Origin of the sequence: Microcoleus sp. MON1_C1 (genome assembly GCF_036701945.1) — a bacterium.
In the GTDB taxonomy this organism is placed as follows: Bacteria; Cyanobacteriota; Cyanobacteriia; order Cyanobacteriales; family Microcoleaceae; genus Microcoleus.
The window spans coordinates 83,144-175,571 of record NZ_JAUBRO010000005.1 but is presented as its reverse complement, the minus strand read 5'-3'; the positions used below and the strand labels follow the sequence as shown (position 1 = coordinate 175,571).

Annotated in this window: 79 protein-coding genes; 38 read left to right on the top strand and 41 right to left on the bottom strand. The window is 45.8% G+C overall.

Annotated features, from left to right (window positions below; all coding sequences use genetic code 11):
- Positions 1-567 precede the first annotated feature (567 nt).
- Entirely contained in the window at positions 568-834 is a 267-nt protein-coding gene (gene remA, locus QUA62_RS04650) for an extracellular matrix/biofilm regulator RemA (protein WP_190659785.1), read from the top strand.
- A gap of 78 nt (positions 835-912) precedes the next feature.
- Entirely contained in the window at positions 913-1,482 is a 570-nt protein-coding gene (gmk, locus tag QUA62_RS04645; RefSeq protein WP_333402689.1) for a guanylate kinase, read from the top strand.
- On the opposite strand, the gene QUA62_RS04640 is transcribed toward gmk, so the two are convergent.
- Positions 1,479-2,213 carry a hypothetical protein gene (locus QUA62_RS04640; protein ID WP_333402687.1) on the bottom strand — a complete coding sequence of 245 codons (735 nt, stop codon included), beginning with the start codon at positions 2,211-2,213 and terminating at the stop codon, positions 1,479-1,481. The two genes, gmk and QUA62_RS04640, sit on opposite strands and share 4 nt — an antisense overlap.
- Before the next feature lie 243 nt (positions 2,214-2,456).
- Between QUA62_RS04640 and xseA the strand changes: the two genes are divergently transcribed.
- Both xseA and xseB read left to right on the top strand, forming a co-directional pair.
- Positions 2,457-3,626 (top strand): exodeoxyribonuclease VII large subunit, encoded by a 1,170-nt coding sequence (gene xseA / locus QUA62_RS04635; protein WP_333402685.1) that lies wholly within the window; start codon positions 2,457-2,459, stop codon positions 3,624-3,626.
- Positions 3,623-3,850, top strand: a complete 228-nt coding sequence (xseB, locus tag QUA62_RS04630; protein WP_333402683.1) for an exodeoxyribonuclease VII small subunit — start codon at positions 3,623-3,625, stop codon at positions 3,848-3,850. Before xseA ends, xseB begins: the two co-directional genes overlap by 4 nt.
- 222 nt (positions 3,851-4,072) lie before the next feature.
- Here xseB and QUA62_RS04625 read toward each other — a convergent pair whose 3' ends face one another.
- From QUA62_RS04625 to QUA62_RS04600, 6 genes are all read right to left on the bottom strand, one after another.
- Entirely contained in the window at positions 4,073-7,465 is a 3,393-nt protein-coding gene (locus QUA62_RS04625) for a CHAT domain-containing protein (RefSeq protein WP_333402682.1), read from the bottom strand.
- A gap of 417 nt (positions 7,466-7,882) precedes the next feature.
- Entirely contained in the window at positions 7,883-8,746 is an 864-nt protein-coding gene (locus QUA62_RS04620; RefSeq protein WP_333402681.1) for a DUF1822 family protein, read from the bottom strand.
- Positions 8,746-9,702, bottom strand: a complete 957-nt coding sequence (locus QUA62_RS04615) for a hypothetical protein (protein ID WP_333402680.1) — start codon at positions 9,700-9,702, stop codon at positions 8,746-8,748. Before QUA62_RS04615 ends, QUA62_RS04620 begins: the two co-directional genes overlap by 1 nt.
- Positions 9,703-9,996: 294 nt before the next feature.
- A complete protein-coding gene (locus QUA62_RS04610) occupies positions 9,997-10,206 on the bottom strand; it encodes a CsbD family protein (protein ID WP_333105841.1) in 210 nt (69 codons plus the stop codon).
- Positions 10,207-10,406: 200 nt separating this feature from the next.
- The gene (locus tag QUA62_RS04605; RefSeq protein ID WP_333402679.1) at positions 10,407-11,234 is read right to left on the bottom strand and encodes a PHP domain-containing protein; all 828 of its coding nucleotides are present in this window, start codon (positions 11,232-11,234) and stop codon (positions 10,407-10,409) included.
- Between the two features lie 315 nt (positions 11,235-11,549).
- Entirely contained in the window at positions 11,550-11,831 is a 282-nt protein-coding gene (locus QUA62_RS04600; RefSeq protein ID WP_333402678.1) for a hypothetical protein, read from the bottom strand.
- A 472-nt stretch (positions 11,832-12,303) separates the two neighbouring features.
- On the opposite strand from QUA62_RS04600, the gene QUA62_RS04595 reads away from it, so the two are divergent.
- Positions 12,304-12,630 carry a hypothetical protein gene (locus QUA62_RS04595; RefSeq protein ID WP_190661277.1) on the top strand — a complete coding sequence of 109 codons (327 nt, stop codon included), beginning with the start codon at positions 12,304-12,306 and terminating at the stop codon, positions 12,628-12,630.
- Between the two features lie 146 nt (positions 12,631-12,776).
- On the opposite strand, the gene QUA62_RS04590 is transcribed toward QUA62_RS04595, so the two are convergent.
- Positions 12,777-13,244 carry a hypothetical protein gene (locus QUA62_RS04590; protein WP_190661274.1) on the bottom strand — a complete coding sequence of 156 codons (468 nt, stop codon included), beginning with the start codon at positions 13,242-13,244 and terminating at the stop codon, positions 12,777-12,779.
- 55 nt (positions 13,245-13,299) lie between these two features.
- Here QUA62_RS04590 and QUA62_RS04585 point away from each other — a divergent pair, with 55 nt between their 5' ends.
- Positions 13,300-13,920: a histidine phosphatase family protein gene (locus QUA62_RS04585; RefSeq protein ID WP_333402677.1), complete on the top strand. Its 621-nt coding sequence runs from the start codon at positions 13,300-13,302 to the stop codon at positions 13,918-13,920.
- Between the two features lie 60 nt (positions 13,921-13,980).
- Positions 13,981-14,352, top strand: a complete 372-nt coding sequence (locus QUA62_RS04580; protein ID WP_333402676.1) for a VOC family protein — start codon at positions 13,981-13,983, stop codon at positions 14,350-14,352.
- Positions 14,353-14,541: 189 nt separating this feature from the next.
- Here the strand turns inward: QUA62_RS04580 and QUA62_RS04575 are convergent, their stop codons facing one another.
- The gene (locus QUA62_RS04575) at positions 14,542-14,832 is read right to left on the bottom strand and encodes a hypothetical protein (RefSeq protein WP_190733766.1); all 291 of its coding nucleotides are present in this window, start codon (positions 14,830-14,832) and stop codon (positions 14,542-14,544) included.
- Between the two features lie 42 nt (positions 14,833-14,874).
- Positions 14,875-15,546, bottom strand: a complete 672-nt coding sequence (locus QUA62_RS04570) for a phosphoribosyltransferase family protein (protein WP_333402675.1) — start codon at positions 15,544-15,546, stop codon at positions 14,875-14,877.
- A 192-nt stretch (positions 15,547-15,738) separates the two neighbouring features.
- Between QUA62_RS04570 and QUA62_RS04565 the strand changes: the two genes are divergently transcribed.
- On the top strand, positions 15,739-16,416 hold the full coding sequence (locus QUA62_RS04565) for a uracil-DNA glycosylase (RefSeq protein WP_333402674.1): 678 nt from the start codon (positions 15,739-15,741) through the stop codon (positions 16,414-16,416).
- Positions 16,417-16,678: 262 nt separating this feature from the next.
- Here the strand turns inward: QUA62_RS04565 and QUA62_RS04560 are convergent, their stop codons facing one another.
- From QUA62_RS04560 to tyrS, 3 genes are read right to left on the bottom strand one after another with little or no spacing between them, the layout of a single operon-like run.
- A complete protein-coding gene (locus QUA62_RS04560; protein WP_333402673.1) occupies positions 16,679-17,275 on the bottom strand; it encodes a hypothetical protein in 597 nt (198 codons plus the stop codon).
- 36 nt (positions 17,276-17,311) lie between these two features.
- Complete coding sequence (gene pyrF / locus QUA62_RS04555) at positions 17,312-18,022, bottom strand: orotidine-5'-phosphate decarboxylase (protein WP_333402672.1); 711 nt, start codon at positions 18,020-18,022, stop codon at positions 17,312-17,314.
- A gap of 32 nt (positions 18,023-18,054) precedes the next feature.
- Positions 18,055-19,287: a tyrosine--tRNA ligase gene (tyrS, locus tag QUA62_RS04550; RefSeq protein ID WP_333402697.1), complete on the bottom strand. Its 1,233-nt coding sequence runs from the start codon at positions 19,285-19,287 to the stop codon at positions 18,055-18,057.
- Between the two features lie 174 nt (positions 19,288-19,461).
- On the opposite strand from tyrS, the gene QUA62_RS04545 reads away from it, so the two are divergent.
- Positions 19,462-21,381, top strand: coding sequence for a transglycosylase domain-containing protein (locus QUA62_RS04545; protein ID WP_333289081.1), 1,920 nt, complete (start codon positions 19,462-19,464; stop codon positions 21,379-21,381).
- A 126-nt stretch (positions 21,382-21,507) separates the two neighbouring features.
- On the opposite strand, the gene QUA62_RS04540 is transcribed toward QUA62_RS04545, so the two are convergent.
- The 3 genes from QUA62_RS04540 to QUA62_RS04530 form a co-directional block, all read right to left on the bottom strand.
- The gene (locus QUA62_RS04540; RefSeq protein ID WP_190661255.1) at positions 21,508-21,831 is read right to left on the bottom strand and encodes a DUF1825 family protein; all 324 of its coding nucleotides are present in this window, start codon (positions 21,829-21,831) and stop codon (positions 21,508-21,510) included.
- 245 nt (positions 21,832-22,076) lie between these two features.
- Positions 22,077-22,670: a signal peptidase I gene (gene lepB, locus QUA62_RS04535; protein WP_190661253.1), complete on the bottom strand. Its 594-nt coding sequence runs from the start codon at positions 22,668-22,670 to the stop codon at positions 22,077-22,079.
- 398 nt (positions 22,671-23,068) lie between these two features.
- On the bottom strand, positions 23,069-25,546 hold the full coding sequence (locus QUA62_RS04530) for an ATP-dependent Clp protease ATP-binding subunit (RefSeq protein WP_006632591.1): 2,478 nt from the start codon (positions 25,544-25,546) through the stop codon (positions 23,069-23,071).
- 846 nt (positions 25,547-26,392) lie between these two features.
- Here QUA62_RS04530 and QUA62_RS04525 point away from each other — a divergent pair.
- The 10 genes from QUA62_RS04525 (at position 26,393) to QUA62_RS04480 (ending at position 37,431) form a co-directional block, all read left to right on the top strand.
- The gene (locus tag QUA62_RS04525; protein WP_333402671.1) at positions 26,393-26,674 is read left to right on the top strand and encodes a phosphoglycerate mutase family protein; all 282 of its coding nucleotides are present in this window, start codon (positions 26,393-26,395) and stop codon (positions 26,672-26,674) included.
- 507 nt (positions 26,675-27,181) lie between these two features.
- A complete protein-coding gene (locus QUA62_RS04520; protein WP_333402670.1) occupies positions 27,182-28,576 on the top strand; it encodes a hypothetical protein in 1,395 nt (464 codons plus the stop codon).
- Positions 28,577-28,735: 159 nt separating this feature from the next.
- Positions 28,736-29,677, top strand: coding sequence for a bestrophin family ion channel (locus tag QUA62_RS04515; RefSeq protein WP_333402669.1), 942 nt, complete (start codon positions 28,736-28,738; stop codon positions 29,675-29,677).
- A gap of 213 nt (positions 29,678-29,890) precedes the next feature.
- Positions 29,891-30,208, top strand: coding sequence for a hypothetical protein (locus QUA62_RS04510; RefSeq protein ID WP_333402668.1), 318 nt, complete (start codon positions 29,891-29,893; stop codon positions 30,206-30,208).
- A gap of 133 nt (positions 30,209-30,341) precedes the next feature.
- Complete coding sequence (locus QUA62_RS04505) at positions 30,342-32,261, top strand: globin domain-containing protein (protein ID WP_333402667.1); 1,920 nt, start codon at positions 30,342-30,344, stop codon at positions 32,259-32,261.
- A 140-nt stretch (positions 32,262-32,401) separates the two neighbouring features.
- The gene (locus QUA62_RS04500) at positions 32,402-32,563 is read left to right on the top strand and encodes a hypothetical protein (RefSeq protein WP_333402665.1); all 162 of its coding nucleotides are present in this window, start codon (positions 32,402-32,404) and stop codon (positions 32,561-32,563) included.
- An 83-nt stretch (positions 32,564-32,646) separates the two neighbouring features.
- The gene (locus tag QUA62_RS04495) at positions 32,647-34,281 is read left to right on the top strand and encodes an urea transporter (RefSeq protein ID WP_333402663.1); all 1,635 of its coding nucleotides are present in this window, start codon (positions 32,647-32,649) and stop codon (positions 34,279-34,281) included.
- A gap of 75 nt (positions 34,282-34,356) precedes the next feature.
- On the top strand, positions 34,357-35,352 hold the full coding sequence (locus QUA62_RS04490; protein ID WP_333402661.1) for a nucleoside hydrolase: 996 nt from the start codon (positions 34,357-34,359) through the stop codon (positions 35,350-35,352).
- A gap of 88 nt (positions 35,353-35,440) precedes the next feature.
- Positions 35,441-36,919, top strand: coding sequence for a bifunctional UDP-sugar hydrolase/5'-nucleotidase (locus QUA62_RS04485; protein WP_333402659.1), 1,479 nt, complete (start codon positions 35,441-35,443; stop codon positions 36,917-36,919).
- A gap of 365 nt (positions 36,920-37,284) precedes the next feature.
- The gene (locus QUA62_RS04480) at positions 37,285-37,431 is read left to right on the top strand and encodes a hypothetical protein (protein ID WP_333402657.1); all 147 of its coding nucleotides are present in this window, start codon (positions 37,285-37,287) and stop codon (positions 37,429-37,431) included.
- 119 nt (positions 37,432-37,550) lie between these two features.
- Here QUA62_RS04480 and rimI read toward each other — a convergent pair whose 3' ends face one another.
- Positions 37,551-38,228 (bottom strand): ribosomal protein S18-alanine N-acetyltransferase, encoded by a 678-nt coding sequence (gene rimI / locus QUA62_RS04475; protein WP_333402655.1) that lies wholly within the window; start codon positions 38,226-38,228, stop codon positions 37,551-37,553.
- Between the two features lie 185 nt (positions 38,229-38,413).
- On the opposite strand from rimI, the gene lysA reads away from it, so the two are divergent.
- The 3 genes from lysA (at position 38,414) to QUA62_RS04460 (ending at position 41,716) form a co-directional block, all read left to right on the top strand.
- Entirely contained in the window at positions 38,414-39,847 is a 1,434-nt protein-coding gene (gene lysA / locus QUA62_RS04470) for a diaminopimelate decarboxylase (RefSeq protein WP_333402653.1), read from the top strand.
- Positions 39,848-40,055: 208 nt separating this feature from the next.
- A complete protein-coding gene (gene cdaA, locus QUA62_RS04465; RefSeq protein WP_333402651.1) occupies positions 40,056-40,949 on the top strand; it encodes a diadenylate cyclase CdaA in 894 nt (297 codons plus the stop codon).
- Positions 40,950-40,969: 20 nt separating this feature from the next.
- Positions 40,970-41,716 carry an isoprenyl transferase gene (locus QUA62_RS04460; protein WP_333402649.1) on the top strand — a complete coding sequence of 249 codons (747 nt, stop codon included), beginning with the start codon at positions 40,970-40,972 and terminating at the stop codon, positions 41,714-41,716.
- 295 nt (positions 41,717-42,011) lie between these two features.
- On the opposite strand, the gene QUA62_RS04455 is transcribed toward QUA62_RS04460, so the two are convergent.
- The 4 genes from QUA62_RS04455 to QUA62_RS04440 form a co-directional block, all read right to left on the bottom strand.
- Positions 42,012-42,284, bottom strand: coding sequence for a DUF3143 domain-containing protein (locus tag QUA62_RS04455; protein ID WP_190661245.1), 273 nt, complete (start codon positions 42,282-42,284; stop codon positions 42,012-42,014).
- Between the two features lie 90 nt (positions 42,285-42,374).
- Positions 42,375-42,854 (bottom strand): J domain-containing protein, encoded by a 480-nt coding sequence (locus QUA62_RS04450; RefSeq protein WP_333402648.1) that lies wholly within the window; start codon positions 42,852-42,854, stop codon positions 42,375-42,377.
- Positions 42,855-43,012: 158 nt separating this feature from the next.
- A complete protein-coding gene (locus tag QUA62_RS04445; protein WP_333402646.1) occupies positions 43,013-44,599 on the bottom strand; it encodes a chloride channel protein in 1,587 nt (528 codons plus the stop codon).
- A 396-nt stretch (positions 44,600-44,995) separates the two neighbouring features.
- Positions 44,996-46,429 (bottom strand): hypothetical protein, encoded by a 1,434-nt coding sequence (locus QUA62_RS04440; RefSeq protein WP_333402644.1) that lies wholly within the window; start codon positions 46,427-46,429, stop codon positions 44,996-44,998.
- Between the two features lie 73 nt (positions 46,430-46,502).
- On the opposite strand from QUA62_RS04440, the gene QUA62_RS04435 reads away from it, so the two are divergent.
- Positions 46,503-47,117: a pentapeptide repeat-containing protein gene (locus tag QUA62_RS04435; protein ID WP_333402642.1), complete on the top strand. Its 615-nt coding sequence runs from the start codon at positions 46,503-46,505 to the stop codon at positions 47,115-47,117.
- Positions 47,118-47,471: 354 nt separating this feature from the next.
- Here QUA62_RS04435 and QUA62_RS04430 read toward each other — a convergent pair whose 3' ends face one another.
- From QUA62_RS04430 to QUA62_RS04420, 3 genes are all read right to left on the bottom strand, one after another.
- Positions 47,472-47,726 carry a hypothetical protein gene (locus QUA62_RS04430; RefSeq protein ID WP_333402640.1) on the bottom strand — a complete coding sequence of 85 codons (255 nt, stop codon included), beginning with the start codon at positions 47,724-47,726 and terminating at the stop codon, positions 47,472-47,474.
- A gap of 39 nt (positions 47,727-47,765) precedes the next feature.
- Positions 47,766-48,644 (bottom strand): peptidoglycan-binding protein, encoded by an 879-nt coding sequence (locus QUA62_RS04425; protein ID WP_333402638.1) that lies wholly within the window; start codon positions 48,642-48,644, stop codon positions 47,766-47,768.
- 158 nt (positions 48,645-48,802) lie between these two features.
- Positions 48,803-49,393, bottom strand: coding sequence for a C39 family peptidase (locus QUA62_RS04420; RefSeq protein ID WP_333402635.1), 591 nt, complete (start codon positions 49,391-49,393; stop codon positions 48,803-48,805).
- A 345-nt stretch (positions 49,394-49,738) separates the two neighbouring features.
- Here QUA62_RS04420 and QUA62_RS04415 point away from each other — a divergent pair, with 345 nt between their 5' ends.
- The 5 genes from QUA62_RS04415 (at position 49,739) to QUA62_RS04395 (ending at position 57,484) form a co-directional block, all read left to right on the top strand.
- Complete coding sequence (locus QUA62_RS04415) at positions 49,739-51,352, top strand: NB-ARC domain-containing protein (protein WP_333402633.1); 1,614 nt, start codon at positions 49,739-49,741, stop codon at positions 51,350-51,352.
- A complete protein-coding gene (locus QUA62_RS04410) occupies positions 51,349-52,983 on the top strand; it encodes a protein kinase domain-containing protein (RefSeq protein ID WP_333402631.1) in 1,635 nt (544 codons plus the stop codon). The genes QUA62_RS04415 and QUA62_RS04410 overlap by 4 nt, the downstream gene beginning before the upstream one ends.
- The gene (locus QUA62_RS04405; RefSeq protein WP_333402629.1) at positions 52,983-53,972 is read left to right on the top strand and encodes a tetratricopeptide repeat protein; all 990 of its coding nucleotides are present in this window, start codon (positions 52,983-52,985) and stop codon (positions 53,970-53,972) included. Before QUA62_RS04410 ends, QUA62_RS04405 begins: the two co-directional genes overlap by 1 nt.
- An 83-nt stretch (positions 53,973-54,055) precedes the next feature.
- Complete coding sequence (locus tag QUA62_RS04400) at positions 54,056-54,499, top strand: tetratricopeptide repeat protein (protein WP_333402627.1); 444 nt, start codon at positions 54,056-54,058, stop codon at positions 54,497-54,499.
- A 177-nt stretch (positions 54,500-54,676) separates the two neighbouring features.
- Entirely contained in the window at positions 54,677-57,484 is a 2,808-nt protein-coding gene (locus tag QUA62_RS04395) for a tetratricopeptide repeat protein (RefSeq protein WP_333402625.1), read from the top strand.
- A 53-nt stretch (positions 57,485-57,537) separates the two neighbouring features.
- On the opposite strand, the gene QUA62_RS04390 is transcribed toward QUA62_RS04395, so the two are convergent.
- The gene (locus QUA62_RS04390) at positions 57,538-58,053 is read right to left on the bottom strand and encodes an isoprenylcysteine carboxylmethyltransferase family protein (protein WP_333402623.1); all 516 of its coding nucleotides are present in this window, start codon (positions 58,051-58,053) and stop codon (positions 57,538-57,540) included.
- A gap of 159 nt (positions 58,054-58,212) precedes the next feature.
- Complete coding sequence (locus tag QUA62_RS04385; protein ID WP_333402696.1) at positions 58,213-59,157, bottom strand: aldo/keto reductase; 945 nt, start codon at positions 59,155-59,157, stop codon at positions 58,213-58,215.
- Positions 59,158-59,299: 142 nt separating this feature from the next.
- Between QUA62_RS04385 and QUA62_RS04380 the strand changes: the two genes are divergently transcribed.
- The 3 genes from QUA62_RS04380 to QUA62_RS04370 all read left to right on the top strand — a co-directional run bounded on the left by QUA62_RS04380 (position 59,300) and on the right by QUA62_RS04370 (position 61,879).
- The gene (locus QUA62_RS04380) at positions 59,300-60,733 is read left to right on the top strand and encodes a BCD family MFS transporter (protein ID WP_333402621.1); all 1,434 of its coding nucleotides are present in this window, start codon (positions 59,300-59,302) and stop codon (positions 60,731-60,733) included.
- Between the two features lie 79 nt (positions 60,734-60,812).
- Complete coding sequence (locus QUA62_RS04375; protein WP_333402619.1) at positions 60,813-61,643, top strand: inositol monophosphatase family protein; 831 nt, start codon at positions 60,813-60,815, stop codon at positions 61,641-61,643.
- Between the two features lie 65 nt (positions 61,644-61,708).
- Positions 61,709-61,879: a hypothetical protein gene (locus tag QUA62_RS04370; protein ID WP_333289790.1), complete on the top strand. Its 171-nt coding sequence runs from the start codon at positions 61,709-61,711 to the stop codon at positions 61,877-61,879.
- 454 nt (positions 61,880-62,333) lie between these two features.
- On the opposite strand, the gene QUA62_RS04365 is transcribed toward QUA62_RS04370, so the two are convergent.
- The 6 genes from QUA62_RS04365 to QUA62_RS04340 form a co-directional block, all read right to left on the bottom strand.
- Complete coding sequence (locus tag QUA62_RS04365) at positions 62,334-62,915, bottom strand: NAD(P)H-dependent oxidoreductase (protein WP_333402617.1); 582 nt, start codon at positions 62,913-62,915, stop codon at positions 62,334-62,336.
- A gap of 333 nt (positions 62,916-63,248) precedes the next feature.
- A complete protein-coding gene (locus QUA62_RS04360; RefSeq protein WP_333402615.1) occupies positions 63,249-63,896 on the bottom strand; it encodes a retron system putative HNH endonuclease in 648 nt (215 codons plus the stop codon).
- On the bottom strand, positions 63,893-65,152 hold the full coding sequence (locus QUA62_RS04355; RefSeq protein WP_333402613.1) for an AAA family ATPase: 1,260 nt from the start codon (positions 65,150-65,152) through the stop codon (positions 63,893-63,895). Before QUA62_RS04355 ends, QUA62_RS04360 begins: the two co-directional genes overlap by 4 nt.
- A 52-nt stretch (positions 65,153-65,204) precedes the next feature.
- Positions 65,205-66,080: a ChaN family lipoprotein gene (locus QUA62_RS04350; RefSeq protein ID WP_333402611.1), complete on the bottom strand. Its 876-nt coding sequence runs from the start codon at positions 66,078-66,080 to the stop codon at positions 65,205-65,207.
- A 549-nt stretch (positions 66,081-66,629) separates the two neighbouring features.
- Complete coding sequence (locus QUA62_RS04345; RefSeq protein ID WP_333402609.1) at positions 66,630-66,992, bottom strand: cupin domain-containing protein; 363 nt, start codon at positions 66,990-66,992, stop codon at positions 66,630-66,632.
- A gap of 736 nt (positions 66,993-67,728) precedes the next feature.
- The gene (locus QUA62_RS04340) at positions 67,729-70,560 is read right to left on the bottom strand and encodes an endonuclease/exonuclease/phosphatase family protein (protein WP_333402607.1); all 2,832 of its coding nucleotides are present in this window, start codon (positions 70,558-70,560) and stop codon (positions 67,729-67,731) included.
- A 1,006-nt stretch (positions 70,561-71,566) separates the two neighbouring features.
- Here QUA62_RS04340 and QUA62_RS04335 point away from each other — a divergent pair.
- A complete protein-coding gene (locus QUA62_RS04335; RefSeq protein WP_333402605.1) occupies positions 71,567-74,656 on the top strand; it encodes an esterase-like activity of phytase family protein in 3,090 nt (1,029 codons plus the stop codon).
- 201 nt (positions 74,657-74,857) lie between these two features.
- Here the strand turns inward: QUA62_RS04335 and QUA62_RS04330 are convergent, their stop codons facing one another.
- Complete coding sequence (locus QUA62_RS04330) at positions 74,858-75,133, bottom strand: hypothetical protein (RefSeq protein WP_190661292.1); 276 nt, start codon at positions 75,131-75,133, stop codon at positions 74,858-74,860.
- Between the two features lie 160 nt (positions 75,134-75,293).
- Between QUA62_RS04330 and QUA62_RS04325 the strand changes: the two genes are divergently transcribed.
- The 4 genes from QUA62_RS04325 to QUA62_RS04310 all read left to right on the top strand — a co-directional run bounded on the left by QUA62_RS04325 (position 75,294) and on the right by QUA62_RS04310 (position 78,314).
- On the top strand, positions 75,294-75,932 hold the full coding sequence (locus QUA62_RS04325) for a peroxiredoxin (RefSeq protein ID WP_006632618.1): 639 nt from the start codon (positions 75,294-75,296) through the stop codon (positions 75,930-75,932).
- A gap of 195 nt (positions 75,933-76,127) precedes the next feature.
- A complete protein-coding gene (locus tag QUA62_RS04320; RefSeq protein ID WP_333402603.1) occupies positions 76,128-76,709 on the top strand; it encodes a Uma2 family endonuclease in 582 nt (193 codons plus the stop codon).
- Between the two features lie 65 nt (positions 76,710-76,774).
- A complete protein-coding gene (locus QUA62_RS04315; protein ID WP_333402601.1) occupies positions 76,775-77,749 on the top strand; it encodes a cysteine synthase A in 975 nt (324 codons plus the stop codon).
- Positions 77,750-78,014: 265 nt separating this feature from the next.
- A complete protein-coding gene (locus tag QUA62_RS04310) occupies positions 78,015-78,314 on the top strand; it encodes a (2Fe-2S) ferredoxin domain-containing protein (protein WP_333402599.1) in 300 nt (99 codons plus the stop codon).
- A 14-nt stretch (positions 78,315-78,328) separates the two neighbouring features.
- Here the strand turns inward: QUA62_RS04310 and QUA62_RS04305 are convergent, their stop codons facing one another.
- The 7 genes from QUA62_RS04305 to QUA62_RS04275 all read right to left on the bottom strand — a co-directional run bounded on the left by QUA62_RS04305 (position 78,329) and on the right by QUA62_RS04275 (position 85,986).
- Complete coding sequence (locus QUA62_RS04305; protein WP_333402597.1) at positions 78,329-79,561, bottom strand: hypothetical protein; 1,233 nt, start codon at positions 79,559-79,561, stop codon at positions 78,329-78,331.
- A gap of 171 nt (positions 79,562-79,732) precedes the next feature.
- A complete protein-coding gene (locus QUA62_RS04300) occupies positions 79,733-80,101 on the bottom strand; it encodes an HNH endonuclease (protein WP_333402595.1) in 369 nt (122 codons plus the stop codon).
- A gap of 75 nt (positions 80,102-80,176) precedes the next feature.
- Complete coding sequence (locus tag QUA62_RS04295; RefSeq protein WP_333402593.1) at positions 80,177-80,800, bottom strand: heme-copper oxidase subunit III; 624 nt, start codon at positions 80,798-80,800, stop codon at positions 80,177-80,179.
- Between the two features lie 178 nt (positions 80,801-80,978).
- Positions 80,979-82,784: a cytochrome c oxidase subunit I gene (gene ctaD, locus QUA62_RS04290; protein WP_333288739.1), complete on the bottom strand. Its 1,806-nt coding sequence runs from the start codon at positions 82,782-82,784 to the stop codon at positions 80,979-80,981.
- Between the two features lie 78 nt (positions 82,785-82,862).
- Positions 82,863-83,864 carry a cytochrome c oxidase subunit II gene (locus QUA62_RS04285; protein WP_333288737.1) on the bottom strand — a complete coding sequence of 334 codons (1,002 nt, stop codon included), beginning with the start codon at positions 83,862-83,864 and terminating at the stop codon, positions 82,863-82,865.
- 221 nt (positions 83,865-84,085) lie between these two features.
- Positions 84,086-84,844, bottom strand: coding sequence for a class I SAM-dependent methyltransferase (locus tag QUA62_RS04280; RefSeq protein ID WP_333402591.1), 759 nt, complete (start codon positions 84,842-84,844; stop codon positions 84,086-84,088).
- 104 nt (positions 84,845-84,948) lie between these two features.
- The gene (locus tag QUA62_RS04275) at positions 84,949-85,986 is read right to left on the bottom strand and encodes an LD-carboxypeptidase (protein WP_333402589.1); all 1,038 of its coding nucleotides are present in this window, start codon (positions 85,984-85,986) and stop codon (positions 84,949-84,951) included.
- A 73-nt stretch (positions 85,987-86,059) separates the two neighbouring features.
- Here QUA62_RS04275 and QUA62_RS04270 point away from each other — a divergent pair, with 73 nt between their 5' ends.
- Positions 86,060-87,493 (top strand): carotenoid oxygenase family protein, encoded by a 1,434-nt coding sequence (locus QUA62_RS04270; RefSeq protein WP_333402587.1) that lies wholly within the window; start codon positions 86,060-86,062, stop codon positions 87,491-87,493.
- A gap of 817 nt (positions 87,494-88,310) precedes the next feature.
- Complete coding sequence (locus tag QUA62_RS04265; RefSeq protein WP_333402586.1) at positions 88,311-89,132, top strand: SDR family NAD(P)-dependent oxidoreductase; 822 nt, start codon at positions 88,311-88,313, stop codon at positions 89,130-89,132.
- A gap of 651 nt (positions 89,133-89,783) precedes the next feature.
- Here the strand turns inward: QUA62_RS04265 and QUA62_RS04260 are convergent.
- On the bottom strand, positions 89,784-92,428 hold a 2,645-nt coding region (locus tag QUA62_RS04260), incomplete at its 5' end, for a CHAT domain-containing protein (protein WP_333402584.1).

The following is a 92,428-nucleotide window of genomic DNA, read 5'->3' as shown; positions in this document are numbered from 1 at the left end:
CGAAACATCTTCTCTTCATCCCTTGGGCTTGTCTTGGCAACTAGAATAACTGCTCCCCCTACTTATTGAGCCGATACCTTATTTTATTGTAGAACATCATGCAATAAAAATCTGTAGTTTTGCACATCATCCCCAATCTTTTGGTAAAAAATCGGGCAAAAAGTGCGATCGCCAGCAGCTTTTAGTTTAGGTTGGAAAGCTCATCCAAGCAGCATTTGCGAATATTTGTTGTCATTTAACACTAATTATACTTAACTTTCCTCTCCTGAACATTAACTTTATATTTCGCAACATTTCCGGGTTGTTTTCTCGATACAGCTAATGCTTTTATTTGCAACTAAAAATCGACGCTTTTACGGAATCTTTAAGATAGAGCGACAACAGCGAGTATTTTTTAAATTTTTGATAAAGAACGGGCTACTCGGCGTCAAAATGGTAAAAATTTTAGGTAGAAACTAAAAAACTTAGTTGAGATTAATTTGAGGATTCTCATAAAAAATCATTGTATATTATATGATAAAAAGTAAGGATTGATAGTAAATCGTTCACCTACAGATTAAAATTTTCATGGATATTCAATTAATTAATATCGGTTTTGGTAACATTGTGTCTGCTAATCGAGTGATTGCCATTGTCAGTCCCGAGTCAGCGCCAATTAAGCGGATTATTACTGATGCGCGGGAGCGCGGACAACTGGTTGACGCAACTTACGGCCGCCGCACGAGAGCGGTAATTATTACAGATTCGAGTCACGTCATCCTCTCGGCGATTCAGCCGGAAACAGTTGCTAATCGTTTTGTGATCAGCAAAGACGGTCAAAGTCGGGATGATTGAGGTTTGTTAGTTGCAATTTGAGCGCTTACAGTCTAAAGTAAGCGGAAACTTAAATTGTTACACGTTTCTATTCTAAAAATGAAATCCGGTAAGTTAATTGTTTTGACGGGGCCTAGCGGTGTGGGGAAAGGCACCCTAGTACGATCGCTCCTCAATCGCCATCCCGAATTGTATCTTTCGGTATCCGTGACAACTCGATCGCCCCGTGAGGGAGAAATTGAGGGACAGCATTACTATTTTGTCAGCCGCAGCCGTTTTGAACAAATGGTTGAGGCTGGAGAGTTGGCGGAATGGGCTGAGTTTGCCGGTAATTTTTACGGTACTCCTTATTTTGGTCTCAAGCAAGGAATTCGTGAGGGAAAATGGGTAATCCTCGAAATTGAGCTCGAAGGGGCTAGGCAAATTAGGAATAATTTTCCACAGGCGCTGCGAATTTTTATTTTACCTCCTTCTTGGGAAGAATTGGAGCGGCGACTGCGGAGTCGGGGTCAAGATTCCGAAATTGCGATCGCCCGTCGGTTGCTGCGTGCTAAAGAGGAAATTGAAGCGGCGGGGGAATTTGATTCCCAAGTTGTTAATGACGATTTGGAAGTTGCTTTGAAAAAGCTAGAATCAATACTTAATTTGGTTGAGCTTTCAGGTAACTAATGACTAATTACCCATTTCTCCGTCCTGGCTAAAACTTCGCTACTTTGTTTGATAGCAACACAAACTTTTAAATTCAATTCCAGAATATTTAAGGAAGGCGGAAATTTCCGTATCGGTTCGATTTCGCGAGGAGAACAACCCAACATTTCCATATAAGCTAGCGTCCACCCAATAGCTGCAATATCCCCTACATTGCCTTCTCCGGCGCAAAGGTGACAGCCCAATTCGCCCTCCGGCCCACACTCAGGACAAACCCAATTGCCCAGTTGTGAATGAGGCAGATTTGTGCGGGAGGCGGATGCAATTGTTAATGCTTTAATATGATTTTGAACTACTTGTTTAAAACCTCGGTTTTGGTTGCTGCGGTGGTCGGAATTACCGTGCGATCGCCCGATTGCTACTGCTTGCTGTTGTGGCGAAGCAAGAGAGGCTGTTTGGTTGTCCCTGGTTACTCTAGATTCGCCTAGGTTCGCAGTTAGCGGAATACCATAGTCTTTCGACTCCGCAGTCTGAGAGTGGTTGAGTGCGCTGGAGGAATCTGGTTCGGAAGTTGTAAAGGATTGTTCTATGCGATCGGCAAAATCTTGCAGTGAGAGGTGATGTTCGATCGCCAAAGACCAAGTTCTTTTATGTCGGAGGTCGCCATATTTTCGGGCTTCGGCCTCAGTAATACCGATCGCCGCAGCCTCTTGGCGCAGCACATTCATCGAAGTCATTGTATCTGATATCATTAGTTTGTTTGCAGTTAAATTTACGATTGCCCGCTAAGCCTACAAATAAATTACCTTAGATATACTACAATAGTCCGGACTATTTTGAGATCCTACTCGGAAACCCTTGATTTTCCGTTAGCAAGTGGATTCTGCACTCGCCCTGAAACGCTTATTTTACCCTTGGCAATCGCACACTGTCCGAAGCATTGATAGTAGCCTAAATCTAAAATCTAAAATCTAAAATCTAAAATCTAAAATTGGATGACTTCAATTCTTCCCGATACAGCTTTATCTGTTGCCGGACTAACATCATACCTGCAAGAGTTGTTGGAGGGCGATCGCAACCTACAATCAATTTGGCTGACAGGCGAGGTGTCGAACGTTTCGCACCACCCCAGCGGCTGCTTTTTCACTCTGTGCGACACCGACAAAAGCGCTGCTATTCGCTGCGTGGTGTGGAATTCTCAGCGGCAAAAATTGGTGCAAATGCCCGCAAAAGGGGAACAGTTGCTGGTTTTGGGAAGCATCCGGGTTTACAAAAATCGCGGCGAGTACCAGTTGACTGTTGTGCAATCCCTACCGGCTGGGGCAGGATTGCAGGCTTTGCGGTTGCAGCAATTGCGATCGCGCTTGGATGCGGAGGGTTTCTTCGATCCCGCCAGAAAGCGCCCGATTCCCGCACACCCGCAAATTGTGGCCGTGGTGACATCCGATACTGGCGCTGCTTGGGGAGACATTCAGCGCACTCTAGCCCAAAGATATCCGGGTTTGCGGGTGTTGCTGTCGCCGACAGGAGTGCAGGGAGAATTGGCTGCTGCTGCGATTGCTAGGGCGATCGCCCGCGTAGAATTGGACGGTAGGGCTGATGTGATCATTTTAGGGCGCGGCGGCGGTTCTGCGGAAGATTTGGCTTGTTTTAATGATGAGAGAGTTGTCAGGGCGATCGCGAATTGTGCGATTCCAATTATTACAGGTATCGGGCACGAAAGAGATGAATCGCTCGCCGATTTAGTAGCAGATAAACGAGCCCACACTCCCACTGCAGCGGCAGCTCAAGCTATACCAATTTTAGCAGATCTTTACTTTGAACACAAGCAGCGAATGGTCAATTTAGCAAACGCTGTGCGGGCAAGATTTCAGACAGAAGAAGAGCATTTGCAACTGTTACAAAATCGATTAAAACGTTTGCCTGCGACATCCCGAACTTTGCGGCAAGCAACTGGTAAACTGGAGGTATTGCAAGAAAAGTTATCCGCACTGAATCCGGCGGCGGTATTGCAAAGGGGTTATGCGGCGGTAATCCAAAGTGACGGTACGATCGTCCGCACAACTGAGGGTTTGGAATTGGGAGAGGAATTGACTGTGAGGTTGAGTCGGGGCCTGCTGAAAGTTAAGATTGTAGAAGTATTGGATGCGGAAGAAAAGTTATGATTGATTCGCAGTTGCGCCAGTCTGACTGGAATTATGAGGAAACGGTCGATCGAATTGAAGCAATTATCGATCGGGTGGAATCGGGAGAATTGCCTCTAGAAGAGGTTTTTGAGCAGTTTGCGGTGGCTGTCGAGTGTTTGCAGGAGTGCGAAAGCTTTTTGGCGCGGGGGAAGGAACAGATGGATTTGTCGATCGAGCTTTTAGCTGCGGAACCGGAGTTTTAACCGGAGGTAAACTCGGATTAAGGCGGATAAATGTAGGTGAAATAGCAGGTGAAACCGAAAGTCCGACAGGGAATTAATTCCCTGTCTCATAGCGAAAGTCCTCTGAAGAGGACTGTTAAATTCATGAGTCCTCTTTAGAGGACTTGCGCTATGAGGCGGGGATTTCAATCCCCGCCGGAATGTGTGTCAGACGTGTTTGTTAACACCATCAAACACCACAAATCAATGCAAACCCTGAGAAATAAACCCCGACCAATAAATCAAATCATCAAAAGGATTTGACATAGTGTAAAGATTTTTTGCCAAACTTTCATATCCTTTCTTCCGTTCCTGAATCTGATTCTCCTGCTTCACTATTTCCTTCAACTTCTTATCAAACTCCTTAAACTCATCCGTCCCCCTCTTGTATGGTTTATGCCGCAATTTTAACTTTTGTTTTTCCTTTTGAACCACAGCCAATTTTGACTTTAAATCCCCAATAATTCTCTGAAGCAACGGCTCGATTTGCGGTTGATAAAGCCCCTGCAACTCCGCCCCCGAAATCGTCCGCAACCTCACCTGTGCCCGTCGCAAAGCCTCTGGACGACTCAAACCTTCCCGACGATACTGATAGTAAAAAATCGAAAACAGCGAAGTAGCAAAATCATCCACCGCCCACAAAGTGCTGACCACACTCCGAGCTCCCGCACACAAAAACCCCGTTCCCAAACTAAGAAGATTATCGGTAATTTCCGTCCCTCCTAAATTAGTTTCGCAGCAGGACATAAACACATCGGATAACTGCGGCAAGCGCCAACCAGGTGTCATCAATTCCCCTAACGTGATAGTCCCGTCTCCTAAAAACAAGCCTGATTCTAAAGGATTGTCCAAACGCGAGACAGCGTGGTGGCTGGAGTGGATTACATTCACATTTTGGGCGAGGTTTCGATAGGCTGCGACTGTTGCTTCTTGACTTCCTTTTAAGCGCTCAGGTTGGGTCACAATTTCGGCAATTTGTTCGCACTCAAAAGGAGTGAAGTACAAATCATCAGTGGCATTTTCCACAATTCCGTATTTGGGCGATTCGATGGTTTCGTCTTTACTGCAATACTCCAAAATTCTGCAACTGGGAACGTAACGAATCAGGAAATAATCGCTAAGAACCCCCCCCGGTCCCCCCTTAGCAAGGGGGGGTTGGGGGGGTTCTATCGGCAATGCCGCCAGCGGAATTTGATGCAAAAATAGATGCGGAATCACAATCAATTCCTCAATTCCCTCCAAACAATTACCAATCAACTCATCAACTTTCAACCGCTGCGACAACTGAGACAAAAACTCACCCATCCCCTGTTGCCAAATTTTCCGATCCTGCAAATAAGGCGACAACCAACTCTCGCAAATCCACTTCTGAAAATTTCCCCAACCCTCTCCCTGACAAGTGTGAATCTGCGGCGCTTTATCCTTGTAAATCACAAAAACATGAGTGTCATCATCCGTCGTGTAAAAACAGAGAATCGCCGTCTGCGAATTGTCAATGAGTTTCTGCATCGCCGCAAACTGCATCGGATCGACTTGAACTTGTCCAGCTAAAACTGGATCTAAACTGCGAATATTTTCCCAGATTTGCTGTTTCTCCCCTTCCAATTGTTCAATCTTCTCCGTGTAAGCAAATAACTCTGCCCGACTGCGCCACTGACTCCCCACATCGGCTAATTCTTTATTGCCTTCAGAAGGTTTGCGGAGTTGTTCAACTTCTGCGTCAATTTCCCGCTGCTTCGCCTCAAATTCCTGCAAATACTTTTGCACTGCGGGCGGAATTTTGGCGCTAGCATACAAGTCATTGCTGTGCATTAAATCGACTAAGCGCTGAGCCCGGGTTCTGTCGCAGTATTCTATGGCTTTTTCCAGTTGGTTGCTGTTGACGCAAGCTTGAATTGCCTTTTCGTAAACACCTATAGATTCAGCTAAAATCTGCTGGCGGATATCGTCGGAAGTTGCCCCACTTCTGCTTTTTTCTACTGCTTGAATTGCTTTCTCGAATCCTTCCAGGGCGATATCCCAAAAACCAGCAGCGAAAGCGGTATTGCCGAGGTTTCTACCTGATTGCAAGCAGTATAAAGGGAAAGTAGTAGGAGTGCGAATTTCTAATACTAAGCGGAAACAGGCGATCGCCTCTTCTATATTCGCCGCTTTGACTCCTTCTATTCTATCACTATAGGTAAGACCCAAATTGTTTTGAGTCATTGCCCAATATTCGGGATAATTTTCGCGGGTAGCGACTTTTAATGCCTCCCGATAACAAGCGATCGCCTCTTCTATATTCGCCGCCCTGACTCCTTCTCTTCTCTCACTATAGGCAGTCCCCAAATTGTTTTGAGTCCCTGCCCAATCTTCGGGATAAGCCTCGCGGGTACGGACTTTTAAGGCTTCCCGATAACAAGCGATCGCCTCTTCTATATTCGCCGCCCTGACTCCTTCTCTTCTCTCACTATAGGCATTCCCCAAATTGTTTTGAGTCATTGCCCATTTTTCAGGATAATTCTCAGGGGTACGGACTTTTAATGCTTCCCGATAATAGGCGATCGCCTCTTCTATATTCGCCGCCCTGACTCCTTCTATTCTGTCACCATAGGCAGTACCCAAATTGTTTTGAGTCAATGCCCATTGTTCGGGATAATCCTCGCGGGTATAGACTTCTGATGCTTTCCGATAACAGGCGATCGCATCTTCAATATTCTCTGCCCTGACTCCTTCTATTCTGTCACTATAGGCATTCCCCAAATTGTTTTGAGTCATTGCCCATTGTTCGGGATAATCCTCGCGGGTATAGACATCTAAAGCTAGCAGATAACAGGCGATCGCATCTTCAATATTCGCCGCCCTGACTCCTTCTATTCTGTCATTATAGGCAATCCCCAAATTGTTTTGAGTCCCTGCCCAATTTTGGGGATAATCCTCGCACGTATAGACTTCTGATGCTTCCCGATAACAGGCAATCGCCCCTTCAATATTCTCTGCCCTGACTCCTTCTATTCTCTTACTATAGGCAAGCCCCAAATTATTTTGAACCGTTGCCCAGTGTTCGGGATAATCCTCGCGGGTATAGACTTCTGATGCTGCGCTATAACAAGCAATACCTATTTCTAAATTCCATGCCCGCCGCCCCAGAGGAAACTGATTAATTAAGTTGCTAAAAATGACAATAACTTCTGCGAGGGATGCAGCGTCTTCTGATGTAATTTTTGTGAATTCTGATGTAGCCCAAACTTGTAAACCTTGAGCAAATTTTAAATCCAATTTGTCGAAATTTTGCTGTAAAATAGGATATACGACTTGAGGTTCTCCGCCACTGTCTGACGTTGCTTGCAACACCTCTATCAAGAAAGATAAATACTCTTCAGGAGTTGCTGTAATGCTGACATGATTTGCCAAATTTGCCGCTAGATTTTGTAACCAAGCTGCTGCATTTGAGTTTCCCTCTACTGCCATATTAGCCGCTACCGCTTCAATGACTTGCACAAAATTGGCATCAACTAACTCTAGATTGGCGTTGAGAATATTATCCTCTTCACCCCTAGGGCACTCAACCAGGGCTTGAATCAGTTGGAGATAGGCGGCGATGCGTTGTTCGTCCATTAGAGTTTCCCTTTATTCTGTATATATATCTATCGGCAATTTGGGGGATAATTATGCAAATTCCTGAAAAATTCTAGATATTTGTCTTTGGAATGTTGTAGGGGCGGGTTCACCCACCATCAGCGCCAAAAACAAACAAACTCAAAAACCCGCCCCCACCCAACAATAAATCTCATGTACATCCTTCCCATTGTGTAGGGGCGGGTTCACCAACCATAATCGCCAACAACAAACAATCTGGAAAACCCGCCCCCACCCCATGCAAAAAACCCAAAAACGCAATATTTTAATTGTTTTTTCGTATTGATGGCGGGGACGGGGCGGGTTTTTTAGATTGTTGATTTTTATCAGATATGGTTAGTGAACCCGCCCCTACAAGTCATGGAAATTTATCCAGATTTCTGGGAGATTGCCGATTTATGACAAGGCAAAATCATCACCATCTCCCCAAATCTCAGCTAACTTCTCCAACAAATCTTCAGCAATCAGATTCAGTTCCGCTTTCACATCCTCCTCAATATCTGAAGCTTTCTCAACAGGTGAAGATTTATCAGGAGAGAAAGATATATCTCTATTTCCCAAACCTCCACTGCTAGAACCACTTCCCGCTAAAGCCTTCCCCCCTTCATATCCCCAGTCAGATTTCTCACTACTGTGCAAAACTTTATTCAAAATTGCCACTATTTCAGAAATAGATTTGTTTTGCAAACTCTCCCGAACTTGTGCTTGTACGGGGTCATCTTCTCCCAAATCAGATAGCAACTCTTCAATTTCACCTTGCAACAGCGGAATTGCCAACTCAATCCGATCCAAATAATCCCACAATTCCTCAACTGGTTTGAGATTAGTTAGAGAAATTTCTTCAGTTTCATCCAGAATTTCCACAGCCGGAATAAAGCCCAAAAGTTTCACCTTATCGAAAGGTTCGGCAAACTGAACAGCGATATAAGCAATGCGATTTTCCCGCACTTCCGGCAGAGAAATCGCCGATTCTCCGAGCTGAACCGGACAGCATTCTATCTTGCCAATCCCCGGCAAAACCAAATCGCCCACATCCACAACCGCCCGCATTGCTGGATTCCAACTATCACCGCCATCAATATCGGTTTCCATTTCCATCCATTCCAAGAAATAGTTAACCGCCCAAACCGCCAGGGTATTGAAATAAACCCGCTTGCCTTTTTGCGGATTAGCTTGCTCTGAAGCAAATTGCAGAGCCAAATTGCGGGCAGTTTGCTCCAGAGGAATTTCTAACAAATAAGTATCTCTGCTATTCACCATTATTCCTCGGGTTGATATCCAAACTTAAGTGCAATCTCTTTGACGAGAGCCAAACCTGTTCTTTTCCAGTGAGAGTTGAGAGTTTGATAGTCAATGTTTAACTCTCTGGCAATTTTAGACAATTTATCTGGAGGGTCTTGCAACAGCAATCGCAGTGCGAGTACGTGAGAATTGGCATCCGGTCGAGGGCGGCGATTTTCGGGATTATTTGGCTTCTTCTTATCTATTTTTTCATTGGGATAACTGTTTCGCAGTTCTCCCATCGGATCGTCTTCAATACACTGCCATAGTTTGCGGCCGATGCGCTGCTTATTTTGAGCTTGTTCTCTCTCGATGAGTTGCTCAATTCCATTTTTCGTGGTATGGTCTATCGGTTCTTGAGCCTCAAATTTTTCACCTCGGTTGCTCGTAATCGGAGCATCAAAACTAACACTAAAAATCTGTTGCTGCATCCGGCGATATTGCTCATAGACTTTGTTCTTGAGAGTTTTATTGAACCGCTGAACCACTCGGGTTCGCAACACATCAGCAGCGAGATTGTCGAGGTCAATTCCCCTCAAAAATGCCGAAAGCGTTTTGAGAAAACCGCAATAAGCTTCCTGCATCATTTCCTCTAAATCAATATTAGGATAAGGATGCTTGCGAATTCCGGGCAAATGGGGAATGAGTTGGCACAATTGATTTTTGAGTCTTTCTTGTTCCTTACTACCCTCTTGCGAGCCTTTCAAGAGTTGTAGAAGTTGGCGTAACTGTTCGTCGGTGTTCACAGGCAGGTTCGGATGACATCGAGATAATTCGGTTCTCCCAGGGAAAATAGCGCTGTAACCTGCCAGCAATAACAAAGTCAAGGAAATCGGTTTGAGTTCCCAACCCGTGGGTGGAAGCAACAAGTTGAAACTTGCGGCTACAGGAACTAAACCTGCTAAGGGTTCGACGGGGGTATCATGTCTCGTCATAGTCCAGTTTTTGCGTGTTGATACTCTGATATCGCAGGTTTTGGCGACTTTATGCAGAATTGAGCAAAAATTTTTCGTAAAGGCAATGGGATAAGGACTGAAGTCCTTACTACGAAATTAATCCGGTGTAAAATTAACAATTATAGGGACTTGTCCACTGCGCTTTTGAAGAGATATCGCAGGAGTCACCCAGTTTATGCACATTCCAAAAATAAATCATATCAAACCCTATGGATAGCAAAGGATTTGATATGAAACGAATTCTATTAGCGCGGATTTGGTATAGCGCGGTTTCTACAATTTGTCGATCGACCTTTTGGCTTTATCTGCCAGATTTCTCACCGCATTTTTAGCATCTTCTGCTGCGTGGCGGGCGGCAGCTTCGGCTTGTTTGGCTTTGCCTTCAACCTGGTCTTTTCTGTTGCCGGTGATATTACCGAAAATTTCCTGAGCTTTGCCTTCTAAATTTTTGCCGATCGCCTTCGCTCTGTCTTCTGTACTCATAATAAGCTCCGTTTGGCAAGTTCCTTTAGTAACATTGTAAAATCAACTCCCCTGCAATTGCCTTTAACTTCATATTAATTTATATTCTGCTTGACCTCGGTCTTCTTCTGAAGACTTACTGCGTGCAAATTCCTCCCTCAAAAAGCGAAGGATTCCTTTTTTTTACAAATGTATATGTCAGCAATATTCGCCCTAAAAAACTATTTCAAACTCGCCGCAGCAACTTTAATGGGTTCGAGCAATTCTAACGGCAAATGCAGCATATTTAATTGGGTGCTATCTGCTGCTTTCCTTTCCGGGTCGGGGCCGTGATAATCGCTGCCACCAGTTGCCAGCAAACCGTAATGAAGACACAAATCTTTCAACTTTTGGATTTGGCTGGAACTGTGGCTGGGATGGTATACTTCAACTCCCATTAAACCAGCATCTACTAATTCTTTTAAGACTTCCTCAACAGCGCCGCCGCGAAATAAATAAGGGTGAGCCCAAACTGGTACTGCGCCACAACTCTTCAGTAAATCAATGCCTTCGACGATCGAGAATTTCTCGTAATGAACATAAGCCGGGCCGTCATCTCCCAGCCAGCGATCGAATGCTTCCCGCGATGATTTCGCGTGACCTGCTTTTACCAGCGCAGAGGCAATATGAGGCCGTCCCGGTGCCATTCCTGGGGATGTTTTTGGCAGTTCGATCGCGTATCCCATTGCTGCTAATTTTTCGACCATTTCCTGCGATCGGCGAAACCGTCCTTCCAGGCGATCGTTCAAAGGAACTCGCAACTTATTTGCATCGGGATAAAAACCTAAAATGTGCAGCGATCGGCCGTTGTGAACGGTGCTGAGTTCAAGTCCGGGGACTATTTCGATACCGTGCAAAGCAGCGGCGGCGAAGGCTTCATCCCAACCCGACATCGTATCGTGATCGGTGAGAGCCAAGGCCCGAACCCCCGAGGACGCGGCCGCGGCTACGAGTTCGGCAGGGGTGAGAGTGCCGTCGGAATAAGTAGTGTGACAGTGGAGCTCTAGCATTTTTTCTGGTAAGTTAAAGTCTGTAAAAGCTGCAATTATTCCCCTCACTCATGTGAGATATATCGTCATACTATTTTATATTTTATATTTTATATTTTATATTTTAGATGGGGAATGAGTGATGCTATAAGGGCTTGGAGGTTGTCTACAGTTGCATTTTTTTCGGAACAGGTTTCACGGTCAGCAACATTTTTTCCTCGTTATTTGTAATAACTTGTTGCGCCTTTAATTGGTACATTTATGCTTCTTCCAACTCTGCATGACATGGGTATTCAACCCGCCTTTTCAGTTGAATTTAGATGCGGAACACCTTAACTATTTCTTGATTTCTCGCATTGGGTGAATGACACCCTCTGGCAATTTGGGAGGAACCGGCGATATTTCAATACTTTGTATGTTGTGAACTGGGATAACTACCAGTTTATCTGCCAATTCGAGAATTATCGGGTCTGCAGTCAACATTTTGTGCAGGCGAGTGCCTAAAGTTGCTTGCTCTCCTACTGTTCCCTCTGGCGCAATGAACTGGAAGTGTTGCTGTTTGCCGTTGGTATAGTGGATTGTCAGATCGATAACTCTTTCTTGGTTGGTTGCTTGCATAAATTTTTTTCCCTAACAGTCGATCGGGACTTGGCAAAATTAACAATAAATCAAAACTGGCGATCGCACCACGATTGGAAAGCTCGTTGCAAAGCTTTTGACCAAACCAGGCTGTCGGTACGAAAGTCCGCTTACTGCTAATTTTATCACAAAAACTGTACTGAAAGTTGCCAACTTACCCAGTATAGAATTACCAGTTGCACTGTCTTCGCTCCCCAATGCGCGAGATCCTTGGCCAGCCATATTTGGTCGATCGGGCTTTCTTGTATGCCACTTGGCAAAGTGGCTGTATTTAGCCTGTCTAGCGACTTGACTCAAAGCGGTCTCAAGTCATACAGCAGAGGCATTTGAGCGCTTTGGGTGTCAAGGTTTTTCGAGGTGGGAACTGTGGAGGTTAGGATAGTGGCATTCTGCTGTCACTGACCTAGAGGATTTTTTTATAAATTAATAACATAACATTCAGGTACAGCTTATGAAATCCACACTTTGTTTTCCAGAAACTTCTCTTTACTCTAACGCAGTCACTGTTAATAATAATGTTATTGACTCTTGTATCCTTGCAGCTTGGATTGACTTAGTAGGAGGAGATTTCGAGAGCCTGGGAGGAGATGATTGGCTTCCCTTGTGCGGCGACATTGATGACGGCGAAATTTATCGGGAATGGTTTTTGTGGCAAGACAGCGAAGTGACTCAAGAATGGGAAGCTTACGATCCCATTACTAACTATCGAGTTGTGGCCTCAAGCCGAGAAATGATGATTTCTAAAATCAACCAAATAGAAGATGCCAGAAAAATTTAGGGACTCGGGAGAATGTTAAATTTTGGTTTGCCACTTTAATAATAATTCGGTCAACAAACCCGGTTTCTCTCAAGCATTAAATAAACCGGGTTTTTACGACCCCAACTCTAGGGTTTGGTTGAGTTCCACGGGTCCAAGCTAATCATTTAGGTCGCTACTGCTTTTTGTTTTTCTCGTTCTAATTTGCGCTGCTTCAAGGCTGCCAGATTTTGTTTAATCGTGTCGAGGGCAAATCCAGCCCCCTGCTGTTGGTATAATTCGCTGGCACGGATCAAATCTGCAACGGCCTCCTCATCCGATCGCAAATTTGCACAAGCTAAGCCGCGATTGTGGTAAGCTTCTGCTAAAGTTGAAACTTTTTCTAAAGCGCTGGTAAATTTATCTTTTGCTTTGCGGTACTTTCCTGACTGATAAGCCTCAATTCCTTGTTGAAAATAAACGGAAGCTTTACTGCCGCTGTCGGTATCGGGAAATTCTGGGTAAGTTAAAATTGGTTCTTTAAAGAGTACAGAAATGCTGCCCTTGCCGAAGTAAGCCCAAGTCATTGTTCCCAACCCAATCCCCAGCACGAGGGCAATAATGACAGACAGAGCAATAAAATTGGTGAGTTCCATAGAGCAATATTTGTTGTATTATAATATGATAAGATAATTTCTAAGTTCTGGAACAATGGCTGCGCGGATTGACCTCAACTGGAAATGGTTTTTCGGATCGCTAGCTTTAGTATTGTCGATCGGCTTAATGATTGCAACGGCAAGTTCTGACGCAGCAACTAACGCGCAAACTCAAGCAGGGTGGCAATTGTTGCAGCGGGGGGAGACGGGGTTGGTGGTAGCAATGCGACACGCGATCGCCCCAGGTACGGGAGATCCTGCTAACTTTAAGTTGGGTGACTGTTCCACCCAGCGCAATTTATCAGCACAGGGAAGAACCCAAGCCAAGCAAATGGGAGCAGAATTTCGCAACCGCAACATCAAAGTTGCCAGAGTTTTATCCAGTCAGTGGTGTAGGTGTTTGGAAACAGCAAAACTGATAAATATAGGCAAAGTCGAACCGTTCCCAGCGCTGAACTCGTTCTTTAGCGACAGCAGCACAGAAGCCAGACAAACAGCGACAATCCGCAAATTAATTGTTGACAACCGCAACACTAAAGGCGCGGTTATTATGGTAACTCATCAAGTAAATATTACCGCGATTACTGATATTGTACCGCAAAGTGGCGAAGCTGTGATTATCAAAAGCGATCGACAAGGTAAAATCGAAATAGTCGGACGAATTGGAGGATTTTAAATAGATAGAAAGTTATAATATTATCAATTTTCCATTACCAATTCGCCATTACCAATTTATATGAGTTTCCAATACAGCGCCGCCCTAGTGACTTTAGCCGACCTTGATAAGGAAGTTCTCGTTAAATTTTACACCAAATTTCTCGACATAGAACCAAACCCTTATATTCCCAATACCTATGCTGAATTTCAACTCCCCGGCTTAAGACTCGGCATATTCAAACCAAAAGATTCCCACAAATCGGAATTTGCAAATCGAGCCAAAACAGGCATCAGTTTGTGTTTGGAAGTCAGCGATATCGAAACTGCGATCGCCAGAATTTGGGCTTTAGGTTATCCGCCCAACGGAGAAATTATCAAAGCTTCTCACGGTCTAGAAATCTATGCCTTCGATCCTGCCGGGAACCGCATAATTTTACATCAATCCCATTAGAATGTAGGATGATGGCTAATGATTTGTGAACCCTCGATCTTTCCTTCGCGTCCTTCGCGTCTTCGCGGTTCGTTCAAAAAAACATCTAGTTCACAACCCGCTGAGGATTGCTATATAAGTTATGCAATTGCTTCACCACCTTCGCAATCACATTGTCAAACCCGCGTCTACAAATCAAAACAGCCTTAACTATCTAATCAGTTCAGCAAAACTATAAAAACTGATGATTAATAACAGCAATGCTGTCAGGTGAGTTAGTTGAAATTGAGGCCGTGGGCCGAGGGATTCCCGCACCAAAATTGAAAAAGACGAACCAATTATATAACTCAGAGACAGCGTTAAATACTGCCACTGCAATGTTACACTCCACAGCCCGAGCAAAATCATCGCCAAAGTTAACATTACCAGCTCAACAAAGCGAGGCGGATTGTGCTGAGTAGACAGAATCAAAGTGTCCAACCAATATTGCCAAGGTCTCATGTTTTAGCGATCGAGCTTTTAGATTTAGCCTTCTAGCTTAACCTACGATCGCCATTCAGTTTGTTGCTGCAAACACCTTAAAGCCTCCGCAGTCTCAACCTGCGGAAATTGCCCATAAAAGCGACTGACACTGTAAAAAGGGTGAGGAGTCTCCAGAACGATCAACTTATCGCCCATCTGGGCCAAAAATCCCATCAAATCTGCCGGGGCGACAGGCGCGCAAATCCACAAAGCCATCGGTTGCTGCGACTCCAAAGCCTTAGCCGCCACAGCCATCGTCATCCCCGTAGCAATGCCGTCATCTACCAAAATCGCCAAAGCCCCCGCCGCGCTGATATTTGGGCGCCCCGGAGACAAATCTGCCAGCAGAGATTGAGCATTATTTTGAGCCCGGGGCAGGGCGGATTTTTGCAAGCGCCAATTCAGCAGCTTTTGCTTTTCCCAGAGGACGTGACCGTCAGCCGTTGCAGCCCCGATCGCCAATTCTAAATTATCTGGGCGAGTAATTTTCTTGGCGACAACCACATCCAAAGGACAGCCCAAGCGACGCGCAATCGGCACAGCAACGGGCAAACCCCCACGCGGCAAGGCGTAAACAATCGGTTTCACCGCCTTCTGTGCCGTTAAATTCAACTTGCCGAGCTCGCCCACAACTGCCTCGGCCAGTTTTTCGCCTGCATCGGCGCGATCGTCAAAAAACGGGTTAGAGAACATATTTTTGCCTGTACGAGCTCAACCAAAAAATTGGAGATTGTGCCAGTGTTAATTGGAGATTGTGCGTGAAGCGTAGCTATCCCGTAGGGAATCGACAGCATCCCATACCAGCATCTAGCCAATCTCAAATCACCAAACCCGATCTAAACTATAAACTCTAGACTCCAAAATCTCTCCCTAATTGTAAAATGTATGTCCAGCGACTTGCAACTCAGCCTTTTTGACAACAATCAAAGTGCCACTTTTCAAACAGACTCAATACCAGCAAATGCCAAAATTCCCATCCCTCCCGGCACTTATCAAAATATGGAACAAATCGGCGAGCACTGCAACCGCTGCTACCGCTGCGAATTGGGCAATACGCGCACTCACGCTGTCATCGGGCGCGGCAATCCTCAAGCCTCAATTTTGATTGTAGGAGAAGCGCCCGGACAAAACGAAGATGAAACGGGATTGCCCTTCGTCGGGCGATCGGGCAAACTGTTAGATAAGATTTTAGAATCCGTGGGATTGAGTGCAGAAACCGACGTATTCATTGCCAACGTCATCAAATGTCGCCCTCCCAACAACCGCCCTCCGACAGCAAAAGAAATCGAAGCTTGCAAACCATACTTGCTCGAACAAATTCGCATCTTAGACCCCAAAATTATTTTATTAACCGGTGCAACAGCCCTCAAAGGTTTGCTAAGCGACAAGCGGCCCATTAGTAAAATCAGAGGTCAATGGATTGAATGGGAAAATCGTTTGTGTATGCCAATTTTCCACCCATCTTACTTGCTGCGAAACCCCTCCCGAGAACCCGAGACTCCGAAATGGTATATGTGGCAAGATATGCAAACTATTAAGGCTAAATTGGATGAATTAAAATAGCCATTCTAATATTTTTTTGTTTGTGCTTTGTATGGGCGGGTTTCACGAACAATAATTGCCTAAAACCGATAATCTCGTAAACCCGCCCCCACGGTAAATCGCTCAACCGAAAATTCGTGGATTTTCTTATACCTCTGTCAGGAACAGGCATCTTGCCTGTTCCACAATAAAATTATTTTCTATCAGGAACAGGCAAGATGCCTGTTCCACAATAAACAATATTTCATGTGGGGTGGGCGTCTCGCCCGCCCAAAAATACCATTTAGTTGCGGGACAACTTATTTTTTGCCTGACAATCGCGCAACCACAAACGAATAGCTTCAGCAATTTCGCTTTCACTATCTTGACCTAATAAAGGACGAATATTCGCCGCATTACCAAACCGAGAAACGATTTTTGCCAACTCCCAGCCGTTCTCCGTTTTAGTTAAAAACAGCCAATGATATTGCTGAATTTCGACTGGTTTTTCCCCGCGATACTGCCGTTCCAAAGTAGTAATGAAAACTTGACTGGCATTTTCAGGAAGTGCATCTTCAAAATTTAAAGGTAGCGGTTCAAACTCCGGGCGACCCGCTAAAATTATTTGAGGCAGCGCGTAACCGGACGGTGTGTTTTTGTTAGGAGAAAAGTGCGATCGCACAATTACGCGATTAGCATAACTCGGCAAATCTTGCAACAGGCGAGCGACCAAAGTTTCTAAATTAGCGGGACAGGGCGATCGCACTAACAAACCATACCGACTTGCATTGATACTCTTAGCATGATTGGTCACAAAATTAACTGCCAAAGTCGGAGTTGCAACCGCAGATATCAGCAGATAAACACAGATAAACGCTGATGAAATTTTCTCTGTGTTCATCTGTATTTACCTGCGGTTTAAAAAACATTCATATTGTTATTCAATCTCTTCACAAATACGCGCAAAAGCCGCCACCGGATCGTCTGCAGCAGTAATCGGCCGCCCAATCACCAGATAATCCGCACCAGCTTTCAAAGCCGCCTTTGGAGTCATCGATCGCTTTTGATCCCCTCCCTCAGCCCATTTTGGACGCACACCGGGACAAACTAACAGAAAATCATCCCCGCAACTCATTCTTAACTGTTCCACTTCTTGCGGAGAACAAACAGCCCCAGCTAAACCCGTTTCCTTAGCCAACAATGCCATGTGCAAAGCATATTCTGGCAACTCCAAAGGTATTTTCAACTCAAAAGCCAACTGTCGCGAATTCAAACTCGTCAATAGAGTAATTGCAATCAACTTAGGACTCGGTTTATCCACAGCCGCCGCCCCTTCAGTCAAAGCCAACTGTGCCGCTTTCAAAGCATCTTTACCACAAGTAGAATGGATAGTCAATAAATCCACATTATACTTAGCAGCAGCCCGACAAGCACCAGCTACAGTATTCGGGATATCGTGAAACTTCAAATCGAGAAAAATCCGCTTTTCCCGCTGTTTTAAAATTTCCAAAATCCCCGGCCCGGAGCTCACAAACAGTTCCAAACCCACTTTCCAAAAAGATACTTGCGGGAGTTTGTCCAGAAGTGCGATCGCCTCTTCTTGACTGGAAACATCCAAAGCAACAATAATTCGATTATCAGCGTTCATCTTCAGTATTCATCTGCGGTTAAAAAAGAGATTCAAGACACCAAACGAACAAACTTATTCTTGCCAACCTGCAAAACCTTACCGCATAAATCAGCAGGTGATTCAAAAGTAAGGTTAACATCAGAAACCCGATCGCCCTCCAACTTCACCCCGCCGCCTTGCATCAACTTCCTGGCATCACCGCTGCTTTTACAAAGCCCGCTAGCACTCAGAATATAAAACAACTTAGCCGGAAACTGGACGTTTGCCAAAGAAAACTCGGGTACTGCATCAGCTTGTCCAGCAGCACCTTTAACCAGCGCCATTGCATCTTGTTGTGCGCGATCGGCCGCTTCCTTCCCCCGATACTGGCGCACCACATCCACAGCCAAAAGTTTCTGTTTTTCTCGCGGATTTTCTGGCAATTCATCAAGCGGCAAATCTGTCAATAGTTCAAAATACTGGGCGATCGAACTATCAGCAATTTTCTCCAACTTAGAATACATAGTCAGCGGGTCTTCCGACAAACCCACATAATTGCCCAAAGATTTCGACATCTTTTGCACCCCGTCAGTCCCGATCAAAATCGGCATCAGCAAACCAAACTGCGGTTTCATCCCAAAATGGCGCTGCAAATCTCTGCCCACCGCAATATTAAACTTTTGGTCGGTTCCCCCCAACTCCACATCCGCTTCCAAAGCCACCGAGTCGTAACCCTGCATGAGTGGATACAGAAACTCATGCAGATAAATCGCATTCTCCTGCTGCATCCGATTATCAAATCCCTCTTTAGCGAGCATCTGCTGCACCGTCATGGTTCCCAGCAGTTCCAAAACCTTCGCCAAGTCCAATTTTGACAACCACTCGGAGTTATAGCGAATTTCCAAACGTCCTGGTGTGTCAAAATCTAGAATCGGACGCACTTGGTCTAAATAAGTCTTGGCATTTTCCGCCACTTGTTCGGCCGTCAACTGGGTTCGCATCTCGGATTTCCCTGTCGGATCGCCAATTCTTGCGGTAAAATCTCCGATCAGCAGTACGGCTGTGTGACCGGCATCCTGAAAAGCGCGCAGCTTGCGGACGCAAATGCTGTGGCCCAAGTGAATGTCACTCCCTGTCGGGTCAATTCCCAGTTTGACTCGCAAGGGTCGATCGACTTTTGCCAGCAGTTGGGCTAAATTTTCGTCAGGGTTGCTAGAATCAGGTCGATCTGGAAAAATCTCGCTGACGCCGCGGTAAAGCGCTGAAAGGTTAGGAGTTATCATCGGGGAGCGATCGTCCATCATATTTTGCCAAAGTGCAGCAGAATTAGTTACACTCACTGGTTGACGAATAAAAACATAACTATCAAGCTACTATAATCCCAAAGCTGACCGGCTTTCATTAGCTGACAGTCTCTAGGGTTCGCATCTAAAATTAAAAGTCTTAAACCCCAAATCGAGTGAGGAAGTGAAATCCACGTGTCAACCAACGCAGTCCGCAATAACACGGAAAACTCAGCCCCCGTATTCGAGTTTGTTCAGTCAGTCAGTAAAGTGACCGCCGGAACCATACTCAGCATGACAATGCTTGCCAGTTCCGTAGTCGCTGGTGGACTGGTTGGCTTAGCGATCAGCTTCCGCAATTTGCCAGATGTTCGGATCTTGCAAACCTACTCTCCCACAGAAACTACCCACATTTACGACATCAACGGCAAGCCCCTAGCCAGCATCCACGACGAAGCCAACCGGGATGTCGTACCCCTTAACCAAATCTCCCCGAACCTGAAACGAGCCGTTCTGGCGATCGAAGATAGCAACTTCTTCACCCACAAAGGCATCAACCCCGGCGGGATAGCCCGAGCTCTCATAGTCAACCTAGAGAAAGGTCGAACCGTGGAAGGCGGCTCGACTATGACTATGCAGCTAGTCAAGAACCTGTTTCTTTCTCCCCAGTCAAAATTTAGTCGCAAGGTAGCTGAAGCGGTAATGTCTATCCGCTTGGAGCAAATTCTCAACAAAGACCAAATTCTGCAACTATACCTGAATCAAATCTACTTAGGTCACAACTTGTACGGCGTAGAGACAGCCTCTCGAAGCTATTTCAACAAGTCAGCAAGTAATTTGACTCTTTCAGAAGCAGCGATGCTGGCCGGCTTAATTTCTGCCCCCGAAGAATTCAGTCCTTTCGTCAATTACAAGTTGGCAAAAGAGCGGCAGGAAATCGTTTTAAACCGCATGAAGGATCTTAAATGGATTACGCCGGCCCAAGAGACTGCGGCCCGCCGGGAAAAAATTAAGCTAGGCAAAATTACCTCTTTTGGCGGCTCTCAAGTTCCTTACGTAACACAAGCCGTAGTACAGGAACTGACTAGGCGTTTCGGGCGAGATGCCGTGGTTAAGGGAGGAATGCGCGTTCAAACCACGATCGACCTCAAAATGCAGCGCATAGCCGAAGAAACAGTCAAAGCGTGGCACACTCGGCTTTACTACCAAGGGCTGTTTTACGATCGCGACGAAGGTCAAATTGCCCTAGCCGCCGTCGATCCCCGCACCCACTTCGTCAAAGCAATGGTGGGCGGCGTCGATTACGAAAAGAGTCAGTTTAACCGCGCCATTCAAGCACGCCGCCAGCCCGGATCTTCTTTTAAACCTTTTATCTACTACGCTGCCTTTGCTAGCGGCAAATACGGCCCGGATTCAGTTGTCTACGACTCCCCTGTCGGCTACCGCGACGGCGACGGCTACTACTACCCTCAAAACTACGGTGGCGGCTTCTCCGGTGCCGTCAGCATCCGCAGAGCTTTGGAAGTATCTCTGAACATTCCCGCCGTCAAGCTTGGCCAAGAAGTCGGATTGAATAAAGTGATTGAGATTTGCCGCGTACTCGGCATCAGAAGTCCGATGGAACCGGTGGTTTCTTTGCCCTTGGGTGCCGTTGACCTCACTCCTTTAGAAATGGCCGGAGCTTTTGCTACCTTCGCCAACAACGGCTGGCATTCTGACACCACGTTTATCGTGCAAGTAACTGACAGCAGCGGCAACGTCTTGCTCGACAATACGCCTAAACCCAAATTAGTTCTCAATTCCTGGGCTGCGGCATCTGTCAACAGCGCCCTGCAAGGGGTAATTACCAGCGGAACGGCAAGGGCGGCTCAACTTGGGCGGCCGGCTGCTGGGAAAACTGGTACAACTTCTTCAGAACGGGATATCTGGTTTGTGGGTTACGTACCGCAGTTGTCCGTGGCTGTTTGGATGGGCAACGACAATTATAGACCGATGAGCTACGGTGCTACTGGTGGTACTATTGTCGCCCCTGTTTGGCGTGATTTTATGAGCCAAGCTTTGGAAGGTGTTCCCGCAGAAAGTTTCAAACCTCCTTCATCTTTTGAGCGGCCTTAATTATCAGTCATTAGTCATTGGGCATTGGGCATTGGGCATTGGGAATACTTTCTTTTTCTTCCTTCTTCCCTCTTCCTTCTTCCCTCTTCCTTCTTCCCTCTTCCTTCTTCCTTCTTCCTTCTGACACTAAGACTGTTTTTCCAGCTCAGATTTCATCCGCTCCAGCGTTGAGTTCATTTGATCGAACATCTGCTGGGGCGTGATGCCAAATTGATTGAGCTGTGTTTTTAACTGCTCTACAGTCATCTGAGCCATGAAGTCCTCAGACAGCTCGAAGCGCTTCATAAAAATACGGTAGCGCTCCATCATTGATTCCATCTGAGCGATGAACATTTTCTTGCCTTCGCGATCGAATTTCCCGTAATTGCCACCTAGTTTGATGAGAGATTGATAGTCTTCAAACAACAGCTTGGCTTCTTGCTGAACAATTTCTGAATCAAAAAATCCCATAGCTTTCCTAATTTTTTAATATTCTACTAATTTTGATCTAGGCGAGAAATCCCGGTGCTTTTTGTACCATTTTATCAGTTGCCGGAGGAAGTCCCTACCCCTTAAGGCACAAGAATAAGTAGAAATTTCCGTACAGGATTACGCATGGGAATGGGGCGTTGGGCATTGGGCATTGGAAATGGGGCATGGGGCTTGCGATGACAACAGTCAACAGTCAACTGTCAACAGTCAACTGTCAACTGACTTCAAACTTCCCCGATGCGTTCTAGAGGCCAAAACCGCACTACAGCGCGGCCAATGATGTTCTGCTTAGGTAAAAATCCCCACCTGCTGGAGTCGTTGCTGTTGTTGCGGTTGTCTCCCATCACAAAGTATTCATTTTCTGGGACGCGAAAAGGTCCCCACTGATATTTAGGAGGTTCGGCAATATATTTTTCAACGAGGGGTTGGTCGTTGAGATAAACTAAACCTTTTTTAACGGCGACGGTTTGACCCGGTAAGCCAATTATCCGCTTGATGAATGCTTGGTCTTGGGTAAAGCCTTCTTCTTGCAACTTTTCCGGGGGAGTAAATACTACGATGTCGCCAGTTTTTGGAGGTTCGAGGTAGTAGGAGATTTTTTCGACTACGACGCGATCGCCCACGTGCAAAGTGGGTACCATAGAATCTGAGGGTATGTAGCGCGGTTCGGCGACCATGGCTCGAATTACTATTGCTAAACTCAAAGCAATAATCACTATCTGAAGATTTTCTCGCTGCGACTTCCACGCTTTCTGCCACCAGCTTTCAGGCGGATTTTCTGCTACTTGTGTACCCAACTTATTTTTTTCAGATGTCATGAAAGTCCTCGCTAAATAGTTGCCATTAATTATCTGATTAAGCTCGCTCAGCATTTAAATTGCATCTCAAAAAATAATCAAACCCTGAGCGGGCTGGGCACGCGAACCCGCCCAAAATATACAATTTAAATGCAGTACAGCTTACCATTGAAGTATGTCACTGTTAATTACTAGACGTGCAGTGCAGGCATTCGCAAACAATCTTGAAAAGCATCTGCGTTGCATCTGTGGTTTCCCTATCAATCAAAGATTTATGCAATAAGTCTTTGATTGATATTAACTCATAAAAAAGGCAGAGAATTTAAATTCTCTACCTTTTTTATGTGAGGATTTTGAGTTGTTTGCGACTGCGAGATGGGTTATTTCCAAACTTTACTCGCGATCGCACTTACTCAATCTTACTCAGCGCCTTGGGGCAGCAATTCCCGCTTTTGACCTTGCAGCACCTTAACAATTCCGTCCTCGCCCACATCGACAACAGCGGTGTCGCCGTCTTTGATGCGGCCAGAAAGGATTTCCTCAGCCAAACTGTCTTCCAGCAAGCGCATGATCGCGCGGCGCAGGGGTCGAGCTCCGTAGCTGGGGTTGTAGCCTTCTTCTACCAGCCGTTCTTTGAATTTTTCGGTCACTTCTAGGGTGATTCCCTGTTCTGTCAAACGACCGAACACTTCTTTGAGCATTATGACCGCGATTTCCTTGACCTCTTCCTTGTTCAACTGACGGAAGACGATAATTTCGTCGAGTCGGTTGAGGAATTCGGGGCGGAAGTAGTTTTTGAGTTCTTCGTTAACCAAAGAACGAATGCGGTTGTAATTAGCATCGGCTTGGTTGTCGCTGAACTCGAAGCCGAGGCCGCCGCCGCCTTTTTCAATCACCTTAGAACCGATGTTTGAGGTCATAATCAGCAGCGTATTTTTGAAGTCTACGGTGCGACCTTTGGCATCTGTTAAGCGGCCGTCTTCCAATATTTGCAGGAGCATATTGAAGACATCGGGGTGGGCTTTTTCGATTTCGTCGAACAGCACGACGGTGTAAGGACGGCGGCGGACTGCTTCTGTGAGTTGGCCGCCTTCGTTGTAGCCGACGTAGCCTGGAGGAGAACCGATGAGTTTGGAGACGGTGTGCCGTTCCATGTACTCCGACATATCCAGCCGAATCATCGCGTCTTCGGAACCGAAGAAGTAGCCGGCTAGGGCTTTGGTGAGTTCGGTTTTGCCGACGCCGGTGGGCCCGGAGAAGATGAAACTGGCGATCGGGCGGTTGGGATTTTTCAAGCCGACGCGAGCGCGGCGGATGGCGCGGGAAACGGCTTTCACTGCTTCTTCCTGACCGATCAAGCGCTGGTGCAAGGTATCTTCCATGTGCAGCAGCTTTTCGGATTCGGATTCGGTCAGTTTGTTTACCGGTACACCCGTCCAGCTTGCCACGATTTGAGCGATATCTTCTTCGGTGACTACTGGCGATGGGTCGGTTTCGCCTGTGCGGGCCGAGTCGGTTTTTTTGGCTTGGGAAATAGCGCGAATTTCGGCTTTGATGGTCATTTCCCGATCGCGCAATTCGCCTGCTTTGTCAAAGTCTTGAGAACGAACCGCTTCGTCTTTATCTTTGAGGACTTGGCGGAGTTCTTTGTCAAGTTCTTTGGCTGCGGGGGGCAGTTGGGAGTTGATCAGGCGGACTCTAGAACCAGCTTCGTCTACCAAGTCAATTGCTTTGTCTGGGAGGAAGCGATCGGAGATGTATCGGTGAGAGAGTTTGGCTGCTGCTTCGAGGGCTGTATCCAAGATTTTCAGCTTGTGGTGCTGTTCGTAGCGTTCTCGCAAGCCGAAGAGAATCTCGATCGTCTCGTCAACGGTGGGTTCGCCGACCATGACGGGCTGGAAGCGCCGTTCTAGGGCTGCGTCGCGCTCGATGTGCTTGCGGTACTCGTCGAGGGTGGTGGCGCCGATGCACTGGAGCTCGCCTCTTGCCAAAGCCGGCTTGAGGATGTTCGCTGCGTCGATCGCCCCTTCAGCAGCACCTGCACCGATCAAAGTGTGCACTTCGTCAATCACCAAAATCACGTTACCCGCCGTGCGGATTTCGTCCATGATTTTTTTGAGGCGTTCTTCAAATTCGCCCCGGTATTTGGTACCGGCGACGAGCAAGCCGATGTCGAGGGTGACGACGCGCTTTTCTTCAAGGATGTCTGGGATGTCGTTGTTAGCGATGCGCTGGGCCAGGCCTTCGGCGATCGCGGTTTTGCCGACTCCGGGTTCGCCAATTAGCACCGGGTTATTTTTGGTGCGGCGACCGAGGATTTGAATTACCCGTTCGATTTCTTTTTGGCGTCCGACTACTGGGTCTAGTTTGCCATCGACCGCCATTTGAGTGAGGTTGGCTCCAAATTCGTCGAGGGTTGGGGTTTTGGTGCGAGCGCCGCCGCCAGTGGCTGCGACTTCTGCGGTTTCTCCCAGCATCCGAATAACTTGGGTACGGACTTTCGACAAGTCTACTCCCAGATTTTCTAAGACTCTAGCCGCTACTCCTTCACCTTCGCGGATCAGGCCCAGCAGCAGGTGTTCGGTGCCGATGTAGTTGTGTCCGAGTTGGCGAGCTTCTTCTAGGGATAGTTCTAGAACCCGCTTGGCGCGGGGGGTGAACGGAATTTCGACTGCTACGAAGCCGGAACCGCGCCCGATGATTTTTTCCACTTCAATCCGAGCGTCTTTCAGGTTGACGCCCATTGATTTGAGGACTTTAGCTGCAACCCCGGTTCCTTCTCCGATCAGACCCAGGAGGATCTGTTCTGTCCCTACGAAGTTGTGACCCAGGCGGCGAGCTTCTTCCTGGGCCAACATGATTACTTTTATTGCTTTTTCTGTGAAGCGTTCAAACATGATTTATTCCCATCACCTGCTGCTATGTGCCCGTTTCGAGGTCACGCTCGCACAACGAGCGTTTGTGTTCGAGTGTTAACTCGTACTGCTTATTCTAGCGCGACACTCCCAACCTATCTGCCGCACTCGGCTGCGGTTGCAGATTCCAGGCTCATGTTGCAGGGTGGCTTTCAACTGGGAAGACCCAAATGGTGGCTGACCTACAACCTCCCCTAGACTGCAAGAAGATTGCTCTTCTCGGCCCGTGCCCAACCTACGACTGCGTATTGATGGATTCTAGCATAATCTTTTTGGCTGTCATGCAGGTGCAAAAGTGATAATTCTCCAAGTACAGGCCGGGTTTTGCACAAAACTTATTAGTTAGATGCACGATCGATCCCCTAAACTCACCCTTAAGCTGGTGCCCATCTCAAGAATCTGTTGGTGTAGGAGAGGGAGAGCGAGCTGGGCTTTCTTTATCTAAAAATATTGCCCCTGATCCGTTGAATATTTGGGTAGTTTTCATGTTGTCAGTTGTGCGATCGCTCCTGAGCAATTAGTGAGTGTTGCTACACTCCGAGGAGTTTGGCTCAGACTATACTCAGCAAGGTTCAAGACCAGGCTTTCGTAGCACAGTGCTTTGGTCGTTAACTCGTCTGACTTAAAAGTCTGAAACTTCAATCGTGGAAAAGAATCTAAATCCTGTTTAAGGCGTACTGAAAGTAAATAATGAACACTAGAAACTTAGATGACCCGGTAGAAAGTACCGAAAATGGATAGATCGAAGTTACAAGTAAATTCCCGGATGCAGCCACAACAACTTCTGCAGCTTCACCAAAAGAATTCAATGCAGAACAGCTAGGACGTGTGTACTTTATTCGGCACGGTGAAAGTACCAGTAACGAACGCAACATTTTTGCAGTAGTTCTGGATGTTGACCTCACATCCTTTGGCATTTTTGCGGGTCGCAACCTAAATTTGCTGCGTCTAGCACTGGGCTACGAAGGGTTCGAGGAAATGTTGCATTCACAGAACAAAGCACCTCCGGCTGGCGAAAAGATTGCCCTAGTTTACTCTCGCCCTGCCCAGTTCTACGAAGACAAAATTGTACCGCACTTGGAACGCGGTGAAACAGTTCTCGCAGTGTGACCTATGGGTTGGTTGCTAACCTTAACGTTGCTCAAATCTAAACTTGGACTCAATAAGCCATCATATCTTTGCTTAGGGTAGGGGTAGTCAAGGCACAAAACCTAGGAAATTTCACAACCGAAAACCAACTCTACCCTTTTATTTACATCTACCGAGGAAACGCTCTCTGGCAAAAATCGCACGTTTGACCAGAAATACTATAGTTGGAATATTAGTCATCGGCAACCTAGAGGTCAACGCTGGAGCGCATTTGATATAGCTAACCGAAGACGATAAGCGCTTAGTCGCCACCGATTACTTCCTTAACCTCGACGACTATGGTAATGTTTATTATCACGGGGATCACAAGATTCCTGTCTGATTGTAATTTTCCGGGCCAGGGTGGGATCTGCTGTTACATCAACAGCTATTGCTCTGACTAACTGGTTAAAATCCCAAGAACATGGAATAAAGACATAATCAAACTAATCAACTTATTACTTTCGGATTACAAAGTGTAGAGAAAAAATGGTAGAAGCTATCAAATTTAATAATCAAACCACCACAACCGATTGGCGACTCACTCCTGGCTACTTGCATGAAGGTCGATCGGATTTTGAATCAGCACATATTTTGTTAGGTCGTTTTTTAGCCGATAGAACCTCAGAAGACCCCTTGGTAGAAAAACAACTATTTGCCAGCGACGGCATTTTTGAGTGGGGACACGCCAAGCCTTTAGAAAAAGTGATTAATTCACAGTCAGAGTTGGAGTTTCTACTGTTGCATCCCAATTTGTTACGCAACTGTATTACTATCATCGAACCGTGGGAACACGTAGGCTTTAACGCTCTTGGCGAAGATGTTCGGGCTTCCAAAAATGTCGCCTACATTGCTCAAAAAGTCGCCGATATGGACTCAGTATTACTACCTGTTTGGTCAACCGGAGTCCTCGATCCAGAAATAGTTGTTCCCGCAATTAACTCTGGTTATGCAGTGGTAGTCGAAGGTGGCGATCCATCAACATACGATGCCTCCACCTGGACAAGTCCGGCCTGTCCGCGAGAGGATATGTTTGCATTAGTGGAAAAATTGCTGATTTCGCGATCGCCCACCAGTGCCCCCGCCATCTTTATCTGTGTAGGACACCAACTAGCTGCTGAATGTCACATCCGACTCATCCGGCGTGCAGTCAAACAAGTCCTCGATATGACATCTTTAGAACGCGATAAGGAGAGTAAAGCACTCAGATCCTTGCAAGAAGTCTGCCAGCGCATCGAAGCAATGGGCAAGACACTCCAAGTCAAAAAGCGTGATGGACGAGTGGTTGCGAATGGCTGGAATGACGAGCATTTTGCCGTGACGCGAAATGAATTAAAAGAAGTTGGCGATCGTGTGTTGTTGCCTTATCAGTCTCCCGACGGCGATGCTTTAGGTATTCCATGGGAAATTATTCATGCTCATGATGTCACAGCCGACAGCCATGAAGGCGTGATTGATACAACAATTCAATATGAAGCAAGAGTATCAATTTCGATGTTTCATTCGGATGAGGTCAACGAAGAAGCAATATTGTTTGCCAACTGGGCTTTCCGCAGTATTCATGACGCTATCGTTCCCTATCGGCACATCATCGCTGGTAGTTCTCTGAGTTGGCTAATACAACTGCCCGACGCCATTGAAGTTCTTTGTTCAACAGCAGAGGAAGATGGTGAAATAGTTACCGAATGTTCAGCAACCTGCATTAACTACAAAGATTTTGAAACTAAGAAAATTCGACGCTCGTTTACTTGCCAGTTCCATCCCGAACTGCTCTCGGATTTGCGCGCGATCGGTAACAGTGAAGCTCCATCATATGCAACATTGAAAAATGATGATGGTGTCCGCTTATTTGTCCGACTGCTGTATGCAGGAATGCAAGAGTAAGGCTGTTAGCTTGCGCCACTACTTGCGTGGCGCAAGCGGTGCTTTTAGGGATGACGATAATCATTAATTTATTATCCGGGAAATACAACTAATCATCTAGTTGACTCATCAAATAAACTTAATGAAATATAGTTGTATTAAAAATAAACTCTGGAAATTATGAAAACAAAAACTCAAAACTGGTTTAGACTTGCTTTCCAGTTCAGAGGCTCAGTTATTTTAGCCATTTATCAACGAGTTATTGGGTTTGGTCTGTTTAGTTTTATTGTTTCCGTACTTTACTATTTCAAACTCCCTGTATCCCAACCTATTTTGGGAAGTATTATTCCCAGCATCGTCTTAGGCTTATTACTGGTTTTCCGAACTAATACCGCTTACGAACGGTTTTGGGAAGGTCGTAGGTTATGGGGAAATTTAGCCAACGACGCCCGTAACATGGTTTGGCAAATTGGGGCAATGATGAACGACATTGAACCAGAAGATCGAGCCAAAAGAATTGCAGTCATTCGCCTCGTAGCTGCTTTCCCTGTAGCGTGTAAATTGTATCTTAGGTCAGAACCTGTAAATAGCGAATTAGAAGAATTGATGTCTCGATCTCAGTATTTGCAGCTAAAAACGATCCACAATCCACCGCTACAGATAGTCTTTTGGATAGCAGATTATCTACAACAGCAGTATCAACGTGGTAACGTTGTCTTACATTACGGTCATGTAGTTTTTCTGCAAACTACTGTGAAAAGTATGATGGAATCTGTAGGACACTGCGAACGCATTTTAAGAACGCCCCTCCCCCTAGCTTATTCCATTCACCTCAAGCAACTGTTATTAATTTACTGCGTGTTATTGCCTTTTCAGCTAGTTAAAGATTTGGGATGGGGGACAGGCATATTTGTTAGTTTGATTACTTTTACGTTACTTGGGATTGAAGAAATTGGTCTTGAAATAGAAAACCCGTTTGGTTACGATACCAACGACTTGCCTCTTGATGCTATTTGCAACACAATCAAATACGACATTGAAGAGTTTATCACTTGTAATCCCCACCTCAACTCTCATGCAGATAAAATTTTCCACGAAGATGGGTATGATAAACACCTGTAACAATTAGATATCTAGAAGAAAAAAATTGAATTGTGAGGTAGTAATATAAATTGGTTAGGACTTACGCACAGACTTTACTTGCAGAGTGCTTAGGTTGCACACTACTATAGATAGTGTAATAATAGAAGGAATGCAGCGTAAGTCCTGTTATTTTAATTTAGCGGTTAAAATAGTTGCGTGAGTGCCTTAAAACTAGCAAGAAGAAAATATCCAATGAAGTTAGACAAGTTTGTACTCGCACAAAATATGGCATTTCTAATAGCCATTCCACCACAAAGTAATTTGGCGAAATTGCTCTCCTTTTGCTTGGCGACAAAAGCTAGACAAAAGACGACCGGAACAGACATCTTAAAAATAACCTGTGACCTAATGGAAAACCCATCTAATTTGCCCTATTGGACTCAAGACGTGATGGGACTCGATTTAGATTACAGCAGCGAAGAGTGGAAAGCTTTAGGAGAAATGGGCATCAACGACGCAGAGGAGTTTATGGCTACCCTGCGGCAAGAGTTGGAAAATTTAAGTTTGTAATATCTGGCCCTAGTGTCAGCAAAGAAACTCTCAGGTTTCAAACACTCTATCAAAAGAATTCATCAGAGCCGAATAGTTAAAAAACCCTGTCTAAAGACAGGGGAGCGTCAACTTTCAAGAGAAAAACAAAAATATGTCTTTAAATGTTGAACTTTTAGAGCAAAGTTTCGAGAAAATCAAACCTCGTGCTGATGAATTTGCCGCTAGCTTCTACGAAAAATTGTTTACAACTCACCCAGAGTTGAAACCGCTATTTGCCACAACTGATATGGCAAAGCAACAGCAAAAGCTGATTAATGCTCTGGTTTTAGTAGTAGAAAATCTCCGCTCTCCAGAGGCTTTAGCGCCAGTTCTCAGCGCACTGGGAGGCAGACACATCGGTTATGGAGTAATTCCCAAATATTACCGTCCAGTTGGAGAAGCACTACTGAGTGCTTTTGAGCAGTATCTCCAGCAAGATTGGACAACCGAAGTAAAGCTGGGGTGGACAGATGCCTACAATGCAATTACTGCTTTGATGTTACAAGGCGCAGGTGTAGAAACTACGCCGGAAGAAGTTCAATTAGAAACAGAGATAATCCCCGAAAAAAAGGTGACTCTAGCAGCTCATCACCAACTAGCATCAGTTCCCGAAAAAGAGCCAGAGTTAGCTGTAGAAATACTGGAAAGCAGTTTCGAGAAAGTCAAACCTCGTGCTGATGAATTTGCCGCTAGCTTCTACGAAAACCTCTTCATCGCTCACCCAGAATTTAAACCGCTGTTTGCCAATATAGAGCTAGAAAAGCAGCAGAAAAAGCTCATAAATGCTTTGGTATTGGTAGTAGAAAATCTCCGCTCTCCCGAGGCTTTAGGGCCAGTTCTCCACGCCTTGGGAGGCAGACACATCGGCTATGGGGTAATTCCCAAATATTATGGGCCAGTTGGAGACGCACTGCTGATGGCTTTTGAGCAGTATCTCCAAGAAGATTGGACTCCCGAAGTAAAGCTGGCGTGGACAGATGCCTACAGAGCAATTACAGGTTTGATGTTAAAAGGCGCAGGTGCAGATTCTTCACCAAAGGTTGTCCCCGATCAAAAAGATGTCACCCACCATCAGCCAAAAGAATCAAAGACACAATTACTGAACGAATCTAAGCCGCTCGCGCCGCCAACCGAGGAACAGAAAAAGCCTTTAGTATCAATTCAGTTGGATGGTGAAATTATCCAAAAAATGCTCTCAAAAATAACTGATAGTTATCAGCAATTTCAGGGTCAATCACTCATTCAGCGCTTGGGTGAAGTTCTCAAAGGAATTTTAGGAAAATTCATTGATATTTTTTGGACACAACCTGCCTGGTTAGTCGCTCTTGTTTCAGCAGTTCTGTTCATCATAATTTATGTGGCGGCGGATGATAATTCTCTAATTGGAGAAATTTTGCAGAGTGTTGATGCTCTTAGTATGGTCGTTGCTTTAATTTTATTCATTAAGGAAGCTCCCGATCGCCGCAAGCAATTTCATTACCAAGCTTGGAGTATAGTTGATGCAGCACACGGCGTAAAAGTTAGCTATGCAAGAATTCTGGCACTCCAAGATTTGAATGAAGATGGTGTTTCTCTGAGAGGCGTAGATGCTATTGGTGCAGAGTTGGTAGCAATCAATCTCCCTAGTGCAAATCTGAGTGAATCCAAATTGAGTGAATCCGACCTCAGTAGTGCCAATCTGAGCCACGCTAACCTGAATAATGCTAACCTCAGTCAGGCTAAATTGAGTGGTGCTAATCTCAGTGATGCCAACCTGAGTTTTGCTCGCTTGACTCAGGTTAATCTCAGTAGTGCCAACCTCAGCGGCGCTAATTTAATTTGTGCGGACTTGAGTAACGCAAATATGAGCGGCGTCAATTTGACGAATGCTAGTTTGAGTGGTGCTAACCTGAAGAGTTCCTACCTAAGTGGTGCAAATCTAAAAGGTGCTAAAGTTAGCATTTCTGACCTGAGTGGTGCTTTGCTCACAGGTGCTGTTATGCCTGATGGGTCGAAGTATAAGTCTCTGGAAGAGGAGGTCAAAAATAAATAAATTGATGGCAGCTTTTTTATGACTTTTTTGTCTGTTTTCTACTAAAATGGTCGTCCCCATTTTAGTAAAAAAGCTTTGGCTTACTGAAATGCGATCGCTACTAATGGTGAGAGATTACTCTTTAATTTCTGAGACATACAATGTCCGCTCAAGAAGTTGTTGCCTTGCTCAATGAACTGGTAACAGGCTTTGATGGAATGACAGCAAAATACGGTATGTCTGCGATCGCTGCCCTGCCCTATGCTATGGTTTCTATTGCGTTATCTGTAATTTGGGTGGAATTTGGCAAATCTAAAGATTAGGCCTTAAAGCGCTTCATTTAGACGGAAAACCCCCTTCAATTTATTTGCTCAAAACCGACAAACCCATAAGCAACGCTCATTCTATGGCCACGACAACCGACGAGCCATTACCCTTACACGAACTTATTTCGCGGATTTTAGCACCGGAACCCTCCTTCCAGAAGCCGAAGGGACTTCTATCGGGGCTGGGTACAATGCAAGCCCTCAATCAGCGCCTCGCAAATCAACCCCTGCTGGATTTCACCAACGCCACTTTGCGGGGAATTAGTCAGGTTATTTTCGTCAACAACCCTTTGAGTGGATTGCTAATCCTAGCTGCTATGTTCATTCAGTCTCCCTGGCTGGGGGGCATGAGCTTAGTCGGCACTGCCAGCGCAACGCTAATGGCGATCGTCCTCAAAGCCAATCCAGGCGCGATCCAGAATGGTATCTTCGGGTTGAATGGAATGCTCGTTGGTGCGGCGATGGCGTTCTTGGGGGCGTTTGGCAATGGAGCCTGGAATCCCGTCTGGGCGATCGCCGCCATTATCATCTCGGCTCTCACAGCCGTGGTGATGGAGACGGTAGGGACGTGGTTTGCCACCCGGTTTCGAGTTGCTCCACTGGGCATCCCATTTAATGGAGTGATGCTCCCCTTTCTACTCCTGCTGGCATTTGTGCCCCAACCCTTCTTCGATCTGGGGCCGCCGCCCCCCCCTTTTCCCGCTGGTGCAATTGACTGGTTTCGCTTGGTACAATCGTTACCGCTCGGTCTCGCGCAGATCTTTTTCTCAGACAAGCTTGTTTCAGTTGTGCTAGTCGTCCTAGGCATTGCCATCTCTACTCCGATTGGGGCAGTGGTGGGATTGCTTGGTTGCGCTATGTACCTGCTAGCCGGTTTGCTGCTGGGAGCCAAGCCGGATGAACTGTATACAGGTTTGTGGGGCTACAATGCAGCTCTCACCGCGACGGCAATTGGGGGAGTGTTTTACACCCCAAACCGTCTCAGCATTTCGATTGGTCTGATCTGTGCTTTCTTGGCATCGATCGCCAGCATTCTCCTAGCCCCCCTGTTCTCGCTGCTCAAGCTACCCGTTCTGTCTGTGCCTTTTGCCATTGTGACGATTGGGTGTTTTCTGATCTTGCAGCGATCGCTACCTTCACTCGTACCCGTAGTGCTGCATACAGTGGCAAGTCCAGAGGAACATCGACAGCGGTTCCGTGCAGCCAAGGAAACTATTGCTAGCTTCCGGCAACAACTCAGAGCAGCGCTTCAGGGGCAACAACGCAACATCTTGTTTGAACAGGCAACTCCTGCGATTAAAGGCGATTTACGCTACATCTTCGATGCAATCGATCGCGATCGAAGTGGGTTTCTCTCAACCCAGGAGCTTGCAACTCACCTGCATCAGGCAGGAAAAGTCCTCTCTGAAGGTGAACTAACTTATCTGTTCAAGTGCATGGATAAAGATGGCAGTGGCGCGATCGACTTTGAGGAATTTGGCGAATTGATGTTGCGGCATCAACGGCTGATGTCGAGATACACAGAATTTGTCACCTATTTCCTACCCATTGATGTCGATGCAGATGATGCCATCAGTATGAAGGAGATGAATACGGCACTGGCGAGTTTGAGAGAGCCACCTCTGTCTAAGGATGAAATCACATTTTTGCAAGAGCAAACAGGAGGACAGCCGTTGACTTGGAATCGATTTATTGAGGTGCTGCTGCTGACTTGAAGAGCGATCGCAACCTTGATACTAATCTCGATCGGACTTTTATACAATAATCTCTTACTTGAGGAACCTTATCCTATGACAACTCAACTCACTCATCCCAGAATCATTCTCGACACCGATCCGGGCGGAGACGATATTTATGCTTTCCTTTGGCTTCTGAGCTTGGTCAAACAAGGACTTGCTGAACTTGTCGCCGTTACTTCCGCAGATGGCAATGTAGCTGCTAAACGCACCTTTTCTAGTGCGTCGCAGATTTTAAATTTAGCAGGGTTCCCAGACATTACAGTTGGTCGCGGTGTCCCCATCAAACAAGTTGTGGAAGATGCCGGACATATTCATGGGGCGGATGGGATGGGCAATCTGTCTCATACTTTACCCCCACCCACCCATAATTTTGAGGATGCTCGCTACTCCGACGAAATCATCATCGATGAGCTAAACGCAGCTCCCGGGGAAATTACCATTGTAGCGATCGGCCCCCTGACAAACCTCGCTGCGGCGGAAACGAAAAGTCCTGGCATCCTGAAAAAAGCCAAGGAAATTGTGATCATGGGAGGTGCTTTCTTCTGTTCCGGTAATGTGACTCCCCATGCCGAATTCAATATTTGGTTTAATGCTGAAGCTGCTCAGACAGTATTTGACAGCCGAGACGATATTGTCGTGATGCCGCTAGACGTAACGCGGCACTTAATTTTCACACGAAATATGACTCAGGCAGTCACTCAGGCGAATCCAGAGAGTAAACTTTCTCAATTCTTAATACCTCTTTGTGAGTTCATGATTGGCACAGCCTTGGATTATCGAGAAACAGCAGGAATTCCCGGTTTTCTTGTCCATGATGCAGCAACCTTGGGATACCTATTTTATCCAGAAACTTTGATGTTGAAAAGGGCAAAAGTCCGAGTTGAAACAAAGGGAGAGTGGACCCTCGGACAGACATCAATTGATAGTCGCCCTGCACCGAAAACAGGAGCAAATGCCTGGGTAGCGTTGCAGGTTGACAATGGCCAATTTTTCACCAGTTTCGTTGAAGATTTGAAGCAGCTATTCACAACCGCCGAGCTTTCGTGAAGGCGAGATATCCAACTTCTTAGAGAAGTCGGGTATCTGAACCGAATAGGCAAAATTAAACGTGTTAGTTTCACAAAGGCAAAAAATAATGACGACCACAGAGCGATTTAAAAAGTTCACGATTTTGCATTCCAATGATATGCATGGAGACTTTCTGGCAGAGGCTGGGGGTGAAGAGGGTCATCTGATTGGTGGAGTCTCGCTGCTTTCCGGCTATATCAATAAAGTACGCCAGGAAGAGAAAAACGTGCTTTTTGTCATTTCAGGTGACATGGTGCAGGGTTCTCTCATTGATAAGGAATATAGAGGTATTTCAACTATAGAAATTATGAATTACCTCGCTCCAGATGTAGTGACTCTGGGGAATCACGAATTGGATTATGGGTTGTCTCACTTACTATTTTTGGAAAAGATGGCAAGTTTTCCCATCGTGAATGCCAACTTGTATATCACAAAGTACAATAAACGCTTGATGAATCCATATGTCATCCTCAATGTAGATGGATTCGATATTATGTTCATCGGAATTGTAACTGAAGAAGTTCTTACGTCCTTAAAACGCGATCTCAGTATTAGCACATTTATAAGTCTTGAAGATGCCGCCTCAGAAGTGGGTAAAATTTGCGACGCCTACAAAAACGAGGACATTGACCTAACAATTCTGCTAACTCACATCGGTTTTGAAGAGGATAAAAAACTAGCAGCAATGCTAAACCCTGAATGGGGTGTGGATATGATCCTTGGCGGACACTCTCATACATTTTTAGAACAACCAGCCGAAGTTAACAATATTCTGATCGCACAAGCTGGAATTGGCACAGACCAAATTGGACGTTTCGATATTGTAGTGGATGACGATACTAACAGCATTGTTGAATGGAAGTGGCAACTTCTACCTGTAGATAATAATCTCGCCGGGCCAGATGCAGAAATCGAAAAGCTGATTGCGACTTTCCAAGAAGAGGTCGATCGCAAATATAATCGATTGATTGGTCGCTTAGCACATAAACTGACCCATCCTAATCGTGAAGAAGAAACGGAATTGGGTAACTTAATCGTTGATATTGTTGCCCAACTAGATAGCTTGGATGTAGCTCTGATAGGAAGTGGTTCAATCCGTCGCACAAAATTAGGCCCGCTAGTTACACTGAGCGATCTTAAAGAAGTTTTTCCTTACGACGATGTACTTTATAAACTTAAAGTTACAGGCGTACAGCTTACCCAGATATTCGCACACATTATGAGACGGGAAAACAGAATACCTGGTGAAAGTTGTTGTTTTCAGGTCAGCAAAGGTATTGAGGGAGTTTACAGTGATTCCCAAAATCAGCTTGAATCTTTGAGGATTAATGGAGAACCTGTACAAGCAGATGCTCATTACACTATCTGTGTAGAAGAATATCATTACAAAAATTCACTACATAGTCTAGGTCTAACAAGTGAAGAATTGACAAAATTAGACAACCCAAAGGTAGTTTCAACATCCTGCCAGAATATCCTTGAAGAATACTTTAGCCATCATCAAAATCTCAACAGCCAGATCGAAGGTCGATTGATCTACAAGTAGAATGTTCAGAGCTGGTTCTCACTGATTGTGATTATTGAGCCGGCAAGATGCCTGCCCACTAAGAAACTAGATTAAGACTGTTTAATGCAAATCACCACAAGGAATATTAGCGGAACCAGAACCAGAGCTCAAAATCACATCCTATGATGAGACTGCAATTATTTATGAGGTGGAGTTTTTTCTCGAAAACTTTGAGGATGTGGAGCAGATACTCGATCGATTTATGACACGAATCTGGTACGCAGCGCAGCTTCAACAACCTGACGCTATATCGCTACCGATATGAATATGCTGTAGAACCTGGGGACAAGGCAGATAGCGCTTTAAGTAAGTTAGCCCAAAGCCTGCACTCAAGTCCCCGATTTATGCCTTTAGCTAGAGAGGCGAAAAATTGGGATGACTTAGCTAAGGGAACTATTTTGGCTCTTCCGTACTTAGTGTGCCAAATTATTAGTTTTCTGATGTCCTACAGCATAGCTGGCTGGGATTTCAAGGCAATCGCCCTCAGTTGAGCAACTTGCTCAACAGCGCAAGCCTCTGTAAATAATCTCAAAGCCTTACTTAGCAAAGCCTTGAGGATAAATTTAAGTAAACTTAACACACTAAGTACGGAAGAGCCAACAACTTACATTCAAAACTCAAAACTATCGATCGCCAAATGCCAGTTTTTCTGATGCAGCCGATCGCAAATTTGCACTTTCTCAACCGCTAAATATTGCTGAAATTCGGGTTTCTCTATGCCGCTGCGCCACATTACCAGAGCATCTTCTCCGGTGTCTTCGTAGTACCGTTTCCGCCGTCCTGCCTCTTTAAACCCAAATTTTTGGTAAAGAGAAACTGCGGCTAAATTAGATTCCCGCACTTCTAAGGTTGCCCGTTCTAATTGTCTATAGTGAGCCTTTTTTAGTAAATCCCAAAGCAGAGCTTGTCCTAAACCCTGACCTTGAAAGCGAGGATGAATTGCCAAAATTGTAATATGAGCTTCTTCTAAAATTGCCCACAGGCAACCCAAACCGATCAGGGTTGGGGTAAGTTTTGAGTTGGGAGTTGCTGGCGAGGAACTCTCAACACTCAGCGGTTGTGAGTTGAGAATGCTGTTCGGCTCGATCGACTTCAGTTCGCTGTCGAATCTTTCTGATTCGCAGTCCCCGGTTTCGGATGCCCACAAACCCAGTAAATCGCTGTTAGGACTGCCTAACTCGCGCCCATAGCCTTCGATCGTCCACAGTCCGCCAAAACAGAGGCGATCGAGTTCGACTGCACTGTTGAGGTCTTCGGCGGCGAGATGTTTAATTTGTAGAAAACGCACGGCTGTAAATTGTACACTGGAAAACACAGTAGCGATTAGCTGTTTGTTGCTAGTTTTGAGTCATGACTCACAAGTCTCCAGACATTAGTCTACTGCCAACGACCAATGACTGCTGATTAATGACTGCCGACTGCTGACTGCTGATTAATGACTGCTGACTAATAACCTAGGATAGTTATTGCGCGATGGTATCAACTCAATCTTTCGGGGTCGAATCGGGACTTAAGTATCTGTCTGAGTCAAAGCCGGCCCTGCAAAATCGATCGCCCAATCAAGAACTGTTACCGCTGACAGCCAGTGTTAACAGCAGCGATCGGTTGGAAATCGGAGGCTGCGAGGTGACAGCTTTGGTGGAGCAATTTGGCTCGCCGTTGTACATTTTAGACGAAGAAACGCTGCGGGCGGCTTGTACCCAGTACCGGGATGCTTTTAAGCGTTACTATCCGGGCGAATCTCAAGTGCTCTATGCTTCTAAAGCTTGGAGTTGTTTGGCAGTTTGCGCGATCGCAGCTTCGGAAGGTTTAGGCATAGATGTCGTATCCGCCGGAGAAATCCACACTGCACTGCAAGCCGGCATCAGCCCCGACAAAATCTACTTCCACGGTAACAACAAGTCCCGCGAGGAACTACAGCTAGCTGTCGAAAACGGCTGCACTACCGTAGCCGACAATTGGCGGGATTTAGAAACTCTAGCAGAGTTGGGAGAATTGGGTGTCAGCAGCCTCACAGGTGGGCCGACACGAGTTATGGTGCGGTTTACACCTGGAATTGAGTGTCACACCCACGAGTACATTCAGACGGGTCAAATCGACAGTAAATTTGGCTTCGATCCCAACTCGCTCGATCGAGTATTTACTTTCATCAGCCAACAGCCGTCGTTATTTTGCGTGGGAGTGCACGCTCACATCGGCTCTCAGATTTTTGAACTGCAACCCCATGACGATTTAGCCGAAGTCATAGTTCAGGCCTTGACAAAAGCACAGAGTTATGGTTTACCAGCAACAGAAATTAATATTGGCGGTGGGTTGGGCATTCGCTATACTGAAGCGGACGATCCTCCTAGCATTGAAGATTGGGCTCGTACGATTTGCAAGGCAGTGGTAGCAGCTTGCGAGCGGCAGCAATTGCCCTTGCCTAAATTGCTTTGCGAACCTGGTCGATCGCTCGTGGGAACAGCTTGCGTTACAGCTTATACCGTTGGCTCTAAAAAAGTCATTCCGGAAATGCGGACGTATATTGCTGTCGATGGCGGGATGTCGGACAATCCGCGTCCTATTACCTATCAATCAGTTTATCGAGTCCTCGCAGCCGGCAAAATGTCTGCTCCCTTAACGGAAACAGTGACAATTGCTGGGAAACACTGCGAATCAGGCGATGTTCTGATTAAAGATGCCAAATTGCCAGATTGTCGGGCCGGAGATATCCTAGCCGTTCCGGCTACAGGGGCATACAATTACAGCATGGCTTCTAACTACAACCGAGTGCCCCGACCGGCAGCGGTTTTAGTTAGAAATGGGGAAGTTAACACGATTATACAGCGGGAAACTTACCAGGATTTGCTGAGGCTTGACCGCCTTCCTGAACGACTCGGAGCTCAAAAGTTAAAAGTTAAAAGTTAAAAGTTAAAAGAAAGACAATCCATGTTTACTTAGTGATGATTGCCTTTTCACTTTTAACTTTTGCCTTGTTCAGTCACGCGATTAGATTGACACTCCCCGGTCTAAAAACACGGGGATTTTCAGCATATTCCTTATAACAACTGTTCATGGTTCATGGGTTCGAGTGCATCACGGTTCGCGGTTCACAGGCGGTAGCGTTCGATGAACCATGAACAATCAACAATCTGGCTTTGACTTGACCCTCGTTCAGTCCTTATTGATTCAAGGGATCGATATTGGACTGGTTTTTGCCCTTGCGTATTTGGTGCTCGTCATTGTTGGCGAGCGCAGAACGCTGTGGATGGTACGGGGATTTATTATTTTGATGCTGGCGGCGGCGGTGAGCAACTGGGCTGGATTGAGGCTATTGCACGTTGCCCTCAACAGCTTGGTGACTGGTTCGGCTGTGGCAATGGCGGTAATATTGCAGTCGGAGTTTCGCCGATTTCTGGAACAATTGGGTCGGGGGGAATTTCGGCAATTGTTTGGACGCGATCGCCGACCAAATCCCGAACCGGACAGCGTAATAGATGAAATTGTGGACGCAGTAAAAGAACTTTCACAAAACCGCACGGGCGCTTTACTAATTATAGAAACAGATTCTCCGATCGACGATCGAGATTTTTCGGTGCCAGGACTAAAGCTAAATGCTGAAGTTTCTAAAGAATTGTTGCAGACAATCTTTCAGCCGCAAACTTTGCTGCACGACGGAGCTGTTTTGATTCGAGGTTCGCGGATCGCGTCGGCGGGGGTAATTTTGCCTTTGTCCGATCGCAGCGCGTCGCGGCAGTTGGGAACCCGCCACCGGGCGGCGATGGGGATTACGGAACGGGTGCAAGCTTGCCTGTGCGTGGTGGTGTCCGAGGAAACGGGTTCTATTTCTTTAGCGCAGATGGGAATGTTAAATCGACCTTTGACTAGCAGCAAACTTAAGGAATTGCTGGAAGCAAAGCTGTTTCCGTCCGAGGGAGAAAGAGTTGTGGCTCCAATTCCGATCGGCAATCTCGGACGCCAGATAGGATTGAAGGGAGTGACGCTATTAAAACGGATACTGCGCCGTTAGTCGGGTAATCGGGAGAAACCATGAGTCAAGGAATTTGCTTGGAAAAGTTGCCGGAGGATCTGCAACAAGAACTACTGCCTAAGCACATAGCAGTGATTATGGACGGGAACGGGCGCTGGGCTAAGAATAAGGGGTTGCCGCGGATTGCGGGGCACCGCCGAGGAGCTAGCACTCTGAAGGAACTGCTGCGCTGCTGCAAAGATTGGGGGATTCCAGCTTTAACGGCCTATGCTTTTTCGACGGAGAATTGGGGGCGGCCGGCCGGAGAGGTGGATTTTTTAATGAGTTTGTTTGAGGGAAAGCTGCGGCAAGAATTGCGGGAGATGGTGGACGAGGACGTGCAAATTCAATTTATGGGGAATTTGCAGGCTTTGCCGAAGTCTTTGCAAGCCGAAATCGAGCGTTCTGTGACGGCCACTCAGCACAATCAGGGGATTTTGTTTACGGTGGCGACGAATTACGGGGGGCGTCAGGAGATTGTACAAGCTTGTCGGGCGATCGCCGCTCAGGTGAAAGAGGGCAAGTTGCAGCCGGAGGAGATTGATGAGGTTTTATTTAAACGCTATTTGTATACTGCTGATGTTTGTGACCCGGATTTGCTGATCCGGACGAGCGGGGAAATGCGGTTGAGCAATTTTCTACTATGGCAAATGGCTTATTCCGAAATTTACATTACTGAGACGCTGTGGCCCGATTTTGATCGATCGGAGTTTCACCGCGCTTTGTCTACTTATCAGCAACGCAACCGCCGATTTGGCAAAGTCTAACGATTTTGGATTTGGGATTTTAGATTTTAGATTTTTTGATTGATTTTTCAGTTTCCAAGTAGATATCGATTCTGAGGGAGCATCTCCATGAAAGTAAAAAACGTTTTTACGAGCTGCGAGCGCCCCCCTCGCACTCTCATGTAAATGGTTGCACGCTTGATGCTTCTTACCTGGATTCTCCATCTAAAATCTAATACCAATTTCACTCATCTCCTGCTCAACATAACGATTTTAGATTTTAGATTGGAGGACAAATCTAAAATCTAAAACCTAAAATCGCCAATCTAAAATCAAATTAGGGGCCGGAGAAAACGGCCGCTTCAATGTCCTGACGTGAGAGGGAGTATTTGAATGCTCGCTGAATGTCTTGGCCGTCGGCTCCAGCATCGATGTAGCGGACGGTGAGTTGGTCAATATCGAGGGAGAGTTCTGCTTTCCATGTAAGTTGCTCGATCTGCCAGCAGTGAAGTTCTCGCTGATCTTGCTGGCAGCCGCGGCTTTTGAGCCACTGCTCGATTTCCGGGAGTGGATGGTTGTACAAAGGAGTGTCAGCGGAAGGAAGAGTCATAGGATTTTAGATTTTAGATTTTAGATTTTAGATTGGGGATTTCGGATTGAGAATTTCCGATTTTAGATTGGAGATTTGAGATTTGAGGCTTTAATTGCCGCGAATTAAGCCGATCGCGATCGCGAGTACCAAACATCCGATTAAGCTAGCTCCCATGATAAACAGAGCGAACATTTCTCCGGGGGAAAGAGGTCGATCCGTGGGATCTAGGTAAGCGGAGTTGTAAGTTTTTTTGTCAGAGCCCGAAACCGGAGTAGTGAAGCCTGGGGGTTGCCCAATCACGTTCTGGCGAGAATAGCCTATTTTGAGGTCGTAGGCGAGGCGACGTTCTGGGTTGCTGAGGGTGGCGTAGGCGTTGTTGAGCTGCTGAAATTTGGCGGTGGCGACTGCGGGCGGCAGCTCGGTGGTATCGGGATGGTAGAGTTTGCTCAGTTCCCGGTACGATCGCCGAATTTCGATCGCTGAGGCTGAAGGATGCAGCCCTAACAAGCCGTAATGAGTGGAACCCAAGGGGGTTTTTCCGGGTATTTTTTGACTTTTGTTTTTTGCAGTTGCCTCGTTTCCTGCCACCGAAGCCCCTCTCTGCCTATTGTTAATAATATTTGGTTATTTTAGCTGAAATCTGAAGGAAGAGGAATTAACCGCAGAGGGCGCAGAGAACGCAGAGGGAAGAGGGAAGAATTCTCAATTCTCCCGTTCTTCGTCTGTTTCTGCTGTCACGCGGTTTTTTATTCTTTATTGGGGTTGACTTTTTCGGAGGAGTGTGAGTTGGCGAGGGCTAACACTGGGGCGTCGGTGGCTTCTGGTTGATCGATACTGTGTTCGCCGTCGATCGGAAGTTGGCAAGAAATCAGTTCTGTGACGATGCGATCGCCCAGAACATCTTCCCAATCCTGCAACTGTTCTCTGGCTTTGATCGGTGTATTGAGAGCCACGTCTACGCCCATTTGCTGAAGGTTGAGGCTGTGGGCTGTCGATCGACGGTTTACCCACTCCACTAGCCAAACGCTCAATCCGACTGCTGCCATCAAAGGTAAGACAATCCGGTAATCGCGGGTTAATTCAAACATCAACAGGATCGCTGTCAGCGGCGCTCTGGCGCTGCCTGCGAGGACGGCGGCCATTCCCACCATGGCGTAGGCGGGAGGACCGGCGACTCGATCGGTCATTGCCGGCAGCATTTCCAAAAAGAGGCCGTAAGCCGAACCGAGGGAAGCTCCCAAAAACATCGCCGGAGCGAAGATGCCGCCCACTAAACCGCTGCCGAGGCTGATTGCTGTCATCGCCAGTTTGACAAACAGCAGCACCAGCAGCAAAGGCAAGGAAAATTTAACATCTTGGAGCATTGCTTGGACTGTTTCGTAGCCGACACCCAAAATTTGAGGCAATTGCAGGGCGACTAAGCCGACGCAGGCCCCACCGACGATCGGGTGCAGCGGCCGGGGCAGTCGTCCGAGCCAAGCAAATCCTCGGATTTTTCCTTGAAAACAGCGATCGGCCAATTGAATTGCTTCTGTGTAGACTAGAGACACTCCGCTCGCCAAAAGTCCCAATCCCATGTACAGAGGTAGTTCTAGGGGGCTGCGGACATCGTAAATCGGCAAAGCAAAGGCCGGCTGAGCTCCCAAGCAGATTTGAGCGATCAGCGCGGAAACTACGGCGGAGAGCAAGACAACGCTGACTGACGAAGTGGCGAAGGTGCTGCCGAGCACGACTTCTAAGGCAAAGAAGACTCCGGCGATGGGAGAGTTAAATCCGGCAGATAAACCCGCAGCAGCTCCCGCGCCCAGGAGCAAGCGCTGCCGTTCAGGGGAGAGCTGCAAAACTTGAGCCAGCAGCATTCCGAAGTTGGCGCCGATTTCGACGCTGGGGGCTTCCGGGCCGAGGGAGGCGCCGGTGCCGAGGGAAACTGAGGCTGCCACCATTTTGGTGATGGGTTTAAGGGGGGAGAGTTCTTGCAGGCCGCGGGTGGCTGCAATTAAGGAAGACATATTCGGGCCAAAGTCCCGAAACCGCCAGCGCATCAGCCCGATGATGACTCCGCCGAAGGTGGGAATGCAGGCTAGCGTCCAAGAGCCTTTCGACGCGATCGCCCCCATGAAGTCTTCCAGCATCAGGCTGTGGATGAAGTGGATGAGGTAGTGAAACGTGACGACGCCTGCGCCCGTAACTCCCCCGATGACTAGGGAGAGGATGAGCAAGAGGGTTTCTGGGCTGGGGTGCAGGCGATTGAATAGCGGGCTTAGGCGGGAGGCTTGGGGAGTTGCTGCGGTTGGCCCGGGTGGCGGCAGATCCACAGGATGGGTGGCTCTCATTTAGCGGTTAATTCTTCCGTGAGGAGTTATATAATTATTACAATTTATTTCTTATTTTCATTTTGAGTTATTTTACGGGAATTGACAACTTAATTAAGGCCTATTTTAGGGAAATTTTTTGGGCTGACCACTGGGGTGGAATGACTGATTCTGAGGAGCGGCGGATTTGGCGTGATTGTATGCTAAGTTACATTCAAACTTAGATATACTCTGGCGATAATGCTAATTAACTATATTTACCCTGTGGGTGGTTAGGCCGATCGCATCAGTGAACTATCAATATCATATAACTCAGTAAAAAACAACTTTAAAATTAAAGAATTGGCGATTTGAGATTTTACCTTACAACCACAAATCTCAAATCTCCAATTTTAAATCCCTCGCTCGCGCCTACTATCACATCGGTTGTTGAGTGGGCGGAATTCTTGGTCTGGGTTTGGCGATCGACATTAGGGGATCGCCGATGGTGGCGACTTTCCAGGGAGGGGATTCTAGCTGGCGTGCTGCGATTAAAAAGGGTGAGCCTCGCTTCAGGCGATCGACCATTAATTTAGGTGGAATAAATGCCGATAAAAAAGGTTCGTTGACGCTGCCAATATATGCGTAAGCACCATTTTCTAGCCACCTTCCGGCAACGGTGTTTGTGTCATCTGGGGCGGCTGCTGACCAACTGTGGATCATGTGGATTGCTGCGGGAAATAGGAGTTTTGGAATGTCCTCCACTGAAGCGTCGCCGTTGCCGACTTGGAATGATTTGGGATAGCCTTTGGAATTCATTAATATTAAGTCAAATGTCCACGGTTTTGAGGCTAAACTCCGCCACTTTTCCAGGCTCGATTCTGGTTTCTGCACTACTTCGACATTCAAACCTATGGTTTTTAGTCCGCTAGCGGCGGCCTCCATTTCATATTTCCCCCAATTTCCTTCCTTGGGGTAACTGTCATAAAGCATGGCGGTTTCGCTATCGAGAAATAAGGCGCACATGGCTTGATAGATCGATCGTACCTCGGAGCCGTAAATCCAGCCGACAGCCGCCCAGCGTTCGCCGTTGGGGTGCCGTCCCAAACCGTCGGTAACGGCTAGTTGTTCCTCGGGTTTTTCAGGAGATTGATATTTGACTGCGAGTTGGCGTACAATAGTGATTGTGTCGATCGGGTCTGCGAGTTGAGAGTAAAAATATCCGGTTGATTCGACAGCTTTTGTAACTGCTAGTTGCAGACTTTTCCACTGTGTGTTATTGAGGGTATCGTTAGGTTTTCCGAAGTTGCCTTCTAGAAAGACTAAAGGTTGACCGTGAGCGGCTGCTAAGGCAACTGCGGCAGAACGTGCCGGGTCGTTTTCTGATGTGATTACTACTCCTGGCGGTTCCCAGCCGAGTTGCGTCCATTGTGCCTTTAAGGTTTGAGTATCGGTGGCATTCCAAGCTGCTGCTGAGGCGTTCAGCATTAATTGTTGGAGTTTTTGATTTTTTGGCAGTAGCTGTTTGATGCTTGGCAAACGCACTATTTCTTCGGGTTGAAAGCGCTGCAAAAACATCGGCGTATATTTTTTGTCTTCGATGAGAATAGGCCAGTTTCCTTTGAGATTCCATTTTTGGATTGCTGCTAAGAAGGTGGCTTCGTCGGGTACTAAAACTACGCGGTTGACTGTTGGTATGTTGGATCGGAGGATGGCTGATCGGAGGCCTGTTTGAATTGGCCAGGGTTCTTGTTTGGCTGAGGCGGGAAGTTGAAAGGGTTTTTTGAAAAGGCGATCGCATCCGATACCAATTGTTGCTAGGATGGAGATAAGGGCGATCGCGAGTAATTTAAATTTTAACTGTTTTTTCATAGGGGCAGGGGAAGGAAGGAACTAGGTTATAAATACGAACAATTATCCAAATATTTTTAGGGGCTGCAAGCGGATGTTTCGACGGGCGGGACAAAAGAAGATTGTAAGTGCGCTCGGGCTGGGAACTTTTAGTATTATTGCCTTAGCAACTACAGGTTTAATAATTGTCGCAGCGAACCGTTCGTCAGTCAAGCATCAAGTCCGGCAATTGCTGACAGCGAGGGAATGTCAAGGTTGCAATCTTTCCGGGGCGAATTTGAGCGAAGTTTTTCTGGAAGGCGTCAATTTAGAAAAAGCCAACCTAAAAGATGCCAATTTGTGGAGCGCGCATTTGGTAAGTGCTAACTTGAAACAGGCAAATTTGGCTGGGGTTTACCTGATAAGCAGCAATTTGGCAGGGGCAAATTTCGAGGGAAGCAATCTAGAAAATGCGTTTTTAGAGGATGCTTATTTGGGAGGGAGTAATTTTATAAATGCTAACTTAACAGGTGCTTTTATGAAAGGTGTTTTTTTGGTAACTGCTGACTTGGAGGGGGCGAATTTGGAGGGGGCTAATCTGTGGATGGCAAATCTGGAAGGTGCTAATTTGAAGGGTGCTAATCTGAGAAATGCTTTGCTGTTGGATACTAATTTGGCAGGGGCGAATTTAAAGGGTGCGGTGATGCCTGATGGTACGCCGCACGAATGAAAGTCAGTTGACAGTTGACAAGAAAGCTGTCATGAGTCATCAGTCAGGGGAAAGAGCGATCCCCTACCCTTCGGGAACCCCTACGGGAAGATAGCTTCGCACGCGCGTACTCTTCACCTTTATTTCCGTTATTTGGTGAGGAGATGAAGGAGTGACGAGGTGCGATCGTCATCCTAATAGAGCAGATTTTACAAGCGCGTCGGCTGCTTTAATCATCTATCTAACTCAGCCAGTCTTGGACGCACTCCGATTCCAGAAACCGGGTTTTTTACCGAATCTGCGGGTCACAACCTGTGTATTTTCGTAAAAAAACCCGGTTTCTAAGCGCCTGTGCGTAAGTCATACCAACTTTACTTACGGACGTTCTGCAAATTTTTGCACGGCTTTTGGGGCAAAAGCAGCAACTAAAAAAGTAGTTGTAATGTATCTTCCCTCAGAATCTTTGCTAGTTATTGTGATCGCACCAAAAACAATCGCTGCAATCAGCGCAATAAAACTCATGGCTCGCATTGTCGAGTATTTTCCGTTATCCTCCTGAATAATTTCAGCCAGCTCTTTTCCGTGTTCAGAAGCATTGGGTTGAGTCTCAAAGCTAGAAGAATCTGTCATTTGATTAACCTCCTAATATGACTCCAAATTGTTTAATTTTTAGGCTAGGGCTTTGAAATAATACTCCGCGAACTGCGCGATGATGTCGGCCTTGTCCCGTCCATTCACTATTGTTCTGGCGTTGAAGAAATCGCGTCGATCGCCCACAATGAAATCACTCAAACCTACACCCGTAAAGCTACCATCACGCATTCCCCGAACTAGAATCATGGCAGCAATTTCAGGGAGAGCAGCTTTTTCTGGACGATCTATCAAATTAATTCCGAGTTGTTCACTCCAGATTTGATAGTTTCGACGACCTGTAATTTGGACAAAACCTCTTCCTTTGAAACGAGGACCATCACCGGGCTCAGTGTTCCCTAAATCTTCGCGACCTTCATAATCCCACCCATCAGCTAACTCCATCATGAAGCGTCCAAAATGGGATTCATGTTCGGCAGTTGCGAAAACATAGGCAATTTGCCCCCGATCGATGACGCCATTATCGAGACATCGATCGAGGATAAGAGGCAAATTTTTCTTGGCAAAGGGGCGAATTTCCGACGGAGATTGAGCAATATCTAAAATATGATCGACGCTAGGGAAGCCACCGGGCATATCCCACATCTTGGCTGTGCGACTAACTATTGCGATCTCTTCTGGCTTTACCTTCAGCAACTCGGCCCAGGTATTGCGATCGACTTTACCTGTTACCTTTAGTCCACCTGGGACAAATTTGCTGCGATCGGCGGGGCGCATCCGTTGAAATTGCTCCACTGCTGCCTTAGTGACAGACCCAAAAAGTCCGTCTATTTTGGCATCTTTTGGTAATAATCCCCAATCTTTCAAGCGCCTTTGCAGGATTTCGACCTCATCAATCAGGTGAGGGGTATCAATAATCCCGTCATTGATTTGTAACTCAACTTTTTCAATCGTCATATTCAGCTCTCCAAGTAGTAATAATGTTTGTAGTAAGGACTTCAGTCCTTTCTTGCATATTTGGGTAAAAGGCGGACTAAAGTCCTCACTACGAACCTTTTTTAGTCTGGCTAATTTACCGCAGTAATATCAATTGAAAAGTCCGGCATTTTTCCGACTTATTTAGAAATTCGATGCAGCCACATTGTTGCAGTAGATTCGATCTTGCTACTATCCCAATTGTCATAAAAAGATAAAGCTTCACGCAAACTAAAGGCATTGGCAGTGGAGGATATCAATTTACGACTGTATAACTTGTTTTCGCCCTTGTTATCTGGTGAAAATCGGGAATTTTTCCGATAGCCTGAGTAGAACCATTCTCCGGCTGGGTCATTCACAAAAAAGTCACCATTGGCGTTATAACCGCGAATAACTAGAATGTGACCCGAATTCGTCCAAAAACCGTGCAATATACAGATCTCGCCAGAATCGAGAGACCGAGTGATGTCTGAAAGACCCCCTTTCAATGTCAAATTATCTCTCAACCCTAAACCCTCTAACAATCTTTTGATGCCATCGGGAGAACCGTGATCTATTCCCAGCCGATCGAAACGTTTTTTAACATCATCCTCGTACTGTGCAAAGTGACCTAAATCTGCAACTTGAAAGTATTTCAGACACATTGCCGTACTTGTAGCACCGCAAGTGCGCCAGGGTTCAATCTCGTTATCTTCTTGACTGAAATACGGAACATTATGATTAACAGTCATAATTTACCTCAAGGTAAGTGTTGTATTGGAATTAGAAATATGGCGTTAGCAGCTTTTACTCTGCCTGAGCCGATCGCCCTGACGGTGAGAAAAAGTGACAAACTTTTGTAAACTTGCATCCATCGATCTAAAACATCAAATATAAAATCATTGATATTGTTTTAAATCACTTGTTTGAGCTGACATTTATACTGTAGCCCGTGGTTATTATGCGGTCTATATAGATAACCTAAGTTGTTAAACTTAAATGCAAAAACAAAAATACTGAGGGAATCTCAGTTTAACTAAGTAAACCTCAGTAAACTTCAGGTTATACTCAAGATCCAATTAAAAATTTTTAACGTTATGAATTTTGAAGAAGCGCTGAAACTCGCAGATACCGCCGTATTTGCCAAAACAAACAGACATTTAAAAGATATAGAAGTAATAATTCTGAGGGGAGCTTGGCAAGGACAGGAGTATCATAAGGTTGCAGAGGCTTACGGATACACTGCTGAATACCTGATGCAAGATGTGGGCCCCAAGTTATGGAAGCTGCTTTCGGAAGCTTTAGGGGAAAGAGTCAGTAAAAGAAACTTTCAAGCGGCATTGGAAAGGCGATCGCTCTTGCAGTCAGAGACAGTCGCACAGCCAATTGCAGTTACAGGCACTCCTTTACGCCAAGATTGGGGTGAAGCACCGGATGCCTCAATTTTTTTCGGTCGCACCGCAGAACTAAACACCCTCAGTCAATGGATACTCCACGATCGCTGTCGCTTGGTGGCGCTGTTGGGTATGGGAGGTATTGGTAAAACGGCTCTGACTGCTAAACTGGGAGAACAAATTCAGGGTGGTTTTGAATACCTAATTTGGCGCAGTCTCCGCCATGCACCTGCCTTACTCACAATCTTGACTGAGTTGAATTCATTTGCAAGCAGTTCCCAAGACACGCAACTTCCAACCACTGTAGACGAGCAAATTTCTTCCCTGCTCAAGAGTTTGCGCGATCGCCGTTGTTTGCTAATCCTAGATGATTGGGAAATGATTTTGCGAAGTGGAGACATTGCTGGGTACTACCGAGACGGTTATCAAGGGTACGGTCAACTACTGCGGCGAATCGGAGAAGAGCGGCATCAAAGCTGCTTGTTACTCCTATCGCGAGAAAAACCTGTAGAGATATCCTCTTTAGCAGGCGAAACCTTACCTGTGCGTACATTACAAGTTAAAGGCTTAAAACAAACAGAGGCAAAAATGCTTTTGGCGGCCATTGGGTTTTCTGCCTCAGAAAACGGCTTAGATGAACTGATACAAATATACCGAGGTCATCCTGCTGCACTGAAATTTACTGGTACCACAATTCAAGAGTTGTTTAATGGCAATATTAGTCAATTTATCGCTCAAAGCTCCTTAGTTATTGGCGATATTTTTGGCAATCTACTTAACGAACATTTTCAGCGGTTATCAGATGTAGGAAAAGCTGTGATGTACTGGCTGGCAATTGAACAGCAGCCGATTTCCTTGAACCAATTGAAAGCAAAATTATCAGCCGGCGTTTCTAGATCAGAATTACTAACAGTATTAGAATCCTTGGTAAGACGTTCCTTAATCGAAAAAGAGCTTTCCCCTTCTAGTGCTGAATCCAAATTCACTCTCGAACCTGTGATGATGAAATATGTTACTCATAAACTTGTTGAACAAATATGTCAAAATCTTCGAGAAGCAATGCAAGCGGAATCTCTCGAACACCTAGGTTTTATCGGAAGTCATGGTTTAGATGAAAACCCGGAAATAGACGGTGCTAAAACTACTCAGCCAAACCCGATGTTCAATATAATTAGAGAGCGTTTGAACTTGACACTGGGGAGTCCGTTTCAAAAGCAGCTAGAAGAACTTTTATTAAAATTGCGTAAATCTCCTTCTCAAGCTGGTAAGTACGCTGAAAAAAATATTTTAAAACTGCTGGGAGAAACAGAAAGATGACTTCAAGTAGCTTAATTTATCCAGGGTTTTTACTTCAAGGTCGCTATCAAGTAATCGCTCGGATTGGCGGCGGTGGCTTTGGCGATATTTTTGAAGTAGATGATGGTGGTATTACCAAAGTATTAAAAGTTTTGAATTTGGATAAGTTTAATAACCCAGATATTAAGCAAAAAGCCACCATTTTATTTCAGCGAGAAGCAGAGTTCTTAATGAGCCAAAGGCATCCTGGCATTCCTCGTGTAGAAACAGACGGCTATTTTACTTGGCCTGAAGGTAGTAGCAAACCGTTACCATGTCTGGTAATGGAGAAAATACCAGGTCAAAATTTAGAAGAGTGGATGTTAGCAAGAGCTAATCAACCAATAACTACAGAAACAGCCATTGAGTGGTTAACTCAACTAACAAAACTTCTCAATTTACTGCACGATCAGCAGTATTTTCACCGAGATATTAAACCGTCCAATATCATGTTAAAGCCGGATGGAAAATTGGTATTAGTTGATTTTGGTGCGGTGCGAGAACTAACAGAAACTTACTTGCGGCAACAAAAAGAAAATTATACTGGGACTGCGATTATTTCCGCTGGTTATACGCCAAGCGAACAAGCAGATGGTCATGCAGTACCGCAATCTGATTTCTTTGCTTTAGGACGTACTTTGGTTTATTTACTAACAGGAAAACTGCCCATCGATTTACCTAAAAATCCTGACAATGGTGAATTGATATGGCGAGATAAAGCAACGCAAGTTTCACCGCATCTGGCAGATTCGCTCGACCGAATGATGGCGATTTTTCCCGGAAAGCGACCGCAAACTTGCCAGGAAATATTGCAAATTTTGGCAGGGGTAAACTCGCGCTCGCACTTGGAAAGCTTGGCGAAACCGTTGCCAGAAATTAATTACTCGATCGAGCGAAGTAAAACGAATGCGAACGCAGATAGGCTAAGTTTTAACTGGGTAGGTAAACTAGCTCTAGCTAGCTTGTTTTTGCTAGGTGGTTGGTGGACGTTATCACCCCAAATAGTATTTTATTTTAACAAACAAGGTTTGAGTAATTACGTAAATAAACGTTTATACACTGCGGAATTATATTATAAAACAGCTCTATTATTTCAACCAGATGATGGAAGAGTTAACTATAACTTAGGCGTAATTTATGAAGACAAACAAGAGTATGACAAGGCTCGCGCTGCATATCAAATTGCTATCAATGCAGGTGTTAATAAAGCTTTAAATAATTTGGCGCGGCTGGAAATTTTAGATCGACAATATGCGAAAGCTCTACCGCTGTTAGAAAAAGCTTTACCACTTGCCACAGATATTAAGACAACGTACACTATACACAAAAATTTAGGTTGGGCGCAGTTGGAGTTAGGGCGATATGAAGAGGCTAACAATAACTTGACGAAAGCGATTAATATTTCCAGCGAGCGCTCTGTTGCTTACTGTTTGGAAGCAGTTCTTTTAGAACGTCAAGGCAATAAACAAGAATCTATATCCAATTGGAAGAAATGCTATGATAAATTGCCATCGGAATTTCCAGAAGAACAGAGATGGGTGCAGCAAGAATTTAGCAAAAAATTTTACAACTTACAGTTAACTCCTGCTCTAAATAATTTAGGTGATAAGTAATGAAAAATAATCCTCAATCCAAGTTGACATTAATAGGTATAAACAACAAATTTTTTACTTACTTCTTGAGTTTTTTGTTATTGCCTTTAATCTTGATAACAACAGCATCAAAGGTTTATCCTGTAATTAATGGATTGACTCCACAAGTTTCAGATGCTTCTCAACAAGAAATCTTCCTGGCTAATTGTGACGAGTATACTGCCGATCCTCGCGGACCTCTTGATGCCTTAATTCCTTATATTATCAGTCCTCGGCGCACATTATTGCTGAACGATCGACCGAAATTGCGTTGGAATAAAGTTCCCGGTGTGGATAGCTATACTGTGAGTTTAGTGAAGGGCGACCGGGCAATTTGGGAAACAAAACTTAATGGAAATGAGTTAGTGTATCCGGCAGCACCACAACTGAAACCGGGAATTGAGTATTTACTGGTGGTCAAAGCTGAGAACGGCAGGACATCGGAGGAGGAAAAACTACGCGATCGAAGCTTCCGAATGCTACCAACGACGGAAAAGCAATTTGTGATAGGGGCGATCGATCTAATTGAAGATCGAAAAATTGCAGATAAAACAAAAGCTTTGCAACGTGCTTATTTTTACATCGGTTCGGATTTGAAATCGGAGGCGATCGAGACATTGGAAGCATTGGTAGCAACAGGTATTCAGGAAGCTCTTGCATATCGCAAGCTAGGCGAGTTATACTGGCAAGAAGGGGTGACTTTGCTGGCTGAAAACCATTATCTAAAAGCACACGAATTAGCTAGTGCAGCCAAAGATATCGGGGAGCAAGCACAACTAGAAGAGGCTTTGGGAGAAATCTATGTGGCGATCGGCGAGAAGCAAGAAGCAGTTCGCTGGTTGACGCAAGCCATAAACAGTCACAAAGCTTTAGGAAATACGCAAAGAGTTAAGGAAATTGAAACGCAGATTGCCAAATTCAAGGTAAGTTGGGCAAAACCGCAACAGTTTTCCAAAGTATTGGGGAATTAATTTAGAGATAATTTGGATTTTTTCCGGAAAACAGTTTTTTATAGTGCAGATTTTAAATAGTAAAGTAAGAGGCAAGAACGAAAATGAATTCGGAAACATCTACCAATCAAATAGCATTTAACTTGCTACAAAAAGCGCACAATAAATTTGAAGCCAACAAATATGCAACTGCATTGCAGTATTGCCAAGCTGCATTAGCTATCTATCAAGAAATAGGCGATCGGGCAGGAGTTGCATATACTCTAACCAATATTGGCAATATATATAGGAAGCAAGCTGTATATTCTTACGAAGAAGCTCTATCAACTTTTAGCGAAAACAGTATTCAGATTAGTGAGGAAATAGCACAAATCATTAGCTCTCCTTTAGAAACTCAACTAGATTGGTATGGTTCCAATAATGGGAATACTGAGTTACTAGGAGTCACAAACCCAGATGAATATTGGGGTGATGATAGATATTGGGGTGATAATAGACCATCAAAGAGCGATCATCCTGTCGGGACAAATGGTGACGATCAACATTAATTAAAAATCAACAATAGCTATAGAACTAACCCAACTTTTGGAACAATAAATCTGACATAAGTTACAGTCCCTTTATTTTTAGCAGATGGCGAAGGAACTATCTTTAGTCTGAACTCCCCCTCATGGGGTGAAGTTCAGTTTAGTTTTAGTAATACAAATTATTTCTAAAAGTCTTCTATGCTTTCCAGAGACTTCTATTTCAAGGTATTAACAGTAAGTTTGAGCTTTTTGTTGAACGAACAAGCCTTAAACTTTCGCCAACCTCAAAAATTGCTTGGAACTGCGTTTGCAGCACCAGTTTCAACACTTCCCAACCATCAAATTGAAGTAGCATTGCTCTTCCAGAGAGGCATCCAAAAGTTTCATAACAATCAATATAAAGAAGCATTGGAGATCTATCAGCAAGTATTGGCTATTCGTCAAGAGTTTGGCGATCGCAAAGGTATTGCAGAAACCAGCCGTTCAATAGGAGAGGTTTATACTTCTCTTGGCCAATATTCACTAGCTCTCCAGTTTTTTGAGCAATCTGTAGCTATTTGCCAGGAACTCGCTGATAAAGTATGTATGGGAAAAACTATTTATGAAATGGGAAAAGTATATTCTTACAAGGGAGAGAATTCTAAAGCGTTAGAATTTTTCCAATGTAGTTTTGCAATTTATCAGGAAATTAATGACAGAGTTGGAGTAGCGAGAACTCTCAACAGTATTGGTATAACTTACAAAAATCTAAGCCAATATTCTCAAGCTATTAAATTTTATCAACAAAGTCTTGCTATTAGTCAGAAAGTTGATGACAAACCAGGCATGGCACGGGCTTTGAATAATCTTGGAATAGTTTATACTGACTTGGGTGAGAATTTGCAGGCGTTAGATTTCCATCAGCAATCTCTGGCTGTTAGTAGACAACTTAACGATCGATCTGCTGAAGGATACAGTCTTCATAATATTGGGTGGGCTTACGAACAGCTAGGAGAGTATTCAAAAGCTTTGGAATTTTATCAACAAGCATTAGTTATTCGTAGAAAACTCGGCGAACGTAGCAGTATAGCCCGTACTTTAAGCCAAATAGGGTCTATTTATCAAAATCTGGCGCAATATTCTCAAGCTTTAGAAGTGCTTAAACAAGCATTATCAATTTTTCAAAAATTAGGAGAGAAGCCTTGGGCAGGAGGAACATTCTATCGAATTGGCAGGGTTCATAAAAGTTTAAATCAATTTGAAAAAGCATTAGATTCTTACCAAAAAGCTTTAGCAATCATTAGGGAAATTGGCGACCGCCGAATTGAAGGTCTTATTCTTAGTAACATCGGTGAAGTATTAGAGAAAGAAAATCAACCTGAGATGGCGATCGTCTTTTATAAATCATCCGTTAATGTTACTGAATCAATTCGTCAAGAATTGCACTCACTCCCTATTTCCCAACAGCGCTCTTATACAACAACAGTCGCCGATACCTATCGCCATCTCGCCGATCTATTACTGCAACAAGACCGAGTTTTAGAAGCACAACAAGTCCTCGATTTACTCAAAATTCAAGAAATAGAAGATTATCTCCATTCCGTTCGGGGAAACGAACAAACAGCACAAGGCATTCCCTTAACTCCTCAAGAACAGCAAATCCGAGATAGGCACAATGAAATTTTAAATAGAGAGATTCAACTAGGCAGAAAGCTTGCTGAATTAGAAAAAATTACTCAAGCTAATCGCACATCCGAGCAACAACAAGAAATCGCCAATCTCAGACAAATGCAACAGCAAATGCGCGGCACATTCAACGAATTTATTAATTCTCCTGAAATTGTTGCTATTGTCCAACAACTCAGCCCTAATGCTAAAGTACAAACTGTGAATCTAGCTCAACTTACTAACATCCGAGCCAACATATTGCAGGGGTTAGAAAAAAAGGCAGTATTGATTCAGCCTTTAATTTTAGAAGACCGTTTAGAATTAGTAATAACAACTGCTGATGCTCCCCCATTCCGGCGTACAGTAACAGTTAAAAAGCAAGAACTCAATCAAGCAATTCTGGAATTTCGCATGGCTTTGGAAGATCCAAAATCCGATGCCACAATCCCAGCCAAGAAACTTTACGATCGACTAATCAAACCCCTCGAACACGATCTGAATGAAGCACAAACTAAAAGCATTATTTATGCTCCTGACGGACAGTTGCGCTACATTCCCCTTGCAGCTTTATATGATGGGAAACAATGGTTGGGGCAGCGGTTTGCCATTAATAACATTACTGCTACGAGCCTTACAAAATTCACTGGAGAAACTGCTGCTAAACCTCACATTTTAGCTGGTGCTTTTGCTACGGGTCGTTATAATTTTGAACGGGGGTCTACTCGATTTGCTTTTTCGGGTTTGCAATTTGCGGGGCAAGAAGTGGAAAATTTAGCCGCGATGATGCCAGGAACTACAAAATTAATAGACCGGGAATTCAATCGTGCAACAATGATCCCCCGCTTACCAGATTATACAATTATACACTTGGCAACTCATGCTATGTTTGTTACGGGAAAACCCGAAGATTCGTTTATTTTGCTTGGTAATGGGGATACAATTACCATGCCCGATATTCAAACTTTAAATCTACTGAATGTAGACTTGGTAGTATTGAGTGCTTGCCAGACGGGAATAGGTGGCCAACTAGGTAATGGAGAAGAAATTTTAGGTTTTGGCTACCAGATACAGGAAACAGGGGCAAAAGCGGCGATCGCATCTTTATGGAGAGTAGATGATGGCGGCACTCAAGCGTTGATGACAGCTTTTTATACGGCGTTGCTGTCGGGAAATAAGAAGGCAGAAGCTTTGCAAAAAGCACAAATTGCCTTAATTACAGGTGATGATTCAGTGTTCGGTCGATCGGCCAATTTATCAATTTTAGCTCAAACTCGCAGCGGTTTGAAACCGTCAGTGGCCAGTCGTTTGCATCATCCATACTACTGGGCACCGTTTATTCTAATTGGTAATGGTCTTTAAACAGTTGACTGTTGACTGTTGACTGTTGACTGCGAGGTTTTTAGATCGAGCTTTTAATAGATTCCGGGAATTAGTTTTTTGACTTTGTGGCGGTACTCTGAATAGTCTGGATATTTTTTGGTTAACCAGGTTTCTTCTCGGTTGGCTTTGATCTCGAAAAGTATTATTAATAGTGCGCTGGCTATTAAGTGGGATATGCTCATTTGAAAAAGTGTCCAGCCGAGGGCTGCTAAAATTAAGCCGCTGTATAATGGATGTCGCACTATTCCGTAAATGCCTGTTTGGACTAATTCTCCGTTTTCTATGGGATACGGTAAAGGGGTGAGGTTTTTTCCTAAGTCTATCAATGCTTTGATGATGAAAATTAATCCGGTTAAGCCGAGAAGACTGGCTATAAACCAGATAATATAAAGTAAGTGGGTTGATTGAATTTTTAATCCGGGCAGTTGATAAACTGGTAAGATTACAAATCCTGTGAGCAATCCTCCTTGAAGCAAAACTAAATATTCGCCGCGGCTGTTATTGCGCCAGCCTTCGCGTGTGAAACCCCAATCAGTTAATATTTTCATACTAAGACAAAGGAAGAAGGAAGAATGAAGAATGAAGAGGGAAGAGGGAAGAGGGAAATGAACTGTAGGTTGGGTAGAACTTGGGTTTCATTCTACGGGTCCAACCTACAGGATATTTACACTCAACATTCAACAGTGAACTGTGAACAATTAACAAATTTATTCTAGCCAGGGACGAGTCATTAGTTCTAGTTGGTTGACTTCATCTTGGCTTAAAGTCCAGCCTAATGCGCCGGCGTTTTCTTGGGCTTGTTTTGCGGTTTTGGCGCCGGGAATGGGGATGACTCCGTTTTGGCATATCAACCAGTTTAGGGCAACTTGGGCAGGCGTGCGATCGCGCTTTCTGCCCATTTTTCGCAGGGTAGACATGACTAATTCGATTTTTTCGATGCCGCTTTTACTGAAGCGCGAGTCCATTTTGCGGGCTCCTGTAGGTTGTTCTTGGGCTGTGTATTTGCCGGTAAGCAATCCTTGGGCTAAGGGGCTGTACGCTAAAATTGTGACTCCCAATTCGCGGGCTGCACTCACAATTCCTTGTTTTTCTACTTGCCGCGACAGCAAGGAGTAACGGACTTGATTTGTTGCTAGGGGAACGCCTCTTGCTGCTAGTATTTTGTGGGCTTGCCGCATCTGTTCTACTGAATAGTTGCTGACTCCTACTGCTTGAATTCTGCCTTGTTTTACTTCATCCGCTAAGGCGTTCATCAGGGTTTCTTGACTCAGTAAAAAAGTGAATGGCCAGTGCACTTGGTAGAGGGCTATTTGTTCTACTTGCAAGCGTTTTAAGCTGGCACTCAAAGCGTCGGAAACTGATTTTCCTGTAATCCGCCAAGGTACGGGGCCGAATTTGGTGGCTATTTGCACGGGTTGGGTGGTTTTTTTGAGAAACTGCCCCAGTAATTCTTCTGACAAGCCGTTACCGTAGACTTCGGCTGTGTCAAAAAAGTTGACTCCGCTGTCTAGGGATGTTTTGAATGCTGCTTCGACTTCGACGGCGCCGTAGTTGCTGCCGTAGTTCCAAAATAGTTTGTCGCCCCAAGCCCAAGTTCCGACGCACAGGGGAATGACGGCTGGGCCATTTTGTCCTAGGGTAATGGTTGTCACGGTTGGTAAATCCACAATTCTTTATTGTCTATTATTTTTCTATAAATAGTCGCGATCGAGCTTCTAGCCGGGGGAGGAAACACGGCTGGTGGCGAGTATGTCAGTTACTATAAATGCTGATGCTGTGTTTATTTGAATAGCTATGTCGATCGACCGTTTGCCAGATTCAAGATTAACAGATTCCGCGACTCCTGCCATCAAAAGAGTTTCCCTCCTGACTATGTTCCGGTTGGGTTTGTTTCAGATGGGATTGGGCATGATGTCGATTTTGACGCTGGGGGTGCTCAATCGCATCATGATTAAGGAGTTGGCGATTCCGGCTACTGTGGTGGCTGGTACGCTGGCCATGCACCAGTTTGTCGCGCCGGCTAGGGTGTGGTTCGGGCAAATGTCTGATGCTAGGCCTTTGTTTGGCCATCACCGCACAGGTTATGTGTGGGTAGGAAGCGTTTTGTTTGTGATTTCTGCTTTTTTGGCGGTACAGGTGATGTGGCGCTTGGGCAGCAGTTTGGAGGCTGTGGGTTGGACGACTCCTACTTACGGTTGGGTGGGTTTGTTGGGTTTGATTTTTGCGCTTTACGGTATTGCTATTTGTTCGAGTTCGACTCCTTTTGCTGCTTTGTTGGTGGATGTTTCCGATGAGGAGGATCGATCGAAGTTGGTGGGTGTGGTGTGGTCGATGCTGATGGTTGGTATTATTATCGGGGCGATTATTAGCAGCGGTTTGCTGAAGCAAATTGATGGGGATGTGCCACGGGAAGTGTTGCAGGCTTCGATTAATGGTTTGTTTGTGAAGGTGCCGGCGCTTGTTTTGCTGTTGGTGGGGATTGCGACTTTTGGCGTTGAGAAAAAGTATTCGCGGTACAAAGTGCGATCGTCCGCCGTGAATCGAGAAGATAAAATTACTCTCGGAAGTGCGCTGCGGATTTTGACTGCTAGTCGCCAAACCGGTTTATTTTTTACTTTCCTGCTGGTTATGACAATTTGCTTGTTTATGCAGGATGCGGTTTTGGAACCTTACGGCGGGGAAATTTTTAAGATGGCGATTTCGGAAACTACTCGGTTGAATGCTATTTACGGTACTGGTACTCTGATCGGTTTGGCTACAACTGGTTTTTTTATTGTACCGCGCCTCGGCAAGCAAAATACGATTAGGTTGGGCTGTTTGTCGGTGGCGGCTTGTTTTGGTTTAATTATTTTATCGGGATTTACAGGAAATCCAATTGTGTTTAAGTCGGCTTTAATGTTGTTTGGTTTAGCTTCGGGAATTACGACGACGGGTGCGCTGAGTTTGATGTTGGATTTGACTGCTGCAGAAACTGCTGGCACTTTTATTGGCGCTTGGGGTTTGTCGCAGGCAATGGCGCGGGGGGTGGCGACGGTTAGCGGCGGTGCTATTTTGGATTTTGGCAGGAGTTTGTTTGGGGTGCCGATGCTGGCCTATGGGTTGGTGTTTGCGGTGCCGGCGGTGGGTATGATTCTGGCTGTTTGGCTGTTGGGTAGGGTGGATGTTGAGGAGTTTCAGGATAATGCTAAAAGTGCGATCGCCACTATTCTTGAAAATGACTTAGACTGATGTTTTGTCAGTTGCCAGTTGGCAGTTGGCAGTTGTCAGTTAATAGTTCCAATAACTAATAACCAATAACTAATAACTCATGAAACATTTTTGGGATTCTATTTTAAGTTTTGCACGGGTTACTGTCGATGGAGTGGGGCAGCAGTTGTTGCAAGATTTCGGTTCTGCACAAGCGGATGAGAAGGATGATGGGAGTTTGGTTACGCAGTCGGACAATTGGGCGGATGCAGAAATTAGAAGTGCGATCGCATCTGCTTTCCCCACTCACGGGATTTTAAGTGAGGAAGGAGAACAGGTTTTCCCCGATACTGAATGGTGCTGGATTGTCGATCCTTTGGATGGTACAACTAATTTTGCTAGGGGAATTCCGATTTGGGGTATTTCTTTGGGTTTGTTGTATCGCGGAACTCCGGTTTTTGGCTGCGTGCATTTGCCGCCAATTAATCAGTCTTTTCACGGTTTTTTTGCACCTGAGTTGGCGGGCGGCGTGTTTGACAATATGCCTCAAGGTGCGTTTTTAAACGGGCAGCCAATTCGGCCGAGTGCTGATAAAATGAGCGGAAATCATTTTTTTAATTTGTGTTCGCGGAGTGTGGGAATCGCGCCTCATCTTCCGAGTAAAGTTCGGATGTTGGGTATGGCTAGTTACAATTTTTTGACGGTGGCTTCGGGTGCGGTGTTGGGAGGGGTGGAAGCGACGCCGAAAATTTGGGATATTGCCGGGAGTTGGGTAATTGTGAAGGCTGCTGGTGCGGTTTGGTTGCCGCTGGAATCCCAGGGTATTTTTCCGCTGGAAGTGGGGAAGAATTACGGGAGGATTTCTTATCCGACTTTGGTGATGAACCGGCAGGAGTTGGTGTCGGTGTTTTTGCCGTTTGTGGAGGCTTGGAAGAAGAAAAAAATGGGGTGATTTGTGCGAAGGGAAGCTATGCCGTAGGAAATCGAACAATTATTAAATAAAACGGCAGGGCAGGCGTGACGGAGGAGTCTCCCACGCCTGCCGTGCTGTTTGGAAGAAATATACCGACCGATGACCGATGGTTCAAGTATGCCTACTCTCGTCTATTTCTGCCAATCTGCGATCGGGTGGTTTTGTTTTACGTCGATCGGGTGATGCGGTTTCGTACAATTTGTGGTAAGTTTTGAACTCGCTATTATATCTGAGAAATAAAATTATACCCGTTTTCAAGTAGAGGCACAAGGGTAAATTGATTTACTGCGGTGTTGGAAAAAGTAGATGAGTGGTATATGGGCTAGGTCGAAGAGTTAGCCTGTGGGAAGATACAAGAATAAACTTTGGAAGAAACTCAAAAAATTATGCGGTTTGCGATCGAACTAATCTCGATAGCACAATTTCAGGGATTCACCAGACGGATGATTTTCTAAGTGCAATTCTCAAGCGCGACTACTCGTTTTACCAGGTGCTGAGTCGGGATATCCGGTGAATGTCATGTTAATTTGGGGTTGAGTATAACAGGCAATCAACTACGATCGTAGCAATTTTGCAAGGCGATCGCACTTGATGCAGCCAGCACAATAACAGATGCTGGGATTGGGACACAACATTGCTGTGTCCCTACTGCAAAATGAATTTAGTGCTTCAGGCGATTAATTTCGACAGCACATTAGACAACTTAGCACCGAGATTCTCAACAGCGTCCTGCTGTTTGGGATCTTTCATCGTACCGTCAGCATTAAATGCTTCAAAAGCTTGGGGAATTGCTTTCTGATCCGGGAGCACCAATACGTTAATATTCCCCAGGATCGATCGCAAATGCACTAATCCCCGCAAACCGCCCATTCCCCCTGGGGAAGCACTCATAATTACCGCTACTTTGCCAGTAAATGCCACCAATCCCGGTTCACCCGGTGCTGGGCGCGATACCCAATCGATCGCATTTTTCAACACAGGCGTAATTGAACTGTTATATTCAGGGGAAGCTATCAAAAACCCGTCATGCGCTACCATCAATTCCTTCAATTTGCGGGCATTTTCTGGCATTCCCTCTTTTGCTTCTAAATCTTCGTCAAATAGCGGCATCGGCAAATCGCGCAAATCTACATAAGTAACTTCTGCACCCGCCGCCGTAGCCCCAGCCGCCGCAACTTTTACCAGCAGTTTGTTGTAGGATGCTTCGCGGGTACTTCCGGCAAATGCAAGTATTTTTGGTGTATTGTTCACGGTATTTCCTGATATTTTGACAAGATAATCTTGACATTTCCAAGATAAATTTTAGCAAAGGAAGGGGCTGGCTGTTTCTTTCCTTAAGATATATTAATTAAATAAATTGTCACCAATAAAAAACCTGGCAGGCCTGACTGAGGAGTCTCCCACACCGGGCGCGCAGTTTGTAGTAAATATAACCGACCGAAGACCGATATGTAAAGTGTGCCTTGGTGCATCGAGTTTCTGCAATCTGCGGGCGATTTGATTTTGTGCGATCGGGTGATGCGGTGGAGTCAAGTTTATATTAAGTCCGATGGTCGATCGCGCAATCTTTGGGTAACATTAAACTTAAGAAACACCAAAATAATTTTTTAGAAAATACAAAACAGCATTACAAAAAGGCTGGTATCGCCCTTCTCCATTCATTTGTTGACAATCTTGAGCTAATAATTCAGCCTCTTCCTGTGTCATGATTCCTTGCAATGCTTCAAGTGCTTGAATTCGTCCCTTCATTAAGTCAGGATGATTGAGTCCCAAAACTTCAATGGTTGTTTGAGCATCTTTTGGATCATCTAAATTATTTGCTGGCAGTATCTCACCAGTGCTAGAGTAATCAAAAAATTCTTCACAGTTAGCTTGTAGTGGCGAAACCCCGATCGCAAGATCCGCCTTCTTATGACCACAATACTCTGGCCAACGATAGTCTGGCTTATATGTATCTCGGCCACAAGAAGCTAGCATATTTGTGTACTCAACAGATAATTCTGCATCAGTCTTGCTCTGAGGGTCTAGATGTTCAATATGGCTATTGCTTTGCTCAACTCTCATACAGCAGTAGCAGCAAATATAGCCTTGTTCGCTTAGCAAAGAATTGTGTACCTCTGCTTTCTCAGGGTTGCGAAGACTATTGAAATCATAGTTGACATCGATAGACTTCTGTTTAGCCTTCCATTTGGAAAAATTTTCAGGTTCTTTCCCCTTTTGAATATATTTCATTTATTGAGAATTTCCTTGCGTCGAATTAGCCAATCTGCTCTCACAAATTCAGGATCTTCTTCTCCCATTTTCTCTGCTAATTTTTGGCGAAATTGCCGTGCATTTCCGAGTTCGCCCTTGTCTATCAAGCCAAACAATTTACGTAAATCTTCCTTAATTTGCTGCGGACGTTCTGGAGTTTCCATAAGCGTTTCTAGAATCCGATTGCTATCTTTCCCAAAGGATGGTACTCGATCGATCGCAATTCCTTCAGATGTTGACCTCAAAAGATGAACCCATTTGAGATCGCTGATTACCTGTGGCGAATGAGTCGTAATTATAAACTGGCATTTTGGGAATGTTTTTTTCAGATTCGGAATAATCGCCCGTTGCCATTTTGGGTGCAAGTGGAGCTCAATCACGTCAATCAAAACAACGCCGGAACCCTCAAGCGGCTTGCACTCTGGATTCGGATTTGCGATCGCCAAGCGCCTTGCTAAATCTCCTGCTAGTGCTAACAAGTATTTTTCACCATCGGATAGTTGATTGACGATCAGTTCCTTGCCTTCTTTGTTTACAACAGTCATTCGCAAAGGCGATCGCCTAACCCGTAAATTTGACCAGCCGTCTAGTAAGTTAGCGATCGCATATCTGACTGCTTCTAGTTGGTGATCGCGATACTCATTAGTATTATTTAGTCGTAATTCGTTTTCTAAATCTTCCCGATCTCTAAACCATTCAAAAAAGCGCCTAAAATCGATCTGTCCTCCCGTGAGAACCTCGTCATAAGCAGTTATCGGCTCAGACGAATGTTTCGTCTTAATCTCCAAAGGAATATCAAGTACGGCACGGTTAGTTGGGTAGTAAACAGCCAGAGGCAATGCTGCGGAAGAAGGAGCATCTAACTGACGGTGTATGCGAGCGACAACTTTTTTTAAGTCCCCAAGGTTGCTGCTAGTATCCTTGCTTGGCTCTTTCCTGACCTTGGTTAAAGACCATACCACTTCCGGCCAGTCATTGATTGAAATTGTAATTTCGTTGTGAGTTTCTTTGCATCCGTTTTTGATATCATCTTCGTTGAAAGAACGTCCAGGACTATTGGGAGTTTGAATTCGCTGTGTCAGCCAGGAGAGAAGAATAGCCAAACACTCAAGTATGCTGGACTTCCCCACACCGTTGATACCGATGAACACAGTCGGCTCATCTGTTGTATCAAAATCCAGGGTCAAATCGCTGATGCCTCGGAATGAGTTCATTTTTAGACGCTTAACTTTCACGATTTGGTTCTCCCTCTGGCTGAGTGGGTTATATTTTTGAGATTATATCAAATCAATGCTTCCAAACAAAGTCAGCAATGGGTCTATCTGCCGACAAAGGAAGATTTTCACTGGAATTAAATAAGACCGATCGCACTTTTACACTCCCGACTCCCAAACGCCTCTCGACTCGACTGGGAATGCCGTAACCGTAAATAATGTGTCCTTTCCCCACCAACACGACAACTTGATAGTCGGGGTTTGCTTTGACAAATTCAGCTATTTTTTCCGCCATAGTTTCGTCCCACAAAACTTGGGCTTGCAAGAATCTTTCAAAACCCGTACTATTTCCCTGTGCTGCCTTTTGGTGTTGCTGGAAAACTTCTAGCAGCAGTTGCCGATATTCGGCGTTGTCGGTGCGAATTTCGGATATTGGGGGAATGTGCTTTTTTTCCTCTGCTGTGAGGCTTTCTAAACCTTGAGACGCAACTTTTCTCGTTACTTCGGATGGTGTATTTAAGGCGAGGACAGGTAGTTGATTTTCTTTGGCAAACCGCAAAATGGGGGCGTAAGATTCCCAGGGAAAACGCCATCTGCGATCGTACTCTGTTTGCTCGACTAATTGCTGTTCAGTCAGTTTACCTGCTAAGTAGTTGTCGATCGCGCTTTGAAAGGGACGCTGAAACATTTCCATCGCGATCGCAATTTTCCGATTTTGCCGCTGCATCTCTCGGATAATCGCCAGTTGAGCTTGATGGTCTTCCGCGCTATCGTGGGTTTCTCCCAGATACACGACTTTTGCCTTTACCAACTGTTGCAGAATCTCTTGGTTAGTGTAAGTTTGCCCAGGTTGAGGGTTCGCCGTCGTTTGCGCTGTTACTGCACTGCTGCACAGCAGGAATATGCCGATCGATAAGGCGCACAGTTTGATGAGTTTGGTTGTTTTCATACAAATATTATGCCGTTTCTCGCAGCAGCAAGCACAGCCGAACTCTACTATTTTAGCTGAGCAGCTAGAAAGCTCAATGCTTAATTTAACTTCATAATTATCCGTGGTTACTTCTAAGAATGTAAAGTTTAGTTGCAGGTACTTGCGCTTCTAGAAGAAGGTGCTAAATTAATAATATGAAGCGAACAAAAAGCTTCTCTGACAGATACAACCTCTAGATACCACAGCGAAGTTCACAATAGAATCTAAGGAGTAAAACCGCTGTTTAATCTCACATCTGTCTCATCAAAAACCAATAGCAGCACCCACCAACAAAGCTGATATTTCCTCAACTAATTAGAGGGGAGCAATGCAACTGAATCCGAGGATTATTGCAACTCCACATCGAAGTTTAAAAAAGAGGAATTCACTCGGTACATATGGCTGGGTGCTGTTGTTGTTAAAAGAGATTTTCGGTTTGTGATGTTTTTTTCAGTAGAGGCAGAGCTTCTAGATAGGCGTTACCGGGCAGAGCCGGGTAACGAGCATAAAAGGAGAAACACTAGAAAATTACTGGAAAATTGTCTCGTCTTCCTTCCGCCACGCGGGATCGACGATAAAAATAAATATTAGGGGCTCCGTGCCACAGTTGTAAATAAACTGCTTGGCGTTTGGCGGAATGTAAACTGCATCTCCGGCTTCCACAAATTGATTTTCGTCGTCGATGTGCATTTCTCCAACGCCGCTGAGGATGTAATAAACTTCAGAAGTTGTCAGGGAGTGCAGCGCAGAAGTTTGTCCCGGTGGCAAAGCGGCGTGGGCTAAACTGTAACGCAAATCCACAGCTTGTTTGTCTGGATGCAGTAATTCTCGCAGTTGAGTACCGTCGCCAGCAATAAACTCGTCGCAGGCATTTAGCTTTTGAATTAGCATTCTTTCCCATCTCCTGAAAATCTCTTTACCACAACATCAGTTTAATTGAAAAGACATCTGGAAAAATCCCCCAATTGTTGGATTGAAACGTTTGTAGCTGTTTGACCGCAGGTGTCAAACAGCCACAAACGGAACAGGCGATCGGGCGAGAGAAGATTAATTAATAGAAACAAGCCTATTTAATCAACCCTTTTAATTCATTTTTTTTATTTAATTGCACTTTAACGAAGCAAAACTATCGCACCTATTGGGAGTTAGACATTTTAATATCCCTAAACGGGTTGAGACTTAAATAAATTTCAAGCCCAAACTTGGTATGTGTGTGGCAAATACGTCACCATTATTTTGCACGCAACGGACAAATCTATAAGATATGGCTGTTCTCAAAGCATGGGGGCATGGCGTCGGGCGTGGTTTTTTTTCAGGAGTGTAGCTTGACGTAAAAAGCACTATCCTCTATAAATTATAAGCTATCTATTCTTATTTCATTGTTTAAGTCCCGTTAGCTGTAGTAGGAGCAGTAGCACTTGGAGCTGCTTGCTGTAGACGTGACCCAGTGGATTTGAGCTACTGAAAACTCCATTCCTAAACCTTATAGATGTCTAGAAAGGGAGTTTATCAGAGGAGTATTATGCCTTGGAGCTGGTTGAGCAATCGTTTGGATGATTTCCTACTGTAGAAATGCTAATACAAAGCACTTATGCTTACTTTTCTAAGATTGCTCAACCAAACACCCCTAAAACACAAAGTTGTTCAGAGCGCTCAGATCGGCAGCCAGAACGTTTTCGACAGTAATGTAATTTTTGAATTTGTTGTCATCACTAAAGCGATCTTGATTGATCTGGAGGACAACTTTGCCACCTCTTTGAACCAACTGCACATAACCATCCGCGATCGCGTTTGTGCCGTTATAGCCGCCAGGAACCAAGCTATCGAGCAACTGGGTGATACCAATTTTATCAGTGCCAGTGATAAAGTCCTCAATCCGGTCTCCCGAATCTTCAATGTTGGTGTAGACAAAGCGATCGCTACCACCGCCACCCGTAAGCTTATCCCCACCTTCACCACCAGTAATGACTTCATTCAAAGCGGTGCCCGTAAACGAATCATTTTTTTGTGTCCCTACATACTGAGGAAGGGTGAAGCGAGCCACACTGGGGTCGTGGTCACTATCCTGATCCGCAAACTCAGAGTTGATATGAACAACATCAAACTCATCTAAATTATTAAACAGCGTATTGCTCGCCAAGATGTGATCCAAAACCTGCGCGTTGCCTTGGAAGTTGTAGGTGTACTGCTCATTTGCCGGTAGGGTTTCGATCAGGTTGTTTAAGATTGGTGTACCCACACCACCCGGTGTCCCTTTGAGGATGTTCAGGGGTTCAGAGAACGGAAAGTCATTCAAGTCACCCAAAACAATCACATTTGCCGTAGAGTCGGCGGCGAGGATGCTATCTACAAAGTTGTTAACAATCTGCGCTTGCTGGCGGCGTTGGACTTCACTCGTGAGGACTGGGGGCTGGTTTGGTCCAAAGAGGGGCTGATCGCCACCCTTGGAATTGAAGTGGTTTCCAATCACGAAGAGCTTGTGACCGTTGAACAGAAACTCCCCGACCAAAGGCTTACGGCTATTTGCGAAGGCGTCACCATCCGAGAGATCGGTGTCAACGATCCGACCCGGACTGAAGGAAAGCTGCGGGTCGCCACCAACATTATTTACAGTGGTTTGCGTTGTGGCTGTCCCACCCGGACGATCTACATACGTGACCCGTTCTGGCTTAAATAGAAAACCGACGCGGATATTCCCCCCCGGTTCACCGCCATCCTGGTCATCAGTTGGATTAATCTGACGGAACTCATAAGTCGGGCCGCCTGCCGCCTTAATCGCTGCGATCAAGGTGTTGTAAGTGATGGCAGCATCAACAACGCTATCGTTAGTCGGACCGTTATTGTCTTGAATCTCCTCTAGGGTAATGATGTCCGGTGATTGCAGGTTCGTAACGATGCGTTGAGCCAAGGCATTGAACTGGGTAGCCCCATCACCAGGGTCTAAGTTCTCCACATTAAAGGTAGCGACCGTCAGCTTGTCATCAACTGGGTTTAGGGTAGTGACTTCCTTCTCTAATGGACTAGGACTATCAACAGTGATGGGGGAAGTTGCCAGCACTTCGTAGTTGTTGAAGTTGTAGCCGATCACCCCGGTCACTGTGTCGAGTTGGGCTCCGACATCTACCAAGGGAGACGAAGAGCCAGGACGAATCAGATCATCATCAATCTGAATGCGTTCTGGGTTAAAGTCATTAGGGCTGATCAGGCTACCCCCACGAGCTGTCCGCCCGGTGGCATCTGCGCCATTGTCATCAAGTACCCAAATCTCCCCAAAATTGTTTGTCGGACTAACTGCTACAGGATTGTTGACCTGTACTAGCATTCCTTCGAGGCTTTCATAGTAATCAATGCCTTCAGTAGCAGGCTCAAAATCACCGCCTGTTTCCACGTTGCCAGGGTTAGCCGTAGAGAAGTCGTTGTTGATGACTAATGTGGGAGGATTGACGCTTATAGGGGTAATCGTGGTTGTGGGCGCAGTTGTCCAGGGGGTAACGCTTAGAGCTTGAGTCGAGGTGTTACTAATCTGGGTAGTCGTGAGGTTATTCGCTCCAGGACGAAACTCACTCACAGTACCCGTGACGAGAACAGCACTACCGAGGCTGACACTGTTGAGAATGGCTGAGCCTGCGGAGCTTGTGCCTGTGAAGACAAAAATCCCCTCAGATGTTGCCGCGTCGGCATCGGGTGTAGGATCTTGGAGGTAGAATCCGTTAGAAGCTTTGGCGGTAACGATTCCGGCAACATTGAAGACACCGACTCGATCCGTTGCAGAGGTAAGAAGGGGGGAGATGTGATCGGTTCCTTGAATGTCACGGATGCGGGTCAGTGGCACATCGTTATCTGCAATGGTCACTGTCGCCGCGCTCGAACCACCGAGGTCATAGTCGCTGGTATCGACTAGGTTGAGCGTGACGGTTTCATTGCCTTCGACTGCACTATCGTCTACGGGTGCGATCGCCAAATCGACAAAGGATTGCCCCGCGTCAATGGTGGCAATCCCAGTCAAATTCGGCGTATAGTCCGTGCCGTTGGTCGCCTGACCCGTACCAGTGGCGACGGTGTAGTTAACGCTCAGGGCCGCACTCGTGTCACCTGTGCGCGTAATTCTAAACGTCCCTGGCTCTTGCCCTGCCTCTGCTGCGTTTGCGTCTGTTGCCTGAAGTGTGACTGTTGTTGTGGGTTCGCCACCACCAGGAGTACCTGTGATGCTGATGTCATCAACCCCGATCCACTCATCATTCCCAGCAGCGTTAGTTGTGATGATCCGGAGTTGAACTTGAGATTGATTCTGTGCTCCTGCTGGCAAGGTGACATTAACTGGTGTGACTTCGGTTGCTAAACTTGGACCAGTGCTGGCGTCTGCAACGTAGCCAGCAGGGATATTAATAAAATTGCCGGATGTCCCGACGCGGTATTGCAAAGCGACTGGTTGAACAGCGTTATCGATAGAACCATCCACATCGCGGAGATTGAAGGAGACGTTGATGTTCGTAACGCCGACAGTGTTGAGGTAAATCAGCAAAAAAGGGGCATCTGCTGTACCGGAACCAGTAAGGGCAACAACGGGGTTCGCGATCTCAAATTCAGCAACACCACCTGTGTTAAAGGTGTTGGGATTGGTCTGATTCGCGTTGACATCAATGGGCGATGTACCGTCGGCAACAATGGTTTGTGGATCTGTTCCCGTTGCGCCTGTTAGTTCATCTCCGCGAAAACCATCAATACTTGGGATACCGGACCAGTCATCATTAACCGTGATGAGACTTTTGTTTGACCAATCCTGTGTTAGCGAACCGATAAGAAGGTCGTGATATGTGGGTGCCATTGGTTGGTAAAACCTGTTTTGATTACTGTGGAATTTTGTTGAGTTGGTGGGCGACGATCGCACAGGAAAACGCTATCTTCACTTTAAGGATGCCTGGACGGCGATCGCTTATCCTCAAGATGTTTTAGGTTTCAAACCAGGGGACTGATTTGCCCTGAGAATGTCCGATTCACGACGAATCTAACCTGACTAAACAGTCAGGCTAAAGACGATGCAGCACGAACGACTTCTTTAGATAAAGACTTTTGGCTAAGGTGATAGCCAGTAGCAGAGTACCCTTAGTGTCTGATTTAAAAATACCTTGTTACCCTCGCTACAAATTTGAGTCGTGAACCCAGCTAGATTGTTTCTAAGTAGCTAGAAACAGTGAACCCTCGAATACTCTACACAATCTTTGTAAAGGAAAGGTTAATTTAAATTTAAGTCTAGGAGTTTGTGGTAAATGGGCATTATCAGGTGTCCCAAATTGGAAGTAAAGACATAAAAATCACATTCATCTATGCTGTCGGGTTCGATCGACTCAATGAAGGAAAGTGCGCCAGTTTTTAACAAATAAATAATCAGTCTTTAATCCTAGCGTGAGACTATACTCGCAAAGCCAAAAATATTTGACTTCAGCGGTATAGAGGAGTGACTTAACGTGGCAGCAATTAACGGCACATCAGGGAATGACACATTAAGCGGGACGATCGCAGCGGACTTAATTTCAGGGTTGGGGGGCGATGACGCCATCTCCTCTGGGGAAGGAAACGATCGGCTTTTTGGCAATTCAGGCAATGACTTTTTATTGGGCGATTCGGGAAATGACGCACTCTACGGCGGTCGAAACCGCGATACCCTTCAAGGTGGCGAAGGAGACGATTTTCTCTCCGGCGAGCTCGATCGCGATATTTTGACTGGCGGTGGCGGTAAAGATATTTTCGCGATCGGGCGGATAGGAACACGCACTACTGGCGGTTCCCAACTAGAAAATGCTGACCTCATCACCGATTTTGTTAAAGGTCAAGACTTAATCAGTCTCAGCGGCATCTCCCCGGCAAATATCGAAATTTCTCAAGGTACGGGTAATTTCAGCAACAGTATTGTGATCCGAGATACAGGAACTAACGAATTTCTAGCGATTTTGGAGGGAGTCAACTCCTTCGATGCAGGAGATTTCACTGTGGCCCAAAACCCAGTTCCGGGAGTTCGCTTTTCTAGCTTCAACGCTTCTTTGAATCGCAGTAGTGCCGGTCGGTTAATTACAGACCTTTCAACTCCCAACAACCAGCAAGCAAAGAATGTCGCTGAAACAATTCAGCGCGTAAATCCAGATGTTTTGTTAATTAACGAATTTGACTACGACAGCAGCAGCACAGCCCTAAATTTGTTTCAGCAAAACTATCTGTCTGTCAGTCAAAATGGCGCAACTCCTGTTAATTATCCCTTTCGCTATACTGCGCCTTCTAACACTGGCATTGCTTCAGGTTTAGATTTAGACAACAACGGTTCCTCTGTCACACAAATTGGCGCAAACGGATACGGCAACGACGCTTTCGGATTTGGGGATTTTCCCGGACAATACGGAATGGCTGTGTACTCAAAATATCCCATTGATACTGCCAATATTCGCACCTTCCAAAACTTCCTTTGGAAAGATATGCCGGGAGCATTATTGCCGGATGACTCGTCTACCCCCGCAGCAAATGACTATTACTCGCCTGCTGAATTAAACGCATTTCGCCTTTCGTCCAAGAGTCACTGGGACGTACCAATTAATATCAACGGCGAGATTGTTCACGCCTTAGTCAGTCATCCGACCCCGCCTGTATTTGACGGCCCTGAAGACAGGAACGGCAGGCGAAATCATGATGAAATTCGCTTTTGGGCAGATTACGTTACTCCCGGCAAAGGTAGTTATATTTACGACGATCGCCGCACTGTTGGCGGACTTGCCCCCAATGCTAGTTTCGTAATTATGGGCGACCAAAATGCCGATCCTGTTGATGGGGATAGTTTTAACAATGCGATTTTGCAGTTGCTAAATAACTCGCGAGTAAATACAGGAGTCACTAGCGCAATTCCTGCAAGTTTAGGCGGAATTCAACAAGTAGCAGACGGCGGTAATAATGTCAACCAAAAAGGCAATCCGGCTTTTGATACGGCGGATTTTGGAGATGCGGGAACGGCTTCGGGAAATCTGCGAGTTGATTATGTTTTGCCGTCTGCTGACTTGCCAATTAATGATGCTGCGGTATTTTGGCCTTTGACGACAGATCCGCTGTACAGATTAGTGGGCGATCGCCAAAATGCGGAAAATACTCCTACTTCTGACCACAGTTTAGTTTGGGCAGATATTGCTGTTGGCGATCGCTCTCCCAGCACCAGTGTCAGAAATATCAACTTCATCGGACAAGCTACTTATCCAACAGGTTCCGTCACTGTAGAAGGAACTCAAGTCGGCGGACTTTCTGGCATTGATTACGACCAAATTAACAACCGCTATTACAGTATTTCTGACGATCGTTCGGACAGAAATTCGGCCCGATTCTATACTCTCAATATCGATTTAAGTTCTGGTTCGCTGTCTAGTTCCGGGATTAATTTCTCTGGGGTGACAACTCTGCTCAACCAAAACAATCAACCTTTTGCTACTAATACTCTCGACCCGGAAGGCATCGGTTTAACGAGTAACGGCACTGTGTTTGTGTCCTCAGAAGGCGAAGTCAGTAACTTGGCTGGTAGACTTCAGAGTCCATTTGTCAACGAGTTTGCTTTAGGGACAGGTAGCCAGTTGAGACAATTACCCGTGCCCTCAAAGTTTGTACCAGTTATAGGCCCAGCAGATGCACCAACAGCGGGAGTTCGCAACAATTTAGCTTTTGAAAACCTGACAATTACTCCTGATGGGAAATTCTTGTTTACAGCAACGGAGAATGCTTTAGTGCAAGATGGGCCGATCGCAACAACTAATACCGGTTCGCGATCGCGCATTCTCAAATACAATTTAACCACAGGACAGCCGGAACAAGAATTTCTGTATGTAACTGACCCAGTGGCAGTTCCAGCAGTTCCAGAGACAGCTTTTAGTACCAACGGTTTAGTGGAACTGTTAGCCTTAGATAATCGCGGCACTTTCTTAGCACTAGAACGCTCTTTTTCAGCAGGCGCACCTGGCACGGGAAATACCATCAACCTCTACGAAGTACGGCTCAACGGAGCCAGCGATATCAGCGGCATTAATTCGCTGAATGCTATTAACATTAATACTGTCCGACCCGTTGAGAAACGTTTGCTGATCAATTTTGACAGCCTGGGTTTGCCGACAGGTTTGGATAATGTTGAAGGGATGACTTTGGGGCCAGTGTTGCCGAACGGACAGCAATCTTTAGTGCTAGTGAGCGACAATAATTTTAGCGCTACCCAGTTTACTCAAATATTGGCTTTTGGGTTGGCTTTGGATAATGAAACTCCCAGGCGATCGCAGTCGCTAGATGATATTCTGACTGATGGTGGTGCGATCTCTGCGGTGTCGAGAGATAACATGAGTGTCGAAACTCGCGACAGCAGTGCTTTCATAACAGACTTAGGGACTGTTTCTGAGTTGATGGGGTTCGATACCAAGCAGAATTATGCGATCGGCTCCACAGCAATAAATCTCCCTGGAGTCAGCGCAGTTAGCCAACTTAGTAGTCAAATAGGGGCTGATTCTTTATCTCTGCCTTCTGCCTTCGGAATGGGGCCTTTTTAGTCTCCGTCGAACTCAGGTCTTGTTTAAAAGAGCACATCCTGTTTATGTAGAGGCAATTCATCAGACCTCGCCGAATTTAATTTATGTATAGACGCGATCTCCTTGTCTCCACCAAGGGTTTTAAATGACGCATAATTCTTTTCTGGAGAGGTCTAAAGAGCCAGAGATGTTAAGAAATATGTAAAGCAGCGGTCGGATTTTTCAACCGTAAATTCCCGAATGCCCTCGATAATCAGGACAGTCGATCGCATCTTCAGATAAAGCTATAGTAGGCTGAACGGGACACTTGAGGTGGTAGTCGCCGGTGAAAAATACGCAGTTAGCACAAGGGATTTGGTGCATCCGCTGAGCTCGACGCAGGGAGTCGGTGACAGCACGCCCGACACTGAAACACAGCAAAAAAACTAAACCCCAGGCGGACACAAAACACAGCGGGACTAAAATAGGCTGTATTGCCTTCAGCAGAAAGTAAAGCATAGCAAGAAAATTTAGCGTTAGAAGCCACACATACATTACAGTAGTGGAATTGCCGATCGATCGACCAAAAAGTTTAGAATCCTTTACAGCTCGATCGAGAAACCGGGCAATTATGGCATGATAAGGAACAGTCCTTAAATAAAATTAGAGGAAATCAGTTATGACTCTGCGATTAGGCGATACAGTTCCCAACTTTACCCAAGCTTCCTCGGAAGGCGAAATCAATTTCTACGACTGGGCCGGCGATAGCTGGGTCGTGTTGTTTTCTCACCCGAAAGACTATACTCCAGTGTGCACCACAGAACTCGGTGCAGTGGCCCGTCTAAAGTCTGAATTTGAAAAGCGTGGCGTCAAAACCATTGCCCTCAGCGTCGATGATGTGGATTCTCACATGGGCTGGATTAAAGATATTGAGGAAACTCAAAATGTCACCCTCAATTATCCGATTTTAGCAGATGGCGATCGTAAAGTCTCCGACATTTACGACATGATCCATCCCAACTCGCTGAACAACTTAACAATCCGCACAGTTTTTGTGATTGACCCGGAAAAGAAATTGCGTTTGAGCATTACTTATCCGGCTAGCACTGGTCGGAATTTTAATGAAATTTTGCGAGTAATTGATTCCTTGCAACTTACCGATAAATACAGCGTTGCGACTCCGGTTGATTGGAAAGACGGCGACGATTGCGTAATCGTACCTTCGATTACCGACCCGAAAGAGTTGGAAGAGAAATTTCCTAAAGGTTATACGCCGATTAAGCCTTATTTGCGGATGACTCCTCAGCCGAATAAATAGGTTTAACATTCCTGGACGCATAACCTAATTCTGTAAGGTGTGCACTGCACACCTTACCTCTATAATTCGCGCGTAAAACCAGCTTGTAGTGAGGACTTGAGTCCTTAATCCTGATTTTTGAGGACTTTAGTCCTCACTACAAACAAAGAAATTGTGCAATCTTGTGTAAACACTTTAGATTTGAGGAAAGGCCAAATGCTGTCATCAACAATTGTGTTGCGAATACCGCCAAAATTGCAAATGACAGACGACGAGTTTTTCGAGTTCTGTCAAATCAATAGTGAGTTACGCATTGAACGCAACAAATCGGGAGAATTGCTAATTATGCCTCCTACTGGTTCGGAGACGGGAAATCGCAGCGGTAGCGTGTTTGGAGAGTTGTATATTTGGGCCGGGCAAGATGGAACTGGTATCTGTTTTGACTCCAGTACGGGATTTAAGCTTTCAATGGGTGACAAGTCTCCAGATGCCTCGTGGATTAAACTGGAACGGTGGAATGCTTTGTCACCAGAACAAAAGCAAAAGTTTGCCCCGATTTGCCCTGATTTTGTAGTAGAACTGAGGTCTGCTTCTGACAATCTCAAGCCCTTGCAAGACAAAATGCAAGAATATATGAGAGAACCTGGAGTGCAGTTAGGCTGGCTTATAGACCGCAAAAATCGCCGAGTTTACATCTATCGTCCTGGTTTGCCAGAGGAATGTTTGGAGAATCCCGCGACAGTCAGCGGCGACCCCGTTTTGCCGGGATTCATACTCAATATGAGCAAGATTTGGTAAAAGTGGTAGCAATAAATATCAACTTATTGTAAAAATTAATCATAGGATACACACACGCCAAAAATATGGATATTAAAAACGGCTTTGTAGGCACAATCGGCAACACACCACTAATTCGCTTAAACAGCTTCAGCGATGAAACAGGCTGCGAAATTCTCGGCAAAGCAGAGTTTCTAAATCCCGGCGGTTCCGTTAAAGATAGGGCCGCTTTATACATCATCAAAGACGCAGAAGAAAAAGGCTTGCTCAAACCGGGCGGCACCGTTGTTGAAGGCACTGCCGGCAATACTGGCATCGGTTTGGCCCACATTTGCAACGCTAAAGGTTACAAATGTTTGATCGTGATTCCCGATAACCAATCTCAAGAAAAAATCGATGCTTTGAAAACCTTGGGCGCTGAAGTTCGGACTGTTCCCGCTGTTCCTTACAAAGACCCGAATAATTATGTCAAATTGTCGGGAAGATTGGCTTCGGAAATGGAGAATGCAGTCTGGGCAAATCAGTTTGACAATTTAGCCAATCGCCGAGCTCATTACGAGACAACTGGCCCGGAAATTTGGGAACAAACAAACGGTAAAATTGATGCTTGGGTAACAGCTACTGGTACCGGCGGAACTTTTGCTGGCGTAGGAATGTTTTTGAAAGAAAAAAATCCTGCTGTGAGAATTGTCTTGGCAGACCCGATGGGCAGCGGGCTTTACAGTTATTTCAAAACTGGAGAAATTAAGACCGAAGGCAGTTCGATTACTGAGGGAATTGGCACCACTCGCGTGACTGCAAATATGGAGAATGCCCCGGTAGACGACGCCATTCAAATTGACGATACTGAAGCTGTCCGGGTGATTTACCAACTGCTGAGGCAAGAAGGGCTGTTTATGGGCGGTTCTGTGGGGATTAATGTGGCGGCGGCCGTGGCTTTAGCGAAGCAAATGGGGCCTGGACATACGATTGTTACGGTACTCTGCGACGGCGGGGCTCGGTATCAGTCGCGTTTGTTCGATCGACAATGGTTGGCTTCCAAAGGTTTGTCACCAGATTAACCGTAGGTTGCGCTGAAGTCTTAAGCTGTCCCGCATCTAAATTGTATTTTTCGGGCGGGCGGGACGCCCACCCCACAATAATTTTATCCAACTCTACTCGTTACCAGGATCGGCCTCGAATTTTCCTGTGCAACCAAGGCTCTTTCTCTGGAAATCTGTTCTCCGGCTCTGCCTGGGAACCCGTTAGAATTCGAGTATATATGGCCGCACCTATTCCCCTGATAAAAAAATAGCATATATGTAGTAGAAGGTCAAGTAAAAAAACATGAAAATCACAGAATCTTCTAGGCAAGTTCTTGTTTGTCAAAACCGCACTTGTCGCAAGCAAAATTCAGCAAAGGTACTGGCAGCTTTTCAGAAATTGTCGCCCTCAGAAGTTGAAGTTGTTGCTAGCAGTTGTTTGGGACAGTGCGGCAACGGGCCGATGGTGTTGGTGCTGCCAGAAGAGGTTTGGTACAAGGCCGTTTGCCCTGAAGAAGTTGCGGCAATAACTGAGCAACATTTGCGGGGAGGAAAGCCGGTGGAGAGGATGCTTTACCGCAAGTTTCACCGACTTTCTAATTAGTCGATCGCCCGCGTTTAAAATTCTTCCGCAAACAACCGGCGGAGAATTTCCGTGACTTCGGCGCAAAATCTGGCGTCGAGTTCGATCGCCAAGCGATCGACATTGCTGGAACTGCCTACAGCTTTTTCTGCCCGCAAACTCATGGCTAAAGTTCTGAGTTTTGCCGGCTTTCCCGCCGCCTTGGGCCGCTCGTCAACAAACCGCACTAAAGCCACATAAACTGTTTCTAGGGTTCCCCTGATCGCGCTCAGTCCGTAACCCAATTTTGAGATAATTACTGGAGAAGTGATAAGGCTATCCATCCCCAAAGTTTTAATTGCTACGTCCACATATCGAGCGCTGTCGTGTCCCATTGCTCTGACAATGCTTTCTAAGCTGTTCCACTGAGATGCTTTCATGCGCGATCGCTGTTCGATGTGGAAGTGCCATCCTAACATTGAAATCAGCCTGGTCAAGTCATAAGCAGATACGGAATTTTTTTGTTTGGTGCTGTTTACTGCGGCACTTAAAAGCACTTGTTTTTTGGTGAGATCGAATATTTTTGGGTTGGTGAGATAAGGATTTTCGCCGTAATCGCCGCGAAAAATTAGGTCATTATTGCCAGTAGCGCTCTTCAGCCATTGCTCTAGTCCTATGCGAGTATCGAAGCGTTTGAACATCGCAGCTAAGGAGTTTGAACTTCCGATATTGGAGGCATAGTTAATCATGTCTTTTGCTACATCGTAAAAATAATAATCGTGTTTTTGCCCGTTACCATCTCTAACAACGCAGTTGTCAATGTCGCAGTCGGGATATTTGCTATTTAGTTGACTGACGATATTAAGGAGTGCGATAATTTTAGTGGCACTCCACTGCTCAGCATTGGTAAGTGCGTTTTTTCCCAGCCACTGCGCCTGAATTTTGCCGTCTACAAAACTACCAATGCAAACGCAGGCTTCTTTGATGTCTGCGTGGAGAAAATTTAAAGCTTGAGAGTTAATTTGAGGTAGTTCTCCCAGGCTGGGAAAGGGGGTAAGTTTGAGGGGATTATTGGGTCCGGGAATATAGCTAATTACTTTTAAGCCGTCGGGTTTCTGTTTGAGATACTCGGGATAGTTTTTAATTTCTTTTTGGTAAGGTGATTTTTCAATTCCCCGGTCTAAAAAAGCTAGTTTGTTTATGTTAGCTTTGGCATCTATTTCCATTTGGAGGTAGTTTTTGTAGATGCGCGCTCGGTCTTTTGCGAGTTCGAGGGAGGTGAGGTTCATGAGAATTGTTGGCAGCTTGTTACTAATAAGTAAATCACTATACTAGGATTTACGCAAACAAACCGGGTTTCTCTGCAAAATTTGGGGTTAGGGAACGAAAAATTAATGAAGAAACCGGGCCTCAGACAGTAACTGCGTCCAGGACTATATATCTGAGTTCTGGCCCTGCGATCAAGCTTTTTTGCCGCGTACTTGAATGCGTTTGTCGGTTTTTTGTTTCTTAATCCAAGATAGAAATTTCTGGAGCTCAGGGTCATTTTTGAGCTTTTCCACGGTGTTGAGCTCTTGGGCGAGGTGTTTGTTCTCAAATAGAGAGTGAATCTGGCGGTGACAAGCGGAGCAAATGTCGATTGTCGGGCTTGGATCTTCGTTTTTCCGTTTGGTGTTTTGTTTGGGGATGAGGTGATGGGCGGTTAATGCTTCCATTTGTCGATCGCACAATTCGCACTGCATAATTTTCTCAATGCTGCTGGATAGGAGAATTGCTACTTTTAGTTTAGCGCGATCGGCTGTGAGAGGGTGAATGAAAGTCGATCGCACTCTCCAAACAATAAAAAAACCCCCAGTTGGGGGTCATACAAATCTCTTGTGGCAGAGGCCCCAAAGCCTCTGGGATCACAAAATATACAGCAGCAAAAACAAAACAATCCAAATCACATCCACAAAGTGCCAGTAAATCTCAGTCGCTTCGATTCCGAAGTGGTGCTCGCTAGAATAATGACCTTGCGCGCGCGATCGCCACACCACCGCCACCATCAAAAGCACTCCCAACGTTACGTGCAAGCCGTGAAAAGCAGTCAAAACGTAAAAGCAACTGGCATACAAATTAGTCGTCAAGCCAAACTCTAAATGAGCGTATTCGTAAACCTGACCGAACAAGAAAACTGCGCCCATAGCAATAGTTACGAGCAACCAATTCCGCATTCCGGCGGCATCATTCTTTTTGATTGCAGTATCCGCATTGTGAATAACAAAACTGCTAGCAATCAGAATTACCGTATTGATTCCCGGCAGCAATAACTCGCGCTCGGGCGTACCTTCAGGAGGCCACGCGGGGGCCATCGCCCGATAAATCAAATACGCGGCAAACATACCGAAAAATATCATGCCTTCAGCGCACAGGAACACAATTACCCCTAACATTCGGTGGTCGGGATGCTCGACACCGTGTGCTTCTACTTCGCCCTCGTGGTGGTAATTCAGGGCTGTTTTTGCCGGATCGATCGCTGGAATTTGCATAAGAAATTGGTAATGAAGAAGTCAGTTGTCAGTTGTCACTTGTCAGTTGTCACTTGTCAGTTGGCAGTTGGCAGTTGGCATTAGTCATCAGTCATTAGTTAACAGTCAACAGTCAACAGTCAACAGTCAACAGTCAACAGTCAACAATGCCCAATGACTAATGACTGATGACTAATAACTATTCGCCATCTTGACTTTCATCAGCAGGAGAATCAACATTTACCTCGGATTCAGGAGCGACCAAAGTTGCAGTACGGCCCAAGAAAGTTGAAGCTTGAGCCTCCGCAAGAGGAATACCTGTTTTCTGGGCGTTGCGGGTGGCATTTTCCCTCAGCTTGAGCCTGAGACGTTCCCCTGTATTCTGAATTTTTTCCATGCCGTAATCGTAAGGCCCAGTTGCCAATACCGGCACTCCTTCAAAATTTTCGATGGGGGGTGGCGAAGTCGTCATCCATTCCAAACTCAAAGCTTGCCAAGGATTGTCACCTGCTTTCGGGCCGTATCTCCAGCTCCAAATCACATTAATGATAAACGGGATCGTAGACACTGCCAGCATATAAGCACCGACAGTACAAATGACATTAATTGTGGTAAATTTCGGGTCGTACATTGCCACCCGCCGAGGCATTCCTTGCATCCCCAAAGCGTGCATCGGCAAGAAAGTTACAGTAAAGCCCACATAGGTTAAAACAAAGTGAACTCTACCCCAAAATTCATTAATCATCCGCCCCGTCATTTTGGGGAACCAGTGGTAAAAAGCAGCGTAAATTCCAAACACTGATCCGCCAAACAGCACGTAGTGTAGGTGAGCGACGACAAAATAAGTGTCGTGAACGTGAATGTCGAAAGGTACGGAAGCCACCATGATCCCGGTGATGCCGCCGAGGACAAATGTTGAGATAAAACCCATCCCAAATAGCATCGCGCTGACAAGCCGGAGTTTTCCTCCCCAAATAGTTGCCAACCAGCTAAATATTTTAATCCCTGTTGGTACGGCGATGATCATAGTGGTGATCATAAAAAACATCCGCAGCCAGCCGGGAGTACCGCTGGTAAACATATGGTGCGCCCACACGATCAAGCCCAAAAAGCTGATGGCGAGACTGGAATATGCGATCGCCAAATAACCAAAAATTGGCTTGCGCGAATGCACCGGCAAAACTTCTGAAATCACCCCGAAAAAGGGCATAATCATAATGTAAACTGCCGGGTGCGAATAAAACCAGAATAAATGCTGGTAGACGATCGGATCGCCGTTGCCGGTCGGGTTAAAAAATGCCGTTCCTGCTAACAAGTCAAACGACAGCAAAATCAAAGCTGCGGCTAACACTGGAGTAGCAATCAAAGTGAGCGCTGAAGTCGCAATCATCGCCCAGCAAAACAAAGGCATATCATTGAGACCCATGCTCGGAACCCGCATGGTAAAGATGGTAACGGCAAAATTAACCGCCCCCAAAATCGAAGAAGTTCCCAGAATCAAAACGCTGAGAATCCAAATTTCTTCCCCGGCTTGAGCAGTAACTAAGCTCAAAGGCGGATAGGAAGTCCAACCCGCCTGTGGAGCTCCTACCAAAAAACTGCTCAACAGCAACACGCCGCCTACGGGAATTAGCCAAAAGGCAAGGGCATTCAGTCTGGGAAATGCCATGTCTTTTGCCCCAATCATTAAGGGGATCAAAAAGTTAGCAAATCCGGCTCCGGCGGGTACGATCCACAGGAAGATCATCACCGTCGCGTGAACAGTAAATAAACTGTTGTAGAGTTCGGGCGGGACAAAATCGGAGTCGGGGGTGGCGAGTTCTGTTCGCACCAAAGTGGCCATCACGCCGCCGATTAGATAGAAAATAAATGTTGTGACTAGGTATTGAATACCGATGACTTTGTGGTCGGTATTAAAAGTGAAGTAGTCGCGCCAATGTCTATCAGCGGGCGCTGTTCCGCGAGCCTCAGTGTTGGCACTTTCTTGGAACTGTGCTTGTGTCATAGTTATTAGTCATTAGTTATTAGTCATTAGTTATTAGCTCAAGATTAAAGACCCAGTGCCAGGAACTAATGACTATTTTTAGTGATGAGTTGGGTGAAGTTGTTCTAGGGTTTCGGAATTAATTTTTATTTCCCTGACGTAGGGAGCCAAAAATTCACCGTCTGACAATTCCCCAGGATTGACTGCAACTGCTTGCTCTAAGTTTTGACTGCTAGCAACTTGCTGGCTTTGCAGCCAAGTGTCGAATTCTTCTGGCGTGTGAACGACTGCTACAGCTTTCATCGCTCCGTGATAAGCGCCGCACAATTCAGCACAAACCACCCGGTATTCGCCGGTTTTAGTTGCTGTAAATCTCAGTTCGCTCGGCCGCCCGGGAATTGCATCTTGTTTGAGGCGAAATTCCGGCAGCCAAAATGCGTGCAGCACGTCTTGGGCTGAGATATTTAGCTGTACGTCGCGGTTGGCTGGCATATGCAGTTCGCCGGAACTAACGCCGCTTTCTGGATAGCTAAATATCCAGGCGTACTGCAAACCCATGACATTTACAACTAAGTCTGCTGGTTTGTCTTCATTTTCAGGGGAAGCACCTACGCCTAAAGCAACGAGTTTTTGAGACGGAATTTGAGGAGTTTTTTGGGGTGTATCTGAGAGTGTGGCTGCGATCGCACTTCCCCGCATTTTAGAGTGCGCTTGCATGGTGCCGTGGTCGTGATTGCCCATCGGATCGAGGCCTCCCATTGAGTTGTAAATCTCAAAACTGTAGACTCCGATTCCTAAAATAATCACCGCCGGCACGGCTGTCCAAAGAATTTCTAAGGGAAAGTTGTCATGCCAAGGCGGCCCATCTGTGTTGTCTCCTGGACGGCGGCGATATTTAATTGCAGCAAAGATTAGCACTCCCTGGACCATGATAAATAATCCAGTGGAAATGGTCATCATTGTATTGAATAGTGCGTCTATCTCGGATGCTTCATTAGAGGCGGCGATCGGCAGTAAACCGTGATTCTGCCCGTACCAGAGACTGATCAGAGTCACTACGATGCCGGCGAGCATGGTGAGGATGGAACTTGGAATGTTCACGCTGGTACTTCTTAATAGCGACACTTCTTCGCTTGAAAAATGAAGGAAGCGCCTCTGGGTTATCAATTTTTAATTGTAAATGGTATTTTTAGTAAAATGTCTATCTTAAGGGTTACTTAAGGCTTAGTATGTGTGACCGAGCGCCCGCACGCCTCAAAAATACGTCTTTTGTACCTTGACAAAAAGGAGTAAAAATGGTATATAATCGCTCTGTTTGGCTGCTAAATTTGAGATGGTTTCTCAAACACCATCAAATGCTGCTGGGGTAACATATCTTTTGTCTCTTTCCATACTAAACCGACGGCCGCCATTTCTTTTTTCACCTGCTTCTGCGTCATTTTGTGCAAACCTTTAATGGGAATCAGCGGATTTTCGCCCCGATACTCGATCGATACCGTGCGGCCTCCCGGTTTGAGTGCTTTCACAATTCCTTGCATCATTTCTCTGGGATATGCAAATTCGTGATAAGCATCGACCATCACAACTAAATCTACGCTATTTTCCGGCAAATTCGGATTGTCGATACTCGCCAAAACTGGCTCAACGTTAGCAATATTTTTTTCTTGTTTATTCACTTTAATAAAATTAATCATTTCCGGCTGCACGTCAACTGCTAAAACCTTTCCTTGTGGAACTAAGGGAGCGATGCGAAAGCTAATATATCCCGTTCCCGCTCCAATGTCTGCTACAATATCGGTTGGTTTTAAATCGAGATTGTTGACTAATCGAGCTGATTTTTCTTCCATGCCGCGAGACGGTCTTTCCAGCCAACCAGCGCCTTGATATCCCATGACTTGGGCAATTTCTCGACCCATGTAAAATTTGCCGATGCCGTCGGGATTGTGGACTGTTCGCTGCTGGTAAATGGCGTCGCCATTTGCGGTTTTACTTGCTGCTGCACAGGCATTGAGCGGCAACAGGCAAAGAATTGTCAAAATTATTACTGTTAAGGGTTTAATTAATTGTGCGGTTTTTTTCACGATATTTCTGATTTTGTGTTTAAATTTATTTCTCGTTCCCTGGCTCTGCCTGGGAACGCAGATCCGGAGGCTCTGCCTCGGTAATATCCAGAAGAGTTTAAGATTTAGCTGACAGCAGATTCTAATAATCTGATTGTACCAGAGTCAGCGTCGATTTCGACTTCTTGACCGATCGGCAAAGTGAACTGCTCCCGCATATGTCCCACCATTGAACCGTACCACGCGGGAATATTCAAAGGGCGAATGTGGTCGGACAAGACTTGAGGTAAGGTTAGGGATTCTTGGGGTTTTTCAGCTTCGCACTTGGTACACTGTCCGAAAATAAAACCTGATATTTTATCGAGAATGCCCGCTAATTTGAGCTGCGTCAACATTCTATCGATGCGATAAACTTCTTCGCCAACTTCCTCAACAAACAAAATACTGTTTTCCCACGGCGGTAAATATGCAGAACCCACCATTGCTGCGATTACTGATAAATTGCCGCCGATTAGTTTACCCCTAGCTGTGCCGCGCCCGATTGTTTGAACTTGCACGCTTTTGGAGTTTTGCATCGTCACCGAACCTCCGTCAAACAAAACTTTTTTGACGTAATCCACTGTAAAGGGACTCCAAGTTGACGCACCTAAAGGGCCGTGAAAAGTAACTCTATTAGTTTTAGCATAAATCGCCAATAACAGCGCAGTAATATCGCTAAATCCCATAATAATTTTGGGATTGTTGCCGATAATATTGTAATCCAGGAGCGGCAATATCCGACCGCAGCCCCAGCCGCCCATCCCGGTAAAAATAGCTCGCACTGAGTCATCGGCAAAGGCTGCGTTGACATCGGCGGCGCGATCGGCATCCTTGCCTGCTAAATAGCCGTAGCGGTCGTAAAAATGCTCTCCCAGTTTAACTTTTAATCCCAGCTTTTCGATAACTTTAAAAAAATCCTCGATTTCTTTTTTGTAGTTGAAAGCTGCAGGATTGATTAAAGCTATAGTATCGCCAACTTGCAGGCGGCGGGGCTTAACGATCGCACTTTTGGGAGATAGGTTGGTTTGCGCGCTCCTATTCGAGGGCTTCGCTAACGGCAAAAGCTGAGTACCAATAGCAGTCAGCCCAAAAGTTGTGAGCAGAGCACGGCGGCGGAGAGTCATAGCTGTTAGTTAATTTTTGCTATAATTGTATAGGAAAACTTCTGTCATATCAGTTGAAAATTGCGAGTTTCCAATGAAAATAGACACTAAAATCTCAGCTAAAAAATCCTGGGCTCACGCTTTAGCTCGTCCGGCTGCGGAATTTCCCCTGACTCAGTTATCCGTTAAAAGCGGTAAAATTCCCGCAGGATTGCGAGGCACTCTCTACCGTAACGGGCCCGCACGTTTGCAACGCGGCGGCATGGATGCGGGACACTGGTTTGATGGCGATGGTGCAATTTTGGCTGTACATTTTACCGATGCGGGTGCTGCGGCTGTTTATCGCTACGTGGAAACAGCGGGATACCAAGCTGAGGAAAAAGCTGATAAATTTCTCTACCCTAATTACGGCATGACAGCACCGGGGCCTGCATGGTTGCGGTGGACTAAATCTGTGAAAAATGCTGCCAATACTTCTGTTTTAGCTTTGCCCGATCGCCTTTTAGCTTTGTGGGAAGGTGGCTGGCCTCACAGCCTCGATTTGCAAACCTTGGAAACTCGCGGAACGGACGATTTAGGAAGTTTAGAGCGTGGATCTTCTTATTCCGCTCACTGCAAGCGCGACCCGATTACTGGCTATATTTTTAACTTTGGAATGACACATGGTGCCAGTACAAAGTTGAATCTGTATAAAAGCGATCCTACAGGCAAAATTGTGCAACAAGCAACTGTTGCTTTAGATGGCGCTCCTATGCTCCACGATTTTGTTTTGGCTGGAAAGTATCTAATATTTTTTGTGCCACCAGTACGAGTAAAATTTTTACCAGTGTTAGCTGGAATTAGCAGTTACAGCGACTCTTTGGAATGGAAACCCGAGTTAGGAACCCAGATCTTAGTTATTGACTCGGAAACTCTATCTTTAGTTAGTCGCGGCGAAACCGATTCTTGGTTTCAGTGGCATTTTGCTAACGGTTTTGTGAAGGAAGATGGTTCGGTAGCGGTTGATTTTGTGCGCTTCGCTGACTTTCAAATTAATCAGCGACTGAAAGAAGTAGCGACAGGTGAAACTCGCACCGACGCGGAGGGGACTCTGTGGCGGGTGCATCTCAATCCTCAAACTGGCCAAGTGACAGCAGCCGAAGAATTGCTGGATCAATCTTGCGAGTTTCCGATCGTACCTGCTTCAGAAATAGGGCAAGACTCGCGATATATTTATCTGGCAATGTATCAGCCTGACGTTGATATTGTAGCGGAATCTTACGGTGCGATCGCCCGTTTTGACACGCAAAGCCGCAATCTCACAATTGCCGACTTGGGCGAAAATCGCTATCCCACAGAGCCCATCTACGTTCCAGATATTTCCTCGGAGAAAGGTTGGATAGTAACAGTTATTTATGACGGCAATTCTGACAGCAGCGAAGTCTGGATATTTGACAGCGACGGACTTTCCGGCGAACCTGTTTGCAAGCTAGAATTGCCCGGTGTCATACCTTTGGGCTTTCACGGCACTTGGAAATCGGCAGTCTGAGAAAATTGTAAAGAAGTGTTGCGGAAGATTTATTAAAAATTGTTGCCGCTTCTCTGTCAAGTTGTTAAGGTGTGTGTAGATAGGAAATTCTCATATCTAGGAGGTGTGGAATTGATAATCTGCATTGCTCAATTATCCTGTGCCAATTCGCACGAATTCCCGGCGATTTTAAGTCGCCGCTGCACAGGATATCGTCTGCCTCTGCGGACTAAAAAAAGAGGGTAATAAAGCCCTGGCGGATAACCAATCCCCGGCGAATATTCCCGGCTACACAGGCAAAGTCCGCCTCCGCCGACTGAAGAAAGAGGGGTTCTCGAACCCCGGTAAATGACAAATTCGCGGTGAATATCCCCGGTGAATAAATTCACGGCTACACAGGCAAAGTTCGCCTCCGCCGACTGAAGAAAGCCCCGGCGGATAACCAATCCCGGGCGAATAAATTCGCGGCTACACAGGCAAAGTCCCCCTCCGCGAACTGAAGAAAAAGCGGTAATAAAGCCCGCTTGGTCATGATTTCCGACTCTGTTTTCTCATCTCAGCTTTGTCTGCTGGCATGAGGTTAAAAGACCAGATATTTGACTGATTTCTGGCAAACCACAAGTTTAGTTCAACTCACGCGCACGTTAGCGATTCAAAAGTTTTTAGTTTTGAGTTAACCCCACAAGTAAATCAGGTCTATCGAAACAAGATAGCCTTTTCAACAATTATGAATTATGAGTTGTTACCGCCAAAACATTCAACTCATAACTAATAATTCACAACTCATAACTCATAACTCCGTGCCGCAGTGAGCATCTACCAAAAGGTTTAATCTATTATGCAACTTCAAGGAAAAACAGCTCTTGTTACAGGAGCTTCGCGCGGAATTGGGCGATCGATCGCCCTGGAATTAGCGAGACAAGGAGTCAAACGTTTGTTGATTGTGGCGCGCAACCGCAGGCAATTAATTGAACTGGCAGAGGAAATCGATCTTTTTGGCACAGAAGTAGTGCCGTTAGCTTTGGATTTAACTCAGTCAGTAGCGGTGAATATTGCGATCGCCCAAGCTTGGCGAGATAGCGGCCCGATTCACCTGCTAGTCAACTGTGCAGGCGTCGCGCACCAAGCATCATTCTTGCGTTCCCCGCTGCCGTTAATCGAGGAAGAAATTGCCTTAAATTTGCTCGGAACCTACACAATTACCCGCTTAGTAGCGAGGCGAATGGCGACTCAAAAAGAGGGAACAATCGTCAATGTTTCCAGCTTAATGGGAAAAATTGCCGCGCCCACAATGGCCACTTATTCTGCTACCAAATTTGCGATTTTGGGATTCACCCAAGCTTTACGCAGCGAGTTAACTCAGTACAATGTTCGAGTCACAGCTTTGCTGCCATCTCTAACAGATACCGACATGGTGCGAGACTTGGAACAATTTCGCTGGGTAGTGCCCACAACTCCCGAAAAAGTTGCCCTAGCACTTGTCGCGGGATTGCAGAAAGATGCACCCGAAATCTTGGTAGGATGGCAAAGTCATCTAGCAGTTTGGTGTCACCGAATTGCGCCTTGGTTGCTGGATTTGGTGTTGCGGATGGCGACTCCCGAACTTCGGGATAAATCGCGGGACCGCAAATTGCGGGAGGCTTTAGCTAGCGGGCGATAAACCCTTTTCTGGGCGGGCTCTTCGGCCCACCCCACAAGAAAACTCCTTCTTTGTGGAACGGGCATCTTGCCCGTTCCGGGCTCTTCGGCCATTGGTGTCAACTTAAGCTGTCAGCCCACCCACCCGTTAGTCCGCCAGTCCGCCAGGGGTTGAAACCCCTGTCTAATAGCTAAAGTCCTCTGAAGAGGACTGAGAAGATGAATTTTTGACGTTGCTGAATACAGGTAGGAATCAACTTTTCGCTTGATGTTACAAAACTGACCATACTTGTTTTATAGCAATTGGGAAATCTGAATTCCTACCTGTTTTCAGCAACGCCCAGCAACGCCGAATTTTTAAACTCATTAGACCTCTGGCAAAAATAATTAGGACGGGCTCTCCGGCCCATCAATGGATGAAAAGGATTTTTGCAAGAGGTCTATTAGTCCTCTTCAGAGGACTTTAGCTATTAGACAGGGAATTCATTCCCTGTCGGACTGTCGGACTGTCGGACTGTCGGACTGTCGGACTGTCGGACTGTCGGACTGTCGGACTGTCGGACTATCGGACTATCGGACTATCGGACTGTCGATTTAACGTTAAGTTGACACCAATGGGCATTGCCGTGTCCCTAGAAGGGCTATCTACTTACTTACCAGCAAAAGTGCTCTATCATTTCCACTCGCCTTGCAAGGTAAAAGCCGCCCAATAATAGGGAGATTGCCATTTTTCCTGCTGCATCATTTCCATCTGCGCCGCCCTCAAAGCTGCCGCTGGCGCTAACTTTTGTTGCAGCATTTTTTGATAAAACTTTTGCATTAACACAGCAGTTCCTTCATCATCCACACTCCACAAACTCACCGCCACCCGCTGCGCCCCCGCATACATAAAACCTCTTGTCAATCCCACCATTCCTTCGCCTTTAACATTCTGTCCCATTCCCGATTGACAAGCACTTAAAACCACTAAATTTGCCGCTAGTTTCAAGTTAAAAATATCCGTGAGACGCAAAAAACCATTGACAAGATTGCCCTTGTCATCTACCATCGACATCACAATTCCTGACAATTCGGGATTTTTGCTGTTGGCAAGACCGTGGGTGGCGAAGTGAACGATTTGATAATTGGCTAAATTGCCATCGGTAGCAATAGTACGACTGGCATCAAAATCAAATATTTGACGGCTAGAAGCTGAGGGGAATAAGCTGGATATGGTTTGGGCTTCTTGGCGGGTAAATGCGAGGCGTTCGGGCGGCCATTGCCGATTAGAAGCACGCAGCGAGCGATTTAAACCGAGGTTGTTGGTTTCTAATTTTTCTATTGTTGCTTGGGTAACTTTTCCTTTAATTCTTTCATCCTCTGGGCTGAAAACAGGGTCTGCTAAAATTGCTAGAGTTCGGTTTGGCGGTTTTCTCTCTCCATAATTTTGCCTGAGAATGGCAAGGGTTGAGGCGGAAGGCAAAGTGATAATTTCATGTTCGGCAATTAAGGGAACATTGGTGCTTTGTCCAGCGGTTTGTGGTAGAGTTAAAGCCGTGAAAGGAATATAGTGCAACACGCCGTCGGGAACAATTAATAGGCGTTTATTACCTAATTGGGCTGCTGCGGGTTGTAAAATCACTTGACCTAAATTTGCACTTGCTTGAGCAACTTGTTGGGGAATATTTCTTTGGACTGGGCTAGTTATTGCTTCTATAAAGTTCTTAGCTGCTGTTTCAATGTCAACCTGTTTTGGTAATTCATAGCTGGTTAGTCCTGTTGATGTCACCACCCACAAATAACTGCGGGAGGAGCCGAGGGAATACTGCAATAAAATAGTGTTTTCATCGAGAATCTGTTTCTGAATTTCTGGCAGTGTTAAAGGTTGGGGTTGGGTTAGGGCTGCGTAGCGGGGGCTGGCAGTACGAATCTTTGTTTGGAGTTGCTGATATTGTTCCAATAGTGCGAGGCGCTGTTTGTCGATTTCAGCGATTTTAGTTTGATTGGGGTTGGGGGTGCTGATTGTTCCGATGCGCTGCTTTTCAATGGCATCGAGTTGCTGTTGCAGGCTCTTTTCTTGTTGCAGTAAATCGGGGGAAATGCCTTCGCGAATGTTGGCGTTACTTTCTTGGAGGAGTTCGAGGAGACTGCGGGCTCTCGAACGTTCGCTGGCTTCTAAGGCTTTGCGATCATACCCGGATTTAGGATTAGTTTTATGCAGTTGCATTAACAAATCGATGTAGAATTCGTAGTATCGCTGTACTTTGGCAAAGTATGAGGTGCGGAGTTCTGGGCTGACTATTTTGGTGCGGAGGCTTTCGATAATTTTGAGAGAAAATTCAATGTCGGTGAGGGCTTCGGAAAGATTATTTTGGTCGCGTTTGACAGACGCTATGCTGTAAAAGGTGCTAGCTTCCCCACTGCCATCGCCTACTGCCCGAAATAGGGACAGGGTCTGGCTGTAATACTCTAGCGCTTTCTGTTTTTCTCCCAAACCTGAGTAGATTACGCCGATGTTGTTGAGGGTGCTAGCTTCCCCCCACCTATCGCCTACTGCCCGAAATAGGGGCAGCGCTTGGCTGTAATACTCTAGCGCTTTCTCTGTTTCTCCCAATTCCAAGTAGAAACCGCCGATGTTGGTGAGGGTGTAAGCTTCCCCAATGCGATCGCCTACTGCCCGACTCAGGGGAAGCGACTGGCTGTAATACTCTAGCGCTTTCTCTGTTTCTCCCAATGCTGAGTAGACTAAGCCGATGTTGTTGAGGGTGGAAACTTCCCCAGTGCGATCGCTTACTGCCCGTCTCAGGGGAAGCGACTGACTAAAATACTCTAGCGCTTTCTCTGTTTCTCCCAATTCCAAGTAGAAACCGCCGATTTTGGCGAGGGTGTAAGCTTCCTTCCTGCGATTGCCTACTGCCCGAAATAGGGGCAGCGCCTGGCTGTAATACTCTAGCGCTTTCTCTGTTTCTCTCAATGCTGAGTAGACTTCACCGATATTGTTGAAGATGATAGCTTCCCCGTTGCGATCGCCTACTGCCCGAAACAGGGGAAGCGACTGGCTGTAATACTCTAGCGCTTTCTGTTTTTCTCCCAAATCTGAATAGACATTGCCGAGGTTGGTGAGGGTGAGGGCTTCTCTGCTGCGATCGCCTACTGCCCGACTCAGGGGCAGCGACTGGCTGTAATACTCTAGCGCTTTCTGTTTTTCTCCCAAATCTGAGTAGACTGCGCCGATGTTGTTGAGGGTGACGGCTTCCCCACCGCGATCGCCTACTGCCCGAAACAGGGGAAGCGACTGGCTGTAATACTCTAGCGCTTTCTGTTTTTCTCCCAAATCTG

Excerpts from the sequence above, each read along its gene's own strand:
- QUA62_RS04500 (WP_333402665.1), top strand. The coding sequence starts at position 32,402 with ATGTCCGCTCAAGAAGTTGTTGCCTTGCTCAATGAACTGGTAACAGGC.
- QUA62_RS04585 (WP_333402677.1), top strand. The coding sequence starts at position 13,300 with ATGGCTGCGCGGATTGACCTCAACTGGAAATGGTTTTTCGGATCGCTA.
- QUA62_RS04480 (WP_333402657.1), top strand. The coding sequence starts at position 37,285 with ATGCCTTTAGCTAGAGAGGCGAAAAATTGGGATGACTTAGCTAAGGGA.
- QUA62_RS04305 (WP_333402597.1), bottom strand. The coding sequence starts at position 79,561 with ATGAACCTCACCTCCCTCGAACTCGCAAAAGACCGAGCGCGCATCTAC.
- QUA62_RS04440 (WP_333402644.1), bottom strand. The coding sequence starts at position 46,429 with ATGAAAAAACAGTTAAAATTTAAATTACTCGCGATCGCCCTTATCTCC.
- QUA62_RS04530 (WP_006632591.1), bottom strand. The coding sequence starts at position 25,546 with ATGTTTGAACGCTTCACAGAAAAAGCAATAAAAGTAATCATGTTGGCC.
- QUA62_RS04390 (WP_333402623.1), bottom strand. The coding sequence starts at position 58,053 with ATGAAAATATTAACTGATTGGGGTTTCACACGCGAAGGCTGGCGCAAT.
- QUA62_RS04320 (WP_333402603.1), top strand. The coding sequence starts at position 76,128 with ATGCTGTCATCAACAATTGTGTTGCGAATACCGCCAAAATTGCAAATG.
- QUA62_RS04270 (WP_333402587.1), top strand. The coding sequence starts at position 86,060 with ATGAAAATAGACACTAAAATCTCAGCTAAAAAATCCTGGGCTCACGCT.
- QUA62_RS04345 (WP_333402609.1), bottom strand. The coding sequence starts at position 66,992 with ATGCTAATTCAAAAGCTAAATGCCTGCGACGAGTTTATTGCTGGCGAC.
- QUA62_RS04455 (WP_190661245.1), bottom strand. The coding sequence starts at position 42,284 with ATGACTCTTCCTTCCGCTGACACTCCTTTGTACAACCATCCACTCCCG.
- QUA62_RS04400 (WP_333402627.1), top strand. The coding sequence starts at position 54,056 with ATGAATTCGGAAACATCTACCAATCAAATAGCATTTAACTTGCTACAA.
- QUA62_RS04560 (WP_333402673.1), bottom strand. The coding sequence starts at position 17,275 with ATGAACACAGAGAAAATTTCATCAGCGTTTATCTGTGTTTATCTGCTG.
- lysA (WP_333402653.1), top strand. The coding sequence starts at position 38,414 with ATGGTATCAACTCAATCTTTCGGGGTCGAATCGGGACTTAAGTATCTG.
- QUA62_RS04610 (WP_333105841.1), bottom strand. The coding sequence starts at position 10,206 with ATGAGTACAGAAGACAGAGCGAAGGCGATCGGCAAAAATTTAGAAGGC.
- QUA62_RS04605 (WP_333402679.1), bottom strand. The coding sequence starts at position 11,234 with ATGCTAGAGCTCCACTGTCACACTACTTATTCCGACGGCACTCTCACC.
- QUA62_RS04265 (WP_333402586.1), top strand. The coding sequence starts at position 88,311 with ATGCAACTTCAAGGAAAAACAGCTCTTGTTACAGGAGCTTCGCGCGGA.
- pyrF (WP_333402672.1), bottom strand. The coding sequence starts at position 18,022 with ATGAACGCTGATAATCGAATTATTGTTGCTTTGGATGTTTCCAGTCAA.
- QUA62_RS04375 (WP_333402619.1), top strand. The coding sequence starts at position 60,813 with ATGAAACATTTTTGGGATTCTATTTTAAGTTTTGCACGGGTTACTGTC.
- QUA62_RS04595 (WP_190661277.1), top strand. The coding sequence starts at position 12,304 with ATGAAATCCACACTTTGTTTTCCAGAAACTTCTCTTTACTCTAACGCA.
- QUA62_RS04490 (WP_333402661.1), top strand. The coding sequence starts at position 34,357 with ATGACAACTCAACTCACTCATCCCAGAATCATTCTCGACACCGATCCG.
- xseA (WP_333402685.1), top strand. The coding sequence starts at position 2,457 with ATGACTTCAATTCTTCCCGATACAGCTTTATCTGTTGCCGGACTAACA.
- QUA62_RS04565 (WP_333402674.1), top strand. The coding sequence starts at position 15,739 with ATGTCCAGCGACTTGCAACTCAGCCTTTTTGACAACAATCAAAGTGCC.
- QUA62_RS04515 (WP_333402669.1), top strand. The coding sequence starts at position 28,736 with ATGAAAACAAAAACTCAAAACTGGTTTAGACTTGCTTTCCAGTTCAGA.
- QUA62_RS04330 (WP_190661292.1), bottom strand. The coding sequence starts at position 75,133 with ATGCTTTACTTTCTGCTGAAGGCAATACAGCCTATTTTAGTCCCGCTG.
- QUA62_RS04325 (WP_006632618.1), top strand. The coding sequence starts at position 75,294 with ATGACTCTGCGATTAGGCGATACAGTTCCCAACTTTACCCAAGCTTCC.
- QUA62_RS04570 (WP_333402675.1), bottom strand. The coding sequence starts at position 15,546 with ATGTTCTCTAACCCGTTTTTTGACGATCGCGCCGATGCAGGCGAAAAA.
- QUA62_RS04445 (WP_333402646.1), bottom strand. The coding sequence starts at position 44,599 with ATGAGAGCCACCCATCCTGTGGATCTGCCGCCACCCGGGCCAACCGCA.
- lepB (WP_190661253.1), bottom strand. The coding sequence starts at position 22,670 with ATGACATCTGAAAAAAATAAGTTGGGTACACAAGTAGCAGAAAATCCG.
- QUA62_RS04410 (WP_333402631.1), top strand. The coding sequence starts at position 51,349 with ATGACTTCAAGTAGCTTAATTTATCCAGGGTTTTTACTTCAAGGTCGC.
- remA (WP_190659785.1), top strand. The coding sequence starts at position 568 with ATGGATATTCAATTAATTAATATCGGTTTTGGTAACATTGTGTCTGCT.
- QUA62_RS04520 (WP_333402670.1), top strand. The coding sequence starts at position 27,182 with ATGGTAGAAGCTATCAAATTTAATAATCAAACCACCACAACCGATTGG.
- xseB (WP_333402683.1), top strand. The coding sequence starts at position 3,623 with ATGATTGATTCGCAGTTGCGCCAGTCTGACTGGAATTATGAGGAAACG.
- QUA62_RS04315 (WP_333402601.1), top strand. The coding sequence starts at position 76,775 with ATGGATATTAAAAACGGCTTTGTAGGCACAATCGGCAACACACCACTA.
- gmk (WP_333402689.1), top strand. The coding sequence starts at position 913 with ATGAAATCCGGTAAGTTAATTGTTTTGACGGGGCCTAGCGGTGTGGGG.
- QUA62_RS04625 (WP_333402682.1), bottom strand. The coding sequence starts at position 7,465 with ATGGACGAACAACGCATCGCCGCCTATCTCCAACTGATTCAAGCCCTG.
- QUA62_RS04380 (WP_333402621.1), top strand. The coding sequence starts at position 59,300 with ATGTCGATCGACCGTTTGCCAGATTCAAGATTAACAGATTCCGCGACT.
- QUA62_RS04295 (WP_333402593.1), bottom strand. The coding sequence starts at position 80,800 with ATGCAAATTCCAGCGATCGATCCGGCAAAAACAGCCCTGAATTACCAC.
- QUA62_RS04510 (WP_333402668.1), top strand. The coding sequence starts at position 29,891 with ATGAAGTTAGACAAGTTTGTACTCGCACAAAATATGGCATTTCTAATA.
- QUA62_RS04505 (WP_333402667.1), top strand. The coding sequence starts at position 30,342 with ATGTCTTTAAATGTTGAACTTTTAGAGCAAAGTTTCGAGAAAATCAAA.
- QUA62_RS04620 (WP_333402681.1), bottom strand. The coding sequence starts at position 8,746 with ATGGTGAATAGCAGAGATACTTATTTGTTAGAAATTCCTCTGGAGCAA.
- QUA62_RS04580 (WP_333402676.1), top strand. The coding sequence starts at position 13,981 with ATGAGTTTCCAATACAGCGCCGCCCTAGTGACTTTAGCCGACCTTGAT.
- QUA62_RS04495 (WP_333402663.1), top strand. The coding sequence starts at position 32,647 with ATGGCCACGACAACCGACGAGCCATTACCCTTACACGAACTTATTTCG.
- QUA62_RS04600 (WP_333402678.1), bottom strand. The coding sequence starts at position 11,831 with ATGCAAGCAACCAACCAAGAAAGAGTTATCGATCTGACAATCCACTAT.
- QUA62_RS04275 (WP_333402589.1), bottom strand. The coding sequence starts at position 85,986 with ATGACTCTCCGCCGCCGTGCTCTGCTCACAACTTTTGGGCTGACTGCT.
- QUA62_RS04485 (WP_333402659.1), top strand. The coding sequence starts at position 35,441 with ATGACGACCACAGAGCGATTTAAAAAGTTCACGATTTTGCATTCCAAT.
- QUA62_RS04435 (WP_333402642.1), top strand. The coding sequence starts at position 46,503 with ATGTTTCGACGGGCGGGACAAAAGAAGATTGTAAGTGCGCTCGGGCTG.
- tyrS (WP_333402697.1), bottom strand. The coding sequence starts at position 19,287 with ATGATGGACGATCGCTCCCCGATGATAACTCCTAACCTTTCAGCGCTT.
- QUA62_RS04405 (WP_333402629.1), top strand. The coding sequence starts at position 52,983 with ATGAAAAATAATCCTCAATCCAAGTTGACATTAATAGGTATAAACAAC.
- QUA62_RS04395 (WP_333402625.1), top strand. The coding sequence starts at position 54,677 with ATGCTTTCCAGAGACTTCTATTTCAAGGTATTAACAGTAAGTTTGAGC.
- QUA62_RS04350 (WP_333402611.1), bottom strand. The coding sequence starts at position 66,080 with ATGAAAACAACCAAACTCATCAAACTGTGCGCCTTATCGATCGGCATA.
- QUA62_RS04360 (WP_333402615.1), bottom strand. The coding sequence starts at position 63,896 with ATGAAATATATTCAAAAGGGGAAAGAACCTGAAAATTTTTCCAAATGG.
- QUA62_RS04460 (WP_333402649.1), top strand. The coding sequence starts at position 40,970 with ATGAGTCAAGGAATTTGCTTGGAAAAGTTGCCGGAGGATCTGCAACAA.
- QUA62_RS04540 (WP_190661255.1), bottom strand. The coding sequence starts at position 21,831 with ATGGGATTTTTTGATTCAGAAATTGTTCAGCAAGAAGCCAAGCTGTTG.
- QUA62_RS04615 (WP_333402680.1), bottom strand. The coding sequence starts at position 9,702 with ATGACGAGACATGATACCCCCGTCGAACCCTTAGCAGGTTTAGTTCCT.
- QUA62_RS04310 (WP_333402599.1), top strand. The coding sequence starts at position 78,015 with ATGAAAATCACAGAATCTTCTAGGCAAGTTCTTGTTTGTCAAAACCGC.
- cdaA (WP_333402651.1), top strand. The coding sequence starts at position 40,056 with ATGAACAATCAACAATCTGGCTTTGACTTGACCCTCGTTCAGTCCTTA.
- QUA62_RS04575 (WP_190733766.1), bottom strand. The coding sequence starts at position 14,832 with ATGAGACCTTGGCAATATTGGTTGGACACTTTGATTCTGTCTACTCAG.
- ctaD (WP_333288739.1), bottom strand. The coding sequence starts at position 82,784 with ATGACACAAGCACAGTTCCAAGAAAGTGCCAACACTGAGGCTCGCGGA.
- QUA62_RS04590 (WP_190661274.1), bottom strand. The coding sequence starts at position 13,244 with ATGGAACTCACCAATTTTATTGCTCTGTCTGTCATTATTGCCCTCGTG.
- QUA62_RS04430 (WP_333402640.1), bottom strand. The coding sequence starts at position 47,726 with ATGACAGATTCTTCTAGCTTTGAGACTCAACCCAATGCTTCTGAACAC.
- QUA62_RS04415 (WP_333402633.1), top strand. The coding sequence starts at position 49,739 with ATGAATTTTGAAGAAGCGCTGAAACTCGCAGATACCGCCGTATTTGCC.
- QUA62_RS04425 (WP_333402638.1), bottom strand. The coding sequence starts at position 48,644 with ATGACGATTGAAAAAGTTGAGTTACAAATCAATGACGGGATTATTGAT.
- QUA62_RS04420 (WP_333402635.1), bottom strand. The coding sequence starts at position 49,393 with ATGACTGTTAATCATAATGTTCCGTATTTCAGTCAAGAAGATAACGAG.
- QUA62_RS04640 (WP_333402687.1), bottom strand. The coding sequence starts at position 2,213 with ATGATATCAGATACAATGACTTCGATGAATGTGCTGCGCCAAGAGGCT.